This window comes from uncultured Winogradskyella sp. (genome assembly GCF_947498345.1).
GTDB lineage: Bacteria > Bacteroidota > Bacteroidia > Flavobacteriales > Flavobacteriaceae > Winogradskyella.
Window position 1 is genome coordinate 173,014 of record NZ_CANMJY010000001.1, and the last position, 115,343, is coordinate 288,356.

A 115,343-nucleotide genomic window follows, 5' to 3' on the forward strand; every position below is an offset into this window, starting at 1 on the left:
TCTACTGGGAAAGAAACCAATGAAATTGATTTGAGCCGAGTTTAAGTTCTATTTCTTGAAGGTTTCTCTCAATGTCTTATATATATCGTCCTGAACTTTCATATTGTCCGGAACCTCTCTTAAAGGTTCAACTTCTTTCAATGACTCGTGACAATCCGCTGGTAATTGTTGATAGAGTTCAGTCCCTTTTGTTTTCCAGGCAATCATTTCATCACTAACTTGTCTAACCACCTTAGCTGGATTTCCAACCACTAAACTACGTTTTGGGATTTTAGTTTCTGCTTTAACGAAAGCCATAGCACCAACGATAGACTCATCACCAATTTTGGCATCGTCCATAATAACCGTATTCATACCTATTAAGCAGTTTCTGCCCAAGTTAGCACCATGAATAATGGCACCGTGACCAACATGTGCACTTTCTTTTAATACAATGGACTTCCCTGGAAACATATGTATTGTACAGTTTTCCTGAACGTTAACACCATCTTCCAAAATGATCTGTCCCCAATCACCACGAATCGTAGCGCCTGGTCCTATATAGCAGTTCTTACCAATGATGACATTACCAGTTACTGCTGCTAAAGGATGCACAAAACTACTTTCGTGAACTACTGGGATATAACTTTTGAATGAATAAATCATATATTGTTAATTGTTGTCATTCAGAGCGAAAGCGAAGAATCTCATCATGAGATTGCCATACTTCGACTGCGCTCAGTACAAGCTTAAACTTCGTCCTTGCAATGACAATTCTATTTAAACCCTTTCAGTTTCTCTTTAGTAAAATCTGACAAGACTAATCTACCGCTTGTTTGTGCACGTTCTGCTAAAAGTTCATCCCAGTCGTCTGTGCCTTTCCAGAATACTCTTTTCATTTCTAGCATAGCTTCAGTGTTATATGAGCATAAATGCTCTGCTGTTGTTTTCACAGCTTCATCTAACTCTTCAGTGCTTTCATAAACATGAGTAAACAAGCCCTTTTGTTTTGCCCATTCTGCTGGATAAAAGGAATTAGCATCTATGGCAATCTGAGACATTGCGCTTAATCCCATTTTACGTTCTATAGCAGGTCCAACCACAAAAGGTCCAATACCAATATTTAATTCACTTAGCTTAATGGCTGCAAACTTAGTTCCCATGCAATAATCTGTTGAAGCGGCTAATCCAACACCTCCACCTACAGTTTTACCTTGAATACGTCCAATAATAAACTTCGGACATTTTCGCATCGCATTAATCACATTAGCGAATCCTGAAAAGAATACTTTTCCTGTTGCTGCATCATTGATATTAATGAGTTCCTTAAAACTTGCTCCAGCACAAAATGTACGATCTCCTCCACTTTTTAAAACAATAACTTTTATGTCGTCATTGTTTCCAGCATCAGTTATGGTTTGTGCTAGTTTAGCTAATATATCTCCTGGTAAAGAGTTGTGCGCCGGATGAAAAAACTCAATGTATCCTACTTCGTTTTCTATGGTTTGCTTAACATAAGGGTCACTCATATTATTTTCTTTATTTGTCATTCCTGCGTAGGCAGGAATCTATTTTTTAATTATTACTTAATAGTGGATTCCGCATCAAGTGCGGAATGACAAAACTATATTAATCCAAATTGTTCAAAGTGGTGATTTAAATGTTTTCTTTCCATTAAATACCACTCATACTTATTTAACTCTCCAAATACCATATTACTTAATGTAGCATCTGGATTTGCTTTAAAATATTCTAAATAAGCTTCACGTTGCGCTTTGAAACTTTCAACGGCAGTAGCAAAATCAGCATGCTTTAAGTCATCAAGTGTATCCTTTTCTAACAATGGAAATTGTGAATTCTGAGGAAACTTATTATAATTCCAAAGGCTGTTTTTTACTTTTTCTAAAATCTTTTCAGGGGTTGAAATTTCAAAATTCTGAATTTCCCCAGCAGCAATTTTATAGGTATACTCTAAATGTTCTAACATATGCTGAGGTGTCATGATTCCCCATTTTGGTTTTGTATCTTCTGAAAGTTTTGATAAACACTCATCAATCTTGTCGTCAGTCATTTCAACAAAAACTTCTTGCTTTTTCTGAACCATTGTTAGCACCGTTGCTAAAGCCACTAGTTCATCTTCAGCATCAAAAATCTCTGCAAACCATTTTACGATACCACTTGGATGTTCTGCTGAAGCGACGTCTCTATCTATTTTCTGCTTACAAGTTAAACGTACATAAATCGTATCGTTGTGGTATAATGGACGTAAAAATCGACATTCTTCCAATCCATAGTTTGCTGATACGGGTCCTTTATTTGGATACACAAATAAACCTGCTGCTGCAGATATTATAAAATACCCATGAGCTGTCCGCTTTTCAAAAATACTTCCGTCCAAAGATGTGATATCTGTATGCGCATAGAAATGGTCCCAAGTCACGTTAGCAAAGCTTATAATATCTGAATCTGTAATGGTACGCTTATGCGTTTTCATAGACATACCGGGTTGAATATCTTCCCAATGGTATTTAAATGGATGCTGTTCTGCCTCTTTATATTTTGCTTTTTGCTGATATATTCCTGTAATCTCAGTAATCGTTGTTGGCGACCCTTGAATCGCGGTACGTTGCAAATAGTGCTTTATACCTCGCATACCTCCCATTTCTTCACCTCCACCTGCACGTCCTGGACCTCCATGAACTAAATATGGTAATGGTGAACCGTGACCTGTGCTTTCTTTAGCCATTTCGCGATTCATGACTAAAATTCTACCATGATGACTGGCTGCATTGACTACATAATCTCTTGCAATTTTATCATCAAACGTCGCAATAGAAGATACTAAAGATCCTTTACCCATTTGTGCTAGTTTCACTGCTTCATCTAAACTCTTGTAAGGCATGATTGTACTTACAGGACCAAAGGCTTCACGTTCGTGAATGACTGTGTTTTGGAATGGATGATCTGCACGTAATAGAATTGGACTTATAAATGCGCCTTTTTTCGCATCTGCACCTATGGTTTCAATTTTATCTAAATCACCATAGACGATTTGTGCTTCCTTAGCCAAATCGTTTACCGAATCTCTAACGGCTTGAACTTGTTGATGGCTTACTAAAGAACCCATTCTCACTTCTTTTAATCTTGGATCACCAATCGTAACTTTATCTAATGCTTTTTCTAAAGCAATTTGTACATCTTCTACCAAATTCTCTGGAACGATAATTCGTCTTATGGCTGTACATTTTTGTCCAGCTTTTACAGTCATTTCTTTACGAACTTCTTTTATAAATAAATCGAATTCTGGCGTTCCTGGAACTGCATCTTCACCTAAAATAGAAGCATTTAAGGAATCTGCTTCCATAGTAAATGGCACAGATTCTTGTATCAATCTAGGATGTGCTTTTAATAAACGACCCGTTTGAGCAGATCCCGTAAATGTAACCACATCTTGAGATTCTACAGTGTCTAATATTGTTCTAACCGTTCCGTTTATAATTTGAAGCGCTCCTTCTGGTAAAATACCTGAGTCGATAATTGTTCTTGCAACAGCTTCTGCTAAATATGATGACGAAGGCGCTGGTAATACCACAGCAGGCATGCCAGCCATCCAATTCACGGCACATTTTTCTAACATACCCCAAACCGGGAAATTAAAGGCATTAATATGCACAGCAACACCCTTCTTTGGCACCATAATATGATGCGCCATAAAACGTCCACCGCGTGATAAATCAATAGCATCACCTTCTACATGAAAGGGTTGATTGGGAAATAGTTTTCTTAATGAAGCGTTAGCAAATAGGTTACCGAAACCACCTTCGATATCTATCCAACTATCTACTTTGGTAGCACCAGTTCTATAACTCAATTCATAAAACGCATCCTTTCTTTTTGTAAGATATAATGCTAATTTCTTAAGCATGTTCCCTCGCTCTTGAAAGGTCATCTTACGAAGTTGCTCTCCTCCTTTTGTTCTTCCGTAGTTTAAGATTTCAGGAATATCTAAACCTTCAATGGCTACACTCGTAAATGCTTCACCAGTAATGGCATCCAAAATTGGTGTCCCTTCTTCTTTTCCTGTTGTCCAACTCCCTTGAACGTAATGTTGTATTTTTTCCATAATAACTTAAGCCATTATTCTTAAAATTCTTCCTGTAATTTTCCCTTCGATGGATTTCACATAACCATCTACAATTTTGTGCATTGGTACTGGTGTATTTCCAGGGAAATAGTCCTTATATTTTTCAAAAGAGTCCTCTACCAAATCAGAGCAAACGACATTGATACGCTTTCCATCTTCCAACTCTAAAGCCACGGCTTTTACAAAACTATTGATTGCACCATTTACCATAGCAGCACTTGTTGTCATATCTACTGGATCATCAGCTAATATTCCGGTAGACAATGTTATTGAGCCTCCAGAATTTAGATAGTCTTTTCCTATTCTAACCACATTAACCTGACCCATCATTTTACTTTTAATACCTATGTAAAAATCGTCTTCAGACAAATTATCTAACTTATCCCATTTCGCATCACCAGCAATGGCAACAATAGCATCTAGTTTACCAACGGATTCAAACATTGATTTAATAGAACTTGAATCTGAAAAATCAACAGTCACATCACCTGAATTACGTCCAGCGATAAACACCTCATGCTTTTGAGCTAGTCTTTCACTAACTTTTTTTCCGATAGTTCCGTTTCCTCCTATAACTAAAATCTTCATCTATACACGTTCTATTATTGCTGCATAACCTTGACCTACACCAATGCACATGGTGATTAAAGCATACTTTTTATTTTGTTCATGTAATTCTAAGGCTGCAGAATAGGCTATTCTTGCGCCTGTCACTCCTAATGGATGCCCAATTGCTATGGAACCTCCATTGGGATTTAATCTTGGGTCATCATCGGCTAATCCCCAAGCTCTTGTACAGGCTAATGCTTGTGCAGCAAAAGCTTCATTAAGCTCAATCACATCCATATCATCCATGGTCAACCCTACCTTCTCTAATGCTTTATTAGACGCTTGCACAGGGCCAATTCCCATAATTCTTGGTTCTACACCTACAACAGCAGAACTTACAATTCGTGCTAAAGGTTTTAAGTCATATTTTTTAACTGCATCTTCTGAAGCAATAATTGTTGCAGCTGCACCATCATTTAATCCTGAAGAATTTCCTGCAGTAACACTACCACCTTCTTTTTTGAAAGCAGCTCTCAATTTCCCTAAAACTTCAAGTGACGTATTTGGTTTTACAAATTCGTCTTTTGAAAATTGAATTGGGTCTTTTTTACGTTGCGGAATTTCAACTGTTACTATTTCTTTGGCTAGTCTCCCATTTTCTTGAGCTTTAGATGCCTTCATCTGACTCCAATAGGCAAACCTATCTTGGTCTTCTCTCGAAATATTATATTTCTCAACCAAGTTTTCTGCAGTCATTCCCATGCCATCAGTTCCATATAACTTGTGCATTTTTGGGTTAATGAATCTCCAACCAAAGGTTGAATCATACATTTTTGAATCTCCACCAAAAGCACTTGATGGTTTCGCCATAACATATGGCCCACGAGTCATATTCTCAACTCCTCCTGAAATAAATACATCGCCATCACCTGATTTGATTGCACGATTGGCGTGAATGATTGCAGATAAACCAGAGCTACATAATCTGTTGACTGTTTCGCCAGGAACCGTAAATGGTAATCCTGCTAATAGTGAGGACATCCGTGCGACATTACGATTGTCTTCGCCTGCTTGGTTAGCGCAACCCATAATGACATCATCATAAGCGTCTTTAGGAATGCTTGGATTTCGTTTCACGATTTCTTCAATAACTATTGCTCCCAAATCGTCTGTACGAACAGCTGATAATGTGCCTTTATAATTTCCTATTGGTGTTCTAATTCCGTCTATTATGTATGCTTCTTTCATAATTCCTTTATTCCCAATCTTTTTGAGTCCTGTAAACCACTCCTTTAAAAAGTGCTACTAATTCGTCTTCTCGTTTAACTTCTATAATATTAAAACCTAGTTTGTTATTTACTTTTTCAATAGTGCAATCTGCAACTAAATAATCACCTTCTTCAAGGGCTTCAATGTGGTTAATACTGGTCTCAATAGACACGGCATATTTACCATGCGTATTTGCCGTAAACCCAAAGGCTGTATCTGCCAAGGTATAGCTAATGCCACCATGTGCTTTACCCATACTATTTAGCATATCACCTCTCACTTTCATACCCACCTTACAACGTCCAACTTCACATTCCAATATTTCAATCCCCATCCAGGTGCTAAATGGGTCTAGTGATAGCATCTTATATGGAATTTTATCGCCTTGCATTAAAAGAATGTTTTATGTTCTCTATTCATTTTACGTAATAGTGGACTACAACGGTATCTATCCTCGTGATATTCATCATACAATCTATCTAATGCAGTCACACATTTATCGATGCCTATCTCGTCGGCCCAAGCCAATAAACCTTTCGGATAATTAACACCTTTGGTCATGGCATTATCAATATCTTCAGCAGATGCTATATTTAAAAACAATGCATCTGCTGCTTCGTTAATTAGCATAACTAAAACACGATTACATATTTTTTCTGCTAAACCTTTATCTTCTATTGGGCTTGGTTTAGTCGCACCTTCAGAATAATCGTAATAGCCTCTACCTGATTTACGCCCTAAATAACCCGCTTCAGAAAATCGCTTTTGTGTAAATGCTGGTTTATATCTTGGGTCAAAATAAAATGCCGTAAACACAGTTTCAGTCACCGTATAATTAACATCGTTGCCAATGAAATCCATTAATTCAAATGGTCCCATTCTGAATCCTCCAATGGTTTTTAAACTCCAATCAATGGTTGCAAAATCTGCAATACCTTCTTCATAGATTCTTAATGCTTCACCATAAAAAGGTCTGGCTACTCTATTGACTATAAAACCAGGTGTGTCTTTTGCTACTGCTACTACTTTTTTCCAATCAGAAATGGTTTCAATTGACTTCTGAAGTACAACCTCAGATGTTTGAATAGCAGGAATCACCTCAACCAATTTCATTAAAGGTGCTGGATTGAAAAAGTGAATCCCAACGCAGCGTTCTGGTTTCTCCAAAGATGCCGCAATGGATGCTATTGATAAACTAGAAGTATTTGAGGCGATAATACAATCATCAGCCACATAGCCTTCCAATTCTGAAAAGACTTTCTTTTTAATATCAAGGTTTTCGACAATCGCTTCAATCGTTAGGTCAGCATCTGATAAATCTTTCAGACTATCAACATAAGAGATATTAGATTGAATCCTCTCTTTTTCATCGGCATCAATTCGACCTTTTTCAATAAGACGACTTAATACTTTTTCTAATGCCGCTTTAGCTTTATCCAAAGCAGCTTGATTAGTGTCGTATAACTTTACTTGACAACCAGCAGTGGCAGCAACTTGCGCTATGCCACTTCCCATGGTTCCAGAACCTATAATTCCTACGTTCATAGTTTTATATTAAAATGGTAGATTTTTGACATCTACATTTCCGCCAGACAAAATAATTCCGACATTCTTATTTTTAAATTCTTCTTTATTCTTCAGTACTGCGGCAAACGGAACAGCACATGAGGGCTCTATTATAATTTTCATGCGTTCCCAAATAAGCTGCATGGCGTTTACAATTTCGGCTTCTTCGACACGGATAATCTTATCGACATGCTTTTGAATAATCGGAAAATTGCGGTCTCCCAAATGTGTTCTTAAGCCATCAGCAACCGTATGAAAACTATCATTCTTTTCTATTTTACCAGAAATTAAAGAACGATATGCATCGTCTGCTTCCATAGGTTCGCCGCCAATCACTGTACAATTATTTGAAAAATGATGCGCCGCCAAAGCCGTACCTGCAATCAATCCACCACCACCAACTGGTGTTAAAATTACATCTAATTCTGGATATTCCTCTAGTAACTCCATAGCGGCTGTACTATTGCCATAAATTACCTCATCTTGATTTGATGGATGTAAAAAAGACGCTCCCTTTTCCTCTTTTATTTTATTTGCTGTGGCTTCCCTTGCTTGAGGTGTCGATTCACATTCTATAATCTCACCTTTATATGTTTTTACACCATTCTTTTTGACTTGTGGTGCATTTTCTGGCATTACGATATATGCTTTTACTTCAAGTTTTTGTGCCGCTAATGATACTGCCTGAGCAAAATTTCCTGAAGAATGTGTTACCACACCTCGTTGCATTTCGTCATATGAAAGCGATAAAATAGCATTGGCCGCTCCTCTCATTTTAAAGGCACCCATTTTTTGAAAGTTCTCACATTTAAATACAACATCTGCACCAACCATTTCATTTATCAAGTTGGAGCTTAATACTGGCGTCTTATGAATAAATGGTTTTATTCTGTTATGGACTTCTATGAGAGTTTGTTTATCCAATTAATTTCCTTTGAAATTCGGTTTACGCTTTTCTATAAATGCCGCAACACCTTCTGCATAATCATTACTGCTCGCTGCTTCAATTTGCAATTTAGATTCTAAAGCCAATTGGTCTTCTAAGGTATTGGTCATGGATTTATTAAACAATTCCTTAATAAAGCCTAATGCTTTTGTCGGCATATTAGCAAGCTTATTGGCTAGTTGATTAATGGTGTCTTCAAAGTCATCTAACGATACAGACTTGTAAATCATTCCCATTTTTTCTGCCTCTTCCGCGGAAATCTTATCACCTAGCATTGCTAAGGCTTGAGCTTTTTGAAAACCAATTAATCTTGGCAAAAAGAAGGTTCCTGCACTATCTGGCACCAAACCAATTAAACTAAACGCTTGAATAAAGCTTACCTTCTCATGAGCAACAACAATATCACATGCTAAAGCTATGTTTGCTCCTGCGCCTGCTGCGACCCCATTTACAGCTCCAATGATTGGCTTCTTTATTGCGCGTAATCTTGTAATGATTGGATTATAGTGTTCTTCTAAAATCTTTTTAAACCCAGGATTTAATTCTGGATCCGTTACTTCTTTTAGATCTTGACCTGCACAAAATGCTTTTCCATTTCCTGTAAGCACAATGGCTCTAACTTCTGGATTTGCTTCGCAGTCGTCTAAAATATTTTGAAGACTTAAAGCCATTTCACGATTAAAGCTATTAAATACTTCTGGCCGATTTAGAGTAATACGCGCTACTTTATTTTCTATTTTTAATTCTATTGAACTCATGCTCTATTGTCTTTTATGAGAGTCTCACCTTCGTGAAAACTAAAGTTTAAAATGTGGATTGTAAATTATTCCTATTATATTTTTCCATGGATCGTAAAGGCTAGCCACCATAATATCATCGCCAACATTATTAGGTGCTTCGTGCTCTGTAGCGCCTAAATTTATTAAATGTTGATAGGCTTCCTGTATATCGTTAACGCCCCAATAAGAAAATACATTTTCCGTTTTTGAATCGATATCTCTTTCTTCGGATTGCAAACCTAATTCGTATCCGCCAATATTAAAACCGACATAAAAAGGCTCATTAAAATAAGGTTCGGTATTAAAAGCTTTCGAATACCATTCTGTGCCTTCTACAATATCGCTTACCATATAAATGGTAGTTCGTAACCCTAACATTAAAGATTTTTTGTCGCTCATACCTTAATTGGACTTAAATTCTTTTTTAATACTATTTTTTCTTGATGAAATCCTGAAATATACTCAGGATGACAACAAGTTGTTATTTCAAACATTTGAAGTAATCAAAAGGTTCCTGGCAATCATCACACTGAAATTGTGCTTTACATGCCGTGGAACCAAACTGACTTACTAGTCTAGTGTTTTGCGAACTGCAATTGGTGCACTTAACCATTCGTTTTCCATTAAGTAACACATCTTTATCTGCTTCCGCGTCTAAGGGTGCTGCTATGCCATAATCTTCTAATGCCTTGCGTCCTCTTGGTGTAATCCAATCGGTTGTCCAAGCTGGATACAAAATCAAATCAATTTCAGACTTATAACCTGCATCTTTTAATGCTTTTTTAATATCGTCACCAATAACATCCATTGCAGGACATCCGCTGTATGTAGGTGTAATTTCAACTTTAACAATATCTCCTTCAATAACCGCAGAACGTACAACACCCATGTCCATAATAGACAAAACTGGAATTTCAGGGTCTGATACTTGTTCTAGTATAGGTATAAGTTTTTTGTCAATATTTTGTTCTGTTGCTGTCATATAATTTAGACCTTTCTACTACGCTCAAGGCAACATTAAGTTTCATTAATGAGTTTCCTGCCTTCACAGGAATTTGTTACCATTCCATATTAGGATAAGCACGTTGCATATATTGTAATTCAGCTAAAATATAACCTAAATGCTCTGTATGAATTCCTTGTTTACCTCCTTTTTGGAAGTATTTAATATCTGGAACCTCTATAGTTGCCTCTTCTAAAACTTCTGAAACATACTTGTAATAATTATCCTTAAGCTGAGTGATATCAACACCAATTCCTTCTTCTACCATTGCTTTATCTGCTTCTGTTTGATGGAATAATTCGTCCGTATACGTCCATAAATCGTCAATTGCGTTTTGCATTTTTTGATGACTTTCTTCAGTACCATCACCTAACCGTTTTACCCAATCTGAAGAAAAACGCTCATGATAACTTACTTCCTTGACACATTTATTAGCAATTGCAGACAATGTTAAATCTGTACTTTTTTGTAATTCTCCCAAAAAAGCTAAATGGTAAGCATCAAATAAAAATTGTCTAGCAATTGTATATGCAAAATTAGTATTTGGTTGCTCAACCAAAAGTACATTCTTATAGTCACGCTCTTTTCTGAGCATTGCTATGTCATCTTCAGAGCGTCCATCTCCTGCAATTTTACCTGCATATTGAAAGTAGCTGCGTACTTGTCCAAACAAATCTAACGAAATATTAGTGCAAGCAATGTCAGTTTCTAAACTCGGCCCATGACCAGTTAATTCACCTAATCTTTGTCCAAGAATAAGGCTATTGTCTGCTATACCGAGAATGTAATTGTATAAATTGTTATTCATAGTTTCTCTTAATGAGATTCCTGCCTTCGCAGGAATGTTACATATGTTTTACTTCGTCTGGCACATCATAAAATGTAGGATGACGATAGACTTTATCTTGAGCAGGCTCAAATAATTCTCCGTTATTTTCAGGGTTTGACGCTGTAATATGCTTAGATTCTACAACCCAAATACTCACACCTTCATTTCGTCTGGTATAGACATCACGTGCATTTTCGAGCGCCATTTCAGCATCGGCTGCGTGAAGACTTCCAAAGTGTCTATGTTCTAATCCGTTTTTACTTCTTACGAAGATTTCCCAAAGGGGCCAGTTTTTAATTTTAGACATAAGATTTTAGATTTTAGATTTTAGAAAAAAGAGCGAATAAAGCTAATATATCTCACATCTCAATTCTAATATCTCTTTAAACTGCTTGTTTTTCTTTTTCCGCCTGTTTCTTATCAGCATAGGCCATAGCTGCATCTCGTACCCATTCGCCACGTTGCCATGCACCGACTCTTGCTTTCATACGCTCTTTATTCATTGGTCCATGACCTTTGACTACCTGCCAAAATTCATCCCAATCAATTTCGCCAAAATCATAACTTTGACGTTCTTCATTCCATTTTAAATCTGAATCTGGTATTGTTAATCCTAATACATCTGCTTGTGGCACTGTTTGATCAATAAATTGTTGGCGTAACTCATCATTTGTTTTACGCTTTAATTTCCATTTCATAGATTGTTCTGTATGCACCGATTTGTCATCAGTTGGCCCTAACATCATTAAACTTGGCCACCACCAACGATTTAAAGCATCTTGAGCCATTTCTTTTTGCTCTGGTGTACCATTACAAAGCTTCAACATAATTTCAAAACCTTGTCTTTGATGGAAACTTTCTTCCTTACAAACACGAATCATTGCTCTTGCATAGGGTCCGTAGGATGTATTACATAATGGCACCTGATTAATAATGGCAGCACCATCGACCAACCAGCCAATTGCTCCCATATCTGCCCATGTTAAAGCCGGGTAATTAAAAATACTAGAATACTTGGCTTTTCCGGTATGCAACTGCTCATATAGTTCATTCCGAGAAACACCAAGCGTTTCGCAAGCGCTGTACAAATACAATCCATGACCAGCCTCATCTTGCACTTTAGCCAGTAAGGCTACTTTGCGCCTTAATGATGGTGCTCTTGTAATCCAATTGCCTTCTGGTAGCATACCAACAATTTCTGAGTGTGCATGCTGAGATATCTGTCTAATATGTGTTTTGCGATACTTCTCTGGCATCCAATCTTTAGGTTCAATTTTCTCGTCGCGTTCAATACGTTCGTTAAATTGTTTTTCTAAGCTTTTAATTTGTTCTTCACTCATTTCTTTTAGCTTTTGGCTATTAGCTCTTCGCTTTTAGCTAGTGAAACTTATTTTTCTTTTTCAATATATTTTCCCTAGACATCAAAGTCTACTACTACTTTTTCTGTTGTTGGTACAGCTTGGCAACTCAACACCAAGTTTTGTGACACTTCTTTTTCGTCTAGTGCGTAGTTAATTTTCATTTCTACAGAACCTTCTTTCACTTCGCATTTACAGGTACTACATACACCACCTTTACAGGCAAAAGGTAAATCTGCTCCAGCACCAAGTGCTGCATCTAATATGTTATCATATTCCTTAGTCATGGTGAATAAAAACTCTTTTCCGCCATCAACAATTGTGACTTCTATACCTTCTACATTTTGCTGCGCTAAACGCTCTGTACGTTTAATATCTTCTTCCGATAATCCAGTTACGAATAGCTCAAAATGTACCAGCTCTTTTGGTAATCCTACATTAATTAGATAATTACTTACATAATTGACCATTTGTTCTGGGCCACATAGAAACACCTCGCTAGTGTCAGGAATATCGATAAATGTTTTGCAGAGCACTTGCATTTTCTCATCATTAAAACGCCCATTAAATAAATCGATATCTCTTCGTTCTTTGGTTAAGAAATAATAGATTTCTAATCTTCCAAAATATTTATTTCTAAGTTGCTCAAGTTCTTCTTTAAAGATAATAGATTTTGCTGTTTTATTAACGTAAAATAACTTACAAGTTGAATTCGGCTCGGAAGCCAAATGCGTTTTTATCATTGAGAGAACAGGTGTAATTCCACTACCTGCCGCAAAAAACAAGTAGTTTTTTGCAGTATTTTCTTTCACCTCAACACCAAATGTCCCACTTGGTGACATTACATCAAGGCAATCTCCAACCTTCAATTCTTTATTAATATAAGTTGAAAATTTACCGCCTGGAATTTGCTTTACTGCAACTTGCCACTTAGCTTCATTTGGACTGGAACATAGTGAATACGAGCGCCGAACATCTTCTCCATTAATATCAGTTTTCAAGGTTAAATGCTGTCCTTGCCTAAAGCTGAATGCCTCTTGCAATTCTATAGGAATATCAAAAGTTACAACGGATGTGTCTTCTGTTTCCTTATAAATATCTTCAACTTTTAAGTTGTGAAATTCTGCCATTTTATGCCTGCGAAAACAGGTGTCTTTTAATTATACTTACAACTTCTAATAATGAGATTCCTGTCTTCACAGGAACTAGACTAACAATTGTTAGTTTGTTCAGCAAAGTTATAAAATAAAATCTAAACTATTTGTTAATTCCTGTTATCAGGATTTTACTCAATGTACTTGACAGTTCTTCGAGGTTAAGGTCTTCTTTCTTAGGTATCCAAATATATAATGACCGTAAAGTGGTTAGTATAGAAAACATCATAACATCTGGTTTAACATTTACTATCTCACCAGATACTATGCCTTCTTTAAGAATATTTCTAAAATCATTTTCATAATCTATACGTAGTTTTTGATAATATTCTAGTTTTTCTTCAAGGTGCATCCAATCATTATTCAAAGATGCCATACCATATATGTTTTGGCTAGATATCCTTACATGTAGTTCAATTATGCTCTTCAATTTATCAATACAATTTTCATCTGAAGTTTGAATCAACTTCATGCCTTCTGTAAACTCTTCTGCTAAAGAAATTATGATAGTTTTGAGAATATCTTGCTTTGAATTTATATGATTATAGAGGCTTGCTGCTTTTATTCCCATAGCTTTTGCAAGGTCTCTCATGGTAACTGCACTATACCCTTTTTCTTTAAAGAGTTTGGCTGCTATTCTTATGATTTCTTGTTTGCGAGTTTCTTGTTTCAAATAACTAAAATCTTATATTATTCGTAAATTTAAGCAAAAAAGAAGCTATGGGATTTTTAGATTTTATTTTTGGTGCCAAAAAGCGTCAGGTTGAAACATACTTACAAAATGATGCTATTATATTAGATGTTAGAACGCAGCGCGAATGGGATGCGGGACATATTGAAAACTCTGTTCATATTCCTTTAGATGAACTAAGGAATAGAGTAAACGAATTAAAAATAGGTGATAAACCAGTTATTGTTTGTTGTGAGAGTGGTGTGCGTTCTGCAAAGGCTGCTAAGTTTTTAAATTTAAATAATATTAATGCCATTAATGGTGGAGGTTGGGTAAGTGTAAAAAATAAGCTATAATTTTAAATTTTGAAGACCTTCTATGGATTCGATAGGTGTTTGATTATATTCTAATGTCCAGCCCAAAGAATTTGTTAAAATAAAAAATTTTGAAAGCTCACTTATTAACCGATTTTGTGCATTAGATTTTAAGTCTGAAGCTTCAACTTTTTTCATCAATGAGGTGTTAATGGTCTTCTTAATTTCATTGTAATCATTAGCTTCAAATTGATTCAAAAAATCGGCTTGGATGTCATAATATTCAAAGTCTGGACTGATTTTTATTTCTTCTTCAGGAATACTTAATATTTGTAAAGTTTTAGTAGCTTCGTTTACTTTATACTCTATTTTACTTAAATCATATCCTATCGTAACATCAGCATTAACAATTACAATAGCTCTTTTTTCAGCTTCTAATAAATCTGCAAAAACTGCTTTAGAATTTTTATAGGTAAATACTTCACTAAAGTGACCCTCAGTTACGACAAGTTTACCTACGTTTTTAATCTGTTCTTGAATTAAAGTTGTGTTTTCTTTTAATACAATTGCTTCTTCCTTTTTATCTCCACAATACTTAAAGGTAAAAAGAACGATTAAAGTAATAATGACACCAAATAGTATTTTTCGCATAAGCTAATTTAAAAAAATACAGCACAATATATAGTTGAGACTAACATTTAAATCCTGTTTTTATGTATTACAACGAAGTGTGAAGCATATTAGCCAAAAAAAATGCAGAGCATCTTAAATTTCTTAGTAAAACGAAGTTGTTGAATAATTTAGCTTCTACCAATACTGTTGTTCCTCAATATTATTTAACAGTATTCTATTAATCCATTTTTAATGCTTAGAAACTTATCCATATTGGTTTTTATGTTTTTGATGTTGATATCTTATGGTCAAAAGTCAACATTATTACAAAACATTAATTTTAGGGCTAAAGAATTAAAGCATAGTCTTAATCAAAGTGGTGACAGTCTAATCTTAGCAAGTAACAAGATCATTTACAGCGTAGAGATTTTTAATCAAGATTTTGAAAAAACTGTAGAAGTAGGTGCCAAGGATATTAGAATTCCATTACACGGAACTCCATTGGGTCGACTTGTTGTGCAAGCTAAAATGCCTGATAAAAGGATAATAATGACCTTGTTAAGGCATGAAACTATTAATGATGTTACTATAAAAAAGCATAAAATAAGATTAAAAGTTATGGATATATCTAATATTAATATTCAACCAAAGTTTAATATTAGACCAAAGGCTATTATAAAAAAACTTGAAGCACCTATAACGTATTTACATCAACAAAAACTCCCAAAGGAGACATTAGTTGAAAATACCGAATATGCATTGCTCGAAGCTGATAATGTCAGTAAAGCTAATAACAGGGCTAGGCCTAGTTTGTCGAGTATGCTTAATTGGAAACCAAAACGTGCTAATAATAGCAACAAAACCTTTTGGATTTCGAATATTATAAACAGTGGAACTACATCAAGGAAAATTATGAAAATGGTAAATCATAATGAGGCTGACAAAATAATTTTGAAGTATAAAGCAGAAAAAAAGACCAAACAAGGAAAACTGAATCAACTCACTATTTGGGAGATTTACGACACTACAAAATTTATGGAGAGGCAGGTTGAAAATCCAGATTATATTTTTTCAAGGACTTCAGATTTTTTTGATGTTACCCCTTATTTCACTTCTAAAAGAAATTTAATAGCACTTAATTAGTTTACTTTGTTATAATCGAAGTAAAAAATTAAATTAGTAGATGCATCAAATGAGTAGTACAAAAAAGATTATTCAAATAATAATCTACTTAATGATTTGCCAAAGTTGTACCTCTTTTAAATCACCAGAGTCAACCAAAAATGCTAAAGAAAGATCAAGCACTATATTATTTATAGGCAATAGTTTAACATACACTAATGATCTTCCAAAACTTGTTAAAGTTATAGCAAAAGAAAAAGGCGTTCGTGTAACTACTACAATGATTGCGCTTCCAAACTATGCTTTAATAGATCATTGGAACGATGGTACTATCCAAAAAGAAATACGTTCTAAGCAGTACGATTTTGTTATTGTTCAACAAGGACCATCTTCCCAGGCATTTGGGAAAGAAATTCTTGTTAATTACGGTAAAAAATACAGCAACTTATGTGAAGAAAATAGTGCGCAATTATGCTATTTTATGGTTTGGCCATCATTGACCTATTATAACACTTTTGATGGAGTTATCAAAAATCATAGAGAAGCCGCTCGTATAAATAATGCTATGCTTTTACCAGTTGGAGAAATCTGGAAAACTCATTTTGACGCTACTGAAAATTTTGACTATTACTCTAATGATGGTTTTCATCCTTCTTTAAAAGGAAGTCGAGTTGCTGCAGAAATAATAGTAGACTATTTATTCAAAAAATAAATTATTACCTTTAACTATGGCTTTCGATGAGCATCTTGCAGATAGGATACGTCAAATTATGCAGGCTAAAAAAGTACCTTTCTATGATAAGAAAATGATGGGTGGTTTAGTTTTTATGGTTAATAATAAAATGTGCTGTGGTATTCATATCGATAAAAAATATGGGGATAGTCTGTTAATGGCAAAAATTGGTGTTGAAGCCTATCAAAAGAACATCCATAAAGAAGAATGTCTACCTATGGATTTTACAGGCCGACCAATGAAGGGTTATATTTTTATCACTCCTCAAGGTTTTGATATGGATACTGATTTGGAGTATTGGGTTACTAAAGCTTTAGAGTATAATAAAATTTCTATCTAATGAAACATAAAGGATTTATAGACATTAATCAATCGTTAGGCAAGGTTACTGAGCTTTTTGCAGACCCAAATAATCTTAAAGAATATCAATGGATTTATAAAAAAAGTCAATGTAAGCGGTGATGAAGGGCAAACAGGAGCCATTGCAAAAATGTATTACAAACATGGTAAAAATGAGATGGAACTCACTGAGACTATTACCAAAAATGAACTACCACATACTTTTGAAGCTCATTACCATCATATACATATGGATAATACTATGAAGTGTAACTTCACTGCACTAAGTGATCAGAAAACCAGATATGAATACGAGTATGAATACACACGTATTAATTGGGTAATGCCGCGACTCATTGCGATATTATTCCCAAGTATGTATAAAAAACCTGCTGAAAAGTGGCTGCGACAGTTTAAAGCTTTTGTAGAAAAGCACTAAAAGCGTATGATTGTATAAATTGTTGTTATAAATGGAAGTTCAAATCAGGAAACTTTGCCCAGAAGAATCAAATTCCTACAGAAAAATGAGGCTAGAATGCTTAAAAAACTATCCTTTTAATTTTACTTCAGATTTCAATACTGAAAAAGAAAAAGTAAAGCTGTTTTTTCAATCTAGTATAGAAGCATCAGACCCTAACAATTTTGTTATAGGTGCTTATAATGGTTATGACTTAATTGGTATATCAGGCTTTAATCGATATAAAAAAATTAAAATAGCCCATAAAGGTCGAATAATACAGGTATATGTCTCTCCAAATTATCAGAGGCAAAATATCGGTTTAAGACTTATAAAATATACTATTGAAGAAGCTTTTAAAATTAGCGGTATTGAACAAATTGAAATTGCTGCTATAGCAACCAATAAAAATGCAGAACGGCTATATAAAAAAATAGGTTTCATAGAATATGGTACGCAAAAAAACTTTATGAAAGTTGATAATACCTACTATGACCATAAAATGATGATATTATTTAAAAATCAATATATCAGCGTATTAAATTAATGACAAACTATAAGCCAAGAAAAATAAAATTTGAAGAGCTCTGTATGGTTAATGACTGGCAAATAAAAATCTATACTATTAGCAAAAATGATGCGTTTAATCACCAAGATTTATATAAAAGTACTAAGGCGCAATTATCACAATGGTTAGAGCTTAAAAATAGTTTTAACTCTGCTCATAATAATATTGGTTTTTTAATTATTCATGCTGGTACAGAAGGTGTATTTTCTTTAATAAATTGGTGGGTTGGCAATAATATGCTAAACACTCATATTTTTATGACCAAATATGATACGCCTAATACATTTATTAAAATTTCGGGTGATGGATTGGCACCTTGTATTTGGGAGCTAGAAATTATAAATCATGAACGTCTGGCATGGACATCTCACATTTTAAAACAAGTGCCTAAGCCTGATTATAATGCTTATTTAAATGCAACTTTTAGTAAAGAACTATGATTTTTTCAGCTCTAATTTTTCAGCAAAGTAATCACAAAAATCTTTCATAGTAGCCGTCATTTTTTCATCTTGGGTGGCACGCAAAAAGGTGTCACTCATGGTGACTAAAGTTTGATGAAAAAAAAGTTTCATTTCATCGACTGGCATATCTTTGGTCCACAAATCAATCTTTAAAGTCTCTTGAGCTTTACTATCCCAAACAGATAACATAATAGCTTTAGCTTCCTCATTATTTACACCACCATCTTGTGCAGACCAGTTTAATTTTTCTGGCACACGGTTTTCATCGAGTTCTACGTTAAGTTCTATTTTAGATGTTATGGTTTTTGCCATTATTTTTTGGGTTTAAATTTAGATTTAGTAAAAATTTCCTGCGGTTCTTTTTGTAAAATGCTCATCACGCCTTCATCTGTAGTTTCGGCATAAGCTCTTACAATTTGCCAACCAATATATTGTCCTAATCGTCCTGGTGATTCATTGTCTAATTCTAAGTAAAATTTAGAAAATGGGGCATCTGCAATAAACCTGCTAGGTAATTTGCTGTCAGTACTATATAACATTTCATTTTCAATAAAATGACTCCAAATAGGACTTTCATTAGCTTCTGCCCATTTTATTTGCTGTATTGTATAGCCTATCTTTTCTTCGTCAGGTATAAACGGAATCATTATATCCTTAAAGTAAAGTAACTTTCCAAAGTAAATCATTTCATCTAATAATGTTTTACGCTGTGTTTGAAACACATACTTTTTCGCATAGCCTTCAGTGACTTCTGGGATAATTTGATTTTTTGCCAAATTTGCTGCCAAGTAACGAGGAATACTTTGATAAAAATCATGGTCTTTACCTAAGAAGTTATCTAGGGCAATAAGTACAAGAGAATCCGTGATTATAGTTTTATTTCTATAATCTACATCATTAGTTAACGTTATTACTCTTGGTATGGTAAAAGTTTTATCATAGTATTTTAAATGCTGAAATAAGCTAGTTAAATCTTGTTTTACATCTTTAAGATCTGCAAAAGAAGTTCCTACCTCATTTAATAACATATCCTGTAAGGTGTCATTTATGCGGTATACCCATATAGAATCTGGTACATGCTTAGAAAACAAAAACGGATAAGCTTGCTTTAGGTTGGATAAGTCTTTAGGCTTAGCAGCAGAAAATGCTTTATCAAAACGCTCAATGGTATAATCTGCTTCGATTTTAGCAATTTCGCCTTCAAGTTTAGAATCCTTGTTGCAGGATACCAAAACTCCACCAAATATTAATATAATGTAAATTCTCAATGACATTTTACGAAACATTTTTAATCCTAACACGTTTCTGTTATTTTTGTTGTACAAAGGTACACTCTTTGTTGTAAAATTTAAGCATTATGCAAACAGAAAAGGTTGTTGATTATATTGTAAATTGGCTAAAAGACTATGCTATAAAAGCCAGAGTTAATGGTTTTGTTATTGGTATTTCTGGTGGTATTGATTCTGCCGTAACCTCAACACTTTGTGCCAAAACAGGTCTGGATCTTTTGTGTATAGAAATGCCTATTCATCAAGCAGCAAGTCATGTTACGAGAGCGCAAGAACATATCTTGCAGTTAAAAAAACGATTTCCTAATGTTAGTGATTCACGTGTGGATTTAACTCCTGTTTTTGAAGAATTTAAAACTGAGGTAAGTTTAGATGGTAAACAGGCTACAGTAGATATGGCATTAGCTAATACACGTGCTCGTTTACGTATGACAACTTTATATTATCATGCAAGCTTATTGGGATATTTAGTCGCTGGTACTGGAAACAAAGTTGAAGATTTTGGTGTTGGGTTTTATACAAAATACGGTGATGGTGGGGTAGATTTGAGTCCAATAGCTGATTTATTAAAATCTGAAGTATATGCTATTGGCGAGTATCTGGGAGTGCCAGAATCTATTATGAAAGCCGCGCCAAGCGATGGACTTTTTGGTGATGCTCGTAGTGATGAAGACCAAATAGGAGCATCTTATCCAGAATTAGAATGGGCTATGCAGATGAAAGGTGAAGGAAAAACTGTCGATGATTTTACAGGCAGAAAACGTGAAGTTTTTAAGATTTTTATGAGTTACAATTCTAGAAATCAACATAAAATGATTCCAATACCTATTTGTGAAATTCCTAAGGAATTAAGATAAAAATTGCAGTTTATCGAATAAATTGTTTAGACTGTTTAATTTTTAGTTACATTTACCAAACAAATCTCCGCGATACTTTTAACTTAGTTTTTGCTATTGTGCTAATTAACCCCTAACCAAATTCAATTGTCATGATACACATTTTGATTGTTGACAGTCATCCTATTGTAAGAACTGGATTAGAATTGTTCTTAAAAAGTAAACCCGATTTAAAAGTTGTAGGTAAGTTAAGTAGTGGTATAGAGATTTTTGAATTTGTAAGGCGTCACAAGGTAGACGTTATCATTTCAGAAGTTGATTTGCCAGAGCTTAATGGCATTACTGCACTTAGAGCAATTAAAAAGGAAAACCCATCTGTTAACGTATTGATGTTTAGTCATCAACCTGAAGAGATATATGCTATTAGTACCTTAAAAGCAGGTGCCTCAGGTTATTTAAACAAAACAGCAGATATAGAAGCTATAGAAACTGCCATTAGAAAGATCCATGGTGGCGAAGTATCGCTTAGTGAAAAAATGGATAAACATTTGCGCTATGAAGATACTCGAAAGAGTAGAAGTCGTATGTTTAAAAAATTGTCCACCAGAGAAGTTGAAGTCTTAAAATTACTATCTATTGGTAGAAAAAATAAGGAGATTGCTCAGGAATTAGATATTAATGAGAAGACAGTAAGTACATATAAAGCAAGGCTTTTTAAGAAACTAAATGTTACTAATATAGTAGATTTAATTCATCAGGCCAAGCATCATAATCTTACTTAGCCGTATAACCTCCGATTACTTTTCCTAGTTTTCGAGATAAAAGCATTTTAAGTCCAACATAGTCTTTAACGTCTTCTATGATTGAGCGCGAATCTGCATTGTCTTTTAATGTCTCATTTTTATATTCGGCCACTTTTAGGTCTATTAAATAACAGCGTAAACTTAAAATAGTTTGGCTTACCAGTTGAGAGACTGAATGTTCCTTTTCTTTAGGAATAATCTGATTGCGTTCCCAATCGTGAAGGTTATATTTTTCGTTCTCCATTAATATACTGGTAACTTCTCCAGCCGACTCTTGGTCTAATTGATTGATAAAATCTTTGGTCGAAAAGTTCTCATCTTGATTCAATTTATCAATAATAGAATAATACAGTTCCCTGAATTTTACATTAGAAAACATCATTTCATCCTCTTGCAGGTCGAGATATATTTTTTCGAATACCCGAGCTTCGTGTATAGCGGGTTCTAAAAGTAATTCGCCAGATACTTCATCTTCTTTTAATACCAAATCTTCAAATTGCTCTGTTCTGTCTCCATAGAGCATCAATATTTCTATTATTTTCCGTTCTAATTCGTATTGTACATCTACCTTTTGTTTTTGTTGAGGTTCGTTTTTTACAACCTCAAAAGCTTTTTGTTCTTGCTTATATTTTTTATTGGCGTCTTGAAATTCTTTTTTAGAGATTTGTGCCAGTGTACTAAACAATACATTCTCACTGATATCCATTATAGAGGCACATTCTTGAACATAAATCTCGCGCTTAATGGCATCTGGAATTTTTGCAATACTATTTACAATTTCTCGAATTGTTTCTGCTTTCTTTATAGGGTCGTTATCTGCTTCTTTTACTAATAATGATGCCTTAAACCTAATAAAATCCTTAGCGTTACTATTGAGGTATTCATTAAGCTCTTCTAAAGTATTGGATTTTGCAAAACTATCAGGGTCTTCTCCATCGGGAAACGTACAGACCTTAACATTCATACCTTGTTCAAGAATTAAATCTATACCACGAATAGAAGCTCTGATTCCAGCCGCATCACCATCAAAAAGTACGGTAATATTACTGGTCAGTCTGTTTATTAATCTAATTTGTTCTGATGTTAAAGCCGTACCTGAAGAGGATACTACATTTTTAACACCAGTCTGGTAAAACTGAATAACATCTGTATAACCTTCAACCAGATAACAATTATCTTCTTTGGCAATAGTTTGCTTGGCAAAATATAAACCGTACAGTACCTTACTTTTATGATAGATCTCACTTTCTGGAGAATTAAGATACTTAGCAGCTTTTTTATCATTGGTTAAAATTCTACCTCCAAAACCTAAAATACGTCCACTCATACTGTGGATAGGGAACATCACTCTGCCTTTGAACCTATCGAAACGCTTGTTGTCTTTAACAATAGTTAAGCCTGTTTGTTCCAAAAAATCTAAATTATAGCCTTTGCCCAAAGCATCATCCGTAAAGGCTTGCCATTCGTCTAATGAGTAGCCTAATTGAAACTTTTTTATGATATCTTCTGTAAACCCACGTTCTTTAAAATAGCTTAGACCAATAGCTTTTCCTTGGTCAGTTTTATGCAACGTCTTTTGAAAATATGTATTAGCATATTCACTAACCAGATACAGACTTTCTCTAGCATCAGCTTGGGCTCTTTCTTCGTCAGTTCGCTCGGTTTCCTCAATCTCAATATTATACTTCCTGGCCAGATATTTTATAGCTTCAGGATAAGTGAAATGCTCATGCTCCATTAAAAAGGTTACTGCATTTCCTCCTTTACCGCTGGAGAAGTCCTTCCAGATTTGCTTTACAGGAGATACCATAAAACTAGGTGTGCGTTCTTCACTAAAAGGGCTTAAACCCTTAAAGTTACTTCCTGATTTTTTTAGCTGTACAAAATCACCTATGACTTCCTCTACGCGAGCAGTTTCAAATACTTGAGCTATGGTGTTTTGTGAAATCATACAACTATCTGTAAAACAATAATCTTATTAATATTTTAAGTGAGTTTTTAAGAGGCTCCAACTTTTATTGAAACAGAAGGTAAATTTAATAAACTATTTTTCATTTATAAGTTTATATTGTGCGCTAATTTTATATGACAAACAAGCCACCTGTTTTTCTAACTCATCAATTATTGATATAAATTAAGATACAGTGAATGCTTTTATTGATTGTTCTCATACAAGCTTATGAGTACCTTTTCTGGAGTCATAGGAGCGTGAAACTTTAAATCATAGTTTGGGTTAAACGCCTTTATCGCATTCTGAATTGCAAAATAAGCACCAATACCATACATTAATGGTGGTTCGCCAACTGCTTTAGATTTTAGTATAGCGTGTTCGTGACCAAGCGTTTCTACAGGAATCACTTCTACCTCTTTTGGTACAGAGAATATATCGGGAATCTTATATGTTGATAAAGCATTAGAAAGTAATCGACCATTATCGTTATAGGCAATTTCTTCCATAGTCATCCAACCAATACCTTGAATTAAAGCACCTTCTACCTGCCCCAAATCAATGCCTTTACTCATACTTTTACCATAGTCATGAACAATTTTTACCGAATCAAATTTGTAAGTGCCACGCATACAATCTACGGTTGTTGTGATAATTGCTGTTCCATATACATGATAGGCAAAAGGATGGCCTTTTTCCTTGGTTTTGTCAAAGTGAATTTCTGGTGTTGCGTAATGTGCATTTTCTGTTAATGCAATACGTATCAACATAGTTTTACTAATGAGCTCATTCCATGATAGATCTGATTTTTTTCCATCGATATAGACGTATTCATCTTTCAATGCAATCTGCTCTTTAGAAACATTTAGAGTTTTGGAAGCTACAGTCTTTAAACGACCAAGTAAAGCTTTACAGGCTTTTAAAGTAGCTTTTCCATTTAAATCTGCAGTAGAACTTGCAGCAGAAGGTGAAGTGTTGGCCACTCTGGTAGTATTTGTAGTTTCAATTTTAATTTTTTCTAAAGGTATAGAGAATACTTGTGCTGCAATTTGCATCATTTTTGTATTTACTCCTTGACCCATTTCTACGGCAGCTGTACTAATACCAACACTTCCATCTAAATAAATATGAACCAATGCACGTGCATGATTCATCGGTGTGTTGGTAAACGAAATACCAAAACAAATAGGCATCAATGCCATACCTTTTTTAAAAGCGTTATTTGACTTGTTAAATTCTTCAATTTCTTTTTCTATAACTTCAATTTTATAAATTGACTTAGCAGATTTCCAAGTGTTTTTAGCTTCTACTTTTTTAGCAATCTGCCCATAGGAAAATACATCGTTATCGTCTAGAAGATTAGCTTCTTGTATTTGTCTTGGTGATACGCCTATTTCATGAGCTACTTTAGCAATAGCAGATTCAATAACAAACATGCCTTGTGGTCCACCAAAACCTCTAAATGCCGTGTTTGGTGGTAAGTTGGTTTTACAACTTGCAACAGAAACTTCTACATTCGGCACATAATAACTATTAGTAGCATGAAACAACGTACGCTCTGCCACAGCTGGCGATAAATCTGCTGCTGCACCAGCATTTTGAAGAAATTCAGCTTCGTAAGCTAAAATTTTTAAATCCTTTGATAAACCAATTTTATAAGTGCTTTCGTAAGGATGACGCTTGCCAGTCATGCGTAAATCGTCATGACGATTTAATATCAACTTTACGGATTGATTTAAGTGATACGTTGCTAAAGCAGCCATCACAGCCCAAGGGGTCGCTTGGTCTTCTTTTCCTCCAAACCCACCACCTAAACGTGTAACATCTACTTCGATGTTATGCATAGCTAGACCTAGAACTTGTGCCGTTGTTTTTTGAACCGCTGTTGGACCTTGTGTAGATGAGGTGATTTTTATGTTTCCGTTTTCAAGGGGTTCAGCATAAGCGCCTTGTGCTTCAATGTATAGGTGTTCTTGTCCGTTTGAGAAGGTTTCCCCTTCAAAAATATAATCACAATCCTTAAACGCTTTTTCAGTATTACCTAAAGAAAACAATCGTGGAGTATTAATCAAGCTGCCTTTTGCTTTTGCTTGCTTTGCAGTAGTGATGACAGGTAAGTCTTCAATTTCGATTTCAATTAAACCTCTTGCTTTTCTGCCTATAAACTCTGACTCCGCAACAATTAAAGCAATGGGCATTCCCAAAAAATGAACCTCATCCTCAGCAAATAAAGGCTCATCCGGAATGATGCCTCCAATCTGATTTTTTCCAGGAATATCTTTATAAGTAAAAATACACTCAACTCCTTCCAAAGCTTCTGCTTTAGAATAATCAATAGACTTTATTTTACCGTGAGCTTTTGGTGAATCAAACACGACAGCATGAAACGTGCCTTGTCTCACATTAATATCATCAACATACAAGGATTCACCACGGACATGTGTATAAGAATCCATGTTTTTAACACTCTGTTTAATAGACATAGAAATTGCATCTAATTTAGAATCTAAAACCGTATTTGATTTGTTTTTATGCATGTTGAACTAAGTCGTTTAAAGTAAATTTCTTAGGGAATAATTCCGTAAAATGGGCAAAGAATAACTGCCTTGCTAATAGTCGTTTATAATCACTTGTCCCACGAACATCACTTATTGGTGAAATTTCATTTTGAAGTACTTCGGAAGCTTCAAGTATGGTTTCAGAAGTCAAAGATTTACCTGTTAAAAATGCAGAGGTATTATGTAAATATTTTGGAATAGCTGCAACTCCACCAATTGACACGTGAGCACCTTCAATTTTATCATTTTTAAGAGTGATAGATAATGCTGAATTAACACTTGCAATGTCTAAATGGGTTCGTTTACAGACCTTTTCAAAATTAAAAAATGTGTTTTTTGCAGGTAATTTGAAATGAATATCCTTTAATAATTCTCCGTCTTTTAGGTCATAAGTTTTGTAACCCTGGTAAAACTCTTTTAGAGGGATATTTCGGTCTTTCCCATTTTCGGTTGTAATACCTATGTCGCTATTTAGTGCCAGGAAGAAAATAGTCATATCACCAATTGGCGAAGCATTAACAAAGTTACCGCCAAGCGAGGCCATGTTTCTTATCTGTTCTGATGATACTAACTTTAAGTGTTTTTTTAGCTTAGGAAATATAGTGTTGAGTTCAGAATGATTCCACAAATCCGAAACTGTAGAGTTAGTACCTATAGTACAAGTATTATTCTTAATTACGATACCTTTTAAATAATCTTTTTCTGCAATAAGGTGTACATCATTATCAGCTAAATGATCAGCTTGCTGTACGTACAAGTCTGTCCCTCCTGAGATATATTTACCTTTAGGTTGATTTCTATCTTTAGCTTCTAGGTCTTGAAGTCGTTTTAAAATTGAGGAAAAATATTTAGGAATAAATCCATTTTCAATTAAACTCGTAAGGTTATTTTTGTGTTCTAACTTCCCAACGACCTGATGTGCTGCTTTTTCAATAGCTTTATAACCAGTGCACCTACATATATTACCACTTATAGCATCTAAGGCATTACTATAATTTTTTTCAGAATTTGATAAAGCAAAACCAGTTAATGCAACTACAAAACCAGGTGTGCAAAAACCACATTGGGTAGCGTAATTATCTTTCATAGCTTCTTGAGAGGTAGTCAGTGTGTTCTCAAGATTAGTACCTTCAACAGTAACGATATGTTTTCCATGAGCATTCCCTAATGGTGAAATACAAGAGGTGATACTTTGGTAATTCATAGCGCCATTTTCAAGAGAGCCAACCAAAACCGTACATGCTCCGCAATCACCTTCGCGACAACCAATTTTAGTACCTGTAAGACGTTGTTCGTAACGTACAAAGTCTAGTAAGGTCATTCCAGAATGCTCTGAAGTGGTGATGGTTTTGTTATTTAGAATGAATCGGATCATTTACTAATATTCAGTTTTATCTTCTTTCTTAGCCCATTCATTAAATGGTTCTAAGGCAATGTCTCTTGTTAATTGTTCAAATGGAATACTTCTTTTATCGTAAGGTAAAGGAATCTCTTTATAGATAAACTCGTCATCAAAACCAATATTAGCGGCATCAACTTGATTGCTTCCATAATATACTTTATCTGGTCGTGCCCAATAAATAGCTCCTAAACACATTGGGCAAGGTTCGCAAGAGGTATAGATTTCGCATCCATCTAATTGAAATGAATCTAAATTTTTACAAGCATCTCTAATAGCTGTAACTTCAGCATGTGCTGTTGGGTCATTAGTAGAAGTCACTTTATTATTGCCCCGACCAACAATCTTTCCATCTTTGACGACGATGCAACCAAAAGGTCCTCCTTCATTGTTGTTCATGCCTTTTAAAGCTGCTTTAACAGCTTCTTTCATGAATTGTTCTTTCTTTTCTTTACACATTAACCTCTTATTTTTTTAGTGATTGCTTGGCAAACGCCTAACAAGCTAATATACCAATTTTAATAATTGAATATGTAAAAAATGAGATTTTAAAATCTTCTATCGGGATGAAATGATTCTATGTCTAAAGATGTTTTTTTGTTAGAAATAATCTCTGAAACAAGTAGACCAGTTGCAGTTCCCATGCTCCAACCCATCATCGCATGGCCAGTTGCTATGGTTAAGTTTTTGCACATTTTTGATTTGCCAATGTAAGGTAACCCATCTGGTGAAACTGGACGTAATCCGCAAGCAGCATCGTCCTTTTCCGTTTGGGTTAATTTTATATTAGGATAATAATGGTTTGCCGCATTGGCAATTGCTTCAACCCGAACTCTATTTATCTGGTGATTGATACCAGCGATTTCCATAGTGCCAGCAAAGCGTGTAAAACTATTCATAGGTGTTACGGCAGTTTTAGCTTCGGCCAGAATTGCAGGAATTGTAATTCCTGTCTGTTTTTTGGTGTCAATGCGATAACCCTTGCCTGCTTGCAGCAATAATTTTAAGCCTAATTTTTTGCTCAATATCGAACTCCATGAACCAGCGGCTATAATAATTTCATCAGCAGTTAAGGTTTGCTTGTTGGTCTTTAAGGTTGATATACTTTGGTTTTTAATGGTTATATCTTTAACCGTTTCGTTTGTATAAAATGTTACACCTCTATGAGTTAAATGCGCTATCATTTCTTTCATAAATTCATGAGGTGTGGAGTGATGGTCACATTTAAAATATGCAGCACCAATGGTGTTGATTTCTACATTAGGTTCAAGTTGTTTGATTTCAGAAGGATTAACTTCCCGAGCTTCAAGACCTAATTTTACAGCTATTTCTGCCATTTTTAGCTCTTCATCTAGTAGCTTTTGTGTTTGGCAAAGCATAAATAAGCCTTTCTTTTCATATTGTGCTGTAAAATGTTCTGATGTTTTTATATCCTCATATAATTGTTGACTTAAAATAGTGATATCCCGAATTACGGGAGCGGCTTTTTTTACATGATTGGCATTACAGGATTTGTTAAATGCCCATGTCCATTTTAAGAAATTTAGATCTAATCGTGGTTGAATATATAGTGGGCTTGATGAATTAAACATCCATTGAATACCTTTTCTCATAACTCCTGGTGCTGACAATGGAATAATATGGCTTGGGGATAAATAACCAGCATTTACGTATGAAGCTCCGGCATTCATATTAGATTGATCTATAACAGTAACTTTATGTCCTTCTTTTTGAAGATAATATGCTGAACATAACCCAATAATTCCACCTCCTATGATTATAACTTCCTTGCTCATAATTTATATTACCTGAAATCCAAATGCATATGGATCATCTTCAGGATCAATGGTTATTGTATTTTGACCATATATTTTCGCCCAACCTTGAATACTTGGTATAATTGCAGGTTTTCCATCCAGAACGGTTTCTTTTTCTATACGTCCAATAAACTTACTACCAATAAAGCTTTCGTGAATAAAGGGCTCGTCAGTTTTTAACTTTCCTTTTGCATACAGTTGTGCTAATCGCGCCGATGTACCTGTACCGCATGGACTTCTATCTATTGCTTTATCTCCATAAAACACGGCATTTCGACCATGGGAATCTTTGTGTATTGGTTCACCTGTCCAGAGTAAATGCGTAATATCTTTTATAGTATCATTCTCTGGATGCATAAACTGGTTCGCATATTTTTTATTAATGCGATCTCTTACAACCTGAGAAAATTGTATGATTTTGCTCGCGGTATAATCGTGTATGCCAGAAAAATTTTCTTGAGGATCTACAATAGCATAAAAATTTCCACCGTATGCCACATCAAATTTTATCTCACCAAGATCTGGACATTCTACAGTTAAGTTTTCAGCTGCTAAATAACTTTTTACATTAGTGAGCTTAACCCAATCGACTTTAGAGCCGGTTTGCTGATATTCAATTTCTACTATACCAGCAGGAGCCTCCATTTTAATTTTTCCAGGAATTTTTGGGGTAACCAAGCCTTGTTCTATAGCAATAGTAATAGTTCCAATAGTGCCATGACCACACATTGGTAAGCAACCGGAGGTTTCAATAAATAATATGGCAAAGTCATTATCGGGATTATGAGGTGGGTACAAAATACTACCACTCATCATATCATGACCACGTGGTTCAAACATTAAACCTTTGCGAATCCAATCATATTCTTTTAAGAAATGTTGGCGTTTTTCACTCATGGTATTGCCAATGAGTTTTGGACCTCCTTCTTTAATCACTCTTACCGGATTTCCGCAAGTATGTGCATCAATACAAACAAAAGTATGCGAAGCCATTTATAGTTTATCTGAAGTTTGTTTGTTATTAACTAAACGTGAAATCTCTAGAGGATTTTCATTTTTTAATTCATCAGGAAGTAATTCATTTGGCCAATCTTGATAGCTAAATGGCCTTACCCAACGTTTTATAGAATGAATACCTACAGCTGTAAAGCGACTATCTGTTGATGATGGATATGGACCTCCATGAACCATAGAAGGGCATACTTCAACTCCGGTCGGAACACCATTATAAATAATACGACCAACTCGATTTTGTAGTGCAGAAATCACATCAGTATATTTTGATGCTTCATAGGGTTCTGTAATAACTGTTCCTGTGAGTTGACCTTCTAATTGTGATATAATTTGTTCTAACTGATTGGCATTTTCGCATTGAACCACCATAGAAAAAGGACCAAATACTTCTTGGTGAAGTGCTGGGTTGTCTAAAAAAGTTTTCCCTTCAACAGTTGTAATGGCTTGTTTTGCATAGTTGGTTTGTACGTCAGCTTCATAACTTGCAACAACTGATAAATGAGGTTGAGAAATGGCAGTTTGCTTTTTACGCTGATAAGCTCCAATAATGTTTGGATGTAACATACAAGATGGCTCAATTTGTATAATCTCGTCAGCTAAATTTTGAATAAAATTGGATAAAGCCTCGTTTTTAATTCCCAAAATCAAACCTGGGTTTGTGCAGAATTGTCCTGTACCTAAAGTAATAGAATTTGCATAAGTTTTGGCTAAGCTTTCATTTTGATTTTTTAAAGCTTCGGGTAAGATCACTACTGGGTTTATACTACCCATTTCAGCAAAAACAGGTATAGGCTCTTCACGCTGTGCAGCTAAATCATATAATGTTCTTCCACCTTTTATACTTCCTGTAAAACCAATAGCTTTAACTCTGGGATGTTTAACAAGATGAGTACCTACTTCTATACCACTTGAATTAATATTTGAAAACACACCATTTGGCATATTCGTTTTCTCAGCGGCTTTTACTATAGCTGATGCTACCAATTCACCAGTGCCCGCATGCATAGGATGTGATTTTACAATAACTGGACACCCAGAAGCTAAAGCAGCTGCAGTATCACCACCAGCAGTAGAGTAGGCTAATGGAAAATTACTAGCTCCAAAAACCACAACTGGCCCTAAAGGAATTAGCATTTTGCGTATGTCTGATTTTGGCATTGGTTTACGGTCTGGTTGAGCAGTATCAATTGTAGCATCAACCCAAGAACCTTCGGCAACAAATTGAGCAAAGCTTCTTAGTTGACCAATTGTTCTTCCACGCTCTCCTTTTGCTCGGCCTTCTGGTAATCCGGTTTCTGAACAATACGTTTTAATCAATTCATCATCAAGATCTAAAATTTCGTCTGCAATGGTATTCAAAAATTCAGCCTTTTGTTGTCCTGAAACGGTTCTGAATATTTTGAACGCATTAGATGCTAAAGTAACTGCTTCGTCTATCTCTTCTAATGTAGCTTCAGTATAAACAGGATCGTTCTCAATATTTAATTGTGGGTTAAACGTCTTATAGGTTTTAGAACCTTTGGCAGATAATTGATTTCCAATATAGTTTTTTCCTGTAATCATGATATTTGTATCATTCCCTTGTAAAAGGGAATCTCTTATTTTAAGTTTTTGTAATCTGGTAAGTTTGGTCTGTTTTTTAGTCCATTTTCAATAACCTGAAGCACATGTTTGCGTTCTTCTCCTTGTAATGGTAATCGAGGAGCACGAACATTCTCAGTTCCAATACCAGTGGCAACTTCTGCAAGTTTTATATTCTGTACTAATTTAGGGTTTATATCTAACTCTAACAATGGTAAAAACCATCTGTAGATGTCTAAAGCTTCCTGGATTCTTCCTGCTTTTTGGAGTTCATAAATAGCAACAGTTTCTTTAGGGAAAGCACAAACCAAACCTGCAATCCATCCATCTGCTCCCATCAATAAGCTTTCAAGAGCTAAGGTATCTACACCTGTCATAATCTTTAATCGATTTCCGAATCTATTCTTAATTCTAGTGACGTTAGAAATATCTCTGGTTGATTCTTTTACTGCTTCTATGTTATCACATTTTAATAAATCTTCGAACATGTCTAGAGAAACTTCAACCTTATAATCAACAGGGTTGTTGTACACCATAATAGGTAGAGACGTATTATTGGCAACAGCTTTAAAATATTCAACAGTTTCTCTATCCCCAGACTTGTAACGCATTGGGGGCAACATCATTAAACCTTTAGCGCCATCTTCTTCAGCTTTTTGCGCAGCTTTAATAGCTCCTTTTGTGGTTTGCTCAGCAATATTAATTAAAACAGGAACTTTTCCTTTAACAATTTCTATAGTAGTTCTTGTTAGTATGCCTTTTTCATCATCGCTTAAAGTACTTGCCTCTCCGAGAGTGCCTCCTAAGACTATGCCATGAACACCAGCTTCTAGTTGAGCTTCTATATTGTGTTCAAACATGTGTAAATCTAATGTGTCGTAGTCTGTAAATTTTGTGGTTACTGCAGGCATTACTCCTTCCCATTTTATGCTCATAAGAATTTGTTTTTAAAGTGTAAAATTAGTTGAGTTTTATAAGAACAAATAATGGTTTTTTATTCTTTTATAATATTATATTATCCATTATATCATTATTAGTTATATTTTTGAATAGTATTTAATCATATTTAATTTGAAAGTATTACCATTTATTATTCCTAAACCAGATAAATCGGGATTGATTTATCAAGTTGATAAGGTAGTAGCGTTTTATGATCAACTACATCAGCATGAAGAAATTCAGTTAAGTTATATAGTAGAGGGTCAAGGAACATTAGTTGTTGGTGATACCATTAATAATTATGGTAAGGATGATGTTTTAGTTATAGGGAGCAATATTCCGCATGTATTTAAAAGTGATAAACATTCGCAAGAATCACATATGCTAACTTTATTTTTTACAGAACAATCTTTTGGTAATTCCTTTTTTAACCTTGAAGAAATGAAAGGTATTAAACCTTTTTTTGAACGTTCTAAATATGGTTTTAAACCTCAATCTCATATTAAAGACATGAAAAGCTTATTTCTTAAGCTTGAAAGCACATCAAAGCTAGATAGGTTTATAATCTTATTACAGTTATTAAGTTATATGGTAGCGTCTGATTACACAAGTTTATCATCATTTGTATATGATAAAAAATATAGTTTAGTTGAAGGGGATCGCATGCGGAATGTATTTGAATTTACATTAACTAATTATGATAAAGATGTCTCTTTAGACGACGTTTCAAAAGTGGCTAATATGACTAAAAATGCCTTTTGCAAATACTTTAAAAAAAGAACTAATAAAACTTATATTCAGTTTTTAAATGAATTTAGAGTAGAAAAAGCTAGCAGGTTATTATTAGAAAAAAGTGATTTTAGTATTGCTGAGATTGCTTACATATCTGGTTTTAGGAATATCTCGAATTTTAATCGAATGTTTAAGGCCATTAAAGGTGTAGTGCCCAGTAAGATTAGAGTGTAATTACATTTCAGTTTTAAGACCTAAAACCAAAAAACCCGATTCATTTGAATCGGGTTTTTGATGGTGGAGCCAACGGGACAAAAGTCGAACTATTTTGATGAAGATTTAAGTTCTTTATCCTTAATAAAAAACAATAAATGATTTTTATATAAAATTTAAATTCTTCAAAATACATGTTTTATTTAGTGTTTAATAGTTCTATCTTTATTTGAATACTAATTCGTATAGAGCTATGGATAAAAAACGAACCAGAGGAAAATATGTAGGATTTTCCGAGTACACATAGAACCAGCAATTTACTATACACGGTGTTGGGCTTTCGTTATTTTGATAAGTCCAATTCATTATTTAACTCTTCAAGTAACTCATTACCTCTTTTTAAAATCTGTGCTCCAAACATTCTTCTATAAGTATTGCAGTTTAAATTGGTGAACCTGTAAAATTTGTATAACGACATGAACTCTGAGGAATTTGGATCTCCAATCCAAGCGTCCTTTAGTTTTCCATTATATGCTCCATTAGAATTGCGTAAAAGTTCTAACTGATATAAAACAGTGTTTTCACTTAGTTTGATTGACACATCATTTATTTTCTTAAGTGCATATACTCTTGATTCAATGAGTGTATAGTAGTTGGCAATTCTATCTTTGAGTTTATCGTTTTTTAAGGTGTAAAGACTACCAGTGTTTAACATCTCCTCATAAACACTTCTACTTATTTCCCAATCACTCCATTGAAAAGTGAATAAAGAATCCACTAAAAGTAAATCATTATAGTTTTTTGCATCATAAAACATCAAAAGTGCTTTTTCCGAGTTAGCTTCATAAGCAGTGCGAATGGAATCTTGCTTTTGAAAGTAAACTATATCTGATTCGATACTCTTACTTAATTCATTTAAAAATGTATATTCTTTGGTGCTATTCAATCTTTCATCATTCAAATTATTAATTTGTAATGCAATCAAAATCCCAATAACCACAAGAATAATTTCTCCAATAGCATATTTCAAGTACTTTCCAGTTTTTCCCTCTGAAAGCAAGTTTTGTCTAATTTTTCTAAAGAATTTTATCATTGGTTAGGAATTTCTCTAAAGTTAGAATAATTATTTAATTCCGATTGAGTGAGGAATATAATGAAGCACAAAGTGTTTGTGTATAATTTCGTTGCGTCTTTCAGCAACTAATTTAGCAAATACAAACCGAATAGAAAATCCGCGAGGATTTTCGTAAGTAGGCTATAACTGGCAATGAATTATACACGGTGTTGTAGCCAGTTTTATTTCATTAGTTCTTTCAATACAATCTCTCGATTCTCTTTTAGATTAGCTGCGAATTTTTTTGATTCGTCTGAGATGTGATGATTCAAATACTTATTTCCCCATGTAATTAAGTCTATTATTGCTGGAGCTAAGTCCTTTCCTTTTTGAGTCAATTTATAGATATAAACTTTTTTGTTGGTAGGGTGATTTTCTTTTGTCAGTGCCTGCAATCCCTCAAGTTTCTTTAGTCTTTCGGATAATCTAGCACTTGATATATTTTCTTCTGATTGATAAAAATCCTTAAAGGTCCTAGTTCCATGATACAGTAAATCCCTTACAATAAGTAATGTCCATTTATCCCCAAAAAGGTCAAGTGATGAACTAATAGGACAGGTACTACGAAAAATATTTTCATCCATATTGCTTCCGATTTGAAAGTAAAATGTATATTTGCTTTCACATTGAAAGTAAATATATAAAAAAATGAACATATGCAAGAGATAGAAGCTCACTCAATTACTACAACGGTACTTATGGGAAGTTCTATATTTGTTCCTTTTATAGCTTTCGGAACGTATAAAGCCTCAGGAGCCTCAACTCAAAAATCAATTGCGATTTCCGCTGTAATTGCGGTCTGGGGAGTTTTGATGTACTACTTCAGCGTTGTTTGGCAATTTCGATTAGGAAATCCAGATTGGGCTTGGGTAATTGTGATTGTAAATTTGATAATACCTACTGCGCTTGTATTCATTTTCAAGAACTTCTTCATTGGTGATGGATTATCACTTAAATGGCTAACAATCACTCAGTCCACCAGATTTATGGGAACACTTTTCATATTAGAGAATATTCGTGGTTTTACTGGTACGACATTTGCCTATGTTTCCGGATTCGGAGATTTTATGGCAGCAGTAATCGCACTTACTATTCTTGTTCTGATTTTTACTGGTGGCAAACCAACAAAAGGACTTTATATGTTCCTGATAGTTTTTGGACTACTTGATTTTGTTGTCGCATACGGTCTTAGTATTAGCAGTAGTCCAGGTGTATCACTTCAGTCCATAGCGATTGGAGAGAATCATAGTATGAACATGTATCCGCTCGCATTGCTACCATATTTCTTGGTGCCATTTGCCACGGCATATCATTTCATGATGTATCTGACTATTAAAAGAAACCCTGAACTAAAATAATCAAGTTATGGCATCAAATATTTTCAAACCACAAGACTATCAAGGTATTGTCAAGAGGATAGAGAAATTAGAGTCTACTAATGAAAAGGAGTGGGGAAAAATGAGTATTGTGCAGATGCTTGAACATTGTAGCTTACAATTGAAGCTTGGACTGGGATATATCGAACTTTCAGGGTATGAAGGACCTGGCATTCAAAGAACTTGGTTTGGTAGAAAGTCATTTTTATATGCAATGCCCTGGCTTAAGGGAATGCCTACTCCTTCGCAAATGAACATGATGAAGAATGATGTTTCTCCTGGAGACTTTAGTAAAGAAAAGAATCAGTTGATAAATCTTTTGGAAGAAGTTCAAAAGAATCGAAGTCTTAAACCACACGCGTTCTTTGGAGCAATGAACCAAAAGGATTGGGGTAGACTGATCTGGAAACATTTAGATTATCACCTAAAACAGTTCGGGGGGTAATTGGCTTATAACTGTTTGCTACAGCTTACCATTTACTTACTCTTAGATGTAATTGAATGGATTGACTTAATCAAAAAAATTAGTAATGCATAACAAAGAAAAATAATAGTAAATAAAAAATTATGAGAAAAATAGATTTTAAGAAATTTCATCAAGAACATTGGAGTAGCGAAGAGATGTCTAAGTTTGAAATTGTAGCGGGCTTCGTTCAAGGTATTTTAGATCATAACTTCGATCAAGTTATTGCCAAATATAAAGACCACCCATACATTCAACACAATAGGTCAGTTCCTAGAGGAATAGAAGCCATTGTAAATACTAATAGTGCAATGGCTAAACGATTTCCAGAGTTTTTTCTTGATCCAAAGCACGTTTATCTTGACGGAGATTTTGTGATTTTTCATTCCCATGTAACATTAAAAGCTAAACACAGGGGCAATGACAGAAAAGGGCTTAACGTAGTAGATATTTGGAAAATTGTTGATGGAAAAATTGTAGAGCATTGGGACTCTATACAGCCTTTGGATTTCATGTCTCGACTTTTTACTCTTTTTACAGGTGGAGCTATTCGTAATAACGATGGCGTCTTTTAAGTTCAATTCTCTTAACATGATTACTAACATCAATTCTCAATTAAAAATAGCCATGAATACTTCTAATAATCATTCATTTAAAAAAATAATATTGGTTCTTTCAGTTGTAGTTTTAATGGCTACCACGTTAATAGGGTGTATACAAAGCGATAAGGAAAAAGGAGCAAAACACTTCGAACAAACCTTGGATGCTTTAGGGGGAAAAGAAGCTCTATTGAACCTGAAATCATTTCAAATCTCAACCACAGGGTCATCTTATGCAACACACATGGGGTTGCTTCCGAATGATGTTAAGAAAACGAGTACATACAGTAAAAAGTATACCGTTGAAATCAAAAGTTGGTCTATAAGAACCGATGCCAATCGTCAGTTCACTTATGTGCCAGAACATGGTTTTCCAGAGCAGCGTTATCGAGTAGTTACAGTAGATGGCATAGGATCCGTTTCAAATGGCGCTCACCCACTTGGGTTACCTGGTGGCGTATTACCATCTCAAGCTGTGGCTAGTATGGAAAAGTCTATGAAACTAATGAACCCACAACTTCTTTTAAAGGAAGTTCTTGAAGGCAAGCGAGATATCCAATTTGGAGGAACGACTACTCATGAAGAACAGGCTTTTAACATACTAATTGTTAGTGATGATGTTGCACCTATTAAACTTTATATTCATGCGGAAAGCGGTACTATTTCAATGCTTGAAACTATTGAAAATAATATGATTCTTCGTGATGTAGCATTGGTAGTAACTTATAAGAACTGGGAAATAGCAAAGACCTTGGCATTTCCAATGGAAGTAGAAATCACTGTCGCTGGTAATCGTTTGCATCATCAGCTGAAGACAGAAGTAATAGAAGATTTAACAATTGAAGAAGACTTTTTTGCCCTACCAAAAACAAATACTACGCCCAAACATGATAAAGAGGCGTACCTAACCGGGCTCAATACCCATCATATCCATGATGAATTCTTTGAGATTGCGGGCCTTTACTATATCGAAGAAGTATCACTAACTCCTACGAGATTAGCTCAAGGAATCTATCAAGTACGTGATAACTCTGCTAATCACCTTGGGGGGATGATTGTGGAGCAAGAAAACGGAGTGGTTGTAATTGAAGCTCATACATCTAAGGCAGTTTCTGATGAGCTTATTAAAATAGTTGAGAAACTATTCCCCAATAAAGCCATTACACATCTAATACAAAGTCATCATCATGTAGATCATGCTTCAGGTGTTCGTACTGTTATTTCTCAAGGGGCTGATTTAGTGGTAGGTAATGGAGTTGGTTCTTGGTGGAAAGATGTTTTAAAAGCCAAATCAACTATTCGTCCAGATGGCATGTCAAAATTCACAGAGCAACCAGTGGTGTTGGAAATTGAATCCAAAGGGAAAATGACTATCTCTGATAATAATATTGAGATTACAGCCTATCATATACTTGAAAACCCACATGCATTGGATATGGTGATTACTAAAGTAGAAACTGAGAATGAGATTTTTCTTTATGAGGCTGATCTTTATAATGCCGGGTTTGGTTTTACGATGGCTTTTGGTGGACCACAATCCTTATTTAAGGCCATGAAAAGACTTGAACTTATTGATGATAATTGCGCTTCTCCAAAACCATTAACTATTATTCCTGGTCATGGACGCCCAATGAAGCTAAATGATGCCATTGTTGAACTCAATAAAGTAGACATAGATGTTGGCTGTGCAAACGATATTAATAAATAAAATTTGTTGGATTCTACTGTCTTCTATAAAAATTTAGATTATAACCTGAAACAGTTCGGTAAATAATTGGCTACGTGTTTGTGTATGGTTAGTTGCGTGTTTCAGCAACTAATTTAGTAAACAAAAACGAACCAGAGGAAATTCCGAAGGAATTTCCAAGTAATTAATTATACACGTCTTAAGTTTGTCTTTCACTAAATTTAAGTAATAAATAGAAAGAACAAAAGAGAAGAATAAAACGAGTTGGAATTTTCGCAACGTTATATTTAATTGCAACTTATCTAATTGTACCAAACGTCGCTCCTACTTTTGGTCGTGAAAAAATAAAAGAAACGGAATTTGTTCAAGCTCATTCTTTCTTCTATAAACTTGCTAATAGAAATTATGTTAGACCAGAATTAAACAAAGCAATTAGCGAAGTAGCTAGTGACTTTGAAAAACGGAATAGTGGAATCAAAATGGTTTATCTAGATGCAAACTTTCCATTCATTGACAAATTTCCTTTACTTCCTCATTTGAGCCATAACGATGGAAAAAAATCGATGTGTCTTTGATTTACGAAAATCAAAATGGAAAACTAACAAATAAAAAACTTTCAGTAAGTGGATATGGAGCTTATGAAAGTCCAATTGGAAAAATATGACCTTTGAACATCTAGTTTTATCCCAAAGATAGAATTCTTATAAATTAACGGGTTCAAATGCGACAGAACCCAGTTTGGAATTACTACTTAATTAGCAATATTTGAAAGGTTGATGTTATTTTTATAATTCATCTTTACTTAAGATTTTAAGTATAGTTTTTATTTTATCTAATCGTTACTAACTTAATATTGCTGCTAGAAAGTATTGTGGAAATTTTGAATCTTAAGTCTACAATCGCTTTAACCTGATTGAGAAATCATTTTTTATGAGAAATAAATAATTTAAGTAAAACACATATTTGATTATCATTGAATGTTATATGAAAATTTATATACAAACACTACTTTTTATTCTAGTTGTATCTTCCTTGTATTCGCAATCAAAACAAAAAGAAAATAGGCTTGCCTTAGATATAAAGACAGAAATAGATAGATTATATCCTTATTTTTCAGGCTCAATTTATGTTCAAAACAAGGATTATAAAATTTTCGAACAACATTTTGGTTATGCAGACTCGATAAATCTTATTCCTAACAATAAGAACACACAATATGGTTTAGCTTCTCTAAGTAAAACATTTACTATGTTAGCGATACTTTCATTAAAGGAACAAGAAAAGATTTCGTTAAACGATTCATTGTCTTCTTACTTTAAAGAATTTACTGATCCTAGAGCGAAAAATATTACTATAAAACAATTATTAGCGCATACTTCTGGTTGGGGTCATTATTGGGAAAATCCAGACTATATTGAAAATAGACATGAATTTGAATCCCATGCTGATTTCCTCTCATTTATTAAAAAAACACCGTTGTCATTTGATCCAGGAATAGAATATAAATACAGTAATATAGGATATATAATCTTAGGAGCAATTATTGAAAAAGTGAGTGGTATTAGCTATGAAGGTTTTGTGCAATCTAATGTTTTTGAAAAGATTGAGATGAAGTATTCATCTATCAAAAAAAATGAAAAGTATAATTATGCAAAACCATATTCGAGATCTAATGAAAATATAGCAAGTACTAATAGAAGTTGGGCGGATGGTGGAGCTCACGCATCAGTTGGTGATATTTCAAAGCTGATACACTCTGTCTTTGTAACTAAAGATTTTTGTTCTGAAATTAGTGTCAATCAATTATTAGATGGATTCAACGAGGAAGATGATGGAATTTTTGAAATTACAGGTGGCTTCAACGGAAATAGTACAGCTCTTCTTTATCATGAACCCACAGGATACTTTTTTTCAGTTCTTTCTAATTTAGATCCGCCAATTTCAGAAGACTTATCTCGAACTCTTATTAGTGTAATTATGGAATATGAATCCTCAAGAAAAACTATTCAAATTACAGGCAATACTTATAATAAATCAACAGGTGCAAAAATAGCATATACTAATATAGGAATATTTAATAGTGGAATTAGTTCTGCATCTGATAAGAATGGTCAATATAAATTAGAGATTCCAGCGGCATATTTTAATGATTCTTTGATTTTCTCTGCTATTGGCTATAAGCGTGTAAATATTCCCATAAAAAAATTAGCTAATGGGCAAAATTTTGACGTTCCATTACAACCAGTCTTATATACTCTAGATGAAGTAGTCTTATCAAATGAAAAGCCTAAAAAAAGAATTCTTGGAACCCGAAATGTTAGCCCCCTAGCATCGGGAGTCTATATTGGAGGTGGGAAACCAGGAGCATCTTTAGTTACATATATTGAAGTTTCTGATTCTGTAGCCTATTTAAATAAAGTCAAATTACATATAAGAGGAAACAAAAAAACTAAAGCATTCAAACTTAGATTGAGAATTTTAAAAAACAATAATGGAGAACCAGGTGAAGATTTGTTACAAAAAAGTATTGTAATGACATCTCGAATCAAAAAAGGCTGGATTGTATTTGATTTGAAAGACGATATTTTAAAATTAAGCGAAAGTGTTTTTGTTGGAATAGAATGGGTTGAAGAACCAGAGAATAAAATAACTGCAAGAAATGCATATCCCCGTATTTCTTATGTGACAAGTAAAAACACCGCTTCATTTGCTAGAACAACAAGTTTCAACTTTTGGAAATCAATATCTATAAAACCTATTATTAATTTAGAGGTTGAATTCTAATTGGATACATAATAATTCTGCCTGTTTCATTTATGTTATCCTTTGAGGATATATTAGATGTTTTTCAATATTTTTAATCTCTTCACTTGGCATACTTTCTAATTTGCTTTAATGTTCATAGCCATATATAAAAACTGGGTTATAATTAATAATTATGATCATGCCTTCTTGTCTCTAATTACTGTTTTGATCTATTGATACTCTAGGGGACTTTCTAAAACTTCAAGGACTTTAATACGAAATGTCTTCAATAGAGAAAATAATTTTATTAGCTTCTATTTTAATGCAGAATCTAGGGTGATTATTTTTTACTTCGCGTAAATTTAACTTGAGAAATGGCAATTGAAAGAAAATAAATGAGATGTAGTTTTTGAAGATTGTGTAAAACGATTTATCAATGTAATATGTTGAAAAGATAAATCAAAAATTACTACTTATATCTTAGGTTTATAAAATAGGTTATAGATAATTAACATAACTTTAGTTTTTTTTATATAACAAAAGCTTAATTTGTTGTTCATTATTACTAACTAAGGTGTTATGGTGGAAAACGAAAACATAGATATACAAGCTATTAATGAGTCTGGAAATCATATTGTTAATACTAAATGTAAGCAGAAGCAAATTTCGATCGAAAAGTCAGCTTTTTCTATTAAAGTTCCAGTTAAAGGAATGGAACACTATAAAGTTGAGAATAAGAATTATGTCGTAAAATCAGGAGAGTTTTTAGTTGTTAATCAAAACCAATCTATTGATGTTTCAATAAAATCCAATCAAGACGTAATTGGTAAATGTGTGTATTTAGATGAGAAGATGGTTAATGAAATAATGAATGACATTTTCAATAGAGATTTTCTATCTAGTTGCGATACTACTGTTGATTTCAACTTATATAATGGTAAGTATAATTTTGGTAATGATGGTCTATCTCGTATGTTGGTAAATCTTGTTAACTGCACTAACACTAATGATAATGAAGAATGGTATTATAGTATAGCTTTCGAAATGCTTAAGCATCAGATTGGAATAAATAAACTGATGAATCAATTAAATATTTCAAAAGTTTCAACTAAACAAGAACTACATTCTAGGTTGAATAAAGCAAAGTCTTTTATTACTGATAACTATCACGAAGATTTAACTATCGATAATATAAGTTTAAATGCAAATATTTCTAAATTTCACCTCATAAGAACATTTAAAGATGTCTATGGTGACACACCTTATAATTATTTAACAAAAGTTAGATTGAGTAAAGCAAATGAGCTATTGAGTTATAAAAGCTTATCTCTGGAAGAAATTGCTTTAAAAACAGGATTTAATGACCGCCAAAATTTATCACGAAACTTTAAAAAATCTTTTGGTTACTCTCCATCAGAATTTAGAAATTTCTAAATAACTCTAACAAAATAAAGATATTTGGTTTTTCCTCTTTTTAGAAGTACTTATTATAATTAGCAATTTTTATTTGTCTCATTGAATATACTTTATTAATCAAGATTAAATATTTAAAGAATATTATTTATTTCTTATGCGCGGATATCTACATTTCTCAAGATAGCCTTAGTAACCAGAATACCATTTGATTTATTAAAACTAGCCCTTTGGATGATATTAATTCTATTGATAAAATTAGCAATATTTGATAACTGATTCTAATTTGAAATACTGATATTTAACGTCATAAATCAATTTCAAAAACAATTTATATGCTTGTTATTATTAGTTCTCACACACAAATAGAATGCAATTAAATACATAAAAATGTTCAAAAAAGCCTCCACCATTCTGTATTCTAGTCTGATGATTCTTGTTCTTTCTGGTTTTGGGAATACTACCCATTAGGAGCGCAAAATCAAAGAAACTAAAATACCTGTAAAATGTTAAATATAATGAATAAACTTACTATGCTAATTGCATTATTTATATGTGTTTTTTCCTTTTCGCAAGAACTAGGAAGAAGACCTAATTTAGGTGTTTCATTACAGCCTTTAACTCCTGCGATTTCAAAAGAACTTAATTATGAAGGTAACGCTAAAGTATATGTTAAAAAAGTTTCTAAGAATACTACAGGTGATAATTTAAAGATACAGGAAAAAGATATTTTAATAGATTATGGTGGTGTTCCTGTTGGTTCGGGTTTTTATAATCTTATTAAAGACAAATATAGAGAAGGAGATGAAATTACAGCTACCGTTTTTAGAAATGGAAAAGTAAAAAAACTTAAAGGCAAAGTAGTTGGTACAATCAAAGAAAGTTCAGTATATGCTGATATTATATACGATCATGTAGATTTCGAAGGCAAATTAAGAAGCATCTTGTATTTACCTAAAGATAAGCTGCAAAAAGATCTTCCTGTAATTTATTATGTGCAAGGCTTTAGTTGTACCTCAATAGAACAAATTAACAATTATAAGAATAGTTCAGTCAATCAATTAATCGAGGGGTTTATTAAAAAAGGTTATGCCGTTTATAGAGTTGAAAAATTAGGTATGGGTGACTCTATGAATAATAAACATTGTGTTGAAGTTGATGCAAAAACAGAAATAGATGGATTTAGAGAAGGGCTTAAACGATTAAAAGAGTATAAATATATTAATAGTAATAATATTTTTATTTGGGGACATTCTTTAGGAGCGATGCAGGCTCCTTTTATTGCAAGAGATATTGGAGTTAGAGGTATTATAGGGTATGGTTACGTAGCGAAGTCATGGTATGATTATATCATTGATATATTCACAGTTCAATTACCAATAATAGAGAATATTAGCTATGGAGGTATGCAAGAAAAAATAAATAGTTTAAGAATGCCATTGTACGAGTTTTTGTATGAAGATGAAAGTTTAAAAACACTTATAGATAAATATCCTGTAGAAGATATGGAATTCATTTTTAAAGCTTTGGGATATAATGGGCAAACCATTATGGGGCGAAATCCAATTTTTTTACAGAGTTTGAATAAAATGAATTTATTGAAAGAACATCAAGAAATTAAAATTTCTACTCTTTCTTTATACGGTGCATCAGATTTAGCGGCCATTGGTGGCGGATTTAGTGTTAAGTTAATAGCTAATGCCATAAATCAAGTTGCACCTGGGAAAGGTTTTTATAAAATAATTCCTGAGACAAACCATCATTTATCAAAAGTAGGCAGTATGGAAGATAATGTTAAGGTTTTAAACGCGAAACAAACTTGGCAAAATGCGCAAGAAAATTTTAATGAAGATATAATTGTTATTACTGATGAATGGATAAAAAAACAAATTATCATGGACTAAAATTATAAGTGATTCATTTACGAATCATTGAGAAAGAATGTAAAAATGCTATCAACTCTCTGCTACTATCCTCATTGCTTGCATTTTAACGTCCTATAATCAGAATTTAATCGAAGTAGAATTAAAATAATAAATTATGAAAACAACCTTATTACTCATTTTAATTTTTTGTTCATCATTAGTTTTAGGACAAGAAAATATTCTACAAGCCTCAGGTAAAGTTTGCAAAAACCTAAGTTCTATAGAGTATGAAATAAGTCAAAAACCAGAAAAAGGGAAATACGGATCTCCTACAATTAAAGCAAATATAACGCAACAAAAAGCTGATGTCAAAGATATTGGATTTGGAAAAGCTCTAATTAAAGTTACGGGTACAATAGAAGAAAAAGGAGTTTCAGAACCTTTTTCTTTTTCTTACGATGGAAGTCAGTTTTTATTTCAGCGAGGAGAAAGCAAAGTTAAAAGATATACAAAACCCACTCGTGGAATAGTTATGGGCTTATTACAACAGTATTTATTTATGTTGCATATTCGACCTTTCTCTGAGGAAACACCCTATAAACCTTTATCTAACATTTTTCATAAATTTCAGCATGTAGGAGAAGATGTTATAAATGAGAGGAAATATCAAATAATTAAAAGTGTTTCAGGTATTTTAATGCCTACTAATAAGAATGGTAAATCACTTCAAACAAAGAATAAAAAACCAATACAAGCAGTCCATATTTTCTGGATAGATAGTGAGTCTAAATTACCAATATTTTATACGGATAAATTTAATCATAAGACGATTTCCATAAAGAAGCTCAATAAGAATTATCAGAAGTCATATTTTACTTTGATAAACAAGAATATTTCTGTACAGAAACGTTCGTATCAAGAAACACAACAAGATATTTCAGGTGAAAATTTATTGAAAGTGAATAGTCTAGCACCAAAATGGTCTGGTGTTTCGCAAAATGGAGAAAAGTTTTCCTCTGATCAATTAGAAGGGAAGATTGTTTTAATTGACTTTTGGGGTACATGGTGCCCTCCGTGTATTATAGCAATGCCAATGATCGAGCGATTAGAGCAGTTATATAAGAATAATAAAGATGTAGTGATTATAGGTGTGTCAGCAGGAGAAAAAAAGCCCCAAGCGGCAGAAAACTATTTCAAAAATAAAGGTTATAGTTATATACATATTCCTAGTGGCGATGATATAGCAGCAATTTTTAAGATTAAATCATATCCAACTATGTATGTTATAGACAAATCTGGAATTATAGTTCAGTCAACTAGCGGTTTTGACTCGAATGATTTTGAACAATCGAAGATAGTAATTAATAAACATATGAAATAACTAGTTTAACACAATAACGGTAAATGATTAGAAGGTGATTGTTAGTTTTATATAAATATGATTCTGATGTAATTTTCACAATTAATTTATTTTGAAATTTAAATGGCTTTATTATCAAAAACTCAAATTTATAGAAATAAGTTATTTTTCATACTAATTAATATTTGCACCTTAAAATGTTGGTGAAAATACTTTCAATAATAAATATAATCATAGCAGTCCAAGCTATCTTTTTAGTTTTTCATTTCTTCTTTAAAAGAAAAGGAGAAAAAATATTAAATATTTTATTAGGACTACTTTGCTTTTGTTTTGCAATCCTTTCAATAAGAACATGCTACCATTTAAATTCCTTTTTAGGAATAGAAACATTATTACTTAGAATTTCGCTTCATGTTGCATGGTTTATTGGACCACTACTATTCTTATATGTGCTCTTTTATGAAGAAAAACTTAATAAAAGAATAGTTTTTTTTAATACTACTCCTTATGTTTTTATAGCTCTATTTGATATTATTTTTAATAGACACGATTACATTATAAACTTACAAAACCTTTTCATTATTCAAATCATAATTTATCTAATATTAGCTATTGGACATTGTTTTAAGAATTATAGAAAAGCAAAACAATTTTATAGTTGGATACTACCGTCTTTATTTACGATGTCATTTTTAATTTCTTTTTATTTAGTAGCTATGATATTTAGAAATTTTGGTATTGATTTTTTTTCCAATGGATTAATGAGAAATTTTAAATCACTATTAGCAATACCTATTTTTTATATTGCTTATAAAGAAATGAATTCATCAAATAATTTTGGAATAAAACCTAAAAAATATAAAACGTCTTCACTATCTAAAGAAAAAAGAGAAATGTATCTTAAAAAGATAGAAAAAGCAATGCAAGAAGAAAAATTATTTATTAATCAGAAATTAACATTACAAGTTCTTTCAAAATCGATAGGAATACAATCAAAATATATTTCTCAGGTTATCAATCAGAATCTAGATTTAAGTTTTTCAGAATACTTATTACAGTATCGAATAGAGGAAGTAAAGAAAAATTTATTTGATCCTAAGAAAGCAAATCTCACAATTTATGGAATAGCCCAAGACTCAGGCTTTTCATCCAATAGTCGGTTTAATTACTTATTTAAAAAAGATACGGGTCTTACACCAAAGCAATTTAGAACTCAAAAAAGGTAGATTTATTTTGCTATATCATGATATAGGAAATGCTTTTTTTAGTTCATATGTATATGGATGCTACATTTATTACTCAATAAAATTTATATCGTCAAAAATGAAAATAAGAATTATTAAGAAAACAAATATTAAAATATTAGAGATGAAAATTAATCTGTTTAGAGTTATCGTTATGTTATTTTTTTGTCTAGGTTGTATGGCACAACCAGAAGATAAAGTTGAAAAAATACAACAATTATTAGAAGCCAATGTTAATAGCTTAAAGCCTTTTAGTGGTTCCATTTTAGTAGCTCAAAATGATAAAGTTATCTACAGAGGGGCTTTTGGTTTTGCAGATATTGAAAAAGGAATCAAAAATACTGTAAATTCTAAATACTTCATTGGTTCAATCACCAAGCAATTTACGACTGTTGCTATATTGCAACTAATTGAAAACCGAAAGCTTAGTTTTGAAGATAAGATGTCTAAATGGCTACCCGAAATCAATGGTTCAGATAAGATTTCTATTCATCATCTATTAACACATCAATCAGGCTTACGGAGAGATTCTCACCAAGATTATGATGAAAATGTTTCGCATTTAGAAAGAGCAATGTCTATTAAAAACGACACCTTGCTTTTTGAGCCTGGTGCTAAGGAAACATATTCAAGTGTTGGGTTTTATGTGTTAACTCATATTATAGAAGAAGCGAGCGGAATGACATACGAAGAATATTTTAAAGAATATATTTTTAAACCTGCTGGAATGAAAAACTCAGGAGTTAGAAAAAAGAAAGGAGATAACATACTAGGACTTTCCATAGGAATGCACAAATCTCCAGATGAGTTTGGTGTAGACCGTTTAGGATATGCTAAGTATTTTGATAGTTACTCATTGGCTGGTGGCGGTGCTTTGTATTCGACAGTTGATGATTTATTTAAATTTTCTTCTGCATTAGAAAGTGGAAAGTTAGTGACCAAAGAAATGGTTTTGAAAATGAAACAAAAATGGCCAATCAAAGAGGAAAGAAAATCAAGTTTGTATCACAGTTATGGATGGGAGGTTCGAGATTATTCACATTGGAAAAATCCTGTAAAAATGTATGACTTTTCAGGAAGAATATATGGATACAAAGCAATGCACCGCTATTATGAGAAAGATGGAATTGTAATTATTGTTTTGTGTAATAGTGATTATAGCGAACGAAGCACTTTAGGGTGGACCATTCGAAATATTCTATTAAAAGGGAAATCTAAGCTGCCAAAACATGCTCCTAAAAAAATCCCTTTTGCTGAATCTATGAAAAAACACCTTGGTATTTATGATTTCCCTTCAGAAGAAACTACAGTAGAGATAAAAATTATAAATGGAAAAATGACCTTGACCTCTCATGGAGATAATCCTATCTACATATATCCAGCTGATGAATATACATTTTACTCAGATCTAATACCACTAAAAATTACCTTTGAACCAACAACAGATGGGAAAACTCAAAAACTTGAGTTTAATCATGGCGATGAGTTTATTAAAACCATAGAACGAAAAAAATAGCAATATTTGAAGGGCATTACTCATTGATTACGTAGTTTTTTGTTTTAAAACATACGTTGATGAACATTTCCATAAGATTTGTGCTACCCTGTTCTTTTTTCTTGTTTTATTATATAGTCAACATTAATATAATATTTCAAAAAAGACAGAAATAAATTACATGTCGAAGCTAAATTAACTATAAAAGGGACTAAGTTATACATGCCTTTGGTAACTACACATTCGTTAGCAGATGAGACAGTCGACTTTATTAAAAATCTAGCAGTTACTGATAGTAATAATGCAAAATATAATTAGAACAGGTATGCCAATAATACCTCAAGTTTCTGCTTCAGGCTTACGGTCTACACCAACTGCTCGTCATTATGTTTTAAATTAAAAAATTGAAGTAAATGAAAAAAATAAGCCAATTGGTTGTTCTACTATTGATTCTGTCGCATCTGATAGATTTAATTCTAAGATAGTTATTGATTACGAATTCTAACCAGCCAAAGAATAGAAACTTTTAAATATTGACATTCTGTTGGAAGTCAATTGATTCTTTCTAATCATATGTACAATTTCAATTCCGTTTAAAGTTCTTCTGGCAGATTCAAATACTTTAAACCCTAAACCTCTAGCTATCCGTTTCTTTACAAATCGATGATCCTTTTCCACAATGTTATTTAAATATTTATATTGTCGTATCTCAATCTTTGAAAAAGTTCGCTTATTATAGACTCTAATCGCATGGGTATTGGCTCCACTCTTATCTATATTAATAAGCTCTGGCTTGCCATTATGCCTAATGGCTTTGATTAGAAATGATTGAGCACTCATTCGTTTTCTTCGTTTAGTCAATAGAAAATCGACGGTATTTCCTTCTTTATCTACTGCTCTATATAAATACCTCCATTGACCTTTTACTTTTATATAGGTTTCATCCATTCTCCATCGTTTACCAACAACCTTCTTTCGTTTCCTAAACTCTTTTTCTAACAATGGTGTAAACTTAAAAACCCAACGTTGTATCGTAGCATGATCAACCTTGACACCTCGAATAGCCATTAACTCTTCTATTTCTCGATAACTCAAACCAAATCTAAACTTGAAGTATACAGCTTTAACAATAATCGATTTTGGAAAAATATGACCTTTGAACATCTAGTTTTATCCCAAAGATAGAATTCTTATAAATTAACGGATTCAAATGCGACAGAACCAGAACACAATGACATTAGTGATAAGATGAATAGATTTTTCATGACTTTTACATTTTTGATTAATTAATTGAAATCTATGTATACTTAGACTCAAATAGGTTTTATTTTATGAAAGGGGAAGATTTATGCTATTTAATTTGCTCAATACTTTTGATAAGAGAATAATTTTTATTCTATTTAAGCAATTATTTTTATTAAATGATTAAACTTATTAAGATGCAATTTTTCTCGAATACTGTTTTAATTATTGGATTAACTCAAGGAATTTTTCTTGCTTTTGCAATCCTATTGGTTAATAAAAAAAAGCATTTGCATAATTATTTCTTATCTGCTCTTTTATTGTTGTTTTCAATAGTTTTAGCTCATGAATATCTAAATGGTAGTAAATTCTTTTCGGAGCATATTATGTTTTTCTATGTGTCATTTTTGACACCATTATTAATAGGGCCTTGTCTTTATTTTTATGTTATTTCATTATTAAGAAAAGCTAAATTTAGAAAGATAGATTTTCTTCATTTTTTGCCTTTTTTGGTAGTGTTCCAAACGGGAGCTTTTGTAAATTAATAATCGCTACTTGTTGATAATTAATTACTTATAAATTCAACAGGCTCTTTTTTAAGAGCCTGTTCTTGTTTATTGAAATAGTGAACGTTTCTTAAACCTTATAAAATAGGGGTTTTATATGTTGTGGTGTTTCAAACGGGCTCCTAGAATATTTATACAAATTAAGCTTGAAACAAGTGTTGCGTATAACGGTTTGTGTATGATTAGTTGCGGGATGGTTCGCGAGAAACATTCCGCTGTTGGCTAAGATAATTAATGCGAGTGATTTTCCGAAGTGAAAATCCGAAGCAATTAATTATACACGGTGTTACCTGCTGCTTTTCAAATATGTGCTTCTGTTTGGTCCTATTATCCCGTTGTTTTAATCAATTGTAATCATTCTTTTTTTAGAAAGATTTTAAAATTAAAACTCTCATTTTAAGAGCGATACTATTTCACTATACTTTTTCATCAAAGCTGTATCTTTTGGTTTTTTGCCATTTTTATTAGCTATTGAAATATCTGCTTTTGCTCTAATTAGCTGGATAACTATGTCTTTTTGATTGTTTTCTACTGCGTGGTGAATAGCTGTAAAACCTGATTTGTTTTGTGCATCAATAGCCGCTCGATTATCCAATAGTAGTTTTACGATTTTTGAATGTCCATAAAATGAAGCCCAGTTTAAAGGTCGACGACCAGATTTACTTTTACGAGTATCCAAAGCATTTACATCTGCACCTTTAATTATCGATTCTTTAGCTTTTTCAAAATCTCCGACAATACAAGCATCCCATAAATCTTCTTGTTCTTTAGTGACTCTTTCTGGAAATTCAATTTTTGGCAGTTCTAAAGTGTCAGGGAAATTAGATGTATTCCCTTTTATAAAATTCACAATCATTGCTGGAAAGGATTTGTCATATTCATACAATTCATATAAAGCATTATGAGTACCTTCTATGACCTCAATTAAATGCCCATTCTTTAAAGTCGACAAAACATCATAAGCATTTTCTATAGCTGTTGAAGTATCCCAAGTTCCGTGTATTAATAAAATTGGTATGTCTGTTGTCACATTTTCCCTAAAAGAGCTTCCTAAATCTTTTTCATTCCAAATGCCCTCGCGCATTGTGTAACCATAATTAATGTTGCCTAAAATTTGTGATGCAATATCATTTTCAATTTTAATTCTACGGTTTATACTTACTCCAGAGGCGAAGTCCATAGCATTGCTCATTGCATTTGGTGCAGATATACTATGCATGCTCACAGCTGCTTGTGCTGGAACAGTAAAATCTCCGTTGTACATATCTAAAATTAGATTTGGCCAATCTAATGGACTATTTCTTTTTCCAGCGTTGTACATAGCTACTGCTTGAACAACCATTTTATCAACAATAACCTCAATTGTGTTATTATTCTTTTTCAAAAGCACCTTTTTTGGATTTTTTTCTACGTCATTTATAATTTGCTTTAAAACGTGTATCAAACCTTCCTTCGGAATCTTTCCGATAAAATATTCACTACTTTCAACTCTTGTAGAAATTCGTTTCAATACATTTAGATGATCAGAAGGTACGTCCCACGTATGGTCTGGACCTTCAATACCGTGAAAAAGCGCTCGCTCAACTATATGGGGAAATTTTCTAATAATATGCAATCCCAAATGGGAACCGTAACTTCCACCAACGAGCATAATTTTTTCATAGTTAAAAGCTTTTCTCAAATCATTAATATCTGATGCATTTTCATCCGTATTATAAGCAGACAGGTCAACGTCTTTATCTTCCCAAAAATCCTTACAGTCGGTTGCTAATCTTCTTAATGCTTTTTGAATATTATTTTTTGATAGTGTTTCTGTAAGAGGAATGAGTACACTTCCTTTGCAATCTAAACTTGGAATAGAATTTCCGGCACCTCTTTGATCAAAAATGATCACATCGGCAAAATTACTATAGAAGTTTGCTTCATTAAATAATTCTTGTTTGTGTAATGAATTTATATAAGAGCCACCTGGACCTCCTGCTAACAGAAATATTGGAATTGCAGGATTTTCTGATTTCGATTTTATACGATAATAAGCTATTGCAATTGTTCTTCCATTGTCAATTTCTCTATTTTCAGGAACATAAAACAACCCAGACTCAACGTTAAATGTTTTGTTATTTTCTGAAGTTATTGTTTTCTCTTCTGAAGTTAACAGGTATCGTTTTACCTTCTCTTGGGAAAAAGATGATTGTGAAATAAATAACATAGCGATACTTATTCTTATTACAATTAAATGAGATCTCATTTTACTGTTTTTTGTTTTGGTTAAAAAAATAATCAATACCAATACAAGCGGTTAAATAATGATTGGTTCGATGTGTTGCATTTGGCATATAGAATGATTTTGAATTAAGATTTGGAAGGTCTTTATGTTTTAATGCATCAACCGTTAGATCAAAAGCAATTTTCATTTTATCAACTTCATCTTCTCCCATACTCATAAAAAGGTTGGAACTTAAATTTGGATTCTCATTTAAAAATATCTCAAAATGCTTAATGAACTTATTATCCTCTCGCCAAAGCGCAGGACTCAATGCTATTCGTGTGTCGAAAAGGTCAGGTTCAAATAATAGCGAATAAAATACTAATAGTCCTTCTCGTGAGTGGCCTATAATAGTTCTTTGATTATTTGTATTGTAATTCTTCTCAACTAATGGTATCACTTCACTTTTAATATATTTTAGAAAGTTATCTGCTTCACCAAGTGAGGAATTAGTATCATCTAAATCTTGTTTTAAGAATGGTGGTGTTAAATCCCGTTGCCTTGTTTTTTGGTTGATGCCTGTTATTCCTACAACGATAACTTCAGGAATATTTCCGACACGAGAAAGTAAATCTGTATCATTGGCGATGGTATACGTTAGAGAGTTTCCACCAACTACATACACAACTGGATATTTTGTGTCCTTTTTGTAATTTTCTGGTTTTTTTATAATTAATTCTCTTGTTTCTTGAAGGACTTTTGATTTTAATTCAACCGTATCGTAAGTTGATGGTGTATCCGATGTATCTACAATGATAAGTGTAATAATGACCGATATAAATGATGTCATTATTACAAATAGTATAGTATAAATTATTCTTTTTTTCATTTCTATTAAGTTTTGATTACAAACCTAATATAGTATCAATAAGAAAATGAAAAATTTACATTGTCATTCACACGACATTTCTATGCCAGATCTACTTTTAGAATAAATTTGGGATAATTGATGTCCATTTTGAAGACGAAAGCTTAAGACTTTTGGCAATTCTTAAAACTATAAAAACATCAACAAAGCTTAAAGCGATATATACTAATATTGGTGTTGGAAATAATTGTCCTACTACATTTTGACCACCAAATAACTTAATAAAGAAAGGGGTTAATAAGGTTATGGAAACACTTATTATAATCCAAACAACTTGAAAACTTAATATTTTTTTACAGATTATATTTGATGTGTCCGACCATTTTCCTTTTTTCCAGATAAAAATTATTGGTATAAAAAAAATAACTGGAAATATAAAGACTAAAAAATTTGAGATTATAAATCTATTTAATTTTGTGTTTTCTTCAATATGGACGTTTGAGTTGTTTTGAGAAGCATCGTTAAAATCGTCTAAAGAAATGTTTAATGCTTCTATAAGTTTTCTTGCAGTATAAGGTCTTGGGTTTACCTCATTTTTTTCAATACGTTGTATGGTTCTTATCGAAATGCCTGATGCTTCTGACAATTCTTCTTGCGACATTTTTCGTTCATCACGCAATTGAGGAAGTTTATCATTAAGTTTCATACGGTCTTGAATTTTGCATCTTGATAGAATTCTGGGTTTTTTCAGCTTGCAGGTAACGGTCTCGTATAACCGTCAGTTATGGGTTTTGAATTACTATTTTTCGATTAAGCACTGACGCTAGCAATTCCGAGTGGATTCGGACGTAGTCGAATCCGCCGTAATTGCGGTTATACATTGTTGTAGCTAGTTTATTTACCATACTGTCCATAAGAAATATGTCATAACACACCAAAAAGTATAGAGACAGCTTAAAAATGTGCCCGAAATAAAAAAGAATAATCTAAATCTTTTAATTCCAAGTCTGTTTTTCAAATAGTACCAATCAAAGAGTTCAATTAAAGTCCCTAAAGAATAAAAAATATTAGCTCCAATTCCCCAAATGATAACCCCGATGGTGTCCTCAAATGTCCAGTCATAAGGGCTTTCAGCTAGCACATTAAATATGGTCAATATACCAGATAGTCCGACGAGAGCATTATAAATCCACCTTTTGGATTCCCACCACTTTATATTTGTCCTTAATTCGTTTAGAGTCATTTTAAAATTAGCTACAACGGTCTAGTGTATGATTTCGTTGCGTGGTTAAGCATTAAAGTTAGCAAATAAATCACAGATAGAAAGTCCGCGAGGATTTTCGTAAGTAAGCTTGCATTAGCAATGAATTATACACGGTGTTGTGGCTAGTAATATCTTACTTTTTTTGTTTTGAAATGCAAATCCTATCTCATTTCTATTTCAAAAATATTCTATTTAGTTTATTAGATAGATAGATAGTTAATCTTCAGAAAATAAAGCTTAATTTTAAAATTATTGTCAAGCAGGTTGAAATGTTATGAAATTATATATAAAATACATGGTCAGCTTAAGATGTAAACTCATGGTGAAATATGAGCTAGAAAAACTAGGGTTGCATTATACAAGTATTGAACTTGGTATGATTGAAATAAAAGAGAATATTACTAATGGACTAAAACAAGAACTGAAATCAAATTTAGCTCTATCTGGTCTGGAACTATTAGACGATAAAAAGAGTATACTCATAGATAAGATTAAAAATGTTATAATTGAAATGATACACTATTCTAATGAAGTTCCAAAAACTAATTATTCAGACATTATTAGTAAAAAATTGAATTATGATTATACTTATTTGTCTAATATTTTTTCCGAGGTCAAAGGCATTACAATACAGCATTTTATTATCAAGCATAAAATTGAAAAAGCCAAAGAGCTCATACTCTATGACGAGTTAAACCTTACAGAAATAGCCTATAGACTTAATTATAGTAGTGTAGCCCATTTATCTAATCAATTCAAAAAAGTAACAGGACAATCCCCTTCATTTTATAAAAAAATAGGTAAAAAAAGAAAGTGTAATTTAGAAAATCTGTGATTTATGTAAGTTAGAGTTAATGCTATGTAACTGAAACTATAATAAATGAATCAGATTTGTATTACTATTAATCAATTAAGGTAAGTCCAAATGAAATATCTCATTTGGCATTTGAAAGCAGACTTACTAGTCTGCTTTTTAATTTTTTAAAATATAACTGTATCTGTGATATATGTAACTCATTTAATTTTTTTTACAACACCATAAATGACATTTACACTAACTTAAATCACAATCAATTAAATACTTAAAACAATGTCAAAAGAAAAAGAAGGTAAGAAAAAAAATGGTAAAACCCCTGCTGCCAAAACAGCTAAAGAAAAAAAAACAGCTAAAAGGTTAAAACGAAATTTAAAAAAGTATTCAGAATAGGAAAAAGGAAAACATGGAGTTTTTGAAAGATGAAAAATAGTGAATTTGAAGAATCGACTATATTTAATTTATTGGATTTACTAAGCTATAGTTCTAATACTATTCAAGTAAAGAACATAGTTGTTGGAAACGCATGTGTCATACAGGTCTTTGCTTTTGATTTTGGTAAAGTCCAATTATATAAAAAATCTCCTTTTTCTCGATTCATTTATATTATTGAAGGAAAAGCTGAAGTGGTTATTAACAACAATTCCACTTTTATGCAAACTGGGGATTCAATTTTGATTCCTGGCACTGCTAGCAGTTCAATTGAAGCTAACCTACCATTCAAGATGATTTGTACTACAATAAAAACTGATTAGATAATATTACTTTACTCTTAAAAAAAATAACAACACGAAATATCATGGAAAATAGATTTAAAGCTGGGGATTTTGTTTATGCCAAAGTTAGACCTTCAGTACTACTTATTGTTAGAGTATATGCTAGGAAAATATATTATTGTAAGATTCAGGCAGACCCTACTGCAAAAGAACTTGTCTATTTTGAGAGAGAACTAATGCCATATATTGACGATCAATTAAAAACTAATAATTTAAAAATGAATAACTATGAAAAGTAATGCATTAATTTATTGTGAAAATGAATTTGGAAATACAGATGGAAAAGTTACAAATGGTTTAGTTCGTCAGTCAGAGACCTATAGAATTGTTGGAATTATTGATAGTACTAAAGTTGGTTTGGATGCAGGAGAATATCTCGACGGTATAAAAAATGGGATTCCTGTTTTCAATAACATGGAAAGTGCTTTAAAAGAATTGAAAAATATTCCTCAATATTTTATTTATGGTATAGCGCCTCTCACTTCTTTTTTGAGTAACCAACAAAAAGAAATAATTTTTACTGCTATCAAATACGGAATGAATATTGTTAATGGTATGCCAGAATTTTTAAATGATAATGTTCAATTCAGAGATATTGCCAACAAATATGGAGTTACTATTCAGGATGTGAGAAAACCTCCAAAACGAGAAAACCTCCATAATTTTACAGGAGGTATAAAGAATGTAAAGATTCCTATAATTGCAGTAATGGGAACTGACTGTGCGGTAGGAAAACGAACGACTGCTTTACTTTTGGTAAACGCTTTGAGAGAAAGGGGTTTTAATCCTGTGTTTGTAACCACAGGGCAAACTGGTATACTCCAAGGGTCAAAATATGGTGTTGCTATAGATGTTTTAACTTCTGGTTTTGCTTCGGGAGAAGTTGAAAATGCTATCTTAAATGCTTGTAAGAAAGAACAACCAGATATTATAGTTGTTGAAGGTCAAGGTGCTTTAAGCCATCCTGCTTTTACTTCTTCAAGTGCAATTTTACGTGGCGCAATGCCAGATGCAATTATTCTTCAACATCCACCAATGCGAGAAAATTATTGCGATTATCCTAATATCCCAATGTTGTCACTAGAGGATGAGATAGAGATGATAGAAATATTTTCTAAATCAAAAGTAATTGCTATTACTATTAATCATGAAGATATGACTGATCAAGAAATTGATGATACTATTATAGATTATCAAATAGATTATAACCTACCTACTACAGATGTCTTGAAGCATGGATGTGATAAACTGATAAAGGAACTATTAAAAACATTTCCGAAATTAAAGAGAGAGTCCGTATTACTTTGAAACTCCCTAGGATAGATATTGATATTGGAAAAATCGCCCATAACATTCAACAATTAAAAAAGATATATGGCTCCAAAGGAATTCAAATTACTGGTGTTACAAAGGTGATTGGTGGCAATCCGATAATCGCTTCAATTTTAGTAAAAAAAGACATAAAGATTCTTGCAGATTCTAGAATTGAAAATATTATGAAAATGCGAAAAGCTGGTGTTCAAGCAAAATATTTGTTATTGAGAACACCTGCTTTAAGCCAAGTAGAAGAAGTTGTTATTTACACAGATATAAGCTTAAATTCTGAACTCATCGTCCTAAAAGAGCTATCAAAATATGCTATAAGGAATCAAATTATACATAAAGTGATTCTTATGGTGGAGCTGGGAGATTTACGAGAAGGAATTATGCCTTTAGAAATAAATAACACTGTAAAAGAGGTGCTACTATTAAAAGGGCTTTCCTTAATAGGGATAGGTTCAAATCTTGCCTGTTTTGGAGGAATAGGGCCTGATGCTAGCAAAATGAGTAAGCTATCATCAATAGCGACACATTTAGAGAAAAAATTTAAAATTAAATTAACAATTATTTCTGGCGGAAATTCTGCAAACTATCATTGGTTCAAATCTTCAAAAAATGTGGGTAGAATAAATAATTTACGATTAGGAGAGTCTATCTTTTTAGGAAGGGAGGCACTTTGCAGAAAGCCAATACCTAAACTCTTTACAGACATTTTTACATTAGTGGTTGAAGTAATTGAATCAAAAATAAAACCTTCCAAACCTTATGGCAAAGTATCTCAAAATGCCAATGGAAAAATTAAAAAATTCAAAGAAAAAGGTTTAATGAATAGAGCTATTCTAGCTATTGGAGGACAAGATGTTGATGTTTCAGGGATTATACCAAGGCAAAACATTGATATTTTGGGTGCAAGTAGTGATCACATTGTAATAGATAACACCAATTCAAATTTAAAAGTAGGAGATACTGTAGAGTTTGACTTGAACTATAGTGCTTTATTAAGAGTGTTAAATTCATCATATATAACTAAAAATACAATCAATTTTAATGAATGTAAAAGCGTACTGCAAAGCAGTTGAAGCAAAAGATAGTAGAAACAAGCTTTTAACTCCTTCGATTAGAATTTTAGAAAATAACTCGCCATTAATGAGTTTAATGAATACAGATTTCAATTTAATTTTTGAACCTTCTATTTCTGTAGATTATATGTACCTCGTTAGAGAAGATATTCTTGCAAAAATAGGAAGAATTAGTAAAAAGTTAAATGCCCAAAATAAGAAGTTGATTATTCGATCAGCATGGAGGTCTTCAGAGCATCAACAACTTTTATGGGATACTAAATTTGAATTCTTTCAAAAAGAGTATCCAGAAAAATCCTTCTCCGAAGTTAAAAAAATTGTTAGTTATTTTATTGCTTTTCCTACAAAGTCAATGCATGCTACTGGAGGTGCAGTAGATGCATTAATTTATGATGATGCTAAAAAATGTGTAATGGATTTTGGCACGAACAAAGGATATGATATAAATCTTTCAAAAAAGTGTTATCCTTACTATCCCAAAATTAGTGAAGAAGCTAAAGAAAATAGAGCACTTTTAATAGGTTTGTTTCAAAGTGAAGGTTTTGTATGTGATCTAAAAGAATATTGGCATTTTGATTATGGAAATGCTATTTGGGCAATCGAAAAAGAAAAGGAATTTGCTGTTTATGGGTCAATCTCTAAATTGGATATGTCAATTAACATAAAAAATTAAGCAGTCCTTACTAATCAAAACTAGGTTGCTAAAACACAATTATATAGATTTGAACTGAAATAAATGCTTATTGAAATAACCCTATTTGAACTTAAAGTAGGTTCTAAAAAACATTAAAAGTCTCAAAACGTCACCTTGTTTTCTATCATTTTTTATTAGCCACAACGTGTTCGTGTATGGTTAGTTGCGTAAAAGTACACGCTTTGTTTTTCGTAGTTACAATATAGTAAAAAGTACGCAAAGCTCGTCGTCTTAGCCAGTAACAGCAATGAATTATACACGTTGTTGTGGTGCGTTATTTCTTGATGAGTTTAAAACTAGTTTTTCCATCACTTGAAATAATGGATACAAAATACAATCCAGAATTGCCGTGAACATTCAAATTCAAATCACCAATTGTATCACCAGCATTCATTTTAACTCTTTGTACTACTTTACCAAATACGTCACTGATTATTATTTCTGAAAAATTTTGGTTGCTCGGTAATTTAATTGTGAAATAGCCGGATGTTGGGTTCGGATGAATTTTTGCATCTGTCAATCTATGTTTATCTATTCCTAAAAGCTCACTAATGTCATACACTTCTACAAATCCTATTGTATTTATAAGACTCCGACCAAATATTACTTTTGAACCATCTGGCGTAATATCTACATTACCTAATATCGATTCATCATAATTATTATAGTTGAAAAAATGAACTAATTCCCAAGAATTATCAACTTGTTGATAAACCCTTGTTCCCGATCCTTCACTAAGACTACCTTCCAATCCTGAACCAATAATAAATATAGTGCCATCAGCTGATACTCGCAAGGCATTATTACGTTTTCTCAATGGATCAACATTTAAGTCGGTCATTTGTTTCACCCAGTTGCCGTTTATGAGATCATAAGTTTCAAAGGTTACATCGTCAACTCCGATGGCATCCTCACCATAAGAAAGTATAAGTCTTGTTCCATCTGCTGAAAGATCAAAACCATCTGAAATAAGTATATTAGTAGGAAAACTTCTGGTGAACTGTAAACTCCAATCCGTTCCATCAAAGGTGTAAATCTTAATACCATTATCAACACCACTTTCACGAAACAAAACAGCTACGGTCTGTGCATTATCCGAGATGGCCAACTCATTTCGAACAGGTATTTCTAACGGATTACCTACTGCATTCCAATTTGTGCCATCCCACTGAAACTGGTATACAGAATCTGAACCAGCTCCCGTTGCTCCAATGACCAAGATGTTTTCGTCCTGTGTAAATCTAAATGTTTTGAAATCTGCATTTGGTTGTCCAGGAAATTCTAGATCATCTCCCATCTGCTCCCAATCTCCAAGGATTTCATTCCATTCATAAACCAGTGGCTGGGCATTGTTGTTTCCTATCGCAATTCTATTACCACTACCGCTCATATCCAACCCTTGTCCAAAAAGACCTAATGAAGTGGATATCCCTTCTAAAGTAGAACCTAATTGAACCCAAGCGGTGCCATCAAAATGGTAAGCATCGGCTCTTCCTGCTAAATCTTCTCCATTAGTGTTAAACCTTGGTGCACTAGTTAATATTCTATTACCAGAATCGCTTATTGCAACACTAGCACCAAATGTGTCGCCAGTTGCAAATTCTGATAGTGTTTGTCCAATTTGGGTTTGCCCAAAAGTTGAATAAGAATATGCGAGAATTGAAAATGCAAGAAAGTATACTGTTTTCATTGTAAAATTATTTTAGTTACAATGAATCATCGAAGATTTATTAAAATGTCATCGTTCTGTTGCTTTTTAATGCATCACAACGTGTTTGTATAAGGTTAGTTGCGTAAATTTAACAATAAATAGCCAAGTACAAAACCAGTTAGAAAATCCGCAAGGATTTTCGTAAGTAGGCTTGAACTAGCAATTAATTTTATACGGTGTTGCCAGCAGTTTTTATTTTTTCGGTAAATACAATTTCATATTCTCAATTTCCAGTTTGTCCAAGTGTCCCATTTTACTTTCGTCTTTCGTTATTAAATGTAAATGAATATTTGAGTCGTGATGCGTGAAAACTCCTTTGTGTTCCGTTGAGAAAAATCCAATAATCGTTGCTTCTTCATCTTTCAGTTCGTAATTAGTTTGTCCTTGATGTGCTTCTTTTGGTGATGAAACTTTTGTTCCTTGTGGTAAATTTTGAATATGAATAATTGCTTTTGAAATTTTCCCTGTTAATTTGAAGGCAAAAGGTCTTTTAAATTCAGTCGTCTTTTCATCTACTAATTTTTCAATGTCTTTGATTGACTTAATATTAGAGGCTAATTCTATTTCGTTCCATTCAGTTACGTTAGCATACACTAAAAAAGGTGCTGAAACATCAAATGTTTTTTCAACTGTCATAGTTGAATCAGATGTGACTTTTGAAACATAACTTTGTCCATTATTGATAAGTAACTCTCCAGTTAGATAACTTTCTGGTCCAAGTCCATAAAGACCTTTTTTGCTAGAAATTGTATCGAGCCTGATACTTCCACCTAATTCTCCTTTCCACATAACATTTTTCATTGCACCTACAATATTAATGTCTGAATAAGTTTCATTCAAGTTGGTTTTCTTTTGGTCAGAATTGCAACCAAATATTACGATTGTTAGAATTCCAACTATTACTTTTTTTATCATAAATTTCGTTTTTCTCAAATTGCTGGCAACGGTTTGTGTATGATTAGTTGCGGGATGGTTCGCGAGAAACATTCCGCTGTTGGCTAAGATAATTAATGCGAGTGATTTTCCGAAGTGAAAATCCGAAGCAATTAATTATACACGGTGTTACCTGCTGGTATTTTTCCATTCATTTATTATTCGCTTACGTTTTTTTCTATCTTTTCCTTTAACATTTTTTAGTCTCTCCTTGCTATATAATCAGTCCATATATCTTTCTTGAATTATTTCGTTATTTCCACCCAAATAATATTCCACTCTATTTGGGTTATTTTCACAAAAAGTTAAAGTGCAATTTTGAATTCGAAATACAGTAAAATAAGGTATTCCCTCAATTCTGTCAGCAATGATTATTGCAATTTCTCCTTTTGTCAAGTTCCGATTGTGACAATCTGATTTAACTTTAGTCAACGTAGAATCAGTAAAAAATTCTGCAAGAACTATCAATGATTTTTCTCCAAATTCTTTTATTTTTTCGGCTTGCTCAGTTTTTATTATTCCTTTGGAATTTTCAGTTTCCGAAATTCCAGTTAGCAATGAGTCAATTTCAGATTCGGTTTGTGAATAACTCAAGTTGAGATTCAGAAATAGAGTTAAAAATAGTATTCCAATTTTTTTCATTCAGTTTAGATTTATTTTCAAATCTATTCTTTGTTTATATATTCAGAAACTATTATATGGTAACGAACAACAAATAGTTATAAAGCGGAAAAAACTGAATGCTGAGATAGAGCAAACTAGTGAAAGATTAGAGAAGCTTCAAGACTTATATATTGATGGTAAAATGGATATTGATGCTTATACCGAGACTTATGATAGATATAATTTGAAACGTGAAACTCTAAGGCGAGAGCTTAAAAGTTTAAAAACAAGAAATAGTCAATACAGTATATGGCTTAATAAAGGTATTCATTTGCTTAAAAACCTAAAAGGGCATTACAATAAATCTACTGTTAAGGAAAAGCAAAAGCTACTTAGTTCGATATTTCCTGAAAATCTCTTTTTTGAAGGAAAGGAATGTCGAACTGCTAGAATCAATGATGTTTTGCGTTTTATATTGCAGATAGATAGTGAGTTAGGTGATAAAAAAAGAGGACAATTTTCAAATAAATTGAAATTGTCCTCTCGAGTGGTGCCTCCAGGAATCGAACCAGGGACACAAGGATTTTCAGTCCTTTGCTCTACCAACTGAGCTAAGGCACCAGTTGCTTAAATAAGCGGATGCAAATATATATTCATTTTTATTATTCACAAAAAGAAACTTGTAAAATTTGATTTTATAAATTTGTCTTTTATTAAATGCTTATGAATCTTATAGTTGATGTTGGAAATACTTTTGTAAAGTTTGCAGTTTTTAAGAATAATAAACTCATCCATAAAGTAAGTTTTAAGCTTTCGGAATTTAAAAAACAATATAAGTTGTTAAAAACCGATTACCCAAAACTAAAGAATGCCATTATTTCTTCCGTAGGTCGCCTATCAAAAAAGCATATTGAGATTATTGATAAGGATATAAAAGTGCTTCAGTTAAATTATAAAACAAAATTACCTTTTAAAAACCTATACGAAACACCAAAAACTTTAGGAGTAGATCGCATAGCATTAGTGAGTGCCTCAGTAAGCCATTTTCCTAATAATAGTGCGTTGATTATAGATGCTGGCAGTTGCATTACTTACGACTTTGTTACCAATAAAAACGAATATTTTGGTGGTGCAATTTCTCCAGGAATAGTATTACGTTATCAAGCCCTTCATAATTTTACTGCTAATCTTCCGTTATTGCAAAGAGACCAGCCCAAAACAATTATAGGCAACTCTACAGAATCATCCATTCATTCTGGTGTTGTAATAGGTGTAATTAAAGAAATTGATGGTGTTATAGACCAATATATAGCAAAACATCAAGATTTAACAGTTATTTTAACAGGAGGTGATGCCATTTTTTTGTCAAACCAATTAAAAAATAGCATATTTGCGAATTCAAATTTTTTGTTAGAAGGTTTGAATTTTATACTAGATTTTAATTCAAAATAATGATAAAACGACTCATTGTAATTTGCATTACAATTATAGGTTCTGCTACTTTTGCACAACAGGGAACAGCATCTCCATACTCATTTTATGGTATAGGTAGCCTTAAATATAAAGGTACTGTAGAAAACCGTAGTATGGGAGGTATTGGCGTGTACATTGATAGTATCCATGTTAATCTTAGAAACCCTGCTGCTTATGTGGGTAAAAATATAGAAGCTTTACCTTTTGAAGGTGAAAGTAGGCCAGTAAAATTTACTGTTGCAGGTACGATGTCTGATGTTAAGTTAAAAGGCAATTTTGGCGAAGCAGAGACAAATACTTCTACATTCGATTATCTGGCATTATCAGTTCCTGTTGGAAAATTTGGATTTGGATTTGGTTTATTGCCATACACATCTGTAGGCTATAAGCTAGATGACATTAATGATAATAATGATTTGGTTAATAGATTTGATGGTGAAGGTGGAGTGAATAAAGTATTTGCAGGTTTTGGATATAAAATATCTGATAAACTAAGTGCAGGTGTAGATATACAATATAACTTTGGTAATATTCAAAACACAGCATTAGCTCTAGAATATAACCCAGAAGGAGAACTAGTGGAATATCAAACGAGAGAGTTTAACAGATCAGATTTAAGTGGTATTAACTTTAATTTTGGATTGGCATACAAAACAATGGTATCTGATAAATTAGAATTATCGGCAACTCTAGCTTATGCTCCAGAAACTAAATTAGACTCTGATAATCAACGTACATACTCTACAGTAACGTTAAATCAAAGTACGTTTGATGTTATAAGAGTATTTCAAACAGAAGATGCAGACCTTGAGTCTTTAAATTTAGATAGAACCCAACTAACACTTCCGTCTCGATTAGCTATTGGTGCTGGTATAGGTCAACCAAGGTCTTGGTTTGTTGGTGCAGAATTCACCACTCAAAACACCAGTGATTTTTCTAATCCCGTTTTTAATAATACTAATGCGTCCTACGAAAATTCCTCTCAAATTGCTGTTGGCGGATTTTATATTCCTAACTACAACGCCTTCTCTGGCTATCTTAAACGTGTGGTTTACAGAGCAGGATTTAATTACGGTAATACAGGTTTGGTAATAAATGATGAGTCAATTAACGAGTTTGGCATATCTTTTGGTCTAGGTTTACCAGTTGGAGATCGAAGTTTATTTTCTAATGCTAATTTTGGCTTAGAGTTTGGAAAACGAGGGACAACAAACCAAAATTTAGTTGAAGAGAATTTTATAAATTTTAACTTAAGTTTATCTTTGAACGCTAGATGGTTTAGACAAAGAAAGTATAACTAACAATAAATAATAAGATGAAGACGAGAATTACGATACTATTATTAGCATTATTTGCAGGTTTTAACATCGGTTTTGCTCAGCAAGATGAGGAATGTATGAACAATCTGTCGATTTTTGATAGTTACGTTAAGAGCAAGAAATATGATGATGCTTATGGACCATGGAATATTGTAAGAAACAAGTGTCCAAAATTTAACAGGGCAATTTATGTCCACGGGGTAAAAATTTTAAAGCATAAAATTAAAAACTCTGCTGGAGCTGATAAAGTAGCACATATTAACGATTTAATGCTGCTACATGATCAAAGTAGAGAACATTTCGCCTCTAAATATGAACTAGGTGAGATATTAGAAGATAAAGCTAACTTAGCGTACAAGTACAAAAAAGATTTAGGTAAAACTAATGAGCAGCTTTATGCAATGTTTGAAGAAGCATACCAAAAGGATGCTAAGAATTTTACTAACCCACAGGCTTTATACACTTATTTTTCTTTAGCGGTAGATATTTACGATGCTGGTGCAAAAACATCTCAAGATGCACAAAAGATGTTTGACAAATATGATGATGTTATCGAGTTGATTGAGGGTATAGAAAAATCCCATACAGAAGAGCTCAATAAATTAATTGAAAAGGAAGAGTCTGGTATAGCTTTAACTAAGAAAGAAGTACAATATAAAGACTATTACCAAAAAAGTCTCGAAGCTTTAGAGAAAGTTACAACAAGTATGGATCGCAAACTTGGTGATAGAGCTACTTGCGAAGTGCTAGTGCCATTATACAAAAAAGATTTTGAGCAAAACAAAACTAATGGAGTGTGGTTACAACGTGCCATGAATCGTATGTATGCTAAAGGCTGTAAAGAAAATCCATTATTTTTACAATTGGTAGAACAAAAGAATAATATTGAGCCAAGTGCTGATACAGCATTATACCTTTATTTACTGAGTGGTGATAAAAAGTATTTTGATCAATTTTTACAGTTAGAGAAAGATCCTTTGAAAAAGGCTAAGCAATATAAAAAGTTAGCTAATGAATATAAAAGTAAAGGAAGTTACAGCAAAGCAAGACAATATTATATGGAAGCTTTAAAACTAAACCCGTCAGATGGTTCTCCTTACTTAGCAATTGCTGCAATGTATGCAAAGAGTGCTAATAATTGCGGTGATAGTAATTTTAACAAGAGAGCTGTATTTTGGTTAGCTGCTATTGAAGCAGAAAAAGCCGGTAGAGTAGACGGTCGTTTAAAATCTGCAGCAGCAAAATCGGCTACTAGTTATAGGGCTAGTGCACCAAGTAAGGCAGATATCTTTAACTGTGGTTGTTCTGGTACAACAATTAAAATTGGTTGTTGGATTGGTCGCTCAGTTACTGTACCAAAAATTTAATGCAAATACAATATTCACATATTATAAAAAACTTAGTCACAGCATTTGTTGTGACTTTGTTTTTTGCATGTGAAAATGATTTTAATGACGTGCAAAAAGTTGGTGTGCTTCAAAATCAACCAGTTGGTGAAGCAGAAGACATAGATTTAAAATATACAGAGTTTAAGTTGGACTCAGTACGTCTATTGGCAAATCTAATTAGCCCAAAAATGTTAGATTATTCTAACAGAAATTTTCCGTTTAGGGAGTTTCCGGATGGTATCTTGCTAAAGATTTATGACGACAATAATAAGTTAACTACCATCACGTCTAATTATGCTATTTTCTACACGGAAACAAATATTATTGACTTAAGAGGCAATGTTACTATTACAACTCACGAGAACGAAACCTTAGTAACTGAGCAGTTGTATTATAACGAAAAACTAGAATGGCTCTTTACTAATAAGTCTTGGGTCTTTAATCGCACTGTTGGTCCTTTGCATGGTTTGGGTTTTGATTCTGATAAGGATTTTAAAAACTTTCAAATGCTAGAAATGGGTGGTGATTTTGAACTCGAGAATTAACTATCTTTACACTTTAATATAATAGATAACTAACTGATGAAAATTCTTAAATTTTTTCAATATGCATATATTTTCTTTGCTGCATTATTTCTGTGGGATGCCATTTCTAATTGGTCAGTAGATAGAAGTAGATCTTATATGTCACTTTTCTTTGCTGCTCTGGCAGTATTTATGTTCTTTTTTAGAAAACGATTCGGTAAAAAGTTTGAAGATCGTAATAAAAAATAGATCATGACTGTAGATATAGTAATTATTATAGCTACACTTATACTTTCAGCCTTTTTTTCTGGTATGGAGATTGCCTATGTCTCTTCCAATAAAATTCATATAGAACTAGAAAAAAAGCAAGACGATTTTTTGGGTAAAATTTTAGCGAGATTAACTGCTAAGCCTTCAAAATATATTGCTGCAATGCTTATTGGTAATAATATAGCCTTGGTTATTTATGGACTTAAAATGGGTGATGTTTTAGTGCATTGGTTTCAATCTCTTTTGCCCGCAGACAGTAATACCTTAAGTTATTTGTTAATTGATTTACAATTGCTCACTCAAACCGTAATTTCTACTTTGGTGATATTAATTACCGCAGAATTTCTACCTAAAGTGTTTTTTCAAATATATGCGAACACCTTACTCAAAGTTTTGGCATTACCAACATATATATTTTATATGCTGTTTTCCTGGATTTCGGATTTTGTGCTTTGGATTTCGGATGCAGTTCTTAAATATGTTTTTAAAGCCAAAGATGAAGATGTTGCTTTAGCAATGACAAAGGTAGAACTAGGTAACTACATTAGTGAACAGATGGAGTCAGTAGAAAACCATGACGATGTAGATAGTGAGATTCAGATTTTTCAAAACGCACTTGAATTTTCAGAAGTAAAAGCCAGAGAAGTTATGGTGCCACGTACTGAAATTTCGGCTGTAGATATTTCAGAATCTATTGATAATCTTAGGCAATTATTTATAGAAACCGGACGAACAAAAATTATTGTTTACAAAGATAATATTGACGATATTTTAGGTTATGTACACGCTTTTGAGCTTTTTAAAAAACCAAAAACGATCAAATCAATCATTATTCCGGTAAGTTTTGTACCAGAAACCATACTCATTAAAGATGTGCTCAATATTTTAACAAAAAAACGACAGAGTATAGCTGTAGTTATAGATGAGTACGGCGGAACATCTGGTATAATGACGGTCGAAGATATTATAGAAGAACTATTCGGTGAGATTGAAGATGAGCATGATACACTTGAAATGACTGAAGAACAAATTAATGAAAACACCTATAAATTTTCTGCAAGATTAGAGGTAGACTATCTCAACGAAACCTATAAATTAAACCTCCCCGAAAGTGAAAATTACGAAACATTAGGTGGTTTAATCGTTAATGCAACTGAAGAAATTCCGCAAGAAAATGATGATGTACAAATCGATAATTTTAAATTTACAATCGAAGAAGTATCATCTACAAAAATAGATATAGTACTTCTTAAAATTCTCGAAATCGATTAATACACTCCAATAGCTTATAAAAAGCAAATATCTCCTTTTATAATTTACTAGAAAATACTATTTTCGCAGACTTATTTATATCAAAAAGAAGACTATGGCAGTTTTAAATAAAATTAGACAACGTTCACTGGTGTTAATTGTAGTTATCGCAATGGCCTTATTTGCTTTTGTTATTGGTGATTTGTTTAGAAATTCTGATGCACTTACAGGTGCAGCTCAAGATGTAATCGCTACCGTAAATGGTAAAGACATTAATAGAACTGAGTTTCAGCAAAAAGTAAAGAATTATCAGGATAGAGCAGGAGGAAGAGCATCTAACACTCAAGCAATGAATGTTATTTACAATCAAGAGCTTCGCAAAATTATTTTACAAGATGAATTTGATGAGTTAGGCTTATCTGTAGAGAAAGATGAAATGCGCGATTTACTGAAAAATAGTTTTTCTTCATACCCGGATTTTCAAGATGAAAACGGCACCTTTGATGTTAATCGATTAAACGCTTTTATTGCAAACTTAAAAGATCTTAAAGGTGAAGCTGCTCCATTAGGTAATGTAATGGTTAATTACGAAAGTTGGGCAAACAATGAGCAAGCTATTGCTGCAAATGCGGTTCAACAATCGTATTACAATATGATTAAAGCTGGTATGAGCACAACTATCGCAGAAGCAGAAGATGAGTATCTGGCAGATGCAAAAACTGTTGATATCCGTTTTGTGCAGGTCCCTTACACCACTATTGCAGATAGTTTAGTGAAAGTTGCCAAGTCTGATGTTAAGGCTTACATGAAAGATCACGAAGAAAAATTTAAGGCAGATGCTACCAGAGAAGTGGTTTATGTAGAATTTAAAGAAGAAGCTTCTAAAGCTGATGAAGATGCTATCAAAGCAGAGTTAATAGCTTTAAAAGATGATAAAGAGGTACATAACCAAAATAGTGGAAATATAGAAACTGAGGTTGGTTTCAATAATGTTAAAGATGTTCAGGAATTTGTAAATTCTAATTCAGACATTAAATACGATGATTCATTCTTAAGAGCGGCACAATTACCTGCAGTTGCTAAGGATAGTATTATTAACATAGAAGTTGGTGAGTATTATGGGCCATATAAAGATGGAAACTATTTTAAGTTATCTAAAGTTATCGCTACCAAGCAAATGGCAGATTCGGTAAAAGTAAGACATATATTAGTGCCTTATGCTGGTGGACAAAGAGCTGATGCGTCAGTTACAAAAACACAAGTTGAGGCTAAAGAAACAGCAGATAGTATATTAGCAAAGATAAAGAGTGGTACTAAGTTTATGGATTTATTAGACTTATCCTCTGATAAAGTAAGTAATGAACAAGATGGTGAAATCGAATTTGCATATAATGCTAGTATGGCGCCAGAGTTTAAAGCGTTTTCTTTCGACAATAAAGAAGGAGATATTGACGTAGTAGGTACATCTTTTGGATACCATGTTATAGAGATATTAGAACAAAAAAGTTTTAATAATGCCGTTAAAGTTGCTACTATTGCTAGAAAGGTTGAACCATCGGATCAAACACTTCAAGATGTTTTTAACAAGGTGTCTAAGTTCGAAATCGCAGCTAAAGACAGTGACTTTAATGAACTGGCTAAGGAACGCGAACTAACCGTTAAGCCGGTTACGTTCAAAGAATTAGATGAAAATATGCCAGGTCTTGGAAGTCAAAGACAAGTCGTACGTTGGGTGTTTGAAGATGATACTGATATAGGTGATTATAAAAGATTCCCAGTTTCTAATTTTGGATTTATAGTAGCTAAACTTGTAGAGAAAAATGAAGAAGGTTTAATGAATATCGAAGATGCTTCAGTGATTGCTGCTCCAGAAATTAGAAAAGAGAAAAAAGCAAAACTGATCCGCGATAAGATTACCGCTACAACTATTGATGAAATAGCTAAAAACCAAAGCCAAAGTGCAAAAACTGCGGCAGCAGTAACTATGAAAAATACAACATTAGCTGGTGCAGGAGTAGAGCCTAAAGTTGTAGGTGCGGCTTTTGGTCTAGAGCAAGGTAAAGTATCTAAACCAATAGATGGAGAAAAGGGGGTTTATGTTGTAGAAGTGACTAAAGTAAATGAAGCGACTAAGCTGGATAATTACACATCAATAATGAATAGACTTAATACGGCCCGCAGAAATGCAGTTCAGAACAAAGTATATAAAGCTTTAGAAGAAGCCGCTGATATTGAAGATAATAGGGCTAAGACAGTTTATTAATCTTTAGTAGAGATAAGAACATTAAAAAAGACTTTACAATATTGTAAAGTCTTTTTTAATTAATTACCATTTCATTATAGGGAATAACAGTTTCATACCCTTTAGACTTAAAATAATCAACTGGATTGGTTTTTGAAGTAGCTAAAACAAAATCTCCTCCCCAAGCACCAAGACTTTTTACTGCACCGTCAAAATCTTTAAAAAGGCTTGACTTTACAGGTTCTAACTTAATTATTTCTGAGACTAAATTTTCATGTTTTACAATAAGGCTGTTAAACTCAGAAAGCGTTTCGCAATTAATTATTTGTTCTGTAATAGCGGTTATCGGTTTGCCTAAAGCAACTTTATCTTTATCATAAGTATTTAGTGTATAAGAAGACATACCCTCTCTACTATCTTGTTTTTGGTTGAGGTATACAAAGTAAAGATGTTCTTTAAAAGAGGGATTAAATGTTACGTTTTTAACTACTGGATTATAAGAACGATTCCATTGATAGATTATAGGTGTATTATTTTTTGCACAGGCAATATCATAGCCACTCCCGCCAAAAGTGTTGAATAATAGCTGATAAGCATTTACTTTAGCCCAGTTTGCTATATTATTTATTAATGTAGATGAGGTTCCTAAACCCCATTTTCTATTAAAATCTTGATGTGTTGTAATATTATAACCTTGATGAGTATTTAAAAACTTTGGATTTAAATGCTTAGCTTCTATTATAATTTGCCTAAGCCTAATCACCACATCTTTTCCTAATTGCTTTGTTACAAATTCAAAGTCATTAAAAGAAAACTCATGTTCAAACCAAACCTCTCCTAATTCATTATAACTTTTCCATGCTATCGTATTAGTATTATTTTTTTCTACAATTAAGCTTTGGCCATATATTGTTGGTATGGCTAATGCTTTTGCACCATCTAATACAACGTATTCTCCAGTGATTAATAATTTGCCATTGCTTCTAAAAGTTTTCATTTAATCCCTTAGATTTTCGATAGCTTCTACCACGGCATTGTGCGTTACAGTATTGGTCTTGAAGTATTCAATAAGTTTAGTTTTTTCTTCAGACGTGGCTTCAAATTGATTTAAAATATTCATAAGATGCATTTTCATATGCCCTTCTTGTATACCAGTAGTCGTTAAAGATTTTACAGCTGCAAAATTTTGAGCTAAACCAGCAACAGCAACAACCTGCATTAAGTCTTGTGCTGAAGGTTTTTCAAGCATCTCAAGAGAAAACTTAACTAATGGATGTAGGCTTGTTAAACCACCAACGGTTCCCAATGCTAAAGGAATTTCAATCCAAAATTTAAAAATATCATTATTAACAGAACAATGCGTTAAGCTCGAGTATTTACCGTTTCGTGAAGCAAAAGCATGTACGCCAGCTTCAACGGCTCTAAAATCATTTCCTGTGGCTAAAACAACAGCGTCAATACCATTCATTATTCCTTTGTTATGGGTTACTGCCCTATATGGTTCTATTTCAGCAATGTTAATGGCTTGTTTAAATTTTTCTGCAAATAATTGAGGGTTAACGATGTCTTTACTTTTTAATTCTATAATCGGGCATGAGACTTCAGCTTTAACCAAACAGTTAGGAACGTAGTTAGAAAGAATACTCATTACTATATCCAAATCACCTTCAAGAGTTGTTTTAGCTTCATTCTTAAATGTTTTGGCAAACTGCTCTAGACAAGAATTGATAAAATTTGCACCCATAGCGTCAAGCGTTTCAAACGTCGCATGCAATTGATAGTAATTATCTAAATCTTTAGACAGATCTTTTAATTCAATATCTAAAATACCACCACCTCTGCGCTCCATATTCTTTGTAATATCAGAGGTAGAGGCAATTAATTTTGGCTTTACTACTTTGAAATACCCTTTAAGCTTATCAAAATCACCATTATAAGTAAAATGGACTTGTCCGATTTTTTCTGTTGAAATCACTTTAGTTTTAAAACCACCTCTGTCCATCCAGAATTTAGCTGCCTTACTTGCAGCTGCAACAACAGAGCTTTCCTCAATAGCCATAGGAATAGTAAAAAGCTTATCATTAATTAGAAAATTCGGCGCTACACCTAAAGGTAAATAGTAATTGGTTATGGTGTTTTCAATAAACTCATCATGAAGCTTCTGAAGCTTTTTGTCAGAACTCCAATATTGTGTCACCAGTTTTCTTGCTGCTGCTTTATCAGAAAAATAAGTATCTAAAAGCCATTCAATCTTTTCAGATTTAGAAAGCTTAGAAAAGCCAGAAATAGCATTTGGCATAGGTTAATGGTTTTGAAAAAGCAAAGATACTTAGAATGGCATAAAATGTGTGCATTATCTAGCATTATTGCCGATTTACTGTTAATAATGCCTGTTTTTTGCATAATTTTTAGTAAACTTGGCATGGCTATAATGAAATAGAATTTTAATGAAAATAAGACACTTCGCTGCAATAGTAGGTTTTTTAACTACTGCCTTAATTTATTGTCAAGACAAACAGATTTCACTCGAAGCTATATGGAGTGGTGAATTTAGAACTGAAGGCATGCAAGCCTTACATTCTATGAAAAATGGAAAACAGTACTCAGTTCTTAATTTTGATAGAAATACAAGAACCTCTACAATAGATATTTACGATTATAAAACTTTAGAAAAAGTAAAAACCTTGGTGTCCTCTGAAGATATTTCAGAAATTCAAGGTTTTTTTGATTACAGTTTTAGCGATGATGAGTCTAAAGTAATTTTAACGACTAATGAAGTACCTGTGTTTAGACGCTCGAGACTGGGTGAATACTATGTATACGATCTTAAGACCAAAGCCTTAATTAAAGTTGCTGATGATTTGGTACAAGAACCTACATTATCACCAGATGGTACTAAAGTTGCCTATGGTTTTGAAAACAATCTTTATGTAAAAGATTTAGCTTCTGGTAAAGTAAAGCAAATCACTACAGATGGCGAAAAGAACAAAATTATAAACGGTATTACAGATTGGGTTTACGAAGAAGAATTTAGTTTCGTTAGGGCTTTTGATTGGAATGCAGATAGTAACTTAATTGCTTTTATTCGTTTCGATGAATCCGAAGTCCCAGAGTTTTCAATGGATGTTTTTGGTTCAGAATTATACCAGACTCAACAAGTGTTTAAATACCCTAAAGCCGGAGAAACCAATTCTAAAGTGTCTTTACATTTATACGATTTAGAGGCCAATAAGACACAAGCTTTAGAAGTAGACAAAGCATATACGGATTACTACATCCCAAGAATAAAGTGGGCTAAAGACGCTAATGTATTAAGTGCTCAGTATATGAATCGTCATCAAAATGAATTAGATCTTTGGATGATTGATACCTATGAAATGAGCTACGACTTAGTTCTTGAAGAAAAAGATAAAGCTTATATCGATGTAACATTCAACCTTACATTTTTAAAAGATAATAGCTTTATATGGACGAGCGAAAAAGATGGTTATAACCATCTTTATCATTATTCAAAAGAAGGGATGTTAATTAATCAGGTAACAAATGGTGACTGGGAAGTAACCAATTACTATGGCTTTAATGAAAAAGAGAATACAATCTATTATCAGTCAGTTGAAAATGGCTCAATAAACAGAGATGTATATTCTATAAAATTAAATGGTAAAAACAAGAAACGATTAACAAAAACTGATGGCACCAATAGTGCAGCGTTTAGTGCGGATTTTACGTATTTTATCAATACGCATTCTAGTGCTACAACTCCTCCAGAATATACACTACATAGCTCTAAATCAGGAAACCTTGTAAAAGGGATTAAAGACAATGATAAATTGGCTCAGAAAGTAGGAGACTATGTTACGTCCAAAAAAGAATTTAGTACCATAAATATTAATGGTAACGATTTAAATATGTGGATGGTTAAACCTGCAGATTTTGACGAATCAAAAACGTATCCACTCTTTATGTATCAATATTCAGGTCCAGGATCTCAGCAAGTGGCAAATCGTTGGAATGGTGCCAACGATTACTGGTACCAAATGCTGGCACAACAAGGTTATATTGTAGTTTGTATAGATGGTAGAGGAACAGGCTATAAAGGAGCAGATTTTAAAAAAGTAACACAGAACGAACTTGGTAAATACGAAGTTGAAGACCAAATCGCAGCAGCTAAAAAATTAGGAGCATTACCTTATATAGACGAAGAACGTATCGGGATTTGGGGTTGGAGTTATGGCGGTTTTATGAGTAGTAATGCTTTGTTTAAAGGTAATGATGTGTTTAAAATGGCAATCGCTGTAGCACCAGTTACAAGCTGGAGGTTCTATGACACCATTTATACAGAACGTTATATGACCACACCTCAAGAAAACCCTAGTGGTTATGATGAAAACTCACCAATAAACCATGTCGATAAATTAAAGGGCGATTTTCTTTTAATTCATGGCTCTGGTGATGATAATGTACATTTACAGAATACCATGCGCATGGTCGAAGCATTAGTACAAGCTGATAAACAATTTGAATGGATGATATATCCTGATAAGAACCATGGTATTTATGGAGGAAATACACGATTACATTTATATAAAAAGATGACCAACTTTATCAATAGAACTTTAGGTGATAAACTTAAAAAGGATGATAAAGAAGAAAAAGAAATGTCAAAGATTAAAGGTTAAACTAACAATAACTAACTAAAATAAATTATATGTCAACAGCAATTAAACAACCGCATCAAAAAGAACTATTTGGGCAACCGATAGGCTTGTATATATTGTTTCTAACAGAAATGTGGGAGCGTTTCTCTTATTACGGAATGAGAGCTTTATTAGTGCTATATATGACAACAGCTACAATAGGTGATGATAGAGGAGCAGGTTTAGGCTGGACAAGTAAAGAAGCTCTTGCACTATATGGATGGTATACTATGTTGGTTTATGTGATGTCTATCCCAGGAGGAATGATTGCTGACAAACTAATAGGTCAGAAAAAAGCGGTTTTAGTTGGTGCTATAATACTATGTCTAGGTCATGGAGTCCTTGTGCTAACAGATATTTGGGCTTTTTATACTGGTCTAGGTCTTGTGATTTTGGGAGTAGGTCTCTTAAAACCCAATATTTCAACTATGGTAGGTGGACTATACAAAGAAGGTGATATTCGAAGAGATAAAGGATTCAGTATCTTTTACATTGGGATTAATCTTGGGTCTTTATTAGCAACATTAATAGTAGGTTTAGTTGTTAAAGAATGGGGCTGGCATGCTGGTTTTGGTTTGGCAGGAATTGTTATGGTGTTAGGTTTAATTAATTATGTCTATGGACAAAAGTATTTAACACATGTAGGTAATTTTGTTGCACCGTCAAAAGATGACCCTGAAGAAATTTCCTACGGTAAACTGTATGGTAAACTAGCTACATCTTCAACCCAATTAGTGATTACAGTTATTTTAGCAATCTTATCTGGAATGGGGTGGTACTATTTAGGTTGGGGTTATGGATTATTGTTTTTGTTCTTAACTGCAATAGCAGCATTACTAATGATGATCTATAAAGATTTAGACTCCCAAGCATATAAAGATCGTTTCTTGGTATTGCTATTATCATTTATAATGGTCATCATTTTTTGGGGAGCCTTTGAACAAGCTGGTGGATTGATGAACTTGTATACTGAGACAAATACTGATAGAATGTTATTTGGATGGGAAGTACCAACTGTGATGTTTCAAAGTTTAAATGCAGGCTTTATTATCATATTTGCAACCATAGTTGCAGGTTATTGGGCAAAACGTAAGTTAAAAGGAAAAGAAGCCTCATCATTATTTAAGATGGCATTAGGTATTATAATAATGGGTTTTGGATTTCTATTTATGGTATTTGCAGCTATGGAATTCGAAAAGTCAGGATCATCAAGTATGTTGTGGTTGGTTTTGGCCTATCTCTTTCATACTATAGGCGAGTTATGTATATCACCAGTAGCCCTCTCTTTTATTACTAAATTAGCACCTTTAAAATATGCATCTTTAATGATGGGCGTCTATTTTGCAGCAACAGGTTTAGGGAATAAAGTTGCGGGAATTGTTGGTGAATCAGCTACTGATTTTGGTGAGAAGACGATATTTGCTGGTATATTAATATTCACAGTTATTGTTGGGGGATTATTTATCGCAATTCTAAAACCACTAAAGCGTCTAACTCATGGCGTTGAAGATCAAGAAAGAGACATGAAACATGAAGAAGCTGAAGGTTTTGAACTAGCAGATAATTAAAATATGATATAGAGCCCTTAGGAAATTTATTTCTTAAGGGCTTCTTTTTCTCCTAACTAAATATACTCTTAGAAATTATGAACACTGATATTGAAAATCTATTTAAAGACAAAGTAATAGGACATCCTGCTGGACTTTTTGTGTTATTTTTTACTGAAATGTGGGAGCGCTTTTCTTTCTACGGAATGCGGATTTTATTAGTCATATTTTTAACTGCGCCAATAATTGATGATAACCCAGGTTGGGGTTGGGCAAGAGAAAATGCATTGGCTTTAATAGGAACTTACGCTTCACTTTTATATTTAACACCAATAATTGGCGGCTGGATTGCAGATAAGATAACAGGGTATAGAATGGCTGTCGTTATAGGCTGTGTTATTATGACTCTAGGTCATGGGGCAATGGCTTTAGAGACTAAACCTATGTTTTATGTTGGTTTAGCTTTGTTAATTATAGGTACGGGATTCTTTAAACCAAACATTACATCAATAATTTCTGAGATGTATAAGGGAAAGGAGTCTAAAAAAGACGGTGCTTATACTATTTTCTATATGGGAGTAAATGCAGGAGCATTTTTCGGTATGATGCTATGTGGTTATTTGGCAGAAAATTTTGGATGGTCTTGGGGCTTTGGTTTAGCAGGTATATTTATGTTACTTGGTATGTTGCAATTTTGGTTGGCCGGTCCACTTTTTGGAAGTATTGGTGCTAAACCTTCAAAAGTACATGAAGTTGAATTACCTCAAAATATAAATGAAGATAGCCCAAAAGAAGACAGAGCAGAACCATTAGAGGAAGAAAAATTAAACCCATTTACTATGTTCGATAAAGTGTTAATGATTTTATCAGCATTAGGTGGTCTATTATATTTATTTAATGATCCACTTGAAAAAATTGAAGGAGTTAATTTGTTACCTTTTGAGATAGGTGGATTAAGTGGATCTAATGTCGTTGTTTTAGGAGCATTAGTATCGTTTTTAGTACTGTTAATTACTAGAATTGGGAGATATATACCAGTAGTTAGAGATAAGATTATCGCGGTTTCCGTTTTTGGTGTATTCACGGTATTCTTTTTTGCCTTTTTTGAGCAGTCATTAGGCTCTATGACCTTATTTGCAAGAGACTATACTGAAAGAGAGTTGGTTGGTAATTCTGCTATGATTTTTAAAATTGTAGATGCATTATTAACAACAGTGCCTCTAATAATTATTACATGGGTATTATGGTTATTAGCTAAAAAGACCTTTTCGCGAATAGGTGTATCCAATATTATTTTGGCCATTGCTTTTGCTGGATTATGGTATCTGGTAATTTTTAGATTAATGGATAAATTTTCGCAAGACGGAAATGAAGTCGATGCAACTTGGTTTGGTATATTAAATTCATTCTTTATAATCACATTGGCACCACTTTTCTCTAAATGGTGGGAAAGCAAATACAATCCTAGTGCAGCTATGAAATATGGTATAGGATTAATTCTTTTGGGACTTGGTTTTGCATTTTTGTCCTACGGTGCTTCAGGAATTCCTTCAGGAGCAAAAACAGCTTCAGTAAGTATGATTTTTCTAATTATAGCTTACTTGTTCCACACTATGGGTGAATTATGTATTTCACCTGTCGGATTATCCTATTTAAGCAAACTGGTGCCAGCAAGAATGATTGGGTTTATGTTTGGTGTTTGGTATTTAGCTATTGCAGTTGGGCAAAAAGCTGCAGGCACCATGGGAGGAATGATAGATAAAATATCTGAAAAATATTCACTCGGAACCTTCTTTTTAATATTTACATTAATCCCAATAGGAGTAGGGATCATTTCTATACTATTGAATAAAACTTTAAAGCGATTAATGCACGGAGTACGCTAATCAAAACCGTTAAAAACACTTAAAATGCTCCTTATAAGGAGCATTTTTTGTAAGTTCGGTATAACATTTGCAACAAATCAGACATGAAGAAAATACATTATATTATAGCGTTTATTGCTTTTGGAACACTACTCTCATTTCAAGAGGCAACAAAAACATCAGAAAAAGAAATCAATTGGCTAACTATTGAAGAAGCCATAGAACTTCAAAAAAAAGACCCTAGAAAGATAATTATGGACGTATATACCAATTGGTGTGGACCATGTAAAATGCTAGATAAAAACACGTTTCATAATGAAGATGTGGTTGATTATATAAATGAGAATTACTATGCGGTAAAGTTTAATGCAGAAGGTAATGATTCTGTAACTTATAAAGAGAAGAATTTTAGCAACCCTAATTACGATCCAGCTAAGGCCAATAGACGTAATAGTGCACATGAATTTACTAGATTTCTTAAGGTTAGAGCCTATCCTACAATGGTATTTTTTGACGAAGAAGCCAATTTTATTGCGCCTATTTCGGGTTACTTAAAACCACAACAATTAGAACTGTATTTAAAACTATTTCAAAGTGATAAGTACAAAGAAATGGATACGCAAGAAAAGTTTAATAAATACTATAAAACCTTTAAGCCCACCTTTAAGGAATAAATAACTGAAGTTGAAATATCAGTATTTTTACAAAAAAGAAAAGCTACAATGAACATAAAAAATGCGCAAAAAGAAGTTGATGATTGGATTAACGCTCATGGCGTAAGATATTTTAACGAGTTAACAAATATGGCTCAGCTTACTGAAGAAGTCGGTGAGGTGGCTCGTATTATTGCCAGACGTTATGGAGAGCAAAGTGAAAAGGAAAGTGATAAAGATAAGGATCTTGGAGAGGAACTGGCTGATGTAATGTTTGTGGTTTTATGCTTGGCAAACCAAACCGGAATTAATTTACAAGAGGCATTTGATAAAAAAATGAGTTTAAAGGCCAAACGAGATCACTACAGGCATCATAATAACGATAAATTAAAGTAGATTTGTTCCCGCTAAAGCGGGAATCTTTTTTATATGGATATTACAATTCTTAAATCGACAATCAATAAGGGTCAATCATCGATAGCTATAACGGGTTCAAAAAGCGAGTCTAATCGTTTACTTTTACTTAAAGCATTATATCCAGATATTACGATAGAGAATTTGTCTAATTCTGATGATTCTGTGTTAATGCAGAAAGCTTTAGAATCGAAAGATGAAATTATTGATATTCATCATGCTGGTACTGCAATGCGCTTTTTAACCGCCTATTTTTCAATTCAAGAACATAGAGAAGTTATCCTAACAGGATCTTCCAGAATGAAAGAACGCCCAATACAAATATTGGTTGATGCCTTAAGACAATTAGGTGCTGAGATCAACTATTTAGAGAATGATGGTTTTCCTCCATTAAAGATTAGAGGTCATAAACTAAGTAAGTCAAAAGTGACTCTAAAAGCTAATGTAAGTAGTCAATACATTTCGGCATTGCTACTTATTGCTTCAAAACTAGATAACGGCTTAGAATTAACCTTAGACGGTAAAATTACATCTGTACCATATATAAAAATGACATTAAGCCTTTTAGACGAGAATGGAATTAAAACTGAATTTAAGAGCAATAAAATAATAGTTAATCCAAAAACCTTAAATGCAGAATCCAACACTCTTGTGGTAGAATCAGACTGGTCGTCCGCGTCATATTTTTATAGTGTTGTAGCGCTAAGTGAAGTAGGAACAAAAATCACCTTATTATCTTATAAAAAAGATTCACTACAAGGGGATTCAGTTTTAGCTAAAATATATCAGGAATTTGGGGTTGAAACTCGTTTTGAAAAAAATACGATAACACTTCATAAATCGATAATAGTTAATCGTCAATCATCAATACATCTTGATTTAAGCAATGCCCCAGATATAGCACAAACAATTGCCGTTACAGCTTTTGGCTTAGGTTTAGAATGTTATTTAACAGGTTTACATACATTAAAAATTAAAGAGACCGATAGGTTAGTGGCCCTTAAAACTGAATTAGAAAAATTTGGAGCTGAGGTTACAATTACAGATGCTACCTTAAGTTTAAGGTCATCAAACGGTATTAAAAGTAATGTTTCCGTCGCAACATATAACGATCATAGAATGGCTATGGCATTTACACCACTTGGTTTAAAAACAATATTGCATATTGAAAATGCTGATGTGGTTAGTAAATCTTATCCACAATTTTGGGAAGACTTTAAATCTATAGGTTTCAATTTAAAATAAACGGTCATTTACTTGACAAGGCCTATCTTGAGATTGTATATTTGCATCTTCAAAAAATAAACAAATACTACGTATGAAATTATCAAACTTTAGTTTTGATCTTCCAGAAGAATTATTAGCAGAACATCCTGCAGAACACAGAGATGAAGCAAGGTTAATGGTTCTCAATAGAGAAAAGCAAACTATAGAGCATAAACTGTTTAAGGATGTCATTGATTACTTTGATGAAGGTGATGTAATGATTTTAAATAATACTAAAGTTTTTCCTGCGAGGTTATTTGGTAATAAAGAAAAAACAGGTGCTCGAATAGAGGTGTTTTTATTACGAGAGTTAAACCAAGATCAGCGTCTTTGGGATGTTTTGGTAGATCCTGCCCGTAAGATAAGAATAGGTAATAAACTCTATTTTGGTGAAGATGAAACATTAGTTGCTGAGGTTATTGATAATACAACATCGAGGGGTCGTACATTACGCTTTTTATATGATGGCTCTTATACAGATTTTAGGAGAAAGTTAACTGAACTTGGTGAAACACCACTTCCTAAATATATAAAAAGAGATGTTGAGCCCGAAGACGAAGAGCGTTACCAAACCATTTTTGCTAAAAATGAAGGAGCAGTAGCAGCTCCAACGGCAGGCTTACACTTTTCTAAGCACTTATTAAAGCGTTTAGAAATCAAAGGAGTAGAAATGGCTGAAGTAACCTTACACGTTGGTTTAGGTACATTTAATCCTGTTGAAGTTGAGGATTTATCAAAACATAAAATGGATAGTGAAGAAATTGTTATTACTCCAAAAGCTGCAGATATTGTAAATAAAGGTATTGAAAATAAAAGACGCGTCTGTGCTGTTGGTACTACATCAATGCGAACCATTGAAAGTTCCGTATCTTCTAATGGACGATTAAATGAATTTGAAGGCTGGACGAATAAATTTATATTTCCTCCTTACGACTTTAGTATCGCTAATTGTATGATAACAAACTTTCATACGCCAAAATCAACGTTGTTGATGATGGTTTCTGCTTTTGCAGGTCACGATTTTATGAAAAAAGCTTATGAAGAAGCCGTCAAAGAAAAGTATAAATTCTATTCCTATGGAGATGCCATGCTTATTATCTAATAAGGAATAAAAAATTATTACTAAAGCCTCTTTAATAGGGGCTTTTTTTATGAATAGATTTTCCGCTTCATTTAAGTAACTTTGCAATCACATGGAAATTAAAAAGAAAGACATACGAGCACTTACTAAGGAGCAATTGAGAGAATTCTTTATAAAGCAAGGAGATAAAGCCTTCAGAGGTAATCAGGTGTATGAATGGTTATGGCAAAAAGCGGCACATAGTTTTGAGGATATGACCAACATATCTTTAGAAACAAGACAGATGCTACAAGACAATTTTGTTATTAACCACATCAAGGTAGATCAAATGCAGCGGAGTTCTGATGGCACTATTAAAAACGCAGTCCGATTGCACGATGACTTAATTGTTGAGTCTGTTTTAATTCCTACAGCTACACGTACAACAGCCTGTGTATCTTCTCAGGTGGGTTGTAGTTTAGATTGTAAATTTTGTGCCACTGCACGATTAAAACGTATGCGAAACCTCAATCCAGACGAGATTTATGATCAAGTTGTGGCGATTGATAATGAAAGTAGATTATATCACGGAAGACCTTTAAGTAATATTGTTTTTATGGGAATGGGAGAGCCTCTTATGAACTATAATAATGTACTAAAGGCTATTGATAAAATAACCTCACCAGAAGGTTTGGGGATGTCGCCAAAACGTATTGTGGTTTCTACATCAGGAGTGCCAAAAATGATTAAAAAAATGGCTGATGATGAGGTGAAATTTAAATTAGCTGTTTCTTTGCATTCAGCTATTGATGAGGTAAGAACTTCGATAATGCCTTTTAACGCAACGTTTCCCTTAAACGATTTACGACAAGCTTTGCAATATTGGTATGCTAAAACTAAAAATAGAATTACATACGAATACGTAGTTTGGGATGGTATAAATGATAAACGTAAAGATGTAGATGCTTTGGTTGAGTTTTGTAAGTTTGCGCCAAGTAAAGTAAACCTTATAGAATACAACCCAATTGATGATGGTAAGTTTCGACAAGCCAACTCTAAAGCATTAGATATGTATGTCAATGTTTTAGAAGCGAATAATATTACAGTAACAGTAAGGCGGAGCAGAGGCAAAGATATTGATGCTGCTTGTGGCCAATTAGCTAATAAAAGTTAGAATAAAAAAAGCGGCTCAAAGCCGCTTTTTTTATGTCAGAATAATATTAATTTTTCACAAACTTTATTGTCTTAGAATTGCCATTAATATTAACTTTGGCTAAATATATACCATCATTTAATGATGATACATCAATAGACTCAGAAGTATTATTTAACGATTTAGAAACAACGCTCTGTCCTAGTAAAGAATATACCTCCACATTGGTCATAGCCATATTAGATGATTCTAAATTAAGCGTCTGAGAAGCCTTATCATAATTATGGGTAAATATATTTCTATCAAAATCATTTACACCTAAAGTTTCAGTGACTTCAATATTTAAAATTAAAAAGACATCACTATCAGCAGCCAAAGTATTAGCATGTATAGCTACATGAAAATCACCGTCAGCAGCAGCTGTGTATGTAGCTGTACTCATATAAGCTTGAGTAATTAAATCATTTCCGCCAGTATCACCAAAAACACCAGACTGGGTAATATTATTATAGGATCCAATTACAGACTGCATAGTGGCTGAAGATGCAGGTGAGTCTGTAATAACCAAATCAAAAGATTCGTTTGCAGTCGCTTGAAAATCTACAGCATTATAGGTAACGGTAACAGTATACTCAGCACCTTGAGTACCACTAATTGCTGGAGTGAAAAGCCAGTCATCTTTAGCAACATTTGCAGCTTGAGGAAACACATTTACAATATTATCAATAGTCATATCACCATCTAGGTCATTAGCATTGTTAAATAGCCACGATAACCCATCTATATTTGCATCTTCTACAGTATAACAAGAGACATATGCATTTATATTACTCCAATCTTCTGTATAAGGGAAACCATAAGAAGTACAATCAAAAGCAGTTAAAAAGCCAATTGGTCCTACTTGCTCACTATCTCCGTTACCACCAGCACAATTAGCCGTGATATAAAAATCGTAAGCTGTATCTGGCATTAAACTAGTAAAATCATAATTGGTAGCGGCTATATCATTTATTATTGTACCTGTACCAGTATTTGGTGTAAAACCATCTAAACCATATTCAATATCGAATACCGTTCCTGGTCCATTGCCATCAGTCCAAGCAATGTCAGCACTGGTATCTGTAATTCCGTTTGGTCCCAAAACAAAGTCGGTTGGATTAAGACAAGATGGAATTTCCTCTACAATGACATTATCTACCAATAAAACAAATTGGTCAGTAGAGTTGTTTCTCCATGCTAAATAAATGGTTTGATTGGTGTATGCAGATAAATCTATAGTTCTGGTTTCCCAATCAGATTCTTCCGCAGCTACAGAAAATAAAACAGTTCCAAAATCACCTGGTACATTTGTACCAGTTGTAGAAATTAACAATTCATAACCATCAGCAAATGTTGCATCTTGCGCTTTAGCATCCCAGGTTACTGCAGAATCTGTAGTTGGCGTAATTGCAGGTGAAATTAACCAATCATTTGATGTGCCAGCGGGTGTATACCAAGATGTACTTGCAACTGCTATATCGCCTGCAGGTCCACCATAGTTCCCAGCAAATGGACTACCATCTCTATCAACAGCTATCCAGGCACTCGTAAACTCATCAACTGCTGTATTAGGGGTTAGCCCGTCACCATCTACAACCATCCAGCCTGTTGGGACAGTATTAGGTGTAGCAGTACTAAAATCATCCTCAAAATAAATCTGTCCATACATTAGGCTCGAGGAAAAGATCAATGTAATCAATAAAGTAATTTTTTTCATAAAGATTGTTTTTAGATTAATTGCCTAAAGTTACAAATAATTGTCTTTATGCAATGTTAAAAGTCTATAATTCGTTTTTTAATAATATAACCTTACTATAATTTGTAATTTAGCAGCGTTTAGTACTTAAAATGAAAATAACCGAACAGATAAAACAACCTATAGCGTATGAGATGGAACTTTTTGAACAGAAGTTTCAACTCTCCATGGCTAGTAAAGTTGCTCTACTCAATAGAATAACACATTACATTGTTAATCGCAAGGGTAAGCAAATGCGCCCAATGTTTGTGTTTTTAGTGGCTAAGATGCTTAACAATGGTGAAGTTAGTGAGCGCACCTATCGTGGTGCTTCGGTTATAGAACTTATCCATACGGCCACATTGGTTCATGATGATGTCGTTGATGATAGTAACCGAAGACGTGGTTTCTTTTCTATTAATGCACTTTGGAAAAACAAAATAGCGGTACTTATTGGCGATTATTTATTATCTAAAGGTTTGTTACTTTCTATAGATAATAATGATTTTGATTTATTGAAAATTATTTCTGTAGCTGTACGCGAAATGAGCGAAGGTGAATTACTCCAAATTGAAAAGGCTAGACAACTCGATATTACTGAAGCTGTATATTATGACATTATTCGTCAAAAAACAGCAACATTAATTGCGGCTTGTTGTAGTTTAGGTGCTGCTTCCATAAAACCAAATTCTCCAGAAGTAGAGACAATGAGGAAATTTGGCGAACTTATAGGCATGGCGTTTCAAATAAAAGATGATTTATTTGATTACGGTGAGGAGGCTATTGGTAAGCCAACAGGAATTGATATTAAAGAACAAAAAATGACCTTACCTTTAATTCATGTATTAAATAACTGTTCTAAAAAGGAAAAGTCCTGGCTTATTAATTCTATTAAAAATCATAACAAAGATAAGAAACGTGTTAAGGAAGTGATAGCCTTTGTAAAATCTAATAATGGCTTAGATTATGCCATTTCAAAGATGAAAACTTTTCAAGAAGAAGCCCTAAATCTATTGGACAATTATCCAGAATCACCTTATAAATCTTCACTAAGGCTTATGGTGGATTATGTTATTGATAGAAAAAAATAATTTTATCTATTTGATAATCAGTATTTTGTGTATTATTTGAAATTTTTTTTACTTTCCAGACAACCATTAGCATAACTATTGCGTCTATATAAATAGAAGTGCAATTGTAATCAACAAAATGAAAGTTATTCAACTTCATAAAAACGAAACTAAACTTATACAAAGAGCTGCGAAAAATAATCGCGAGGCACAGCATGTATTGTATGAATTACATGCACCAAAAATGTTGAGTGTCTGTAGATATTATATAAAAGATGTACATCAGGCAGAAGAAGTAATGTTGAACGGTTTTTTTAAGGTGTTTAAATACCTTAAAACATATAAAAACGAAGGCAGTTTTGAAGGTTGGATAAGACGAATTATGGTGAGAGAAGCAATCTCTTATTTAAGACAGAAAAAAAATATTGAGTTTGCAACGGAAGATGAATATTTAGAACACGATTACACCAATAATATTAAGACAAATATTGAAGTTGCAGAAATTCAACAATTGATAGATAGTCTACCAGAAGGCTACAAAATGATATTTGTAATGTATGCGATAGAAGGGTATAAACATTATGAAATTGCAGACTTATTAAGGATTTCAGAAGGTACTTCAAAATCGCAATTATTTAAAGCACGACAAATGCTTCAGAAAAAAATTAAAGAATTAAATAACGATAGTTATGGCACCAATTAAATTTGAAGAACAGTTAAAGGATAAGCTCGAAAAACGCAGCATATCGCCATCAGCAGATAGTTGGGCAAAATTATCTGAACGATTAGAAGCTGATGAAAAGAAATCTAAGAATCCATGGTTTTGGTGGATGGGCATTGCTGCAGGTTTAATTATTATGTTTGCCATTGCAGTTCAAACATTTGGGACTAAAGCTACTAATAATACTGTACCACAGTTGGTAGAAGAAGAAACTATCGAAACTAAAATTGAAGACCTGCAGCCAAATATTAATGAGATCATAGTAAATGATTTTGTAATAGAAGATGAGCAGATTGAAACAAAAAAAGAAATTGAAGAAGTTACAGAGAAAGCACAAATAATTAATTATAAATCAGTAATTAATAAAAAACAACAGCCTAAAGCTAAGTTAGCAGGTAATAGCACAATAGAGAAGGCAAAAACAGAAACTATTAATAAAGAACAAGACAATTCAAAAGAAGCGACAATCAATACAACTATAGTTGTTGATGCTCTAAAAGAATTTAAAGAAGAAAATAAGTCAGTTACAGATAGAGAAGTAGATTCATTACTAAAGTTGGCAAGTAAAGAACTTTTTAAAGACAAATTACAAAAAGAAACCAGCAAAACTGTTGATGCCAATTCATTACTACAAAATGTAGAAGACGAAATGGGGCAATCCTTTAGAAGTAAAGTGTTTGAAGCCCTTAAAGATAGTTACGAAACAGTAAAAACTACAGTTGCTGAACGTAACAACTAAAATAAGAATCAAATTAAATAAACATAAATCATCAAAAAACGAACAGTTATGAACACAATTACACGATTAGTAGTATATCTAATTTTATCATTAACGGTAGCTATAGCAAATGCTCAAGAAACAAAAATAGATAGTACAAAAAAGTCTTCAAATCAGTATAAAATTGAAGCGCTTAAAGATTTGAAATCAAAAATAGAAAAAGAGGAACGCGAGTTTTTAAAACAAGAAATTGAAGCGATTAATCAACGCTTAGATGACAAACAAATTACTGCTGCTAAAGCTGAAAAATTAAAAAAGGAAGCTGCCAAGAAACGAGCGGCAAATATCGAAAATAGATTAGCAATCATCGATAACAAAATAGCACTTCTTGCCAGAAATGAATCAACTTATGAAGCTAATGATGATTCTAATGGGTACATCTCTATTTCATTTGGAGATGATGATGATGAATGGACAGCTATTAGATTAGGAAAAAAAAATAAACCGAGAAAATACGATAGGAGAACTACTCAAGATGTTGTTTTTGCTATAGGTTTTAATAATGCTTTAATAGAAGGTGAGAGTATAGACGATTCGCCATACAAAATAGGAGGTTCTGGATTTATAGAATTGGGTTATGCCTGGAAAACTAGAATCTTTGACAATACAAACTTTTGGAGATTAAAATATGGCTTTTCATTTCAATGGAACAAATTGGATATTAAGGATGACCAATACTTTGTAAATAATGACGATGAAATTTCTTTACAAGAGTTCCCATCTAATCTAAACAAAGCGAAGTTTAGAACTACCAATTTAGTGTTTCCTGTACATATAGAGTTCGGGCCATCTAAAAAGATTGAAAAGGAAGATTATTTTAGATATTCTACGCATAGGAAACTAAAAGTAGGTTTAGGTGGTTATGCAGGTCTTAATATTGGGAGTATGCAAAAACTAAAGTATAAGGAAGATGGTAATCGTATTAAAGATAAACAACGTGGTGGTTTTGAAGTTAGTAGCTTTGTTTATGGTTTAAGTGGTTATGTAGCACTTGGTGAGGTAGCTTTATATGTTAAATACGATCTTAATCCTTTGTTTAAAAATCAAGCAATTGACCAAAACAATATTTCAGTCGGAGTCCGTTTTGATATGGACTAGATTAATTAATTTTTTGAGTGTTAATTAGGTCTAATAAAAAAGTCTCATTTTTTTAAAAAATGAGACTTTTTTATATATAATATTTTAAAATTTTTACAATGCAAATATAGCTTGTATATGAGTTTGGTAATGATTATTATCAAGTCCGCTATCAGAATGATCTAAAGCAAACTTACCTATAACTTGCGCTCTAATTCCAAATGTTTGTCTTCTGTTTAACCAAAATAAAACACCACCACCAAGATTAAGAGAAACATTGGTGTTGTCGATATGGAAAAATCCGACACCAGCATTGCCATAAAAATCTATCCAACTTGCGCTAGGAAAAAGATGCTTGCCAAAATAATATTTAGCATGGGTGTCAAATGAAAAATAGGTATAATCATCTTGTAATTCGAAATTGTCTATCTCGTCTCCTTTACTAAAAGAATTTAAAGTAAAGGCTTGTTCAATAGACAACCCAGAAGTCCAACCTACTTCAACTGCAAGCGAAACAGGTACATTGATTGCCCAATCGCCAATTTCTCCAACAGGTGAACGCGAACCTTGACTGTTAATAGCATTTAAACCGACGCTTCCAAACCATTGCTTATCATCGTTTGTTTGTCCAAATGAGTGTAGGGAAAAGGTTAATAGCGCTGTTAATAATAGTAACTTCCTCATGAGAAAAATATATTTTAAAAATCAAAGTTAAACTTTATGGTGTATAAAACAAATAATCACACAAAGTTATTGCTGCAAATATCATTAAAAAAATTTAAGAATTGTTCAAAACTGATATAAAATACTTGAAAACGCGCTTTCTGTCAGCAAATAATGCATTTCTGTAAGCTTTGTTAGTTAAGAATTGTGGGATTCGTTTTAATAAAATTGTGAAAAAATGAATCAGTTTTAATAATCTGTTCCAAAACTTATAAAATTTAATATGCTTTAGCTTAAAAGTATAAAAATATATAGTAAAATTTTGTTTTAAACCACTCACTTTTTCTATATCCTCAAAGAATAACCCAGCTAACCTGAAATATTTTTTAAAAACCCTACTCTTATAAGCCTTTATAGGCATAGTATGTTTCCTTAATAAAGAAATAGTATCGTAAATAGACTTAAAACTTATACTGTTATATAAATGCCCATGATCATTGATTTGGTAGTTAAGAATATTGTGATTTAAAAGATGCTCTTTAGAAGGAATTGATATATTGTTTTTTTTCTGTTTACACGCCAGAAGATTTTCGTTAGTGAGATTTTTGTCCTTATATGACACAAATAGTTTCCTATGCAATTCCACAGCACAGATATGTTGTTTTGTTTTTAATCTTGGTAAATGTTTATGCTCAAAAAATGTGTGGCCAAAAGTTTGTTTTATAGGAATATAAGCATTGCTTTTTAACAGCTTATAAGCTGATTCTATTTGGCTTAAGTCTACCAGGATATCAATATCGCCAATCATACGTTCGGCAATGTCATCATAATAATCAGCCACTAAAAGTGCTGTACCTTTTAGAAATAGGTGATTAATATTATGCTGATTAAATAATTTAGATAATAAGTGAATTTGAGTTAATATAGATGTATTTCTATTTCTGTTAATTGTTGTAATTTCCTCTAAGTAAGTGTTTAACTCATTTGGTAAAACATGAAGCAATTGCTTAGTTTTAAGTCTGCAATACAATGCTGGTAAAACCAAATGCTTACTACCTTCGACAACAATGGCATCCCAATTAAATTTTGAATGGCTTAGGGTTTTTTCTAATTCGGTATCTATAGTTTCAAAACTTAGGATATCTGCAATATGCTTGTATGTGATGGCTAGATTATCCATAAACTTTAAAATAAAGCTCTAATATAAGTATTATTAGTTTTTCTTTAGCTTTTCAAAAAGTGAAGACAGCTCTATTATAACACTATTCTTTTCACTGTAAGTTAGTTCATAGATGTCAATAGTATCTAACCAATCTAAAAACTGTTTTGCATGCAAGGGGTTAGGTGATAACCAAGAATCTGGTATAAATGTTTCTAAAAGTGTTTTTATTGATATATGCTCTAATCTTAATTTAGCATTATGATCATAATTTACCATAACTATGGCTCTACACGGATAGCTATCTTTCTTTGTATTTGGGAAAGGAACATATTTTAAAGCTCCTTTGTTTTTATTAAAAATAGTTATTGGTAATTTGTCAAAATTATCTACCTCAGATTTTAATGTGTCAAATGCACCTTTTTTTATAGATATAGCTGAAGGGTTATGGTAGATATGACAATCTTTGGAAAGCATAGGTGAGACATCATCTGCTAATAACTCGTAACCATTTGCTGCCAGTATAGCGCATAGTGTGCTTTTTCCTTTTCCAGATTGGCCTACAAATAAAATTGAATTATGACCATCAGTTATCGTAGATCCATGAAATGTTCCTAGCCATTCAGATTCTTGTTTATCATGTATTACAGAAAGTAACTGCATAATAAACTTACCTTGTAATAGATGGTAATCGCGTTTAGGTACTGTTCTAACTAATTGTTTATCTCTAAATAAGCATAATTGATCATTATCTAAGTAAATATCAAAAACAATTTGCGTTTCTCCTTTTTGTTTTACTTCAAGATGTGCTATTGATGGGTGTACGGTTTTTTTTACTAATTCAGAATCATAGTTAATCTGAATCATTTTGCCTTTTACCTTATATTGTTTAGATATTTTACTTCGTGAAGTTTTAAACTCAAGATTTGCCTTTTCAATAAACGGCTTAGTAGTATTACAATCCTTTAAATATGATTGAAGTTGTTTTGCAATTATAATTGGGTCTGATACATCATTATTCAATGCAATATTATGAGCAAATTCATTTATAGAGTTTGATTGAAAATAGTAATCTAGTAATATTTTAAACTCTAATTCTACAATACTATAGCTATTAGATTTAGAATACCACAATACCCAATGATGACCAAACAACCTTTGATATGTTGGTGCTAAGTCGTTATTCAAAATATGATACGGAAAATTAATCGAAAGGATTTCCACCCGGATCTGGTGGAGAAGACGATTGCGCTTTAAGTGGGTTTAAAATCACGAAAGTTCCAACAGCTGTTAATGCAGCATATTTGCCCATTTTTTTAATGGCATCTTTACGTGTGATTTTATCTGTATGGTTGTCTTTCTTCATGGCACTTGCCTAAATTTGATTCAAAAATAATAAAATAATTTATTTAACAATGAAAAATGTTAAAAGGTTTACTTTAAAAATAAACTCTATATCTATTTTAAAGAGAGATTTTTTATAAACATGTGTGTAATATAATTAAAAAAATCTCTCTTTTCATAATACTTACGTAAGTATTTAATAGATGATTTTATTTTAAAATAATTTTTTCTGCTCTAACTTGGTTTTTACTAGACAGTTTTATAACATAAATACCAGTACCTAAAGAACTTGCATTAATAGTTTGTAATGTAGTGTCTGAAGCTAAAGTTTTAGAGGTAACTAGTCGTCCCTGAATGTCATAAACGTTGGCTACAGTGTCTTCTAATAACTGTCCTGCTATATGAATTGTACGATTAACATGATTTGTATATATGTTTATATCTTCAAAATTGTTTTCTGATGTAGATAATGCACTATCTGCAAATCTTAGGTAGAAACGCCCTGTATTACTCAAGTTTGTGGTTGGAGTTAAAACATAATCACTAGAATTCAATAGAGTGGTAGTGTTAGCCACGTTATCATCTAAATATACGTTTACAGTACTTGGTAATGTGTTTTCTGTGATGCTAAATGTTAGTTGCTCACCTTGATTAGCATTAACTCCTAATGGGATTGTAATACTTCCATAGTCTACTTTTCCAAGGGCCTGAATTGCAAATGGTAGCCCCATATTTTCTTGTACTAAATGCGTGTATAGTGCAAATGCTGGTGCAGTACCACCTAGTAAACTTGCATCATATCCAGGATCTAAACCTAAACCAGAAAATTCGGTAAAGAAAATATCAGTAAGAAAATTATCCGAAGTATTGCTAAGATCTAATTTTATGTTAGTAATAGCTGTAGCGGCATCCCTTCCAGCAATAAAGTCGTCATCAGTAGACGTTATACGCATATCTGGAGTACTTGTTGTAAATTGAATGTTACCACCAGTAGAATTAGATGCAACGAAAAAGCCTTGCCCAGGTGCAATGTCTAAATCTGTATTCACTAAACTACTTATAATAGTATAATCACCAGCAGAAGTTCCATCTGTACTATCATTATAACCATAGATTACTTGAGCGCTTGGGTCTAATAAAATTGCATTTTCTGATAAAAATGCTTGTGCATCCAAATAAGAAGGGAATGGGTTGCCGATTAAATTTAAAATACTAGCCGTTCCTTGGTCTATAGCTACTTCTACTAAGCTTGTATTAACAGTACCTTCAAAAGTAACCAGATTAGAGCTTGCAGCTTCGTCTATACCAGAACGATAACCGACACCAGCAGTTAATGGTGTAGTGTCAGTGTCATTCCATAACTCGTAAGGATCTGTACTACTATCATTGTCAAAACCACCAAATAAAACTTCTGGTCCACCAGAATTGGCTAAAATATTAGTGTTATTTCCAATAAATATATCAAAAGCCTGACCAGAAACAGGTGCACTAATTAAGTCATTACCATTTACAGCGTCATTACTGTTTACATATCTTTCGTAACTTACGGATCCAGAAACCGTACCATCTACAATTAGGCTAGAATATTCATTCGAATCTGATTCTAAAGTTAAATCTTCATTATTATTAAGATTTCCAGAAGCTTCAAGATTACCTGTTTTTTCAACAGTTAGATTGCCGTTAGTTTCAATCGTTAAGTTAGAAATAGCAATACTTGTAGAAATTGAAGGTGTATTTGTTTGATTGGTAATTATAACATCTGTTGTATTTGATGGTGCTGAACCCTCATCCCAGTTTCCAGTATTAGTCCATGAACTATCACTATCTCCTGTCCAAAAATATAAATTGGGTTTTGTTCTTGGGTTATTATTTGTTCCATCTGCTGTCCAATTATCTTGAATTGCTCCACTATCAGAAGAATTTCTTTTATAAGAAAAATTGTCGTTCCAGTTCCACGGGCTTTGACCACTTCCATTATCATTAAATTGATCTATAACTCCATTGGTAGTATGGAACACATCACAACCGTCATCACCTCCATTAAAAAAGAAACTACTGCCAGTAGCATCAGCAGTATCAGTATATTCAGTAGTATAATTTCCAGAATTTTGAGTAACAATAATAAAACCTCCAGGAGCCAATGTTCCACTTAGGGTAACTTGCTGAGTAGAATTACCAGGATTCGAATTGAAATATCTAGCTTCAATATTATCTAGGTTTATAATTTTATTACTTCGATTGTATATCTCCATATAACCATTGTCATTTCCAGAGGCTGAATCATCACCAGAAACTTCGGTAATAATTAAATCACCTGCAACAGCTTCCTCAACTAAATTAGGTGTAGCAGAATTTGACATACCAGCACTCCAAGTAGTCACTTTACGTGCAAAAGCTGTGAAATGATATGTTGTACCATTTGTTAATCCAGTAACCATAACTGATGTGCCAGTTCCTTTATATACGGCATATTCACCAGTTCCTAAATCTGTACCAGAAGCAAAAGCAGCATCAGCGGTATAAGCTGTTCCATCACCAGTAGGTGTTACTGTTACTGCAGAACCAGCTTTAGCGATAACTAAAATTTCATCAAAACAACTACCATTAGCCCAACTTAAATCAACTGTAGCATTATCTGCAACAGCAGTAAATGTAGAAACATCTGTTGGCGTTGAGCAATCAGTTGTGAAATTTCCAGTTAATTCAGTTAGATTGTAACATGTATCTATAGTATTATATTCGTATATGGCGACATGATATGTCGTTGATTCAGTTAAACCAGTTATACTAACAGAACTCGTTGCAGAACCAGATTGTACAACATAATTTCCAGTACCTATTTCATCTCCTGAAGTAAAAACAGTATTTCCAGTATACGATGTCCCATTAGTTGGGTTAGTATCTACAGCAGACCCTTCTTTTACCACTACCAAAACCTCGTCACCATCACCTGATGTCCAGTTTAATGTTGCAGATGTCGTACCAATAGATGTTGTATTATAAGCTGAGGCTTGAGTTGATGGCGCTGTACAAGAGGATGCGGCATCAACAGTACCACTAAGAATTACACCTACTTGTGATTGCCCTAAAACGGTGCCTAAATCATCCTCAATATCAAAAGTTCCACCAGCAGTAGCAGCATCATAACCATATAATCTAAATGTAATTGTACCTCCATCGGTTGAAGTCAAACTTGTACTGAAATTAACAATTTCACCACTCGCATTAACACTTGTGTCAGTAAAGATATCAGAGGTAAAGCTATCTAAACTTGTACGTATAGACACATTGGTAGGACCATTACTACTTCTATCATAATCAATTTCAACATTATTTACTGTAACTGTAAAACCTACATCTGCAGTTACGCTCCATTCAATATAATCGTTGGTGTCTAACGATGTAGAAGTCGTCCATCCAGTACTATTAAACGTAGAAGTGCCAGTAGAGTTAATTCCCGAACCTCTAGAGAGCGCATTAGCTGAAATATTAGAAACTGTTGCAGCTTGCGAAGATTGCCTCCCGGATATAGCAACTATTTCTTGCCCAAACCCGTAGCTGGTAATTAAAAGTGTAATTAAAAGTGTGTAAAAATTCTTCATATCAAAGCATGTTTTTTTTATTATTTATAATAAATCTGGACGGTAAAGGTACAAAAACTTGTTTCCTAAACCCTAAAATAATATTAACAAACGGTTAATCCTTAAGCTTATGACACTAAATTCACTAATACGTCACTATATCTAAATAGGCTATTTTAAAGGGGCCAAAAAGAAAAGCGCATCCATATTTGGATGCGCTTAAAATTTAAATATATTTTAAAGTATTATCTAATAATCACTTTTTGTGATTTTTCTTGTGTACCGTTACTTAACGTCACCACATAAACTCCATCGGAGAAATCTGTAGCATCAATTTCATTAACCAAACGGTTGCTGTTTAATACTGAACGATGTACTAGACGTCCTTGTAAGTCAAAGATTTTTGCAGTGGTCTCTCCGTTAAGAACACCTTGTATAAATAGTGCTCTAGGAGTTGGCTTTGTATAAATCTTAATAGCGTCAAAATCAAAGTCATTATTAGACAGTGCCTGCTCTGCAAACCTTAGGTAAAAACGTCCTGTACCAGATATATCTGAAACTGGAGTAGTGACATAATCAGCTGCATTTAGTAATGTTGATGTATTGTTTAAAGTGTCATCTAAATATACATCTATTGTAGCAGGCAATGTAGTTTCTGAAATCGTAAATGTCAATTGCTCTCCAGAATTAGCGCTAACTCCTAACGGAATTGTAACATCAACTAAATCTGAAGGCTTTAATGCTTGTAATGCTATTGGTAAACCAGTATTATCTTGTACTAAGTTTGAGTACAGTGCAAAACTCGGTATTACTCCACCCCAAAGCTTAGCGTCATAACCATGATCTAGACCTTGTGTAGCATTATCATTAAAATAGAATTGCGTCGTATAGTCTTTTGTTGACGTGCTCGCATTTAATTTAAAGAACATTAATTCACTTGTACCTCGACCAGCAATAAAGTCATCACCAGAACTTACTACTCGCATAGAAGGGTCGAAGGTAATATCATGACTTGCAACAAATGCGTCGTTAGCTGCTACAAAGAAACCTTGTCCAGGTGCCATGTCTTTAGAGGCTGCATTTGCAAGCGTAATAACATCCCATCCGTCTGATGCACTACCATCATAACCATAGATACCTGAGACATCCTCTAAGATATCAATATTAGTTTCTGTATTAGGACCAGCACCATCAATATCAAAACTAAGGAAAGTACTCATATCTAAGTAAGTAGTGTATGGATTACCAATTAAATTCCAATCTGGGAAATTAGCACCAGTATCTAGAATATTAATAGCAACTTGCGAAGTGACTACCGTACCCGTAAAACTTAAGGTAGTTCCACTATCTGTACCAGCTCTATAGCCTGTTCCGCTATCTAATGTTGCTACGGTAGCATCTGTATAATTAACCCAATCATCTGTGGTTTTATCAAACGGACCAAAAGCATATGTGGTTGGGCTCGTATTACCATCATCTAATAAATCAGCAGCATTTGTACCAGAAGTACGGAAGTCTGCCCATGTTTGCCCAGCAAGTGGAGGTGTAATGAGGTCATTTCCTCCAGCATTGGCATTAACATAGCGCTCGTAAATTACCGTACCAGAAATAGAACCTTCTAACATTAAATTAGAGTAATTGTTAGAAATAGATTCTAAAGTAGCATTATTATTAACAGTTAATGTAATACCTGTATTAACTGTTAAAGCCGCTCCAGGATTTACAGTCACATCATTACAATCTGTGTTAGACGATATGATTGCATTACCAGAAGTAACAACAATATCATCAATAGCTGTTGCTGCTCCATTAGGATCACTTGGCGACCAAGCTCCATTAAATGTATAAGTCACAGGAGTTGGAATAGCTTCAACTACAAAGTCATCAATTCCTAAATCATAAGAAGAGAAACCTGCTGAAGTTGTACCTTGGAAAATAATATATACAGAATTACTTGTATTAAAACTACTCGGTATATCAATAGTATATTCATACCAACCTTGAGAAGGTACTGTTGGTGCAGTAGTTGTTAATGAAAATAATTCAAAAATCTGAGTTGCGCCAGCTAAAGAGTTAGTTGTATTTGCAAACACTCTATATCTGTCATCAGCATCAGCATCAGGGTCTCTATGTAAAAATACTCTTATTCTACCATCTGTACCCAAAGCTGTAAAGTCAAATACAGGAGATATTAATAATGCATCTGAACTCGAAAAACTTTTCTCCATAAATCCTGGTGCACTATTAGGCGCCAATATATCGCCTGAACCACCAGCTGGATCTCTAACCCAATTCGTGGAACCGGAAATTATATCAAAAGAATAACAAGGGTTATCTGCCGAGAAATCATCAGTAAATGGATAAGTAGTTATCGCAATTGAGCATGGATCAACATCAGTAGTAGCACTAGCGCTAGGTACCGTAGCATCCGTTTTATAATCAATAGTGCCTCCACTGTTAGTATAAGGATAAATTTCAAATTCATATAAGGTACTTGCATTTAAGCCCGTAAATGTATAGGTCTGCACACCAGATGCTACTTTGACTTCAGCTTCGTCATCGGACCAGTCTGTGTCATCAGAATCATCAGTGCCATCTACAGGAACATAGAATGAAGCTGCGCCTGTTTTACCAACGATTAAGAAGCCATCTGCAGGTTGTGCACCATCATTATCGCTCCAGGTCAATGTAATTTCAGTATCAGAATCTGCAACTGCTGCAAACGTAAGTACATGGTTTGTAGGTTCTGGTTTTGCATTTACGGTTAAAACACCAGATACAAAACTCACTCCATCCCAAGCATCACCTCCGTCACCGTCAGAAATATCATTACCACCATAAGCAAAAGGACCTCCGTCGACACTAAATCGACTCACATAATAGTATGTGCCGGGAGCTAGTGACGCTCCAATAGCTAAAGAGTACTCATCATTATTACCTACCTCACCAAAATAAGGTGCAGCAGTCCATGTCCAGTTTACAGTTTCAAAATCAGCAACTGTGGTTGCGTCAACTGAACTAATGCCAATTTCGGCAGTAATGTTTGTTCCGGCACCTGCACCTGGAGTATTTCCTGCTTCAAAAATTTGAGCAAAAACATTAGCAGTACCTCCAGCTGTTATTGTAGCCGTACCTGGAAATTGTAAGTTTACATAATCAGGTGTGTTTGGTGTACTTGCATTTACGACTAAAGTACCAGTTTCAGCAGTGTTAACTGATGTGACATTAAAGTCTGTAGCGCCAAAGGTCATGTTATAAGCTCCAGCGGCAATATAATACGTGCCAGCAGCTAAACCATCAAGGGTTAATGAGCTTCTACTACCTGTACCACCATCATCATTACTACCTAATAAATTACCAAACGCATCATAGAGTGCTATCTCAGTGTCATCATCGTTAAAATTAGAACCTGAAATAGCAGTTGTTTCTGTATCTACTGTAATTTCCTGGCAATTACCGTCATAGGCTAATTCTACCCAAACTATGTTTTGAGTACTAGCATCGTAGGCTCCGCTATTTGTACCAGAATCTCCGCATCCGTTAATGTTTATAGTAGCAGCTGTAGTCGGAGGGGTAGGTACTACGTCAAGTAACCCTGAAACATATAATGTGCCATCCCAGAAATTTCCTCCACTACTACCAGGGTTTATACCTCCATAAGCATAAACACCATCATCATACCTAAATCTACTGACATAATAGTACTGACCGCCAGATAAAGCTGAGCCAATTTCAGCCTGATATTCATCATTATTACCTTGATCATTATTGTATGTTGCAGGAACCCATGTCCATGAAGCCGTTTCAAAGTCAGTAACTGTTGTGGCGTCTGTAGTACTATATCCTATCCAAGCCTCAATATCTGCTCCTTGACCAGCAGATTCTGTAACTCCAGTTTGGAAAATTTGTGCGAAAGCTGTAAATGTTCCACCTTCATTTATATTACCACTATTTGGAAATTGTAGATTACAAAACTCTACTGTAGCACTTGAAGGAATCTCTACGACTCTAAACTTACCTACATGGAAATCGTAATCTTCAGAATCATCAGTTGTTCCATCCGAAGCCCAAATGGCAAATTGCACATTACCTGTATAAGCTGTTAAATCTTCTATATATTCTGTACCTGAGACATCCGGCTCATTTGCTGCATTCCATGTAGTCAAATTACTCCAATTTACACCACCATCAGTACTTATAAGGAGTTGCACCTCATCATCAGAACCCATAGAATCGTCTGTGGTAGTAGTTCCTGAAAAAGCATAATTGGTGACGGCAACATTGACTTCTAATTGATAAGGTCCGCCCGTAGATAAATCGAAAGCTGGCGATAATAACCATTCTCTATCCGTATTACCTTGAAATAAATTAATTGCGTTTGAAGATCCGAAAGCGTAAGCTCTATTGTCACGCCAGTCAGAAGCTCCTAATCCACCTGGTCCAGCAGCGACTTCACCACTACCAGCCTCATCCCAACAAACATCAGGAACATTGGTAGACATATCAGCGTTGTACTCTGGTACAATTGCACTACAAGATGTCGTAAAGTTTATAGGACCGACCCATGCGCCGTAATCACCTCCACCACAGTTGGCTCTAACAAAGACCTCATAAGCTGTTTGATCTGTTAATGATCCAACAGTATATGGTGGGGCAGAATCAGTAGTGGCATTTACTGGAGTGCCAGAATCTCCAGGGCCAGGATCAGCAGTTGCTGTTTCCTGAACTATAATTTCCCAATCAGTTTCACCTGAAGCACTTGCTGTCCAATTGACATCTACAGATGAATCTGTAAAACCATCGATGGTTATTGCAGAAACTTCTAAACATGAAGGACTTTCTTCTAAACACCATTCTAAAGTAGATCCAAAAGTACCTTCATCATATATCATTAAATAATAAGTCACACCTATGGTAAGACCAGATATTCTTCCTGAAGTATTATTTAAACAACCGAGTGATGTAAATGATCCACAAGTACCGTCCAGGATTTCTAAACCTGGTTGTCCTGTTCCTGAGGTAAAATCTACACTAGTTGTTGTTGCGGTCCAGGTGTACCAAGCCACTGCATCAGAACCAAATTCGCAAGATGGATCTTCGCCAGCATCAGTATAATCAGTAATGTCTAGTGATTGTGTGTTTCCTGGGCAGGTACCTAAAGCACCTATTGCGCCAAAAGTAGTTGTATAATCTAGAGCACTAGCACAGTCGTCATTCTCTACAGGAGTTTGAAAATCAACTGGTCCCACCCAATTACTAAATCCATTAGCGTCACAATCTGCTCTAACCCATATTTCGTAGGGTGTATTAGCAGATAAAGTATTATCTGTATAGTTAATGTTATTTGTTGTTGATGTACCAGAACCGCCTGGTTCACCAAGTCCATCAGCTTGTACAACAATTTCCCAATCTGTCTCAGTATCACCTGCAGTCCAACTTATTGTTGCGGAATCTGATGTAAGACTATCAACATTCAAGCTAGAGGGTGGTAAACAGGAAGGTGGGCTAGGTACAATAATCTGAAAAGAAGCCTCCAGTTCTTCTGGTGTTCCTTCACAAGAAGAAGATGAGTCCGTGTCAGCACCATCATTAGGTGAAACACCTCCATTATCACCAATGACGGATCCATACGCAGTAACGCTTATTAAAGTACTATCCCAACCGTCATCATATTGATCGTAACAATTTACATAATATGTACCAGGTGCAATTGATATATCTTGGTTGATTAGACCAGAACCATTACATTGTGTGCCATCACCTTGACCCCAAACTTGGGTACCGCTACCATCAATACCTGTTGTAATACTTACCCATTTTTCTCCAGGAAAACTACCACCAGTGGTTGTAATATTTATGGTACTTTGCCCAAAACTTAAACCACATACTAATAATGTAGCTAAATAAATGTAAATTTTTTTCATAATTATATAGATATAATAGTTAATTAACCATAGTTACAGTATAGCAACTAAGATCAGTAATAAGCAGGACTACTTTTTTAGGTGATAAAGGGGTATAAAAAAATCGAAACGTTTAGGAAAGTTAAGATTATCTTAATAAGCAAATATAAAAATTCTATTGATTTAACAATGGATTTGTTGGTAAATCAATAGAATTTATTGTTAGTACATATTGAAATTTGCTATGCCTAACCATTTAACGATAAAATATACCTTTTATATGGTGTGTTTTTGTTTTAAAATTTTACTTAAGAATTATCTTTTGGGTTTTTTTAGCATTTTTCGTTTTTATATCAACAATAAAAACACCTGAAGACAGCTCTGAGATATTAATATGTTGTGAATTTGTATTTGCTGCTAAGTCAACAGACTTTACCAATCGACCTTGCAGATCATATACGTCTAATTTAGCAGGATTTACTAAAGTACCTATTATGGTAAGTTGTCTTTGTTTTTGATTAGTAAAGATCTGCATACGCTCTAAATTAGTTTTGTTTATACTTAGTGATTCACTTACGAAACGTAAATAAAATCTGCCTTTACCATTTAAATCTGTATTTGGTGTCATCGTATAACTTTCATTGTTTAATAAGGTGATGGTTTCGGCTACGGTATCATCTAAGTATATATTGATACCTTCTGGAATTGTAGATTCTAAGATTGAAAATTCTAAGGTTTCATTACTATTGGCATTAACACCTAAAGGAATAGTAACATTGTATAGGTCATTATTATGTAATGCTTGTATAGCCATTGCTACGTCATTATCATTTTCAACCAGATATGAATGTAAAGAGAAATCCTCAGGTACGTTATTCCAAACAGAGGCGTCATAACCGGAGTCTAAATCAGTACTTGCATTGTCATTAAAATAGAAGTCCGTGCGATAATTCTTTGAACCTGCACTTAGGTATAGTTTTAAATACGTTAATAGGGTTGAGTTTCTGCCTGCTATAAAATCATCACTATTACCTGTAGATCGCATGCTTGGGGTAAAGTTAATGGATCCAGTGCTTTCGGCATCAATAAAGAAACCTTGCCCTGGAGTAATGACAGTACTAGGTGTTGTTGTTGCTAAGTTAAAAATTGTCCAACCATCGTTTGCTGCACCATCATAGCCATATATACCAACGGCATTTTCGTCTAAAAGTGAAGCATTATTAGTGTTGTTTAAAAAAGCTTGTACATTAAGGTAACTAGGGTAAGGATTTCCAATTAAATTCCAATCACTTGTACCGCCAGAAACTACAGGGATACTAACAGTGCCGATTTCTATAGTGCCTGTAAATCTATAGGTGCCATTATCTGTAGATCCTGTGCGAAAACCTTCACCGGCATCTAAAACTTCAGTATCGTCAGAAGGTTCATAATTAACGTAGCCACCAGATGAGGTGTTAAAAGGTCCAAATAAAAACGCAGGATTACCTCCTATAGTTCCTGATAGTATATTGGGATTAGCAACTCTGAAATCACCAAAGCTTTCACCGTTTAAAGGAGGACTAATAAGATCGTTATTTGTTGTACTTGCTCCAGAACCTGGTGCACTATTGATATGACGTAAATAAATAACATCTCCCGATATGCTACCATCTAGAATTAAGCTGGCATAACTGGTTGATGTTGATTGTAAAATAATTTCATCCAAAGCCGTTAAGGTAATACCTGAATTAATTGTTAAACCAGCACCTGGATTTACGGTTACAGTATTGCAATTAGTGTCTGAAGTTATGGTTGTATCTCCGTTAGCAATGACAATATCGTCAGCTGTAGTTGCTACTCCATTGGGGTCTGAAGGTAGCCAACCATTATCGTATGTGTAAATTGTGCTAGGTAATACGGTTATTGTGTAATCTTCGATTTCACCATCTGTTGAGCCATCACATGGCCCATTTGTAGGGATAGTAGCAAAATAATATTGACAGAGCACACGAAGTCTTGTATCTCCTAGCTCTGCATCATTAGGGACAGTTATCGTCAATGGACTATTAGCTGTTGGTCCATCAGGATTGTTAATAGTATCTCCTAGGTCGTAGGTTTCTCCGCTATCGTCAAAATCTCCATCTTGGTTCCAGTCTATCCATGCATAGCTATATACTGCAAAATCCCCATCAGTATTTAGGTTTACAGTTAAATCTTCAGAATCACCTCTTGAAATGCTTGTAGACTGTGAAGTGAAATCATCATAACCCGATCCTTGCCCTGTAATATTATTTATAGCTCCAAAATCTACCAGAGTTATTGAAGTGTTAAAAGTAGTGCCACCAGTTACTGAGCAATAGTCTAATGTAATACTTATAGGTACTCCTGAACTCCAAGAGGTGCCTTTTCTTGTAAACACCTCAAAATGGTATGTACTACCTAATAAAACATTAGACACAGATACAAAACTGTCAATGCTATTAAGTACTATAAATTCATCAGTTGTGATTTCTGTACCACTTCCAAAAACTGAACTTGGTACGTAGGTGCTACCATCACCACTAGGTACTGTGGTAACGGCGCTACCTTCTTTACCAATTATAATCACATCATCATAACAATCGCTTAATGTCCATTGTAAATCTATATTACCATCTATATAGCTGGCAGTAAGATTAGTTATATCAGTTGGTGTTATACATGCTGATATATCTGTTACAGATATATCGTCTAAAAACCAATTATCACCATCATTTTGTTCCATAACAAAAGCAATGTAAACGGTTCCTGAATACATGGATAGATCAATAGTCTTTTCATTGAATGGACTTCCTAGTTGTGTTTCATTATAGGTCTGAATGGTTGTAAAACTTGAAATGTCTGTGGCTGAAGTTTGAGAAATTCTTATCGTATATTCAGTGTTGAAATCTGCTGTGAATTGATCTCTGGCAAAAAAGCGTAATTGTGCTTGAGCTGTTCCTAAATCTATGGCTGGTGTGACTAGCCAGTCTTGTGCGTTTCCGCCAGAAACAACTTCAAACTCTACAAATGCAGATGTAGTACCTGTATTGGCAGTTAATGTTGATGAGGTCCAATCGTTATTAGTGCCTAAACCGTTTGTTCCACGATAAGTTGTCCAGCAATCAGGTGGAAAACTACTATCTTCAAATCCTTCATTGAATGGTAAAGAAAAAGCATTTGTACAATCTGGTGTTCCTGTGATTTCTATATTGTCGATTCGTTGACGTTCTCCACCACCATTGTTGAGCATAGTTACTCTTAGTTCTATAGAGGACCCGCTCAGTACTGTTTGACTTGCTTCGGTAAGATTGTAATCATTAGAAAATGTACCATTTGTTGAAGCTATTGTCCAAGCTCCTGCATCAATCCTGTATTCTATTGTAACGGTATCATCTGCCTCCAGATTGTTATTAGCAGTTCCATTAGATTCTGAGACATCAATAGTAAAACTAACATTTGTAAAACCAGAAATATCAATAGATGGTGATAACCAAATCGCGTCCCCATCTAAATCACGCCCTTCCAGTAGATCATTTCCTCCTACGGTTCTTACAAAGAAAAAATCGTTTGCGTCTGCAAGGTTAACACTACTAACGTCAATGGACCAATCGACTCCGCTTATATCTATTGTTGGGTTGTTTCCTCCTGGTCCTATGGCACCTTTACCAGCTTGTCCTGTAAAATCTTCAAAGTATAAAGAGCTTTGACCAAAACCTAACATGGAGGTGATGATTAAAGCAAGGTTTAATAAATTCTTTTTCATTGTTATTAATCATTTGTTTTGAATTTTGACTCAATCGCAAAATTATTTTTAGGGGCAAAAGCATATGAATTAATTCGATGGAGGGTAGTATTTTGTTCGATGAATGCAACAAAAGTCTAGGCCAACAAAAAAATCAGATATTTTGCCAGTATAACAATGAAAATGGAATTCTAAATAATGAGAATTTTTTGTATGGTTAAGTGCCAAATACCATACGAGGCTTAGGGATTTTCAATGCTATTAATTTAAGGGTTAACTATTGTATAAGACACATACATTGAATAAATAGTCACAAGAATTAATGTTTGTCTTAAATAATGAGTATTTTATGTTTCAGGTATCATAACTTTTCTTTTTAGTAATTAATGAATTTATAGCAAGAATATCTTATGCCTCCATCGATTGAAAATGAACCGAAAAGACTTCTGTAGTCGTAAAAATAAGGGGTTAAAAGGGTAGCAGTATGTATTGTGATACTGCTGAAAAAAGAATTATAATTTATAGACTTACGTCTGCTTCTCATAAACTATCTTGAGGGAATTTATAGTTTAACTGACACAAATATAATGGTTTGTGTTTAAAATTCCTAGGCTGATTAGATTATTTGAGAAGAACTTTTCCTACGAAACATAAAAAGATGAAATGCTATTAATTTAAATCTTTTAAATCAATAGTATAGTCTTGGATTTATTTTAGATTTGTAATAGAATGATGGGCGCTAAAAAAATAGTTAGATTGTTAATTGTATCAGCTACAATTATTATGTAATATGGGTAGATTAAAAGAATTAGACTGTCTAAGGGGAATAGCTTGTATCTCTGTATTGTTATTTCACTATACAACAAAGTATTCAGAAATTTTTGAGACTAATTTAACAACGGGCTTATTAAATTTTAAGTTCGGTGGTATTGGGGTGGATTTATTTTTTATTATCAGTGGGTTTGTCATATTCTTGACTGTTAAGAATAATACTAATCCTTTGGAATTTGTTTTTAAAAGGTTTTCTAGGTTATATCCTATTTTTTGGATATGTGTAATCATTACATTTTTTACTATAAGACATAGTGATTTAGTGAATTACCATAGAAGTTTTGGTGAATTATTGGTTAATTTAACTATGGTGCCAGATATATTTGGAGTTAAAAGAGTAGATGGTGTTTATTGGTCTTTACTTCCTGAATTGGCTTTTTATTTCTTGATGTTCTTATTACTTGTTATGAGAAAAATAAAGCATATAGATTTAATATGTTTTGTTTGGTTAGTAGCCATTGCTCTAAATTCTTTTCACGATATTATGCCGATAAGGGTTTTGTTTAACTTGAAGTTTGGTTATTTTTTTGTTATTGGGATTAACTTTTATAAGTTGAAATATAGAAAATCCAGATGGTGGAATCATGCATTGATTGCTATGTCGTATTTAGTTTCATTTTTTGTAATTGATTCAATTCAAAAGCATATTATTCTATTAACGTTTATTTTCATTTTTTATCTTTTTGCATACGATAGATTGAAATGGATAAATCATAAGTTTTTAGTTACTGTAGGAGAAATTTCATATGTTCTATATTTATTACATCAATTCATAGGTTATTTTATTATATATGAATTAATAGAATTGGGTGTGAATAATAGTATAATTTTGCTATTAGTGCCTACTACATTAATGTTAGTTTTGTCATATTTTATTACTTTTTATGTTGAAAAACCAATCGTTAATTTTTTAAGAGGATTGAATTTTAGTTTTAAAAAATAATACAATTTTATCTAAAAACCCTGAGCCTAAGTCTATGATACATCTATTAAATGTTTATCTAACTACTTGTAATGAGTAAAAAAACAATTACATCATTTATATGGAGTTTTAACTCTAGAATTTCTACAGTTTTTTTTGAGTTTTTAACGCAATTAATATTAGCAAGAATATTATTGCCAAGTGACTTTGGAATTATCGCTATTGTTATGGTCTTTATTAGCTTTGGCAGGACTATTACAAATGCAGGCCTATCTCAAGCATTAATACAAAAAAAAGATATAACAAAAGATGAGATTAGTTCAGTATTTTATTTTAATCTTTTACTTGGAATAGTATTTACTACTACTATTTTTTTAACCTCGAGCTTTGTTTCGGAGTATTACTCCATACCTCAACTAAAAAATATCTTAAGAGTAGTTTCAATAATACTTGTAATTAATGCTTTAGGTATTGTGCATGATGTTATACTAACTAGAAATTTAAATTTCAAGGCTAAATTCTATGTTAATTTGATTTCAATTTTGGTAGCTTCATCTGTAAGTATCAGTTCGGCAATTTATGGAGTTGGTTTATGGGCTTTGGTAATTCATGTAATTCTAATTCAAACTATAAGAGTATTAATATTATGGAAGACCACAAGTTGGAAGCCAGAGAAGAGTTTTAAATGGGATGCTGTTAAAGAGTTGATTCCCTTTGGAGCGAACATTTTATTGTCTTCTATATTTACAGGGTTTAGGATTAATATTTTTGCTATAATATTAGGTAAGGCATATTCAGCAGAACAGCTTGGTTATTACAACAGATCTAACCAACTTCAAAATATGACTTCAAAAACCTTTACTACGTCTTTGCAAAATGTGTTATTTCCTGTGTTTTCTAAACTACAAGACGATATTAGATTGCTTAAAAATGGATTAAAAAAGTCATTAACTTCTCTGTTCTTTATTATAACGCCTTTAATGATTTTTTTTTATTCAAATGCAGAAGAGATTATTTTAGTTTTATTAACCGAAAAGTGGATTGAAAGTGCAACTTATTTAAAATTGTTATGTTGGATTGGTGTTTTGTATCCAATACAAATGATGAATCTTAATGCTTTAAAAGCACTTAACTTATCTAAACAATTTCTTTATATGACTTTACTGTGGGATATTCTATCAATATTTTCCGCAATAGTAACTTCAGTTTTTAGTATCGAAATAATGATAATTGGACAGATTAGTATTACATTATTCTGCATTATTCTAAATATACTTTTAAATGGAAAATTTTATAAGTATCTACTAAAGGATCAATTCATGGATCTTTTACCTTTTATCATAATAAATACGATTTACTTTTTTGCTTTAAAATTTTCTTATAACTATATAGAAGTAAGTTTATATTTGTCTATTATTCTAAAGGGTTTATTGGCCGTTATTATTTATTTATTTATCACATTCATATTAAATAAAAGTTTCCTTATAGAGTTAATGAAAGGACTAAAAGCAGTAGTTAAGACTAATAAATAGAGCCTATTTATGGATAAATTAAAAATTAATATAATTAGCTGTTAAGAACTATGGGTAGAGCAAGATTAAATCATTTTGTTTTTTTGCTTCTTATATTGATATCTCTAATGCCTGTAGTAGATATATTTTATCCAGCGAAGCTTGATGGGGTATCTAGGGTAGTGCCAAAAATATCCAAGTTTTTACTAGTAGCAAGTTTAGCATTTTTTTTTATTAATAATCAGCAAAAATGGTGGTACAAGAATAGAATTAGTAGACTATTAGTGTTTTTTATGTTTGTCCATTTTTGTTATATGTTTGTTACTGCAAATAACTTACAGGATGACTTTTATAAAGTTTCTAAATCATTGATATGGTTTTTTGGCTTTTTTTTATTCTTAAATATTGGCTATAAGAATACAATTAAGGAACGTTATGTGAAACACTTCTTTGTTGTATCGATAATACTTCTATTTGCATTGGTTATAGCAGGTACAACAAATGAAGCGCTGTTTAAAACCAATAGAGACTATGGGGCATCAAACTTTGCCTATTATTTATTATTTGCATTCCCTTATCTATTTATGTTTAGAAACGTATCATATAGGTCGGTACTATTTGCTGTTATTACCATCGGCGTTGCTATTTCTTTTAAAAGAGGGACAATGCTTTCTTTTGTGCTAATAGTTGCTTATTTAATGCTATTCAGTAATTTAAAAGGGATAGCAGGAAAACGATTCTCTAAATTATTCAGAGTACTAATTATTTGTGTGGTTTTTTTAGTTTTATATCAGGTAGTTTTTTTAAATTTTGATAGCTATGTAGATAAATTTTCTGATATAAAAGAGCTACAAACTGGTAATATTGATGATGTGGGTTCAGGAAGAGGTAAACTCTATTGGTTACCTATAGAACGATGGTTGAACTCTAATCCATTTAATTTTATATTTGGTTATGGGTTTGATGCAACACCACAATTTTACCCAACTACGGGAGTGCTAAAAGGAAAGTTTTATGCGCACAGTGATTTTGTTATGTTAATACATGATTATGGTATTATCGGACTTTCGATTTTAATCAGTTTATTTTACAGATTTTTTAAGTATATAAAAAGCAGTAAGATTATGACAAATAAAGTACCTTTAGTACTTCTTTTTATAGCGCTATTAATCAAATCAATTTTTTCCGGGTTTATAATTTATGAATATAGTATTTATGGATTTGCAGTACTAGGTTATATAATAGGTAGGCAAAGACGACAATTAATAGAAGGAAGATTACACTATGATCAACAATTATAAAATAAGAGTATTCAATAATCTTGAGAATCCGACCCTGAAAAAAAGTTGGTTAGCATTACAAGATCAAGCTAATACATTTCCTCAAATGTATTTTGAGTGGATTGAGTCATGGTGTAAAAATACTCAAATGCAAAATTCACTTTATGTGGTAACAGTTATTGATCAAAACCAAAAAGTTGTAGGTATTGCGCCGTTTTATATTCAGAATAAGTTTGGTGTAAAAGTATTGCAAAGCATCCCTGTGCATTTTGGTGATTTTTATGAAGTAGTCATAGCAAACCAAGACGCTGTTAAACTAATAATAGATCATCTTAAGTCTTTTAAAAAATGGAATGTTGTAAAAATTTTTAATTATAACAATACATCAAATACATTCAATCTGTTTATAGATAATGGATTTACGTCAAAAAAAATTGTAGATATTTTATCACCTAAATTTAAACAATTAACATTTGATGAGTTTCTAAAAACTATATCAAAAAATTCCAGAAATCAATACAAAAAGAAATTACGTCGCTTAACCAGAGAAGGTGAAATTAGTTTTGTTGTTGCCAAAACCTGGCAAGATTATATGGAGCATTTTGAGAGTACAAAAAAGATTTATAATATGAGATGGGAGGGGGATGATAGACCACTATTATCTGATGATTATTACAAAATGAGGAATGAAGCATTGCAACCATTGTTTGAAAAAGAAAAAGCATTACTCTATTTACTAAAACTAAATAATGAAACTATTGCTTTCCGTCTTGGGTTTTTGAATAATAAAACCTTCTATGACTGGAAAGTAAGTCATAATCCTAAGTTCGATTACTATTCTCCTGGGTTTTTAACTGTTGGTTTAATTATAGAGCATCTTATAAGTACTGATAATCATGCTTTCAATTTTATGACAGGTAATTATCAATACAAAAGGTCCTGGACTAATAATAATGAAGATAGTACTAATTATGAATTATTATATGCTAAGAGATTTAGTATTGGAGAATTGTACTTAAGATACAGAGAGACATATCGCGATAAGCTTAAAGAGATTGCAAGTAAAATAAAAAGGACTAAATAGTATAGTTAAGATTGTGTCTAATATTAAGAACTTATATAAACAATTTGGGATCTTTTATCTAGTAAAGGCCTTATTTAAACGTTTATTATTACCACTGGTTAAGATAACATCGTTCTTTGTTATGGCAATTGATGGTCATAATCCTGTAAAGTTAGATATGGATTTTATCGTAGTAAATGCTAATAACTTAGAGCAGTTTTTAAATGGAGAAATAGCATTTAGCGACAAAATGAAGAGGCAACTTTTATCGTTTATACCGCAATCTACAATTGCGATAGTGATGGTAAGGGATAAAGAAGTAGCAGGTTGGGGATTTGTTCAAAAGGCTAACCTTAGTAAATATGCAGGTTATGATTATATGATACCAAAAGGAACACATTTGTTGAAAAACCTTTTTGTAGAACCAGATTTTCGAGGACAATCTATAGGTAAGGACATTAATTTGGCTAGGGTAAACTCTATACCAGATCATATTTTACCTACTGTATTTGTTGTGCCGTCTAATAAATATGCTATTAGAAATTTAGAGATGTACGGTTTTTCTAAACAAGTCTATGTAAAGGATTATCTTTGGTTTAATAAATATCATAAACGTAGCCTTAGAGTAATTGGGGAAAACGATATAGCTAAAGTTATTATATCAGGATTTAAAGATGCATAAAGAAGAAATTACAATAATCATTGGAGGTGATGTTTATCCTAAAGGAAAGGTTGAACCTTATTTTATAAATGGTCAAGCCGAGGATATCTTTAATGATGTATTGCCAATTTTTAAAGAAGCAGACTATACCGTTGTAAATTTAGAGTGTCCTTTAGCAGATAAAGAAATACCAATCTTAAAAGATGGTGCAGCCTTAAGAGCAGTTACTAAAACGGTTAATGGTATGAAGGCATCAGGAATTGATGCCGTAAACTTATCTAATAACCACATTCTAGATCAAGGAGCTCAAGGTATAGACTCTACCATAAATACATTGTCTGATAACCAAATCGCCTATTTTGGAGCTGGAAAGAATTTAGAAGCGGCAAGTGAAACGCACATTGTCACAATTAAAGGTAAAAAAATTGCTTTTTTAGGTGTGGCAGAGCATGAGTTTACCATAGCTACAGAAACTTCACATGGGGCAAACCCATTGCATATACCTAATAATATAAGGCAAATCAGAGCACTTAGAAAACAAGTTGATTACATAGTGATGTTATATCATGGCGGTAAAGAACATTATGTATACCCAACTCCAAATCAACAAAATATATCACGATTTTTTATTGAAGAAGGTGTTGATATTATTATAGCACAGCACTCTCATATTGCAGGAAGCTATGAGAATTATATGGGTAAACCTATAGTCTATGGACAAGGTAATTTTCTTTTTGAAAAGCTCTCTAGAAATTATAAAAGTTGGTTTGAGGGTCTAATTGTTAAATTGAAATTAAATAGCGATAAAATAGATATTAGTTTTATACCCATTGAACAGTCTAAGAATTTCATAGGTGTAAAACAGATGGATACAGAAGCATCTCATATTATGTTGCAGCAATTTAAGACACATTCCGATAATGTTAAAAATCCGCAATTTGTTAAAGAAGAATGGAAAAAACTATGCACTAAAGAATTAAACCTTTACAAAAGTCGTTTACATGGACATAACCGATTACTTCGCGTATTAAATAGAAAAATAAACTTCGCTAAATGGCTTTACCCAAAGTGGAAAAGCATAATGATACGTAATGTTGTAGAATGCGAAACGCATAGAGAAGGCTTGGAGACCTTATGGAAAGATGATGAGATAGATTTTTAAAACTAAACATTAATGGACATATATAATAGTTTTAGAATCTAAAAAAGCTAGGTATATTTACCCCATTATTATTTCTAAGCAAAATGTTTAGTATAAAAACATCCACAAACAATAGTTTAGGTGAAAAAAATTAACAAGAGGAATATTATTGCTGCATATGCCAGATGGCTATATCTAAAAAAAGCTTGGCGTACCAATAAAAAAATTGTGATTATTGAAAGTGACGATTGGGGCTCAATAAGAACTTCTGGTAAAGAAGCTTATAGAAACTTGCAAAATCTGGGCTACGACATGTCTAAATCACCATATACTCTTGATGCCTTAGAATCAAATGAGGATATGGTTGCTTTATATGAAACCTTACATGCCGTTAGAGATGTGCAAGATAATCCAGCTTCAGTTACTGCTAATATGATATTGGCAAATCCAGATTTTGAAGCTATTCAGAATAATAACTTCAGCACATACAAATACGAAACCGTTGATACAACTTTAGGAAATTACCAAGGTCGAGATCAAGTAAGAGATTTGTGGAAAGAAGGTTTAAAAACTAATATGTTTTTTCCTCAACTCCATGCAAGAGAGCATGTACGTTATTGGGATTGGATGACTGATTTAAAACAAAACAAAGCGGAAGCATTAGAAACATTTAAGCTAAAAATGTGTGGTGTGCCACGTGTGGTATCTAAAACTTCAACAAGTTATTATCATCCACCATATATAGATGACCAGATATTGAAAAATGAAAATGTTAATCTGGATAATCTAATATCTGAAGGCGCAAAACTTTTCAAAGCCGAATTTGGATTTGGTTCAAAAACAACGATAGCACCAAACTGTGGTTGGACTGAGTCAGCTGAAAAAATATGGAATAAAAATGGGGTTAAATTTATTCAAGGCGGGTTTCTTCAAGAGCATCATATGAAAAACACCACAAATTACATTCCACATTATTTAGGAGAGAAATCAAAAATTAATGACATGCTCTATTTAGTAAGGAACTGTACTTTTGAACCTTCCAAATCTAATAATAGTGATTATTGGCAATCAACTTTCAAAGAAGTTGAGAGGGCATTTAGTAAAAAGACTCCAGCTATTATATCGAGTCATCGGGTTAATTTCATTGGTTCGATAAAAGAAAAGAATAGAGAAAATGGATTAAAACAACTTAAGCAGTTGTTAGAAAAAATTGTACAACAATATCCTGATGTAATATTTTTAAATAGTCATCAGTTGGGAGATATGATAGCTAATGATAATTCATAGTTTATGGCATTTGTAGAGACCTCAAACCATTTATTTCAACCACCAAAGTATAAATCCAAAACAAAATATTTTGACGATTATAATTCTGCATTAAAACATGCAAGTGAGACCGTTAACATAGACATTGGTGCTATACAATCATATTTGTCTTTTGGATATATATGTGGAAACAGAACATTGTTAAAAGAGGTTGAAAGACAGCCATGGCTATCAAAAATCGTTAATAATGAAGCGATTTTAAGTCAGGTTCCTGAGCATGGGTTTTATACTGAGGATTATAATACTTTAGCCGATA

Annotated in this window: 101 protein-coding genes and 1 tRNA gene (2 of these 102 only partly in view); 54 read left to right on the forward strand and 48 right to left on the reverse strand. The window is 33.1% G+C overall.

From position 1 onward, the window contains the following. Positions 1–45, forward strand: partial view of an Lrp/AsnC family transcriptional regulator gene (locus tag Q0912_RS00740; RefSeq protein WP_299110922.1) — the 3' end only. Its footprint begins 429 nt before the window's first position; the window shows 45 of its 474 coding nt (coding positions 430–474); the start codon falls outside the window, past its left edge; it ends in the stop codon at positions 43–45. A 3-nt stretch (positions 46–48) separates the two neighbouring features. Here Q0912_RS00740 and Q0912_RS00745 read toward each other — a convergent pair whose 3' ends face one another. The 16 genes from Q0912_RS00745 to Q0912_RS00820 all read right to left on the reverse strand — a co-directional run bounded on the left by Q0912_RS00745 (position 49) and on the right by Q0912_RS00820 (position 14,249). Beyond that, positions 49–645, reverse strand: a complete 597-nt coding sequence (locus tag Q0912_RS00745; RefSeq protein ID WP_299110924.1) for a transferase hexapeptide repeat family protein — start codon at positions 643–645, stop codon at positions 49–51. Between the two features lie 110 nt (positions 646–755). Then, positions 756–1,508: an enoyl-CoA hydratase/isomerase family protein gene (locus tag Q0912_RS00750; RefSeq protein WP_299111889.1), complete on the reverse strand. Its 753-nt coding sequence runs from the start codon at positions 1,506–1,508 to the stop codon at positions 756–758. Between the two features lie 95 nt (positions 1,509–1,603). Beyond that, positions 1,604–4,102: a phenylacetic acid degradation bifunctional protein PaaZ gene (gene paaZ / locus Q0912_RS00755; protein WP_299110926.1), complete on the reverse strand. Its 2,499-nt coding sequence runs from the start codon at positions 4,100–4,102 to the stop codon at positions 1,604–1,606. A 6-nt stretch (positions 4,103–4,108) separates the two neighbouring features. Then, positions 4,109–4,711 (reverse strand): short chain dehydrogenase, encoded by a 603-nt coding sequence (locus Q0912_RS00760; protein WP_299110928.1) that lies wholly within the window; start codon positions 4,709–4,711, stop codon positions 4,109–4,111. Beyond that, positions 4,712–5,920 (reverse strand): 3-oxoadipyl-CoA thiolase, encoded by a 1,209-nt coding sequence (gene pcaF, locus Q0912_RS00765; RefSeq protein WP_299110932.1) that lies wholly within the window; start codon positions 5,918–5,920, stop codon positions 4,712–4,714. A gap of 7 nt (positions 5,921–5,927) precedes the next feature. Further along, positions 5,928–6,332, reverse strand: coding sequence for a hotdog fold thioesterase (locus Q0912_RS00770; protein WP_299110934.1), 405 nt, complete (start codon positions 6,330–6,332; stop codon positions 5,928–5,930). Next, positions 6,332–7,486, reverse strand: a complete 1,155-nt coding sequence (locus Q0912_RS00775) for a 3-hydroxyacyl-CoA dehydrogenase NAD-binding domain-containing protein (protein ID WP_299110936.1) — start codon at positions 7,484–7,486, stop codon at positions 6,332–6,334. Before Q0912_RS00775 ends, Q0912_RS00770 begins: the two co-directional genes overlap by 1 nt. A gap of 9 nt (positions 7,487–7,495) precedes the next feature. Beyond that, positions 7,496–8,431, reverse strand: a complete 936-nt coding sequence (locus Q0912_RS00780; protein ID WP_299110938.1) for a pyridoxal-phosphate dependent enzyme — start codon at positions 8,429–8,431, stop codon at positions 7,496–7,498. After that, positions 8,432–9,211: an enoyl-CoA hydratase-related protein gene (locus Q0912_RS00785; RefSeq protein ID WP_299110940.1), complete on the reverse strand. Its 780-nt coding sequence runs from the start codon at positions 9,209–9,211 to the stop codon at positions 8,432–8,434. Positions 9,212–9,250: 39 nt separating this feature from the next. Beyond that, positions 9,251–9,631 carry a VOC family protein gene (locus tag Q0912_RS00790; protein WP_299110943.1) on the reverse strand — a complete coding sequence of 127 codons (381 nt, stop codon included), beginning with the start codon at positions 9,629–9,631 and terminating at the stop codon, positions 9,251–9,253. An 82-nt stretch (positions 9,632–9,713) separates the two neighbouring features. Next, complete coding sequence (paaD, locus tag Q0912_RS00795) at positions 9,714–10,214, reverse strand: 1,2-phenylacetyl-CoA epoxidase subunit PaaD (protein WP_299110946.1); 501 nt, start codon at positions 10,212–10,214, stop codon at positions 9,714–9,716. A gap of 76 nt (positions 10,215–10,290) precedes the next feature. Further along, positions 10,291–11,043: a 1,2-phenylacetyl-CoA epoxidase subunit PaaC gene (paaC, locus tag Q0912_RS00800; protein ID WP_299110948.1), complete on the reverse strand. Its 753-nt coding sequence runs from the start codon at positions 11,041–11,043 to the stop codon at positions 10,291–10,293. A 37-nt stretch (positions 11,044–11,080) separates the two neighbouring features. Next, positions 11,081–11,371 (reverse strand): 1,2-phenylacetyl-CoA epoxidase subunit PaaB, encoded by a 291-nt coding sequence (gene paaB / locus Q0912_RS00805; RefSeq protein ID WP_299110951.1) that lies wholly within the window; start codon positions 11,369–11,371, stop codon positions 11,081–11,083. 76 nt (positions 11,372–11,447) lie between these two features. Further along, positions 11,448–12,404, reverse strand: coding sequence for a 1,2-phenylacetyl-CoA epoxidase subunit PaaA (paaA, locus tag Q0912_RS00810; protein ID WP_299110953.1), 957 nt, complete (start codon positions 12,402–12,404; stop codon positions 11,448–11,450). A gap of 74 nt (positions 12,405–12,478) precedes the next feature. Next, positions 12,479–13,552, reverse strand: a complete 1,074-nt coding sequence (locus Q0912_RS00815; protein WP_299110955.1) for an FAD-binding oxidoreductase — start codon at positions 13,550–13,552, stop codon at positions 12,479–12,481. Positions 13,553–13,679: 127 nt separating this feature from the next. Then, a complete protein-coding gene (locus Q0912_RS00820; RefSeq protein WP_299110957.1) occupies positions 13,680–14,249 on the reverse strand; it encodes a TetR/AcrR family transcriptional regulator in 570 nt (189 codons plus the stop codon). Between the two features lie 47 nt (positions 14,250–14,296). Here Q0912_RS00820 and Q0912_RS00825 point away from each other — a divergent pair, with 47 nt between their 5' ends. After that, positions 14,297–14,602, forward strand: coding sequence for a rhodanese-like domain-containing protein (locus tag Q0912_RS00825; RefSeq protein ID WP_299110959.1), 306 nt, complete (start codon positions 14,297–14,299; stop codon positions 14,600–14,602). Here Q0912_RS00825 and Q0912_RS00830 read toward each other — a convergent pair. After that, entirely contained in the window at positions 14,597–15,211 is a 615-nt protein-coding gene (locus tag Q0912_RS00830) for a DUF4230 domain-containing protein (RefSeq protein WP_299110962.1), read from the reverse strand. The two genes, Q0912_RS00825 and Q0912_RS00830, sit on opposite strands and share 6 nt — an antisense overlap. 213 nt (positions 15,212–15,424) lie before the next feature. On the opposite strand from Q0912_RS00830, the gene Q0912_RS00835 reads away from it, so the two are divergent. Genes Q0912_RS00835 through Q0912_RS00860 form a run of 6 tightly spaced genes read left to right on the forward strand, consistent with a single transcriptional unit; the run spans position 15,425 to position 18,831 of the window. Beyond that, positions 15,425–16,315, forward strand: coding sequence for a hypothetical protein (locus tag Q0912_RS00835; RefSeq protein WP_299110965.1), 891 nt, complete (start codon positions 15,425–15,427; stop codon positions 16,313–16,315). A 49-nt stretch (positions 16,316–16,364) separates the two neighbouring features. Further along, a complete protein-coding gene (locus tag Q0912_RS00840; protein ID WP_299110968.1) occupies positions 16,365–17,006 on the forward strand; it encodes an SGNH/GDSL hydrolase family protein in 642 nt (213 codons plus the stop codon). A gap of 16 nt (positions 17,007–17,022) precedes the next feature. Then, a complete protein-coding gene (locus Q0912_RS00845) occupies positions 17,023–17,367 on the forward strand; it encodes a TfoX/Sxy family protein (protein ID WP_299110971.1) in 345 nt (114 codons plus the stop codon). Between the two features lie 57 nt (positions 17,368–17,424). Continuing rightward, complete coding sequence (locus tag Q0912_RS00850) at positions 17,425–17,805, forward strand: SRPBCC family protein (RefSeq protein WP_299110973.1); 381 nt, start codon at positions 17,425–17,427, stop codon at positions 17,803–17,805. Positions 17,806–17,836: 31 nt separating this feature from the next. Continuing rightward, the gene (locus Q0912_RS00855; RefSeq protein ID WP_299110975.1) at positions 17,837–18,370 is read left to right on the forward strand and encodes a GNAT family protein; all 534 of its coding nucleotides are present in this window, start codon (positions 17,837–17,839) and stop codon (positions 18,368–18,370) included. Next, on the forward strand, positions 18,370–18,831 hold the full coding sequence (locus tag Q0912_RS00860; RefSeq protein ID WP_299110977.1) for a hypothetical protein: 462 nt from the start codon (positions 18,370–18,372) through the stop codon (positions 18,829–18,831). Before Q0912_RS00855 ends, Q0912_RS00860 begins: the two co-directional genes overlap by 1 nt. Here Q0912_RS00860 and gldC read toward each other — a convergent pair. Together gldC and gldB are read right to left on the reverse strand one after the other, a co-directional pair. Beyond that, on the reverse strand, positions 18,826–19,164 hold the full coding sequence (gene gldC / locus Q0912_RS00865) for a gliding motility protein GldC (protein WP_299110979.1): 339 nt from the start codon (positions 19,162–19,164) through the stop codon (positions 18,826–18,828). The genes Q0912_RS00860 and gldC overlap by 6 nt on opposite strands. Further along, entirely contained in the window at positions 19,164–20,126 is a 963-nt protein-coding gene (gene gldB / locus Q0912_RS00870; RefSeq protein WP_299110981.1) for a gliding motility lipoprotein GldB, read from the reverse strand. The genes gldC and gldB overlap by 1 nt, the downstream gene beginning before the upstream one ends. Before the next feature lie 83 nt (positions 20,127–20,209). Between gldB and nadE the strand changes: the two genes are divergently transcribed. Continuing rightward, positions 20,210–20,998 carry an NAD(+) synthase gene (gene nadE / locus Q0912_RS00875; RefSeq protein ID WP_299110983.1) on the forward strand — a complete coding sequence of 263 codons (789 nt, stop codon included), beginning with the start codon at positions 20,210–20,212 and terminating at the stop codon, positions 20,996–20,998. A 131-nt stretch (positions 20,999–21,129) separates the two neighbouring features. Beyond that, positions 21,130–21,759: a response regulator transcription factor gene (locus Q0912_RS00880; protein WP_299110985.1), complete on the forward strand. Its 630-nt coding sequence runs from the start codon at positions 21,130–21,132 to the stop codon at positions 21,757–21,759. On the opposite strand, the gene dnaG is transcribed toward Q0912_RS00880, so the two are convergent. The 8 genes from dnaG to Q0912_RS00920 all read right to left on the reverse strand — a co-directional run bounded on the left by dnaG (position 21,752) and on the right by Q0912_RS00920 (position 33,032). Continuing rightward, positions 21,752–23,731: a DNA primase gene (gene dnaG, locus Q0912_RS00885; RefSeq protein ID WP_299110987.1), complete on the reverse strand. Its 1,980-nt coding sequence runs from the start codon at positions 23,729–23,731 to the stop codon at positions 21,752–21,754. The two genes, Q0912_RS00880 and dnaG, sit on opposite strands and share 8 nt — an antisense overlap. A gap of 203 nt (positions 23,732–23,934) precedes the next feature. Further along, positions 23,935–26,265 (reverse strand): molybdopterin cofactor-binding domain-containing protein, encoded by a 2,331-nt coding sequence (locus Q0912_RS00890; protein ID WP_299110989.1) that lies wholly within the window; start codon positions 26,263–26,265, stop codon positions 23,935–23,937. Then, positions 26,258–27,661 carry an FAD binding domain-containing protein gene (locus Q0912_RS00895; RefSeq protein WP_299110991.1) on the reverse strand — a complete coding sequence of 468 codons (1,404 nt, stop codon included), beginning with the start codon at positions 27,659–27,661 and terminating at the stop codon, positions 26,258–26,260. The genes Q0912_RS00890 and Q0912_RS00895 overlap by 8 nt, the downstream gene beginning before the upstream one ends. A gap of 3 nt (positions 27,662–27,664) precedes the next feature. Then, a complete protein-coding gene (locus Q0912_RS00900; RefSeq protein WP_299110992.1) occupies positions 27,665–28,144 on the reverse strand; it encodes a nucleoside deaminase in 480 nt (159 codons plus the stop codon). An 89-nt stretch (positions 28,145–28,233) separates the two neighbouring features. Beyond that, positions 28,234–29,481, reverse strand: a complete 1,248-nt coding sequence (locus Q0912_RS00905; RefSeq protein WP_299110994.1) for an FAD-dependent oxidoreductase — start codon at positions 29,479–29,481, stop codon at positions 28,234–28,236. Between the two features lie 3 nt (positions 29,482–29,484). Then, positions 29,485–30,495 (reverse strand): 4-hydroxyproline epimerase, encoded by a 1,011-nt coding sequence (locus Q0912_RS00910; protein WP_299110996.1) that lies wholly within the window; start codon positions 30,493–30,495, stop codon positions 29,485–29,487. Then, complete coding sequence (locus tag Q0912_RS00915) at positions 30,496–32,079, reverse strand: aldehyde dehydrogenase (NADP(+)) (protein ID WP_299110998.1); 1,584 nt, start codon at positions 32,077–32,079, stop codon at positions 30,496–30,498. A gap of 35 nt (positions 32,080–32,114) precedes the next feature. Then, on the reverse strand, positions 32,115–33,032 hold the full coding sequence (locus Q0912_RS00920; RefSeq protein ID WP_299111000.1) for a dihydrodipicolinate synthase family protein: 918 nt from the start codon (positions 33,030–33,032) through the stop codon (positions 32,115–32,117). 136 nt (positions 33,033–33,168) lie between these two features. Between Q0912_RS00920 and Q0912_RS00925 the strand changes: the two genes are divergently transcribed. Beyond that, entirely contained in the window at positions 33,169–34,002 is an 834-nt protein-coding gene (locus Q0912_RS00925; RefSeq protein ID WP_299111003.1) for an AraC family transcriptional regulator, read from the forward strand. Between the two features lie 322 nt (positions 34,003–34,324). Here Q0912_RS00925 and Q0912_RS00930 read toward each other — a convergent pair whose 3' ends face one another. Together Q0912_RS00930 and Q0912_RS00935 are read right to left on the reverse strand one after the other, a co-directional pair. Then, positions 34,325–35,041 (reverse strand): hypothetical protein, encoded by a 717-nt coding sequence (locus tag Q0912_RS00930; RefSeq protein ID WP_299111005.1) that lies wholly within the window; start codon positions 35,039–35,041, stop codon positions 34,325–34,327. Between the two features lie 236 nt (positions 35,042–35,277). Further along, a complete protein-coding gene (locus Q0912_RS00935) occupies positions 35,278–35,679 on the reverse strand; it encodes a helix-turn-helix domain-containing protein (protein ID WP_299111007.1) in 402 nt (133 codons plus the stop codon). 72 nt (positions 35,680–35,751) lie between these two features. Between Q0912_RS00935 and Q0912_RS00940 the strand changes: the two genes are divergently transcribed. From Q0912_RS00940 to Q0912_RS00985, 10 genes are all read left to right on the forward strand, one after another. Next, entirely contained in the window at positions 35,752–36,453 is a 702-nt protein-coding gene (locus Q0912_RS00940; protein ID WP_299111009.1) for a hypothetical protein, read from the forward strand. A gap of 7 nt (positions 36,454–36,460) precedes the next feature. After that, complete coding sequence (locus Q0912_RS00945; protein WP_299111011.1) at positions 36,461–36,916, forward strand: DUF1569 domain-containing protein; 456 nt, start codon at positions 36,461–36,463, stop codon at positions 36,914–36,916. A gap of 122 nt (positions 36,917–37,038) precedes the next feature. Further along, positions 37,039–37,509, forward strand: coding sequence for a nuclear transport factor 2 family protein (locus Q0912_RS00950; RefSeq protein WP_299111013.1), 471 nt, complete (start codon positions 37,039–37,041; stop codon positions 37,507–37,509). Positions 37,510–37,624: 115 nt separating this feature from the next. Continuing rightward, entirely contained in the window at positions 37,625–39,241 is a 1,617-nt protein-coding gene (locus tag Q0912_RS00955) for an MBL fold metallo-hydrolase (RefSeq protein ID WP_299111015.1), read from the forward strand. 1,011 nt (positions 39,242–40,252) lie between these two features. Then, the gene (locus Q0912_RS00960) at positions 40,253–42,004 is read left to right on the forward strand and encodes a serine hydrolase (RefSeq protein WP_299111017.1); all 1,752 of its coding nucleotides are present in this window, start codon (positions 40,253–40,255) and stop codon (positions 42,002–42,004) included. 540 nt (positions 42,005–42,544) lie between these two features. Further along, positions 42,545–43,399, forward strand: a complete 855-nt coding sequence (locus tag Q0912_RS00965; protein ID WP_299111019.1) for an AraC family transcriptional regulator — start codon at positions 42,545–42,547, stop codon at positions 43,397–43,399. A gap of 497 nt (positions 43,400–43,896) precedes the next feature. Beyond that, positions 43,897–45,282: a PDZ domain-containing protein gene (locus Q0912_RS00970; RefSeq protein WP_299111022.1), complete on the forward strand. Its 1,386-nt coding sequence runs from the start codon at positions 43,897–43,899 to the stop codon at positions 45,280–45,282. A 136-nt stretch (positions 45,283–45,418) separates the two neighbouring features. Then, positions 45,419–46,624, forward strand: a complete 1,206-nt coding sequence (locus Q0912_RS00975; protein WP_299111024.1) for a TlpA disulfide reductase family protein — start codon at positions 45,419–45,421, stop codon at positions 46,622–46,624. 176 nt (positions 46,625–46,800) lie between these two features. Further along, positions 46,801–47,829: a response regulator transcription factor gene (locus tag Q0912_RS00980; protein ID WP_299111026.1), complete on the forward strand. Its 1,029-nt coding sequence runs from the start codon at positions 46,801–46,803 to the stop codon at positions 47,827–47,829. 97 nt (positions 47,830–47,926) lie between these two features. Then, positions 47,927–49,363 carry a serine hydrolase domain-containing protein gene (locus Q0912_RS00985; protein ID WP_299111028.1) on the forward strand — a complete coding sequence of 479 codons (1,437 nt, stop codon included), beginning with the start codon at positions 47,927–47,929 and terminating at the stop codon, positions 49,361–49,363. A 480-nt stretch (positions 49,364–49,843) separates the two neighbouring features. Here Q0912_RS00985 and Q0912_RS00990 read toward each other — a convergent pair whose 3' ends face one another. The 5 genes from Q0912_RS00990 to Q0912_RS01010 form a co-directional block, all read right to left on the reverse strand. Further along, positions 49,844–50,506: an IS6 family transposase gene (locus tag Q0912_RS00990; RefSeq protein WP_299111030.1), complete on the reverse strand. Its 663-nt coding sequence runs from the start codon at positions 50,504–50,506 to the stop codon at positions 49,844–49,846. 1,035 nt (positions 50,507–51,541) lie between these two features. Beyond that, positions 51,542–53,398, reverse strand: a complete 1,857-nt coding sequence (locus tag Q0912_RS00995) for an alpha/beta fold hydrolase (protein ID WP_299111033.1) — start codon at positions 53,396–53,398, stop codon at positions 51,542–51,544. A 1-nt stretch (position 53,399) separates the two neighbouring features. After that, positions 53,400–54,245, reverse strand: coding sequence for an alpha/beta hydrolase-fold protein (locus Q0912_RS01000; RefSeq protein ID WP_299111035.1), 846 nt, complete (start codon positions 54,243–54,245; stop codon positions 53,400–53,402). A gap of 97 nt (positions 54,246–54,342) precedes the next feature. Then, positions 54,343–54,930, reverse strand: a complete 588-nt coding sequence (locus Q0912_RS01005; RefSeq protein ID WP_299111037.1) for a helix-turn-helix domain-containing protein — start codon at positions 54,928–54,930, stop codon at positions 54,343–54,345. Positions 54,931–55,122: 192 nt separating this feature from the next. Then, positions 55,123–55,467: a hypothetical protein gene (locus tag Q0912_RS01010; protein WP_299111039.1), complete on the reverse strand. Its 345-nt coding sequence runs from the start codon at positions 55,465–55,467 to the stop codon at positions 55,123–55,125. Positions 55,468–55,762: 295 nt separating this feature from the next. Here Q0912_RS01010 and Q0912_RS01015 point away from each other — a divergent pair, with 295 nt between their 5' ends. The 6 genes from Q0912_RS01015 to Q0912_RS01040 all read left to right on the forward strand — a co-directional run bounded on the left by Q0912_RS01015 (position 55,763) and on the right by Q0912_RS01040 (position 60,150). Beyond that, complete coding sequence (locus tag Q0912_RS01015; RefSeq protein ID WP_299111041.1) at positions 55,763–56,323, forward strand: AraC family transcriptional regulator; 561 nt, start codon at positions 55,763–55,765, stop codon at positions 56,321–56,323. A gap of 443 nt (positions 56,324–56,766) precedes the next feature. Continuing rightward, positions 56,767–57,057 (forward strand): cupin, encoded by a 291-nt coding sequence (locus tag Q0912_RS01020; RefSeq protein ID WP_299111043.1) that lies wholly within the window; start codon positions 56,767–56,769, stop codon positions 57,055–57,057. A gap of 44 nt (positions 57,058–57,101) precedes the next feature. Then, positions 57,102–57,317, forward strand: coding sequence for a hypothetical protein (locus tag Q0912_RS01025; protein WP_299111045.1), 216 nt, complete (start codon positions 57,102–57,104; stop codon positions 57,315–57,317). Further along, entirely contained in the window at positions 57,307–58,386 is a 1,080-nt protein-coding gene (locus Q0912_RS01030) for a DUF1611 domain-containing protein (protein WP_299111047.1), read from the forward strand. Before Q0912_RS01025 ends, Q0912_RS01030 begins: the two co-directional genes overlap by 11 nt. After that, complete coding sequence (locus Q0912_RS01035; protein WP_299111049.1) at positions 58,383–59,477, forward strand: alanine/ornithine racemase family PLP-dependent enzyme; 1,095 nt, start codon at positions 58,383–58,385, stop codon at positions 59,475–59,477. The genes Q0912_RS01030 and Q0912_RS01035 overlap by 4 nt, the downstream gene beginning before the upstream one ends. Continuing rightward, a complete protein-coding gene (locus Q0912_RS01040; protein WP_299111051.1) occupies positions 59,446–60,150 on the forward strand; it encodes a M15 family metallopeptidase in 705 nt (234 codons plus the stop codon). Before Q0912_RS01035 ends, Q0912_RS01040 begins: the two co-directional genes overlap by 32 nt. 295 nt (positions 60,151–60,445) lie before the next feature. Here Q0912_RS01040 and Q0912_RS01045 read toward each other — a convergent pair whose 3' ends face one another. The 4 genes from Q0912_RS01045 to Q0912_RS01060 form a co-directional block, all read right to left on the reverse strand. Beyond that, positions 60,446–61,861 (reverse strand): T9SS type A sorting domain-containing protein, encoded by a 1,416-nt coding sequence (locus Q0912_RS01045; RefSeq protein ID WP_299111053.1) that lies wholly within the window; start codon positions 61,859–61,861, stop codon positions 60,446–60,448. Between the two features lie 213 nt (positions 61,862–62,074). Further along, positions 62,075–62,797: an acetolactate decarboxylase gene (locus Q0912_RS01050; RefSeq protein WP_299111055.1), complete on the reverse strand. Its 723-nt coding sequence runs from the start codon at positions 62,795–62,797 to the stop codon at positions 62,075–62,077. Positions 62,798–63,037: 240 nt separating this feature from the next. After that, positions 63,038–63,457, reverse strand: a complete 420-nt coding sequence (locus Q0912_RS01055) for a hypothetical protein (protein WP_299111057.1) — start codon at positions 63,455–63,457, stop codon at positions 63,038–63,040. Positions 63,458–63,966: 509 nt separating this feature from the next. Beyond that, positions 63,967–64,039, reverse strand: a tRNA-Phe gene (locus tag Q0912_RS01060). Between the two features lie 102 nt (positions 64,040–64,141). Here Q0912_RS01060 and Q0912_RS01065 point away from each other — a divergent pair. The 7 genes from Q0912_RS01065 (at position 64,142) to Q0912_RS01095 (ending at position 71,906) form a co-directional block, all read left to right on the forward strand. Further along, complete coding sequence (locus tag Q0912_RS01065; RefSeq protein ID WP_299111059.1) at positions 64,142–64,870, forward strand: type III pantothenate kinase; 729 nt, start codon at positions 64,142–64,144, stop codon at positions 64,868–64,870. Continuing rightward, positions 64,870–66,192, forward strand: a complete 1,323-nt coding sequence (locus Q0912_RS01070) for a hypothetical protein (RefSeq protein WP_299111061.1) — start codon at positions 64,870–64,872, stop codon at positions 66,190–66,192. Before Q0912_RS01065 ends, Q0912_RS01070 begins: the two co-directional genes overlap by 1 nt. A 14-nt stretch (positions 66,193–66,206) precedes the next feature. Continuing rightward, entirely contained in the window at positions 66,207–67,577 is a 1,371-nt protein-coding gene (locus Q0912_RS01075; RefSeq protein WP_299111063.1) for a hypothetical protein, read from the forward strand. Continuing rightward, positions 67,577–68,143 carry an LPS export ABC transporter periplasmic protein LptC gene (lptC, locus tag Q0912_RS01080; RefSeq protein WP_299111065.1) on the forward strand — a complete coding sequence of 189 codons (567 nt, stop codon included), beginning with the start codon at positions 67,577–67,579 and terminating at the stop codon, positions 68,141–68,143. Before Q0912_RS01075 ends, lptC begins: the two co-directional genes overlap by 1 nt. 36 nt (positions 68,144–68,179) lie before the next feature. Beyond that, positions 68,180–68,371 (forward strand): hypothetical protein, encoded by a 192-nt coding sequence (locus Q0912_RS01085; protein WP_299111067.1) that lies wholly within the window; start codon positions 68,180–68,182, stop codon positions 68,369–68,371. 3 nt (positions 68,372–68,374) lie between these two features. After that, positions 68,375–69,664: a hemolysin family protein gene (locus Q0912_RS01090; protein WP_299111069.1), complete on the forward strand. Its 1,290-nt coding sequence runs from the start codon at positions 68,375–68,377 to the stop codon at positions 69,662–69,664. Between the two features lie 94 nt (positions 69,665–69,758). Then, positions 69,759–71,906, forward strand: coding sequence for a SurA N-terminal domain-containing protein (locus Q0912_RS01095; protein ID WP_299111070.1), 2,148 nt, complete (start codon positions 69,759–69,761; stop codon positions 71,904–71,906). A 55-nt stretch (positions 71,907–71,961) separates the two neighbouring features. Here Q0912_RS01095 and Q0912_RS01100 read toward each other — a convergent pair whose 3' ends face one another. Both Q0912_RS01100 and Q0912_RS01105 read right to left on the reverse strand, forming a co-directional pair. Then, a complete protein-coding gene (locus Q0912_RS01100) occupies positions 71,962–72,882 on the reverse strand; it encodes a GYDIA family GHMP kinase (protein WP_299111072.1) in 921 nt (306 codons plus the stop codon). Further along, positions 72,883–74,184 (reverse strand): hydroxymethylglutaryl-CoA reductase, degradative, encoded by a 1,302-nt coding sequence (locus tag Q0912_RS01105; protein WP_299111074.1) that lies wholly within the window; start codon positions 74,182–74,184, stop codon positions 72,883–72,885. 148 nt (positions 74,185–74,332) lie between these two features. Between Q0912_RS01105 and Q0912_RS01110 the strand changes: the two genes are divergently transcribed. The 8 genes from Q0912_RS01110 to rlmN all read left to right on the forward strand — a co-directional run bounded on the left by Q0912_RS01110 (position 74,333) and on the right by rlmN (position 84,561). Continuing rightward, the gene (locus tag Q0912_RS01110) at positions 74,333–76,564 is read left to right on the forward strand and encodes a S9 family peptidase (protein WP_299111076.1); all 2,232 of its coding nucleotides are present in this window, start codon (positions 74,333–74,335) and stop codon (positions 76,562–76,564) included. Positions 76,565–76,593: 29 nt separating this feature from the next. Then, complete coding sequence (locus Q0912_RS01115) at positions 76,594–78,150, forward strand: peptide MFS transporter (protein WP_299111078.1); 1,557 nt, start codon at positions 76,594–76,596, stop codon at positions 78,148–78,150. Positions 78,151–78,227: 77 nt separating this feature from the next. Further along, positions 78,228–80,015 carry a peptide MFS transporter gene (locus Q0912_RS01120; protein ID WP_299111080.1) on the forward strand — a complete coding sequence of 596 codons (1,788 nt, stop codon included), beginning with the start codon at positions 78,228–78,230 and terminating at the stop codon, positions 80,013–80,015. 83 nt (positions 80,016–80,098) lie between these two features. Further along, positions 80,099–80,668, forward strand: a complete 570-nt coding sequence (locus tag Q0912_RS01125) for a thioredoxin fold domain-containing protein (RefSeq protein ID WP_299111082.1) — start codon at positions 80,099–80,101, stop codon at positions 80,666–80,668. A gap of 48 nt (positions 80,669–80,716) precedes the next feature. Next, a complete protein-coding gene (locus tag Q0912_RS01130) occupies positions 80,717–81,043 on the forward strand; it encodes a nucleotide pyrophosphohydrolase (RefSeq protein WP_299111084.1) in 327 nt (108 codons plus the stop codon). Positions 81,044–81,076: 33 nt separating this feature from the next. After that, complete coding sequence (locus tag Q0912_RS01135) at positions 81,077–82,306, forward strand: 3-phosphoshikimate 1-carboxyvinyltransferase (RefSeq protein ID WP_299111086.1); 1,230 nt, start codon at positions 81,077–81,079, stop codon at positions 82,304–82,306. 73 nt (positions 82,307–82,379) lie between these two features. Continuing rightward, entirely contained in the window at positions 82,380–83,429 is a 1,050-nt protein-coding gene (gene queA / locus Q0912_RS01140) for a tRNA preQ1(34) S-adenosylmethionine ribosyltransferase-isomerase QueA (RefSeq protein WP_299111088.1), read from the forward strand. Between the two features lie 91 nt (positions 83,430–83,520). Beyond that, entirely contained in the window at positions 83,521–84,561 is a 1,041-nt protein-coding gene (gene rlmN, locus Q0912_RS01145) for a 23S rRNA (adenine(2503)-C(2))-methyltransferase RlmN (protein WP_299111090.1), read from the forward strand. A 46-nt stretch (positions 84,562–84,607) separates the two neighbouring features. Here the strand turns inward: rlmN and Q0912_RS01150 are convergent, their stop codons facing one another. Further along, entirely contained in the window at positions 84,608–86,296 is a 1,689-nt protein-coding gene (locus Q0912_RS01150) for a choice-of-anchor J domain-containing protein (protein WP_299111093.1), read from the reverse strand. 131 nt (positions 86,297–86,427) lie between these two features. On the opposite strand from Q0912_RS01150, the gene Q0912_RS01155 reads away from it, so the two are divergent. The 4 genes from Q0912_RS01155 to Q0912_RS01170 all read left to right on the forward strand — a co-directional run bounded on the left by Q0912_RS01155 (position 86,428) and on the right by Q0912_RS01170 (position 89,981). Further along, positions 86,428–87,405: a polyprenyl synthetase family protein gene (locus Q0912_RS01155; protein WP_299111095.1), complete on the forward strand. Its 978-nt coding sequence runs from the start codon at positions 86,428–86,430 to the stop codon at positions 87,403–87,405. 118 nt (positions 87,406–87,523) lie between these two features. Then, the gene (locus Q0912_RS01160; protein WP_299111098.1) at positions 87,524–88,087 is read left to right on the forward strand and encodes an RNA polymerase sigma factor; all 564 of its coding nucleotides are present in this window, start codon (positions 87,524–87,526) and stop codon (positions 88,085–88,087) included. Then, on the forward strand, positions 88,074–88,844 hold the full coding sequence (locus Q0912_RS01165) for a hypothetical protein (protein ID WP_299111099.1): 771 nt from the start codon (positions 88,074–88,076) through the stop codon (positions 88,842–88,844). Before Q0912_RS01160 ends, Q0912_RS01165 begins: the two co-directional genes overlap by 14 nt. 48 nt (positions 88,845–88,892) lie before the next feature. Further along, positions 88,893–89,981 carry a hypothetical protein gene (locus Q0912_RS01170; RefSeq protein ID WP_299111101.1) on the forward strand — a complete coding sequence of 363 codons (1,089 nt, stop codon included), beginning with the start codon at positions 88,893–88,895 and terminating at the stop codon, positions 89,979–89,981. Positions 89,982–90,074: 93 nt separating this feature from the next. Here Q0912_RS01170 and Q0912_RS01175 read toward each other — a convergent pair whose 3' ends face one another. The 7 genes from Q0912_RS01175 to Q0912_RS01205 all read right to left on the reverse strand — a co-directional run bounded on the left by Q0912_RS01175 (position 90,075) and on the right by Q0912_RS01205 (position 106,373). Continuing rightward, on the reverse strand, positions 90,075–90,644 hold the full coding sequence (locus Q0912_RS01175) for a hypothetical protein (protein ID WP_299111103.1): 570 nt from the start codon (positions 90,642–90,644) through the stop codon (positions 90,075–90,077). 94 nt (positions 90,645–90,738) lie between these two features. Further along, positions 90,739–91,803: a nucleotidyltransferase family protein gene (locus tag Q0912_RS01180; protein WP_299111105.1), complete on the reverse strand. Its 1,065-nt coding sequence runs from the start codon at positions 91,801–91,803 to the stop codon at positions 90,739–90,741. Positions 91,804–91,836: 33 nt separating this feature from the next. Then, positions 91,837–92,970: a hypothetical protein gene (locus tag Q0912_RS01185; protein ID WP_299111107.1), complete on the reverse strand. Its 1,134-nt coding sequence runs from the start codon at positions 92,968–92,970 to the stop codon at positions 91,837–91,839. 16 nt (positions 92,971–92,986) lie between these two features. Further along, positions 92,987–93,148, reverse strand: coding sequence for a hypothetical protein (locus tag Q0912_RS01190; RefSeq protein WP_202913882.1), 162 nt, complete (start codon positions 93,146–93,148; stop codon positions 92,987–92,989). Positions 93,149–93,335: 187 nt separating this feature from the next. After that, complete coding sequence (locus Q0912_RS01195) at positions 93,336–96,728, reverse strand: T9SS type A sorting domain-containing protein (RefSeq protein WP_299111113.1); 3,393 nt, start codon at positions 96,726–96,728, stop codon at positions 93,336–93,338. A 224-nt stretch (positions 96,729–96,952) separates the two neighbouring features. Continuing rightward, positions 96,953–102,631 carry a T9SS type A sorting domain-containing protein gene (locus tag Q0912_RS01200; RefSeq protein WP_299111115.1) on the reverse strand — a complete coding sequence of 1,893 codons (5,679 nt, stop codon included), beginning with the start codon at positions 102,629–102,631 and terminating at the stop codon, positions 96,953–96,955. Between the two features lie 283 nt (positions 102,632–102,914). Continuing rightward, the gene (locus Q0912_RS01205) at positions 102,915–106,373 is read right to left on the reverse strand and encodes a choice-of-anchor J domain-containing protein (RefSeq protein ID WP_299111117.1); all 3,459 of its coding nucleotides are present in this window, start codon (positions 106,371–106,373) and stop codon (positions 102,915–102,917) included. Positions 106,374–107,142: 769 nt separating this feature from the next. On the opposite strand from Q0912_RS01205, the gene Q0912_RS01210 reads away from it, so the two are divergent. The 8 genes from Q0912_RS01210 to Q0912_RS01245 all read left to right on the forward strand — a co-directional run. Beyond that, a complete protein-coding gene (locus Q0912_RS01210; protein WP_299111120.1) occupies positions 107,143–108,126 on the forward strand; it encodes an acyltransferase in 984 nt (327 codons plus the stop codon). Positions 108,127–108,197: 71 nt separating this feature from the next. Continuing rightward, a complete protein-coding gene (locus Q0912_RS01215) occupies positions 108,198–109,637 on the forward strand; it encodes a lipopolysaccharide biosynthesis protein (RefSeq protein WP_299111122.1) in 1,440 nt (479 codons plus the stop codon). A 293-nt stretch (positions 109,638–109,930) separates the two neighbouring features. After that, positions 109,931–110,917 (forward strand): O-antigen ligase family protein, encoded by a 987-nt coding sequence (locus tag Q0912_RS01220; RefSeq protein ID WP_299111124.1) that lies wholly within the window; start codon positions 109,931–109,933, stop codon positions 110,915–110,917. 127 nt (positions 110,918–111,044) lie between these two features. Further along, the gene (locus tag Q0912_RS01225) at positions 111,045–111,980 is read left to right on the forward strand and encodes a GNAT family N-acetyltransferase (RefSeq protein ID WP_299111127.1); all 936 of its coding nucleotides are present in this window, start codon (positions 111,045–111,047) and stop codon (positions 111,978–111,980) included. A gap of 121 nt (positions 111,981–112,101) precedes the next feature. Further along, entirely contained in the window at positions 112,102–112,641 is a 540-nt protein-coding gene (locus Q0912_RS01230; RefSeq protein ID WP_299111130.1) for a hypothetical protein, read from the forward strand. Then, positions 112,634–113,782, forward strand: a complete 1,149-nt coding sequence (locus tag Q0912_RS01235) for a CapA family protein (protein ID WP_299111132.1) — start codon at positions 112,634–112,636, stop codon at positions 113,780–113,782. The genes Q0912_RS01230 and Q0912_RS01235 overlap by 8 nt, the downstream gene beginning before the upstream one ends. 120 nt (positions 113,783–113,902) lie before the next feature. Beyond that, a complete protein-coding gene (locus tag Q0912_RS01240; protein WP_299111134.1) occupies positions 113,903–115,048 on the forward strand; it encodes a hypothetical protein in 1,146 nt (381 codons plus the stop codon). Between the two features lie 3 nt (positions 115,049–115,051). After that, on the forward strand, positions 115,052–115,343 hold the 5' end (the start) of the coding sequence (locus Q0912_RS01245) for an asparagine synthase-related protein (RefSeq protein WP_299111136.1). Its footprint extends 1,283 nt past the window's final position; 292 of the gene's 1,575 nt are visible here — the first part of the coding sequence; it begins with the start codon at positions 115,052–115,054; the stop codon falls past the right edge of the window.

What these genes read in the sequence shown, in the direction of transcription:
- Q0912_RS00745 (WP_299110924.1), bottom strand. Translation starts at nt 645, where the DNA reads ATGATTTATTCATTCAAAAGTTATATCCCAGTAGTTCACGAAAGTAGT.
- Q0912_RS00750 (WP_299111889.1), bottom strand. Translation starts at nt 1,508, where the DNA reads ATGAGTGACCCTTATGTTAAGCAAACCATAGAAAACGAAGTAGGATAC.
- paaZ (WP_299110926.1), bottom strand. Translation starts at nt 4,102, where the DNA reads ATGGAAAAAATACAACATTACGTTCAAGGGAGTTGGACAACAGGAAAA.
- Q0912_RS00760 (WP_299110928.1), bottom strand. Translation starts at nt 4,711, where the DNA reads ATGAAGATTTTAGTTATAGGAGGAAACGGAACTATCGGAAAAAAAGTT.
- pcaF (WP_299110932.1), bottom strand. Translation starts at nt 5,920, where the DNA reads ATGAAAGAAGCATACATAATAGACGGAATTAGAACACCAATAGGAAAT.
- Q0912_RS00770 (WP_299110934.1), bottom strand. Translation starts at nt 6,332, where the DNA reads ATGCAAGGCGATAAAATTCCATATAAGATGCTATCACTAGACCCATTT.
- Q0912_RS00775 (WP_299110936.1), bottom strand. Translation starts at nt 7,486, where the DNA reads ATGAACGTAGGAATTATAGGTTCTGGAACCATGGGAAGTGGCATAGCG.
- Q0912_RS00785 (WP_299110940.1), bottom strand. Translation starts at nt 9,211, where the DNA reads ATGAGTTCAATAGAATTAAAAATAGAAAATAAAGTAGCGCGTATTACT.
- Q0912_RS00790 (WP_299110943.1), bottom strand. Translation starts at nt 9,631, where the DNA reads ATGAGCGACAAAAAATCTTTAATGTTAGGGTTACGAACTACCATTTAT.
- paaD (WP_299110946.1), bottom strand. Translation starts at nt 10,214, where the DNA reads ATGACAGCAACAGAACAAAATATTGACAAAAAACTTATACCTATACTA.
- paaC (WP_299110948.1), bottom strand. Translation starts at nt 11,043, where the DNA reads ATGAATAACAATTTATACAATTACATTCTCGGTATAGCAGACAATAGC.
- paaB (WP_299110951.1), bottom strand. Translation starts at nt 11,371, where the DNA reads ATGTCTAAAATTAAAAACTGGCCCCTTTGGGAAATCTTCGTAAGAAGT.
- paaA (WP_299110953.1), bottom strand. Translation starts at nt 12,404, where the DNA reads ATGAGTGAAGAACAAATTAAAAGCTTAGAAAAACAATTTAACGAACGT.
- Q0912_RS00815 (WP_299110955.1), bottom strand. Translation starts at nt 13,552, where the DNA reads ATGGCAGAATTTCACAACTTAAAAGTTGAAGATATTTATAAGGAAACA.
- Q0912_RS00825 (WP_299110959.1), top strand. Translation starts at nt 14,297, where the DNA reads ATGGGATTTTTAGATTTTATTTTTGGTGCCAAAAAGCGTCAGGTTGAA.
- Q0912_RS00830 (WP_299110962.1), bottom strand. Translation starts at nt 15,211, where the DNA reads ATGCGAAAAATACTATTTGGTGTCATTATTACTTTAATCGTTCTTTTT.
- Q0912_RS00835 (WP_299110965.1), top strand. Translation starts at nt 15,425, where the DNA reads ATGCTTAGAAACTTATCCATATTGGTTTTTATGTTTTTGATGTTGATA.
- Q0912_RS00840 (WP_299110968.1), top strand. Translation starts at nt 16,365, where the DNA reads ATGAGTAGTACAAAAAAGATTATTCAAATAATAATCTACTTAATGATT.
- Q0912_RS00845 (WP_299110971.1), top strand. Translation starts at nt 17,023, where the DNA reads ATGGCTTTCGATGAGCATCTTGCAGATAGGATACGTCAAATTATGCAG.
- Q0912_RS00855 (WP_299110975.1), top strand. Translation starts at nt 17,837, where the DNA reads ATGGAAGTTCAAATCAGGAAACTTTGCCCAGAAGAATCAAATTCCTAC.
- Q0912_RS00860 (WP_299110977.1), top strand. Translation starts at nt 18,370, where the DNA reads ATGACAAACTATAAGCCAAGAAAAATAAAATTTGAAGAGCTCTGTATG.
- gldC (WP_299110979.1), bottom strand. Translation starts at nt 19,164, where the DNA reads ATGGCAAAAACCATAACATCTAAAATAGAACTTAACGTAGAACTCGAT.
- gldB (WP_299110981.1), bottom strand. Translation starts at nt 20,126, where the DNA reads ATGTCATTGAGAATTTACATTATATTAATATTTGGTGGAGTTTTGGTA.
- nadE (WP_299110983.1), top strand. Translation starts at nt 20,210, where the DNA reads ATGCAAACAGAAAAGGTTGTTGATTATATTGTAAATTGGCTAAAAGAC.
- Q0912_RS00880 (WP_299110985.1), top strand. Translation starts at nt 21,130, where the DNA reads ATGATACACATTTTGATTGTTGACAGTCATCCTATTGTAAGAACTGGA.
- dnaG (WP_299110987.1), bottom strand. Translation starts at nt 23,731, where the DNA reads ATGATTTCACAAAACACCATAGCTCAAGTATTTGAAACTGCTCGCGTA.
- Q0912_RS00890 (WP_299110989.1), bottom strand. Translation starts at nt 26,265, where the DNA reads ATGCATAAAAACAAATCAAATACGGTTTTAGATTCTAAATTAGATGCA.
- Q0912_RS00895 (WP_299110991.1), bottom strand. Translation starts at nt 27,661, where the DNA reads ATGATCCGATTCATTCTAAATAACAAAACCATCACCACTTCAGAGCAT.
- Q0912_RS00900 (WP_299110992.1), bottom strand. Translation starts at nt 28,144, where the DNA reads ATGTGTAAAGAAAAGAAAGAACAATTCATGAAAGAAGCTGTTAAAGCA.
- Q0912_RS00905 (WP_299110994.1), bottom strand. Translation starts at nt 29,481, where the DNA reads ATGAGCAAGGAAGTTATAATCATAGGAGGTGGAATTATTGGGTTATGT.
- Q0912_RS00910 (WP_299110996.1), bottom strand. Translation starts at nt 30,495, where the DNA reads ATGGCTTCGCATACTTTTGTTTGTATTGATGCACATACTTGCGGAAAT.
- Q0912_RS00915 (WP_299110998.1), bottom strand. Translation starts at nt 32,079, where the DNA reads ATGATTACAGGAAAAAACTATATTGGAAATCAATTATCTGCCAAAGGT.
- Q0912_RS00920 (WP_299111000.1), bottom strand. Translation starts at nt 33,032, where the DNA reads ATGAGCATAAAATGGGAAGGAGTAATGCCTGCAGTAACCACAAAATTT.
- Q0912_RS00935 (WP_299111007.1), bottom strand. Translation starts at nt 35,679, where the DNA reads ATGGATGAAAATATTTTTCGTAGTACCTGTCCTATTAGTTCATCACTT.
- Q0912_RS00940 (WP_299111009.1), top strand. Translation starts at nt 35,752, where the DNA reads ATGCAAGAGATAGAAGCTCACTCAATTACTACAACGGTACTTATGGGA.
- Q0912_RS00945 (WP_299111011.1), top strand. Translation starts at nt 36,461, where the DNA reads ATGGCATCAAATATTTTCAAACCACAAGACTATCAAGGTATTGTCAAG.
- Q0912_RS00950 (WP_299111013.1), top strand. Translation starts at nt 37,039, where the DNA reads ATGAGAAAAATAGATTTTAAGAAATTTCATCAAGAACATTGGAGTAGC.
- Q0912_RS00955 (WP_299111015.1), top strand. Translation starts at nt 37,625, where the DNA reads ATGGCTACCACGTTAATAGGGTGTATACAAAGCGATAAGGAAAAAGGA.
- Q0912_RS00965 (WP_299111019.1), top strand. Translation starts at nt 42,545, where the DNA reads ATGGTGGAAAACGAAAACATAGATATACAAGCTATTAATGAGTCTGGA.
- Q0912_RS00970 (WP_299111022.1), top strand. Translation starts at nt 43,897, where the DNA reads ATGAATAAACTTACTATGCTAATTGCATTATTTATATGTGTTTTTTCC.
- Q0912_RS00975 (WP_299111024.1), top strand. Translation starts at nt 45,419, where the DNA reads ATGAAAACAACCTTATTACTCATTTTAATTTTTTGTTCATCATTAGTT.
- Q0912_RS00980 (WP_299111026.1), top strand. Translation starts at nt 46,801, where the DNA reads ATGTTGGTGAAAATACTTTCAATAATAAATATAATCATAGCAGTCCAA.
- Q0912_RS00985 (WP_299111028.1), top strand. Translation starts at nt 47,927, where the DNA reads ATGAAAATAAGAATTATTAAGAAAACAAATATTAAAATATTAGAGATG.
- Q0912_RS00990 (WP_299111030.1), bottom strand. Translation starts at nt 50,506, where the DNA reads ATGTTCAAAGGTCATATTTTTCCAAAATCGATTATTGTTAAAGCTGTA.
- Q0912_RS00995 (WP_299111033.1), bottom strand. Translation starts at nt 53,398, where the DNA reads ATGAGATCTCATTTAATTGTAATAAGAATAAGTATCGCTATGTTATTT.
- Q0912_RS01000 (WP_299111035.1), bottom strand. Translation starts at nt 54,245, where the DNA reads ATGAAAAAAAGAATAATTTATACTATACTATTTGTAATAATGACATCA.
- Q0912_RS01005 (WP_299111037.1), bottom strand. Translation starts at nt 54,930, where the DNA reads ATGAAACTTAATGATAAACTTCCTCAATTGCGTGATGAACGAAAAATG.
- Q0912_RS01010 (WP_299111039.1), bottom strand. Translation starts at nt 55,467, where the DNA reads ATGACTCTAAACGAATTAAGGACAAATATAAAGTGGTGGGAATCCAAA.
- Q0912_RS01015 (WP_299111041.1), top strand. Translation starts at nt 55,763, where the DNA reads ATGAAATTATATATAAAATACATGGTCAGCTTAAGATGTAAACTCATG.
- Q0912_RS01025 (WP_299111045.1), top strand. Translation starts at nt 57,102, where the DNA reads ATGGAAAATAGATTTAAAGCTGGGGATTTTGTTTATGCCAAAGTTAGA.
- Q0912_RS01030 (WP_299111047.1), top strand. Translation starts at nt 57,307, where the DNA reads ATGAAAAGTAATGCATTAATTTATTGTGAAAATGAATTTGGAAATACA.
- Q0912_RS01040 (WP_299111051.1), top strand. Translation starts at nt 59,446, where the DNA reads ATGAATGTAAAAGCGTACTGCAAAGCAGTTGAAGCAAAAGATAGTAGA.
- Q0912_RS01045 (WP_299111053.1), bottom strand. Translation starts at nt 61,861, where the DNA reads ATGAAAACAGTATACTTTCTTGCATTTTCAATTCTCGCATATTCTTAT.
- Q0912_RS01050 (WP_299111055.1), bottom strand. Translation starts at nt 62,797, where the DNA reads ATGATAAAAAAAGTAATAGTTGGAATTCTAACAATCGTAATATTTGGT.
- Q0912_RS01055 (WP_299111057.1), bottom strand. Translation starts at nt 63,457, where the DNA reads ATGAAAAAAATTGGAATACTATTTTTAACTCTATTTCTGAATCTCAAC.
- Q0912_RS01065 (WP_299111059.1), top strand. Translation starts at nt 64,142, where the DNA reads ATGAATCTTATAGTTGATGTTGGAAATACTTTTGTAAAGTTTGCAGTT.
- Q0912_RS01070 (WP_299111061.1), top strand. Translation starts at nt 64,870, where the DNA reads ATGATAAAACGACTCATTGTAATTTGCATTACAATTATAGGTTCTGCT.
- Q0912_RS01075 (WP_299111063.1), top strand. Translation starts at nt 66,207, where the DNA reads ATGAAGACGAGAATTACGATACTATTATTAGCATTATTTGCAGGTTTT.
- lptC (WP_299111065.1), top strand. Translation starts at nt 67,577, where the DNA reads ATGCAAATACAATATTCACATATTATAAAAAACTTAGTCACAGCATTT.
- Q0912_RS01085 (WP_299111067.1), top strand. Translation starts at nt 68,180, where the DNA reads ATGAAAATTCTTAAATTTTTTCAATATGCATATATTTTCTTTGCTGCA.
- Q0912_RS01090 (WP_299111069.1), top strand. Translation starts at nt 68,375, where the DNA reads ATGACTGTAGATATAGTAATTATTATAGCTACACTTATACTTTCAGCC.
- Q0912_RS01095 (WP_299111070.1), top strand. Translation starts at nt 69,759, where the DNA reads ATGGCAGTTTTAAATAAAATTAGACAACGTTCACTGGTGTTAATTGTA.
- Q0912_RS01100 (WP_299111072.1), bottom strand. Translation starts at nt 72,882, where the DNA reads ATGAAAACTTTTAGAAGCAATGGCAAATTATTAATCACTGGAGAATAC.
- Q0912_RS01105 (WP_299111074.1), bottom strand. Translation starts at nt 74,184, where the DNA reads ATGCCAAATGCTATTTCTGGCTTTTCTAAGCTTTCTAAATCTGAAAAG.
- Q0912_RS01110 (WP_299111076.1), top strand. Translation starts at nt 74,333, where the DNA reads ATGAAAATAAGACACTTCGCTGCAATAGTAGGTTTTTTAACTACTGCC.
- Q0912_RS01115 (WP_299111078.1), top strand. Translation starts at nt 76,594, where the DNA reads ATGTCAACAGCAATTAAACAACCGCATCAAAAAGAACTATTTGGGCAA.
- Q0912_RS01120 (WP_299111080.1), top strand. Translation starts at nt 78,228, where the DNA reads ATGAACACTGATATTGAAAATCTATTTAAAGACAAAGTAATAGGACAT.
- Q0912_RS01125 (WP_299111082.1), top strand. Translation starts at nt 80,099, where the DNA reads ATGAAGAAAATACATTATATTATAGCGTTTATTGCTTTTGGAACACTA.
- Q0912_RS01130 (WP_299111084.1), top strand. Translation starts at nt 80,717, where the DNA reads ATGAACATAAAAAATGCGCAAAAAGAAGTTGATGATTGGATTAACGCT.
- Q0912_RS01135 (WP_299111086.1), top strand. Translation starts at nt 81,077, where the DNA reads ATGGATATTACAATTCTTAAATCGACAATCAATAAGGGTCAATCATCG.
- queA (WP_299111088.1), top strand. Translation starts at nt 82,380, where the DNA reads ATGAAATTATCAAACTTTAGTTTTGATCTTCCAGAAGAATTATTAGCA.
- rlmN (WP_299111090.1), top strand. Translation starts at nt 83,521, where the DNA reads ATGGAAATTAAAAAGAAAGACATACGAGCACTTACTAAGGAGCAATTG.
- Q0912_RS01150 (WP_299111093.1), bottom strand. Translation starts at nt 86,296, where the DNA reads ATGAAAAAAATTACTTTATTGATTACATTGATCTTTTCCTCGAGCCTA.
- Q0912_RS01155 (WP_299111095.1), top strand. Translation starts at nt 86,428, where the DNA reads ATGAAAATAACCGAACAGATAAAACAACCTATAGCGTATGAGATGGAA.
- Q0912_RS01160 (WP_299111098.1), top strand. Translation starts at nt 87,524, where the DNA reads ATGAAAGTTATTCAACTTCATAAAAACGAAACTAAACTTATACAAAGA.
- Q0912_RS01165 (WP_299111099.1), top strand. Translation starts at nt 88,074, where the DNA reads ATGGCACCAATTAAATTTGAAGAACAGTTAAAGGATAAGCTCGAAAAA.
- Q0912_RS01170 (WP_299111101.1), top strand. Translation starts at nt 88,893, where the DNA reads ATGAACACAATTACACGATTAGTAGTATATCTAATTTTATCATTAACG.
- Q0912_RS01175 (WP_299111103.1), bottom strand. Translation starts at nt 90,644, where the DNA reads ATGAGGAAGTTACTATTATTAACAGCGCTATTAACCTTTTCCCTACAC.
- Q0912_RS01180 (WP_299111105.1), bottom strand. Translation starts at nt 91,803, where the DNA reads ATGGATAATCTAGCCATCACATACAAGCATATTGCAGATATCCTAAGT.
- Q0912_RS01190 (WP_202913882.1), bottom strand. Translation starts at nt 93,148, where the DNA reads ATGAAGAAAGACAACCATACAGATAAAATCACACGTAAAGATGCCATT.
- Q0912_RS01195 (WP_299111113.1), bottom strand. Translation starts at nt 96,728, where the DNA reads ATGAAGAATTTTTACACACTTTTAATTACACTTTTAATTACCAGCTAC.
- Q0912_RS01200 (WP_299111115.1), bottom strand. Translation starts at nt 102,631, where the DNA reads ATGAAAAAAATTTACATTTATTTAGCTACATTATTAGTATGTGGTTTA.
- Q0912_RS01205 (WP_299111117.1), bottom strand. Translation starts at nt 106,373, where the DNA reads ATGAAAAAGAATTTATTAAACCTTGCTTTAATCATCACCTCCATGTTA.
- Q0912_RS01210 (WP_299111120.1), top strand. Translation starts at nt 107,143, where the DNA reads ATGGGTAGATTAAAAGAATTAGACTGTCTAAGGGGAATAGCTTGTATC.
- Q0912_RS01215 (WP_299111122.1), top strand. Translation starts at nt 108,198, where the DNA reads ATGAGTAAAAAAACAATTACATCATTTATATGGAGTTTTAACTCTAGA.
- Q0912_RS01220 (WP_299111124.1), top strand. Translation starts at nt 109,931, where the DNA reads ATGTTTGTTACTGCAAATAACTTACAGGATGACTTTTATAAAGTTTCT.
- Q0912_RS01225 (WP_299111127.1), top strand. Translation starts at nt 111,045, where the DNA reads ATGCAAAATTCACTTTATGTGGTAACAGTTATTGATCAAAACCAAAAA.
- Q0912_RS01230 (WP_299111130.1), top strand. Translation starts at nt 112,102, where the DNA reads ATGGCAATTGATGGTCATAATCCTGTAAAGTTAGATATGGATTTTATC.
- Q0912_RS01235 (WP_299111132.1), top strand. Translation starts at nt 112,634, where the DNA reads ATGCATAAAGAAGAAATTACAATAATCATTGGAGGTGATGTTTATCCT.